Consider the following 113273-nt stretch of genomic DNA (forward strand, 5'->3'; position numbering starts at 1 on the left):
ATGTTAAATTGGATATGGATCGTATCGCTAGATGAAGAAGCTGACGACGAAAAACCCGCCCGCAAAGATCGCCACCCACACGAGAACCATTTGAAAGATCTTACTGAACCCAAGCTTGAAGGAAGCCAGCGCACTTCCGGCCAGAACGAGCCAGCCAAGCAATGCGACGATTGAAATGATGCTCATTTCGGTCATGCAACAACCTCCAAACCGTCATATCCGACAATCACACCTTCAGGTACTTCATCCACGAGCGTTTGATAGTCCATGCTCTTATCAAGATGGCTGAGGACAAGTGTCCCGGCACCGCACCTTTCAAACAGCTCGATAGCCATGGCCAGATGTGCATGCGTTGGATGCGGATCTCGGCGAAGGCAATCGCTCACAAGGACATCCACCCCGTCATACAATTCAATCATGTCATCGGAAATCGCACTGAAATCAGTTGCATACGCAATAGACTTGCCGTCCGATTCAAAGCGATATCCGGTAGTCTCACCCGGACCATGTTCCATCTGGCACCATTCGACACCAAATCCAGCCACAATACGCAGCCTGTCGAGCGTATCGAGATTGATGATAGTCGGATAACCATCCTGTCCGGCAAAAACATACCCAAACCGGTTCCGCAGGCGCCTGACCGTCTCGGTGGACGCGTATCCCGGTATCGGGCCACCGCGTCCGTAGCGCATCACCCTTAAATCATCGATCCCGTGGCAATGGTCAGCGTGATCGTGTGTCCAGAACACCGCGTCGATCGATGGTATCCTGTTAGCCAAGAGCTGGGCACGGCAGTCGCTCGAAGTGTCGATGAGCAAACGCGCCCCGGCATTGCTTTCAACTATGATAGAAACACGCGTTCGTCGATTGCGCGGCTCATCGGGGTCGCAATCCCCCCAATCTCCGGTCCCATCCGGGCCTCCGACACGCGGCACTCCCGTCGATGTGCCCGAGCCCAGCATGATGAGCTTCACAGTGCCGCCTTGTCGAATAGCCTGGCGAAATTCGCGGTCGTCTGCTCGGCCAGACCTTCACAATCTGTTTCACGCAGGGCTGCAACGAATCTGGCCGTGTCCGCGACGTAGGCCGGCTCGCACGGCCGACCGCGGTGCGGAACGGGCGCGAGGAACGGGCTATCGGTTTCGACGAGCAAGCGATCTTCGGGAACCTGTTTGGCGGCTTCCTGCAGGTCCTTTGCGTTTTTGAACGTGACGATTCCGGACAGAGATATCGTGAGACCCAGATCCAGCACCTTGCGCCCGAAATCGGCTGAAGCCGTAAAACAATGGATCAGGGCAGGAAACGCGCCCTTCTCCATTTCATCGTTCAGGATCTCGAAGGTGTCGTCCTCAGCATCACGGGTATGGATGATGATCGGCAGGCCGGTCTCGCGTGCAACTTCGATATGCATGCGGAACAGCTTTGCCTGCGTGTTTCGGTCGGAGTGCTCGTAATAATAATCGAGCCCGGTTTCGCCGATTCCGATAACCTTCGGGTTTTCGGTCGCCGCCAACAATGTGCTGCGGCCCAAGTCCTCATGCCCATTGGCCTCGTGCGGATGAATGCCAACACTGGCAAAGACATCGCTTTCGCGTGTTGCCGTCGCGACGACCTGCTGCCATTCGGACTGCTTGGTCGAGATATTGAGAAATGCCCCCACTCCGGCGGCACGGGCCCGCGTCAGCACGCCCTGCTGGTCTTCGACGATACCCTTATATTCCAGATGGCAGTGACTATCGACCAGCATCAATCCGCCTCTACCTCTTCAGCCAATTCCAGTCGCGGGAATATCGGTGTGGGCTTTCCAACAGTGGAGCCGGATTTCACAAGGCGTGAATACCAATCGGCATCCGACAAAGCGGCGTAATCGCGCTCGCCATCAGGAATTCCGAGCTGATCGAGCAAGCCTGCTGATTTCTCCGGAACGACCGGTTGAATTGCTATCGCGAGATCGCGCAGCGCCATGAAGAGCGTTTGTAAAACGACCCTCATGCGCTCGGGATCGGTCTTCTTAAGCGCCCATGGCGCCTGGTCATCGACATATTGATTGCAAGCATAAACTGCGCGGAGCCAAGCCTCTATACCCACGGAGAATGCGAGCTTCTCGAACTCCGATGGTAGAACGTGTCTGCAGGCGTCCGTGACTGCCATTTGAAGCGCGTCATCTACCGCATCGGTTTCGAACAGCTCAAGTTTCCCCTCGAGGTTCTTGGCGATCATCGAAAGCGTGCGCTGCGCCAAATTGCCGAACGAATTGGCCAGCTCGGCATTCGTGCGGGTAACGATAGCTTCGGGCGAGTAGCTGCCATCCTGTCCGAATGCGACTTCGCGCATAAGGAAGTAGCGCAGGGCATCGACACCGAATTGCTCGGCCAGTTGCGATGGGTCGGTAACATTGCCCAGCGATTTGGACTCTTTTTGGCCTCGATTGAGGAGAAAGCCGTGCCCAAACACCTTTTTGGGCAGCGGCAGGTCGGCGCTCATCAGGAAGGCCGGCCAATAAATCGTATGGAAACGGACAATGTCCTTGCCAATGATGTGAAGATCGGCGGGCCAGAATTCGCGCATGTCGGATGTATCATCAGGGAAACCCAGCCCCGTCAGGTAATTCGTAAGTGCGTCGACCCAGACATACATCACGTGATTGTCGCTGCCGGGAACTTTCACGCCCCAGTCGAAGCTTGTCCTGCTCACCGATAGATCGCGCAGGCCCTGCTCTACGAAGGCAATCATCTCGTTGCGACGACTTGCGGGTTCGAGAAAGGCGGGTGAGCGCAGCAATTCAAGCAGCCGGTCCTGATACTTGGACAACCGGAAAAACCAGCTTTCCTCCACCGTCCATTCGACAGGCGTGCCTTGTGGGGAGAGTTTCGCACCCCCCTCCCCCTCGGTCAGTTCGCTCTCGTCGTAATACGCCTCGTCACGGACAGAATACCATCCTTCGTAACGGTCGAGGTAGAGATCATCGGCTGCTTCCATGCGGCTCCATATAGCCTGGCTTGCCCTGTGATGATCATCTTCGACAGTGCGAATGAAGCGGTCGTAAGATATGTTAAGTTCATCGCACATCTCACGGAAATAGCTGGACATTTCATCGGCTAAGTCGCGCGCGGTTCGCCCTTGCTCTTCAGCTTTGCGAGCCATTTTCAAACCATGCTCGTCTGTCCCCGTCTGGAAACGGACCTTGCGGCCCATCAGTCGCTGAAAACGTGCGATCACGTCCGCCGAAATCGCCTCGTATGCGTGTCCGATATGCGGCCGTCCGTTAGGATAGCTAATTGCGGTCGTGATATAAAATGGATTGGAGTTCTGATCAGCCATTGGCAGGCTCGCTAGCCGCGCTCGCAGAGCTAAGCAAGGTTCCGATCCCCATGGCGAGCAGGCCGGTATCGAAGTTATAGGTTGGAGCCTGACCAGCGAGAGCGACCAGTTCGCCATGCGCGTCGATCAGAGGCTTGGCCTGTTCCGGCGCGCCTGCTTGCCGAGCGTGCTCCGCAACGATGGCCTGAGCGAGTTCCAGCACGGCCTGAATTCGGTCGCGGTCAGCGCGCGGCCCAATTACCCGTGCGAGCTCTCCCCGCGCCGCGAATGCGGGATCGCCATCGATGATGAGACGCTCGATCAGGTCAGCAAGTGGTCCCATGTCCTGATCCATGAACCGCATAGCCGCGCCGAAAGAGCCTTCGGCGGCGCGGATCGCGGCATCTCGCGCCGCGCTGTCCTTTGCCCCGCCTGTTTCATCCAGCATGCGACGAAGCTCATCATCGCTGAGCGTCGGAAACCTCAGTACCCGGCACCGGGAACGGATGGTGGCCAACAGACGCGAAGGGCGATGCGTCACCAGCATGAAGAACGTACCTTGAGGCGGCTCCTCGAGGCTCTTCAGAAGGGCATTCGATGCGCCCGGCTCCATATCATCCGCCGGATCGATGATGATGGCTCGACGGGCCCCCAGCGTCGGCCGGGTGGTCAGGCGTTTTTGCATCGCGCGAATCTGCGCGACCGAGATGTTGCGCTTCGTCTGGAAGGGTTTGCCCTCGTCCCGCTTTTTCTCTTCCTTCTCATCCTTGGGCAAATGGGTGAGAGTGAGGATGTCCGGGTGCTCGCGCTCAGGTTGGTGTACGCCAGGCTCCATGACCAGTTCACGCGCCGCCGCCACGGCGAAATCACGTTTGCCAAGCCCACTCTTCCCGGCAAGGATCCAGCCATGATGCATCCGGTCGCCCTCCATCGCGCGGCGCCATTCGCTCCAGGCAGTATCGTGGTTTCGCCAATCTATCACGCTGCGCTGCTTTCGAACAAAGGTTCAAGCGCTTTCAAGACCTCCGCATGCACGGCATCGGCGTCCCCGCTGCCGTCGATCACGGCGAAACCTTTTGGGTCGGCTTTGGCCAAGGCGTTGAAGCACGCGGCCACATTTCGGTGATATTCCGAACTCCGCCCGCCGATCGCGTCCACCTCATCACCGTCACGGATCGCCAAACGCTCTTCTACTTGGTCAGGATCGACCTCCAGCAAGATCGTCAGATCGGGCCTTAGGCCTCTGCTTCCGAAGTTATGCAGCGCGGTTATCGCCTCATCGCCGAGACCTCCGGCGCCGCCTTGGTATGCACGGCTTGAATCGACAAACCTGTCGCAAACAACCCATGTGCCGTTATCCATTGCCGGGCGAATGCGCCGCTCGACATGATCGGCGCGCGCAGCTGCGAACAGAAGCGCCTCGGCCCGTGCGCCCCAGCCCGCGTCGCCTTCTTCTCCCGGAGGATGGAGCAGCAAGTGCCGGATTGCTTCCGCTCCAGCGGTCCCACCAGGTTCACGCGTCACATCGACGGAAATGCCGCGCGAACGAAGTGCATCGGCGAGCAGTTTCGCCTGTGTCGATTTGCCTGCGCCCTCCCCCCCTTCAAAAGCGATGAATCGTCCGCGTTTCCCGCCATCGGTCATGAGAACCATCCAGCAATACCGTTGAATATCCGTGCAAAGAATCCCGCTTCATCCACGTTTTCGCGCGCGAGCAGCGGAATGCGTGCGGTGTCCATTCCGGCAACCTTTATCTCCAAGGTGGCGACCTTATCACCTGCTTTGATGGGCGCACGCAGCGGCCCGTCATAGATCGTCCGAATGTCGGGATTGCTCGCCTGCCCACTCGGTGCATTGACGAAGATTTCTCGGCCCACAATCACGCCCAATTGCCGCATTGATCCGCCCTGCACCTTCACGTGATCGATGACCGTATCTGCTCCATAGAGGAGCGTCTGATCGAATGCCTCGAAGCCCCATTCAACATATTGCCGGGCGGCGCGCGCGCGAAGCGAGCTACGCGGCGATCCGGCAATCACCAGCACAAGCCGCTGCTGACCGCGCTGAACGGTGCCAAGAAATCCGTAACCGGATTCGTTTGTGAACCCGGTCTTGATTCCGTCCGCACCGCGCACCCGTCCAAGCAGTGGGTCATGGTTCCGCTGGGTAATGCCGTTATAGGTGAATTGCTGCCTCCCGACATATCGCGCGAACTTGTCCGGATGACGGCGGATCATCGCCTCAGCCAGTTTTGCCAGGTCGGACGCCGTCGTAAATGTTCGCCCCTCGTCCGGCCAACCGTTGGGAGTGCCGAAGTGACTGTCTTTCATGCCGATTTCGCGGGCCTTAGCGTTCATGGCTGCGGTCCACTCGGCGACGGAGCCAGAATACGCCTCTGCCAAGGCAATCGAGCCATCGTTCGCGGAAACATTAGCGATACCAGCGATCAGATCATCGACAGTGACGCGCGCATCCGCAGGCAGGAACATGGTCGAACCCTTCATGCTCCATTCTCGCCAACTGTCCGGGTTCAAGGTGATCACCTGCCGCGGATCCAGGCGGCCTTCCTCGATCAGCTCGAAAGCGAGGAAGATCGTCATGGCTTTCGTTATCGAGGCGGGGATGAACCGGCGATCGGGATTGCGTGCGTGCAGAATCTGACCTGAGCTCATATCCAAGAGCAGCGCAATAGGGGCATCCTCCGGGGATGCCGGACCTATTTGCGCAGCGCTCTGAGCCATTGCTTCTGTCTCGCCTGCGGACAGGAAGACAAGGGCGAAGGCAGCCGGGATTGATCGAAGCAGGTAAGAATTCACACGCGTGATATAGCTGGAGCGCGTCCGCTTTGCGAGGATCGCAGACGCTTTAGTTCACTATTTCATCTGCGAGCAAGCCAACGCTCATCGCGTAATAATTCGAGCAATTGTACTCCAGGATTACACGGTAATTACCGGTGAGCAGCCAAGCCGGTGTCCCCGGGCCGTCAGGCTGGAACAATGATGCAAGCGTGTCATCAGGCATGGAACGCTGCAGCTGGATGCCCAGATCGCGCCATTCGCGTACCGTCTTCCACTGACTGTGTCGTTCGTGAACCCGCGGACAAACCTGCGCTTTTAATTCGGTCTTGTAAGCATCGACATTGAAGCCGCTGGGCACATAGGCACGCACTCCCCACGGTTGACCGGTACGCCAACCCGCATCGCGGAAATAATTCGCTATCGAGGCGAAGGTGTCGGCGCGGTTGGTGAAGATGTTGGCACGCCCATCACCATCACCGTCCGACGCCAGGCGGAGATAAACCGACGGCAGAAATTGCGGGTTTCCGAATGCGCCTGCGTAACTTCCCACGAGCTGGTCACGCGAATATCCTTTATCCGCGACTTTCATCAGGGCGATGAACTCACCCGAAAACAGCTCCCTGCGGCGCCCTTCCCAAGCCAGGGTCGCAAGGCTGCGCGCAAGATCGAAATTGCCCCGTATCCGGCCATAGCTTGTCTCGTGGCCAAAAATGGCGACGATAATTTCGGCTGGCACGCCGTATCGTTGCTCCGCTGCCCGAAGCTGGCTGCGGTTCTCCCGGAAAACAGCCCGGCCCCCGGCAATACGGGTCGAGTTCACATGTGTAGATATGTAGGGGGCAAGCGCAGGGTAACCACGGCGGGTCGGACTTCCCGGTTGCCCGCGATCCAGACGGATCACGCGGTCGTTTGGTGTCAGCCCCGCCGTCATCCGCTGGATCGTAGCTTCGCTCACACCTTCTGCTCTGGCGCGTGCTTTGAGCACCTCCAAGTACGCGTCGAAGGAAACACCATCCACAGCCTCGCTCTGCGCAAAGCCTGGGGCCGCGGGGGCTGAAAGCGAAAGGAGGGCGACGGCGGCGAAAAGAGAACGAATAATCATCCCGCTCATTTCTCACACTTTTCATGAATTCCCAACAACCGATATCGCTTTCGTGCGCATCAATGCGAGACGAAAAGAATGCGCAAATATCGGAATTGATGAACCGAAAAGCGTGACAAGCGAAGCACATGCCATTAGCGCGCTTTCCCGAGCGGACAGGTGGCAGAGCGGTTGAATGCACCGGTCTTGAAAACCGGCAAGGGTGCAAGCCCTTCGTGGGTTCGAATCCCACCCTGTCCGCCAATCCGTCCAATGTGATCCACCTCGCCCTGATGGTCTTGGACCAAGCGGTAGAGCTTATGCGTCATCGCGAATCAGAGTCGGAAGAAATGATGATGCGTTGCGGCCATCGGCTCGGAAGCTTTTACCGACCGTAGCCTTCGCACACAGTCGACATATCGGGGCGTTCACTTCGCGGTAACCAGCGATCTCGGCAGATCAGCTCCACTTTTTCACACGATAGCCTGCCTGAACCTCTCCTCCGACGCGCCTCTATTTCTTACTATTTTAACGATGTCGGTAAACTTCGTTTCAGAGGTCTACGGCGTAGAATTGATCGGTGATCGGCGTGCGCAACGCGCCCGAGGGCATCGGATCGGAGCTATGAAGGCATTTTCATGGGGGGCAGCCGTAGCGGCTTTGGCATTGGCCAGCAGTACGCCTGCGGTCAGTGCTACGCCTTTGCTCGGTCCCATGAATGGACAGGCTGCACAGATTTCCCAATCTCTGGGTTCGCCCCAGCGACCCTCAGCATCGGCGGACACTCGGACCACTGCCGCCCGCCTAGACGTCGCCCAGCAACACAATCGCCTGCTGACGATCATAGTCGCGCTCGCATCTGTCGCCTGCGCGGTCCTGTTAATCGTGCTTCGTACGGTTTCGACCAACCGGGCCGCGATAACTGCCGCTAACGAACAGCTTCTGTACATCACTCAGCATGATAGCCTGACCGAGCTATTTGCGCGCGATCATTTCCGCGCATTGCTGGACCGCGAAGTCGCAGATTGCAGAGAGTCCGGGGAACCCTCTGCCTTCATGCTCATCGACCTCGACCGATTTAAGCAGGTCAACGATGTCTATGGTCATGCGGTTGGCGATAGCCTGCTCTGCGAGACTGCAAAGCGGTTTCGTAAAGCCGCCGGAGACAATGCCGTGATCGGACGCTTGGGAGGAGACGAATTTGGTGTCTTCCTCCCCCATGCAGCGTCTATGGAACAGGCAGAGCGGATCGCTGCAAAGATCATCGCAGAGGTCGGCAGGGGTTTTCAGATCGAGGGCAAGGAAGTGTCTATCGGTGCATCGCTCGGCATAACCGAAATCGGGCCTGATGTGCCGTCCACCAGCCTTCTTATGACCAATGCTGACCTCGCATTGTACGAGGCCAAAAATCAAGGCCGCGGCACCTATGCAACCTATCGAAAGGAAATGCGCGGACGTTTGGAGGACCGTGCGCAGCTTGAAACAGATCTCCAATTCGCACTGCAACGTGATGAAATCACGGTATTTTACCAACCCATGTTCGACGCTGCCAGTTCGCAAATTCTCTGTTATGAGGCTCTGATGCGTTGGACGCACCCAGATCGTGGTTCTGTGTCGCCATCCGATTTCATTCCTATTGCTGAAGAAAATTTGCTGATCGACGAGCTTGGAGAGTGGCTACTGAAAGAGGCATGTGCAGAAGCAGTGAAGTGGCCGCAGACGGTGAAGCTCGCCGTCAACGTTTCGAAGTTGCAGCTGATGAACCATCGCTTCTTCGCGACCGTGGTCGAAGCGTTGTCAGCCAGCGGGTTGGCGCCGCATCGCCTCGTCCTGGAGCTTACAGAAGCGATCGTTTTCGAACTCGAGGACGAATTGCAGCAATTGATTCAGAATCTCAGCGATATCGGAGTGTCTTTCGCGCTTGACGATTTCGGGAGCGGGTATTCATCGCTCAACTACATCGACAAGATGCGGTTCTCGATGATCAAGATCGATCCCGAGTTCGTGCGATCCTCCGCCGCAGGCTCATTGAACAGTCAGGCGGTTGTCACGGCGGTTGTCTCGATGGCGAATTCGCTCGATATGGTTGTCGCCGCCGAGGGTATCGAGGCAGGCGACCAGGCGGATGCGATGCGTGCACTCGGATGCACCTGTTTTCAGGGGTACCATTTCGCCAAACCTTCAGCATCGGTCTCACCCATGCCCGCAAACACGACGAGCGATCGACAGGTCGCCTAACCCACGCCAACAATGCGCTTAGTCAGCGTCGGGCTTCGACATGTGCTCCAAGCGATCAACGTCGTGGACTTCCGCTTGCGCATCTCCCCACATCACAAGCGAGGGGGCGAAGTGCTTGTCCTTAGGGAACATCTGCCCCTTAAGGTGTGCGATGAGATCGTCCTTGCTCAGGAACGGGTTATCTGCGGGCTTTTCGGGCTCGGTCATCGATTTGTTGATTAATCAGTAATGCAGCGCGCGACCATACGCGTCGAGCACGCTTTCATGCATCATTTCCGATAGCGTCGGATGCGGGAACACCGTCTGCATCAACTCGGCCTCGGTCGTCTCAAGCACTTTCCCGACCGTATACCCCTGGATCAGCTCGGTGACTTCGGCACCGACCATATGTGCGCCGAGCAGCTCGCCGGTCTTGGAGTCGAAGACGGTCTTGATGAAGCCTTCGGCCTCGCCGAGCGCGATCGCCTTGCCATTGCCGATGAAGGGGAAATTGCCGACCTTGATGTCGTAGCCAGCTTCCTTCGCTCTTGCCTCTGTCATGCCGACGCTGGCGACCTGCGGATGGCAATAGGTGCATCCCGGTATCGCGTTTCTGTCGAGTGGGTGCGGATGGACATCCTTGTTGCCAAGCTCCTGGGCAATCGCCTCTGCGCAGGTAACACCTTCATGGCTGGCCTTGTGCGCAAGCCACGGTCCTGGCGTGCAATCGCCGATCGCCCACAATCCCTTCGATTTGGTGCGGCCGTAATCGTCGATCTGGATGAACCCGCGCTCCATGTCCGCGAGCTTCTCAAGGCCTGCATTTTCAGTGTTGGGGACGATGCCGATTGCGACGATCACGTGGCTGAAATCTGTCGTCTCCGTTTTGCCCGCCTTGTCCTTGATCGTCGCGGTGACGCCTTTTGCGCCGACTTTCAGGTCTTCGACACCCGCCCCGGTCATGATCGTCATGCCCTGTTTTTTGAGGTTCTTCTCTAGGAAAGTCGAAACATCCGCGTCTTCGACCGGCACGATGCGGTCGAGCATCTCGACCACGGTCACATCGACGCCGATGTCGTTGTAGAAGCTTGCAAACTCGATCCCGATCGCCCCCGATCCGATCACCAGCAGCTTGGTCGGCTGTTCAGGTGGAACCATGGCGTGACGATAGGTCCACACCCGCTTGCCATCGGCAGGAGCAAACGGCAGATCGCGCGCGCGGGCGCCAGTGGCGACGATGACGTGCTTCGCGGACAGCTTCTCTTCGCCCTTCTCGCCCTTGACCGTCAGGCTGGTGGGGCCCGTCAGCGTCCCCTCCCCCATGTGCACCGCGATCTTGTTCTTCTTCATCAGGTGCCCGACGCCCTGGTTGAGCTGTTTGGCGACACCGCGGCTGCGTTTCACGATCGCGTCGAGATCCGCCTCGATCTTGCCCGCGACCTTCAGGCCGTAGCTGCTCGCCTGATCCATGTAGTGCTTGATCTCGGCCGAGCGCAGCATCGCCTTGGTCGGGATGCAGCCCCAATTGAGGCAGATACCGCCGAGGTTCTCGCGCTCTACGATGGCGGTTTGGAGGCCCAGTTGGGCGCATCGGATTGCCGCGACGTAGCCGCCGGGGCCCGAGCCAAGAACGACGACGTCATACGAGGTGTCAGCCATTGATCAGTTCCTTGGGCAGGTGATTTCGAAGGGATGGGACGGACGGAGACATGGACCGCATGTTACACGGTCCTGAGCGGGAAAACTGCACTGATTTAGAGGGATAATTTGGAACGCGGTGAGTCACGAGGGATGCAGCCTGAAACACCCGCATTCCATGCCATAGCAAGGTGCGTGTAGGACAGTGGTCAATCGTCAGTTCCATGGACCAATCTCGGCTTGTCATCGTCATCCAGCAGTACAAATTTGAATGTCCCGTGAGAGACTTTGGTCGTCTCCTCACTGTTCCGGTCACGCGCGACGCCTTCAGCTTCGATGGTAAGCGAAGTGTTGCCGGTCACTGAGACTTTGCAATAGATCGAAAGCTCGTCGCCGACCGCCATTGCGCCAGGGAATGTGAAATCGGTGCCGTGGACGACGACCGCCTTGCCCTTGCCAACACGGCTTGCAAGCGAGCCTGCACCCAGAGCCATCTGCGCCATCAACCACCCTCCGAAGACCCCGCCATAAGGATTGAGATCAGTCGGCATCGCGGTCGCGCGGATCAGGGGGTCGCGATGATCCAAGAAATCAGCTCGCAATCAGTTCGATGAAGTTTTCGTTGACCCAGCCCGATTTGCATGGACCCTCATAGGGTCGGACGCTCGGGACGGGAGAACCCGTTCCGCAGCGCTCCTCGCCCTGCCCCTGGTTTTCGCCCTCGCCGGCCGGCGCGTAGACGATCCCGATCCAGTTGCCGACTTGCTGGCACATCGACACGCCGCGGCCAGCGCCAAGCTGGTCAACCACTTCAGCGCCGCCGGATGGCGCCGCACGAACTGGCAATTCGCGGTTGTTATTTGCGTTGAGGTTCGTCACGCGGCCGTACCCCGCACAGGCATCAAAACGCGGTCCGTCGAAGCCGATCTGGACCGACCGGGCCGGCGTTCCAGCCTCGATAGTCCGGGCCGTTGGTGCGGTCGTATCGCGCTCATCACCCTGAGCGCATGCGGTCACTGTCAGCGCCGCCGCTATAATGCCGACCCAGAACCGACTTCGGTCTTTCGTCAAACCACCAATCCCATCGGGTTTTCGCACAGCTGTTTGATTGCCTCCATCAATTGCGCACCATCCGCACCATCGATGGCCCGGTGGTCGAAGCTGCCACTGGCCGTCATGACGGTCGCGGCCTGCAGCGCCCCATCGACAATATAGGGACGCGGCTCGCCCGCTCCAACCGCCAGTATCATTCCCTGCGGCGGATTGATGACCGCGTCGAACTGTTTGATCCCGAACATACCGAGGTTGGACAGCGAAGCCGTACCACCCTGATATTCATGCGGCTGCAGTTTCCCATCGCGAGCCTTTCCGGCGAGTTCCTTCATTTCCTTCGAAATCTGAGCGAGCCCCTTTGTATCGGCCTCCGTGATAACGGGGGTGATGAGGCCTGAGGGTGCAGCGACGGCAACCGAGATATCGGCGCGCGTATATTTGTGCATCGTGTCGCCCTGATAGCTGACATTGCACTGCGGCACCCGCATCAACGCGCGGGCGAGTGCCTTGATTATCAGGTCATTCACCGACAGCTTGACGCCATCCGCCTCGAGGCTGGCATTAAGCTCTTTGCGCAGAGCCAGCAGCGGGTCGAGATTGATGTCCATCGCGAGGTAGTAATGCGGGACGGTTTGCTTGCTCTCGGTGAGACGCCGCGCGATCACCTTGCGCACGTTGGAAAGTTTCTCTTCCTCGTAAGGCGCGCCAAATTCACTTTCGGCAGGAGTCCTCGCCGGCGCGGCGGGTTTCGCCATGTTCTGTCTTGCGGCTGGCGCGCTCGCTGGATCGAAGCTTTCGACGTCGTTCTTCACAATGCGACCATTCGGACCCGTGCCAGTGACTGCCGAGAGGTCGATGCCTTTCTGCTCCGCGATCCGCTTGGCTAGCGGTGACGCAACGATGCGCTCGCCCGCTGATGCGGACGGCGAAGGTGCTGGTGCCGGTCTTGGGCTTGGTGCCGCGCTTGCTCCCGTGACGGAAGATGCTCCGCCGCCGCCCATCGCTTCTTCGACATCGCCTTTCGTTATCTTGCCATTCGGTCCAGTGCCTTCGATCTGAGCGAGGTCGACACCATTCGCCTCGGCCAGTTTGCGCGCAGTGGGGGTCGCGGCCGGTCCATCCGTGTCCGCGGGAGCTGGCGCTGGGCTGGACGCAGGTGCCTGGTCCTGTGACGGCGCGCTGATGTCGCCCGCATCCTCTCCCTCTTCGGCCAGCATCGCAATCACGGCGCCGACTGAAACGTTCTCGGTACCTTCTTCGACAACGATTGCGGCCAGGGTACCCTCATCGACGGCTTCGAATTCCATCGTTGCCTTGTCGGTTTCGATCTCGGCCATGATGTCGCCCGAATTGATCGTGTCGCCAACTTTCACGAGCCATTTCGCAAGCGTCCCTTCTTCCATCGTAGGCGATAATGCTGGCATCTTGATTTCTATGGCCATGGACTCGTCCATCTCCCTTGAGGCGTCTGCCTGTAGTCTCTGACGAATCCACAGGCTCGCGGCAAGACCTTGCATACGAAACCATTTGAAAGGATAGCTCGCAGAAGCAGGCTTCGGGAGGGTAGCGATGCGCACGTTTCTGGTGGTGACCGACGACAGTGAAGAAGCACGCTCTGCCTTGCGCTATGCAGCACGGCGCGCGGTCGCAGTCGATGGCGCGGTGCATATCCTCGCTCTGGTGCGGCAACAGAACGTCAGCGCGTTCGGGGCGGTCCAGGCTACGATCGAACAGGAAGCGCGCGACCGGGCTGAAATGCTGGCTCACGGTGTCGCCGGGAACCTGCTGGCTGAAAGCGGTATCATGCCGACGATTTCGGTGAAGATCGGCAATGGCCAGAAGATCGTCAGCGAATTTCTCGATGGGCACAGGGAAGTCGCCGCGCTGGTGCTGGGCGCGGCCAAGGGCAGCAGCCCGGGACCGCTGGTCCAGCATTTTTCAGCGCATGCGGGTGACCTCCCATGTCCGCTCTATGTCATCCCGGCCGATTACGACGAGACGAAAAGCGATCACGCCAATTAGGTCAACGTACCGCGGGTCGGGTAATCATTGTTCATCACGTAATCGAGGCCCTGCAGCAGCTGATCCAGTGGCGGGCGCGTGAACGGAGCGTTCTGGACACTGGCGAAATATAGCTCCCCATCCGGACGGATCACGAACAGCCCGGGTTCAGAAAAGACATCGGGTTCGTCGCTGTCGGGGCGCTTTTGCGAAATATACAGACCCCATTCTCGTGCGTTCTCTTCGCTCATGTCATAGGCGAGCGGCACGTCGCCGGTTTCCCATTCCTTGTCCACGACCATCGCCCGATCCTTGGCATCCATCGACACCGCGACGACATTTATCCCGCGCTCGGTGAACTCACCCAGCTTTCCGCCCAGCTCCTCCAGATACCCTTTACAGATCGGGCAGTGCCTGCCGCGATAGAACACCGCGAGTGTAAAGTTCTCGGGCGATTGCTTGGCAAGGTCGTATTGCGCGTCGATAGTCAGCGGCAGGTCGAGGGCGGGCACTTTCTGTCCGGGTCTCAGCATCTTGATCTCCTTCAACCAATCAATGTCTGCTGCGCCTGCGCGTTCCGCTATTTCTTGCGGCGCCCTTGATGGTGGATATTGCCGGGGCGGCCGCGCTTACCGGCCTGATATTTGCCCTTCGCAGGCCCCCCGGAGCCGCGCCGCTTCGTCTCCGGTCGCCGTCCGCGTGTCTCAATGGCGTTGCCATCGGCATCGACAGGGACGAATTTCAACGCGCCGGTCAGCGCGTTCGATTCAGCCAGTTTGAGTTTCAGCCGATCGCCGGGTGAATAGGTGGTACCAGATTTCTCGCCTATGAGGGTCTGCGACGCTTCATCATGGCGGAAATATTCGTCACCCAGCGTCGAAATCGGGACAAGCCCGTCTCCTCCCAAACCGACAATCGTGGCGAAGAAGCCAAAGCCCTGCACTCCAGTGATACGAGTATCGAAGGTTTCGCCTACGCGGCCCGAAAGCCATGCCGCAACATAACGATCAATCGTATCGCGCTCTGCCTCCATCGCGCGCCGTTCGGTCGTGCTGATCGCGTCGGAAATTTCCTGCAGGCTCGCACGATCCTTGTCAGACAGGCCCGAACCTTCGGGAAGCTCATTCGCAGGCTTCGGCTGCTCCAGCTTGTAACTGTCGACAAGCGCACGGTGGACCAGCAGATCGGCATAGCGCCGAATAGGAGAGGTAAAGTGCGCGTAGGAACCCAGCGCCAAGCCGAAATGTCCGGCATTTGCAGGGCCGTAATAGGCCTGCGTCTGGCTGCGCAGGACCGCCTCCATCACTTGGGCCTTTTCTGATTCATCAGTCACATCTTTGAGCATGCGGTTGAACAGCCCAGGTGTGACGATCTGCCCCAGCGCAAGCTTCTTACCCATGGTGGCCATATATTCGCGCAGCGCGAGCAGCTTTTCACGGCTCGGCGTTTCGTGAACGCGGTACACGACGGGTGAGCTTTTCGCCTCCAATGCCTTTGCCGCCGCGACATTTGCGGCAATCATGAAATCCTCGACCACGCGGTGGGCATCGAGCCGTTCGCGCACGGCGATCTCTTCGATTTGTCCTTCATCGTTGAGCATCACCCGGCGCTCGGGCAGATCCAGCTCCAGCGGATCGCGTTTCGCCCGCGCCGCAGCGAGCAGTTTCCACGCAGCCCAGAGGTTCGCAAGGTATTCTGGCGGAGCGCCTTTATCGACTGCGGCCTGAGCGTCTTCGTACGGAATGTTGTGGTGGATACGTACAATCGCGCGGGTGAAGCGAAATCCGGTGACATTGCCGCTTGCATCGATCTTGATATGGCAGGCCATCGCCGCGCGGTCTTCGTCTTCACGCAGAGAACATACATCGGCGGAAAGTATTTCAGGCAACATCGGAACGACCCGGTCGGGAAAATAGACCGAGTTGCCGCGCTTCCGCGCTTCCTTGTCCAGCGCCGATCCAGGACGGACATAATAGGAGACATCGGCGATGGCGATCAGCGCGTCGAACCCGCCCTGCTGATCGGGCTCTGCCCATATCGCGTCGTCATGGTCACGCGCATCTGCGGGATCGATGGCGACGATCGGCAAATGCCGCAGGTCTTCGCGTTTGTCCTCCGACAGCGGCAATTCGGCGGCACGCCGGGCCTCTTCGTGAACCGCCTCGGGAAAGACGTGCGGGATGCCGTGTTTGGCGATGGCAATCAGGCTAAAGCTTTTGGGGGCGAGCGGATCTCCGATGACTTCAACCACTTTTACGCCCGAGCGTTCGCTGCGCCCTGTCCGTTCGGCGAGCACCAGCTGGCCCGCTTCGGCCTCGCCCAGATCACTGATCGGCGATGACTGACGAATGCGCTTGTCTGTGGGCGCAAGCCATGCCTTGCCGCCGCCATCGATTTCCACAACGCCCAGCAAACCTTCGGTGCGGGCCGGCAGTTTCTTCATCGGATGGGCAATATAGCCGCTCTCACGTTCCTCTGTGCGAGCGAGAACGCGGTCGCCGCGTTTGTGAGCCGGAGCGCGCTTCCCGCCCTTCCCCTTCATCTCTTTCAGAGTGATGCGCGGCGGCTTTCCAGGTGCATCGTGCGACCAATTGTCCGGCTCTGCAATCGGTTCGCCGTCTTCGATTGCCACCACGCGAAGAACCGTGACCTTGGGCACACCGCCCATGCGGTGATACGCGGTCTTCTTGCCATCGATCAGGCCGTCTTCGGCCATGTCTTTCAGCAATTTCTTGAGCGCAATCTTCTCCTGTCCTTTCAGACCAAACGCTTTGGCAACCTCGCGTTTTCCCGCAGGCTTGTCCGAGGACTGGATGAATTCAAGGACTTGCGCCTTACTGGGCATACCCTGCGGACGCTGTTGATGTCGTTTTGCCATAGCGCCCGCCTATGGACGACTGCCCGGAGACTGTCACCTTTGATCATGTCGGGGCAGCGCCAACCGAACCGCAAGTCTCGGCTTTTCAGTATGCCCGTGCGACAAGAATCCGTTCGACAGCTTTTTCGCCGGTGAAGATGCAGACGCCGTCTGCGGGTTCGCTGCCGCGCGGAACATTTCGGATGGTGAGCTTTTCTGCTTTCAATTGTTCGACGACTTTTTCGAGAGCACTTCCGGTCGGTTTCGACCATTGCACCTCGACCCAGCCTGGATATTTGCCGTTCGATTTGTAGAATTGAACAACGTCTTTCCATTCGGTCACACCGCGCGTGATATTCGCATCGCGGCGGTCGCTGGCCTCGCGGAAGAGGCTGTCCTGAATGTCCTCGAGCAGCTGGCCAATCCCCGAAACAAATACGTCGCGGGAAACGAACTCGGTGGCGAGCTTGCCACTCTCGGTGTTCCAGAGCGTGTCGCGCCGGATGGCTGCCACCTTGCCGTTTTCCATATCGCGCGGGCCAACTTCAAGAATGATAGGGGCGCCCTTGCGCACCCAGTCCCAGCGTTTGGCAGAGGCCTTCCCCGGCATCTTGTCGAGCAAGACGCGAACGGGCTCGCCAAGAGCCTGATGCTTCGCCAGTCCTGCTCGCAAATCTTCGCAATAGGCGAGCAATGCGTCGTCCTCGGGCTTGTCACGGAGGATTGGCAGGATGATCACTTGATGCGGTGCGACGCGCGGGGGCACGCGTAATCCATCGTCATCGCCATGCGTCATTACGAGGCCGCCGACCAAGCGCGTCGACGTACCCCAGCTGGTGGTGTGGCAATGCTGCTGCGTGCCTTCGCGATCCTGATACTGGATGTTCGCGGCCTGCGCGAAATTGGTGCCGAGATAGTGAGAAGTTCCCGCCTGAAGCGCCTTGCCATCCTGCATCATGGCCTCGATCGACCACGTCTCATCCGCGCCTGGGAAGCGTTCATTTTCCGGTTTTTCACCTGCAATCACAGGCAGCGCGAGATCCTCTTCCACACAAGCACGGTACATTTCCAGCGCCCGGTGCGTCTCTTCCAGAGCATCCTCGCGCGTAGCGTGCGCGGTGTGACCCTCCTGCCAGAGAAACTCGCTGGTTCGCAGAAACATCCGTGTCCGCATTTCCCAGCGGACGACATTGGCCCACTGGTTGAGCATCAAGGGAAGGTCGCGCCAAGACTGTACCCAGCGGCTCATCGCATCGCCAATAATGGTTTCCGAAGTTGGCCGCACGACCAGCGGTTCTTCCAGCTTCGCTTCCGGGTCAGGGATCAGGCCGCCCTTCCCGTCCGCGATCAGGCGATGGTGCGTAACGACAGCCATTTCCTTGGCAAAGCCTTCGACGTGCGCGGCCTCGCGCTCGAAATTCGCCAGCGGGATGAAAATCGGGAAATAGGTATTCTGGACGCCCGCCTGTTTGATGCGGTCATCCATGAGGCGCTGGATACGCTCCCAGATGCCGTATCCCCACGGCTTGATAACCATGCAGCCGCGCACGCCGGATTCCTCGGCAAGATCGGCGGCACTGATGACTTCCTGATACCATTTGGCGAAGTCTTCTTCGCGCTTCACGTTCAGGGCGTGACGTATGTTGGACACGTGCGGTGATATTCCTGTCTGGATGAACTAGCGATAGGAGCTGGTGAAATCCGGCTTTGCTCTATTTGCTGAGCTCGTCCAGCTTCTTTTGCATGGCTGCCATCTGCTCGCGCATCGCTGCGATTTCATCATGCGGCGCCGGTGGCTGGCTTTCTGCATTCCGTTTGGCCGCAGCCGATTTCTTCTGACCGGGGATGAATGTTTCGGCGGCTGCGCGGACCATAGCCATGTTGGTTTCGTGGATCGCAGCCAGCGGCCCGGCCGAAAGCCCCTTTTCGAAAGCCTCGCGAATTTTCGACTGGTTCTCGCGAAAATTGGTCATGCTTGCTTCGAGATATGACGGCATCAGCGACTGCATCGAATTTCCGTACATCCCGATAAGCTGGCGAAGGAAGCTGACCGGAAGCATCTGCTCTCCGCTCGCCTCTTCATCCATGATGATCTGGGTCAGGATCTGATGGGTGATGTCATCGCCGCTTTTCGCATCGACCACTTGGAAATCGACATTTTCACGCACCATTTTGGCAAGATCATCGAGTGTGATGTAACTCGACGAACTCGTATTATACAGCCGGCGATTGGCGTATTTCTTGATGGTGATGCTTTCTCCTGCATCGGCAGTTGATTTTTTGGCCATTACGATCCCCGTTAAGCGTTGTTCGGAATGGCTTAGCACCTGCACAATGTGCAGTGCAATATCGACTTACCGGCTATGTAGTCGGCGTCCCAGCACGGTAAGCAATTCATATTGAGAAACAGAGCTTTGCTGCGCAGCATTTTGCAGATCGAACGGTACGTCCAGCCAGTCGCCCTCGCCCACATGGCTCGCATTGGTGAGATCGACGACAATCATGTCCATCGACACCTTGCCTAGCAAGGGTAGTGACCGCCCGCCATGTCGCAAGTTGCAGCCCGGACCACGAGCGCGCAGGAAACCATCAGCATAGCCTAGCGAGACGGTCCCGATCCGCATTGGCTTCGATGCAGTGAATTCGCCGTTGTAGCCGATGCGATCGCCCGGACCGATCTCGCGCACCTGAATAATCGCCGCCTCGATATAGGCGACCTGGCGAACCTTGTCCGCAAGCTCGCGTCGCGGAATACCACCATAAAGCGCAAGGCCGGGCCGCGTCACATCGACCGCAAAATCCTCGCCGAGTGCAATGCCTGCGCTGTTGGAAAGGCTAAGGCGGCGATAGGTAACCTTGCCAAACGAGGCGCGGAAGGCCTCCAATTGAAGGGCATTCGTGTCGCCGTCCTCATCCGCGGAGGCAAGGTGTGACATGAGGATATCAATATCAAGCGCCTGTACCGCGTCGCTCTCCAGTTCGTCGGGTGAGACGCCCAGCCTGTTGATACCGGTGTCGACCATCAGGTGGCAAACCCCGCCGCCCCCCGCGACCCAGCGTATTGCCTGTGGGATAGAGTTGATGACGGGACACACTCCCAAGGCAATTGCGAAATCGACTTCGGCGCTGTTCAGCGGCCCATGCAGCACAGCAATCTGCTCTGCTGGCACGTGCTTCAGGACATCGTGCACCTCGCTCCAGTGAGCGACGAAGAAATGTTCACATCCGGCATCGCGCAATACCGGCACGCATGTGTCCACGCCCAATCCATAGCAATTGGCCTTTACCGCTGCGCCGGTTTCAGCCTTGCCTGACAGGGCATCCAGAGCGCGCCAATTATGCGCCAGCGCTTCCGTATCAATTCGCAGCCGGTGAGTCGGCTCCGGCGCGTCAGGCAGCGACGTCATCGGCGAAATCTCGCGGTGGACCATCCGGCAGGCCCCACCAGGCGACAACGACGCCGAAGGCCACGACGCCCCATGTGTACCAGAGGCCTGAATAGATATCTCCCGTGCTCGCGACGATCACACCGGCGATCAGCGGAAGGAAACCGCCCAGATAGCCCGCACCGATATGATACGGGATCGACATCGACGAATAGCGAATGCGCGGCGGGAACATCTCGGAAAGGAGTGCGGCGACGGATCCATATGTCAGTGCTGACAGCATTCCGAGCATCAGCAGGATCGCAATGATGCCGACGATATTCGCAGTATCAGGCTGCTGCTTGGAAAAGTCGTAGCCGTATTGGCCTAGCGCGGCCTGGATGCCTTCGGTGCGGGCTGCCCCGCCTTCGAACCAGGCCGGATCGATCGCAATGCTTTCGCCTCCCGCACTGAGAGACAGGGTATCGCTTTCGGTCAGTGTGTACGAGACACCCGAGGCAGTGAGCGTTTCGAGGACCTTGCCGCAATCGGTCTGCTCCCGGTCGAACAGATCCGCGAACGGATCGGTAACGCATTCCGGACCGCTGATCGTGATTGGGGTGTTCTCCGCTGCTTCGGCAAGCCCGGGATTGGCAAGATTTCCAAGGCCCCAGAAGGCGGGAAATAACAGGAGCAGGGTCGCCAAGGCACCGATGATTATCGGCTTCTTCCGTCCCACCCGGTCCGACCATTTTCCGATGACAAGGTAAAAGCTCATCGCGATCAAGCCGGCGATCAGTAGGATCAGCTCGACCGTCAGATCGGCGACATGCATCGGCCCCCGAAGGAAACTCATCCCGGAAAAGAACGCGGTGTACCAGATCGTGGTAAGGATGCCGGTGACGCCGAAAAGCGCGACAAAAATCCGTTTGGGATTGCCGGGATAGGTGAAGCTCTCGACGAAGGGATTGCCCGAAGTCTCACCCGCTTCCTTCATCGCCTGGAAAACCGGGCTTTCCGAAAGCATCAGACGCATCCACAGCGAGATGCCCAGCAGCAGGATCGAAAGCAGGAAGGGCACGCGCCAACCCCAGCTAACGAAGTCATCTTCGGGGATCAGGAACCGGCAGGCGAGCACAACGATGATCGACAGCACGAACCCGCCAGCGACGCTCGCCTGGATGAAGCTGGTGTAGAACCCTCGCTTTTCAGGAGGTGCGTGTTCGGCAACGTAGATCGCGGCCCCGCCATACTCCCCGCCGAGCGCGAGGCCCTGGAGAACGCGCAGCATGATCACGATTATCGGAGCGGCGATCCCGATCGTTTCGACTGTCGGGATAAACCCAACCCCCGCTGTCGCGATTCCCATGAGCGTGACCGTGACAAGGAACGTGTACTTGCGCCCAAGCTTGTCACCGAGAAAACCGAACAGGATTGCGCCGATCGGACGGAAGGCGAAGCCAACTGCAAAGGTCGACCAGACCAGCAATAGTCCGAGCGTATCGTTATCAACGTCGTAAAACGCATCTTTCAGGATGTAGGCGAGCGTTCCGTATATGAAAAAATCGTACCACTCGAAAACCGTGCCCGCGCTCGATGCGCCAATAACGAGCCGGATTTCCTTATCGGTCGGTTCACGCTCCGCGAGAGCTTGCGCCTCTGCCATAATCCCCAAAAACCCCTAACGCCCATGTCTCCGGGCTGAATATCTTTGCTGTCCTAGCCGCTGGCATCGCGACTGGAAAGCGCGGCCAGTGCGGCCTTCCACGGCAGCAGCAGCGCGCCGTGTCTGCCTGAATGAGGTTGAGCTGCGGCCAGCGCATTAAATCCAGGCCAGTCGGGGATTGGCCCGGCATCTCCCAGCCAGTCCTCGATCTCACGGAGAACCTCGCGCAGATCGTCCACACTTTTCCCAACGATCTGGCCCGCCATGATCCCAGCGGAGCTTTGCCCCACGGCGCAGGCGGAAACCTGCAAACCGATCCGGGTAACTCGACCGTCACCGGCTGTGTCGAGACCAGCGATGATGGTCGACCCGCAAGTTCGCGAGCGAGCCTCTGCGCGGTGGATGAAAGCCGGATCGAAGGGATAATTCGCCAGCGAAGCTGAAAGAGCCAGCAATTGCGGTGAATAAAGCTTCGTGCTGGCAGGATCAGCCATTGCGGCTAGTCATCCGATACGGCCGCTTCCGCAGCATCCGCCTCTCTTTGCAAACGCGCGCGGCGATCCGCGATCATGTGGACCAATTCTCGCGAGAATGTATCGACCGGGGGATAGGTCCGCGCCGTAGTGATCCATGTCGGACGTCCTTTGTAACCCCAAATCGAATCGAACCCGATCGCGACGATGGAGAAAGCGAACACGACGATGATCACGCCTTTGACGGTGCCGAATCCGAAACCGAGTACGCGGTCGATCGGACCGAGAATGGAATTACGCGACGCCTCGCCCACATTGTTCGCGATCACGCGCATCGCGGCATAGGGAATGAGCAGGAGCAGCGCGAATGCGAGGATCGGCGTCCCCGCGGACCCGTCGTAAAAGGAGCGCAACCCATCCGTCAGCGGACCATGAAGATAGTGGATCGCAAATGCTGCGAGTATCCATGCGGCCAGCGAAAGCACTTCCTGCACAAGGCCTCTGATAAATCCGCCGATTGCCGCGAAGCCAACGAGCAACAGCACAATGATATCGAACAAACCCATAGGCGCTTCGATTATGCGCTGCCCATCACCTGGTCAACGAGGTTCGAAAGTTGTCCCAATCCGAGATATTGCATGGCTGACGAGCCGCTCCCTGCATCGGATGGGCCATAACCCTTCGAAAACCCGAGCTTTTTTGCCTCTTTCAATCGCAATTCCGCATGCGCAACCGGACGAATCTCCCCAGCAAGCGAAACCTCCCCGAACCACGCAGCCTTGTCCGGCAGAGGTTTGTCGGCGAGCGCCGAGACAAGCGCAGCAGCGACAGCAAGATCCGCAGCTGGATCCGCGAGGCGATATCCGCCGGCGATGTTGAGGTACACTTCAGCCGAACTGAAATTCAGCCCGCATCGCGATTCGAGCACGGCGAGCAGCATGGCAAGCCTGCCATTGTCCCAGCCCACAACCGCCCGCCGCGGCGTTGCGCCTGACTGCAGCCTCACAATCAACGCCTGGATCTCGACCAGAACGGGCCGGGTGCCTTCGAGCGCCGGAAACACCGCGCTACCGGCAAGCGGCTGATCGCGCCCCGACAGGAAGAGCATCGACGGGTTTGCCACTTCCTCAAGCCCCTCCGTCGCCATCGAGAAAACGCCGATCTCGTCAACTGCGCCAAACCGGTTCTTGAGCGCTCTCAGGATACGGTATTGATGGCTGCGCTCCCCTTCGAAGCTCATCACGACATCGACCATATGTTCAAGGACGCGCGGGCCAGCGATATTTCCGTCCTTGGTGACGTGGCCGACAAGGAACAGGGCCGTGCCGTTCTCCTTGGCATAGCGGATTAGCTCCAGCGCGCAGCCGCGCACTTGGCTCACAGTGCCCGGAGCGCCTTCTATCGTATCGGAATGCATGGTCTGAATGGAATCGATCACCAGCAGCGCGGGCGGTGTCCCGTTCCCCAAAGTCGTCAGAATGTCGCGTACCGATGTTTCAGACGCAAGACGGATTGGCGCATCGGCGACGCCGAGCCTCGTGGCACGCAAGCGAACCTGCCCCGCGGCCTCTTCGCCGCTGACATAGACAACATCGTTTCCGCCCCGGGCAATCGTGGCCGCGGTTTGCAGTAGAAGCGTGGATTTCCCAATCCCCGGATCTCCGCCCATCAGGACGGCAGACCCCGGCACCAATCCGCCGCCCAAGGCCCGGTCGAATTCGGCAAGGCCAGTCGATTTGCGAACCGGCAGTTCGGTTGGTTTGTTGAGCGGGACGAACTCGATCCCCCGACCACCGCGCGAGAGATCGTGCTTCTGCGAGAAGACCGTTGCAGGAGCATCCTCGACGAGCGTGTTCCATCCCGCGCAGTCGGGACACTGTCCCTGCCACCGCGGTGAGACACTCCCGCATGACTGACACACGAACCGTTTTTTGCTTTTGGCCATGGCTTGCCAATATCCGGAACATTTGCAGAACGCAATTGCAAAGCCAAGCTTTCCCCGGCAGAGCGTGAATCATGCGCCAAAAGGAATTGCGACTGGCTTTGGTATGTTACGGCGGCGTGAGCCTTGCCGTCTACATGCACGGTGTAACCAAGGAGGTGTGGCATCTCGCCCGCGCGAGCCGTTGCTACCACGCCAACGAGGACAGCACCCTAACCGGAGTTGCGCGCGTGTATCGCGACTTCATTGCCCAGATCGAACGCGATCACGGCCTGAGGCTACGGGTACTCCCCGATATCCTGACCGGTGCAAGCGCCGGGGGAATTAACGCCATTTTTCTGGCTCAGGCGCTTCATTCCGGCCGTTCCTTCGAACCGTTGACGGATCTCTGGCTGGAGAACGCCGATGTCAGCCGACTGACTGACCCAGATGCCGAGCCGGTGTGGCGCTTCGCGAAGCTGTGGGCGCAACCCATCGCCGACTGGTTTCTTAAACGTCCCGGAAATGCCGTCAGCGAAAGCGTTTCTCCCGAAACCCGCTCCGAAGTGCGCAGGAAAGTTTCACGATTGGTGCGCGGACGCTGGTTCAGCCCGCCGTTTTCGGGCGACCGCTTTTCCGCCATGTTGTTTGAAGCGCTCGAAAGTATGGAAGCGACAAAGGACGGCCCGCCATTGCTGCCCGATGGCCACCCCGTCGACCTGTTCGTGACAGCAACCGATTTTCGCGGTCATGCCGAAATGTTGCGGCTGCACTCTCCGCCTATTGTGGAAGAAACCGAACACCGCATGCCGATCGCTTTTCGGTCGACCATATCGCGCGCGCGCGAATGGCCGCTAGCGGATCCGCTGGAATTGGTGCTCGCGGCGCGCGCAACAGCCAGTTTCCCCGGCGCGTTTCCTCCGTTGACACTCGCAGAGATCGACCGCCTTGGCGATCTGGAGGGGCATCAATGGGCGTCGCGCGGAACATTTCTCAACCGGGTCATGCCCGTCCACGTCCGCGACGGCACGGTTGAAGACGTAGCGCTGATCGACGGTGCCGTTCTCGTCAACGCGCCTTTCGGTGCAGCGCTCGACGCGCTTAGCGACCGAACGTCACAGCGCGAGGTCGATCGCCGGTTCGTTTACATCGATCCGCGACCTGACCGCACCGTCTCGGTCGGCGATCAGCCTGACAGGCCGGTCGGGTTCTTTGGTGCCATCTTCGGTTCGCTCTCTACAATCCCGCGCGAACAACCGATCCGTGACGACCTCGAAAGGATCGAGCAGCAGTCCCTCGATGCCGAACGTCTGAGCCGCATCGTAAGAGGGTTGAGACCGGAGATCGAGCGGGCCGTGGAAAAGCTGTTCGGGCGGACCTTCTTTCTCGATCGCCCGACGCCGAAACGGCTTGGAAACTGGCGTGCAAAAGCACAGCAAGCTGCCGCCGAGCGCGCAGGATATGCGTTCGGATCTTACGCCCAAACCAAATTCAGCGCGATTATCGATCGCCTTGCGAAGCTGACCCATACCTCTGCGCCGGAACTCGCACTGCCAGACAGCAGCCCGATTGCGGAGGTGCTCAGGCGCGAGCTCGCGTCCCGTGGAATCGAGATGCTGACCGAGGAAACTGGCGGCGCAACGCCAGAAACCGTCGCGTTTTTCAGGGCGCATGACATCGGTTTCCGCATTCGCCGCTTGCAGCTTCTCACACGCAGACTGTCACGCGATTGGGAATCCGATCCCGACATCCCCGATGATGCGCTCGATCTGGCGCGTGGGCGGATCTATGATATCCTCGGCCTGTACCTTCGCACGGATGACCGCTCAATCGATTGCGATGAGTTCAAACCGCTTGCGTTGCACGTGCTCGAAGATCCGGGATCGGTGCTAGATTATCTGGAAGCGCGCCGATTGCTTCCCGAAACGGATATCAAGGCGGAGGAGATGCTGGCCGAAGCTCTCGAGGACATGCCCAAGAATCTCAAGCGGCGAATGCTCCTCACCTATCTCGGTTTTCCCTTCTATGACGTCGCCACCCTTCCCCTGGTTCAGAGCGATCAGCTGGCAGAATACAATCCCGTCAAGATCGACCGGATTTCCCCTGACGATGCACGATCGATTCGCGAGGGCGGAACGCAGGCAACGTTGCGCGGCATCGAGTTCTATAATTTCGGTGCGTTCTTCAGCCGCGCCTACCGCGAGAACGACTACCTATGGGGCCGCTTGCACGGAGCCGAACGGATGGTGGATTTCGTCGCATCGACGCTTGACAACGGCCTGCCCGATTCGACGGTGCGCACAGTAAAGCGTGCGGCATTTCTCGCCATCATTCAGGAAGAGGTGGATGCAGAACGGTGCCAGAAGGGTTTGCTCGACACAGTCCGTGAGGAAATCATCGCCAGATTTACCGACGTGTGATCACTCGTCTATGCTGTTCCAGATTGCGGTCACGAACGCATCTGCACTGATGAATCCGCCCTCGCCGCGATCAATATCCGCCAGAGGTTGTGCGGCCACCGCCTGTTCCAAGGTCATTCCATCGGCGTGAAGTTTTTCGACCCGCGATACGGCTTCGCCAATCATCGCGCGGTAGGCCACCAGTTCATCCTTGTTGGACATGGGCCCGTGTCCGGGAATCACCTTGGTTTCGCTGTCGGTCATGGAAATAACGAGATCGAGGGACTCCATCGCGTTGTAGACATTGCCGCCAGAGTTGACGTCGATGAAGGGGTAACCGGGGATCTTGAAATACAGATCGCCCATGTGGACGATATTCTTCTCTTCCCAGATCACGACGCTGTCGCCATCGGTGTGTCCGCCGCCGAGGAACATAAGATTGATCGTATCGCCGTTCAGATGAAATCGCAGTCCTTGCCCGTAAGTGACAATCGGCAGGGCTTCTTTTGGCGCAGGCGGCGTGGTGTTACCGGCTGCCGTGCCGCCCTCGGCCATGCGGATGCGGACATTGTCATGCGCGAAAATCGTTGCTCCGGTCTTGCCGAAATGCTCGTTGCCGCCAGTGTGATCGAAATGCCAATGCGTGTTGACGACATATTTCACCGGCGTCGCACCGAGGTCTGCGACGGCAGCCTCGATCTTGGTCGATAGCGGGGCGAATTGATCATCGATCATGACGGTCGCATCGTCGCCGTAGCTGACGCCAATATTGCCGCCCGCGCCGAACAGGACCGCAACGCCAGGCGCGATCTCTTCCGATGTGACTTCGACATTGTCGAAATTGCGCTGAGCTATGGTGGGAGACGCTATCAGCAGGGTTGCCGATGCGACTGAAAGGGCGGCAAAACGGTTCATGGCATTCTCTCCTCTTCGAAAAGAGGACTAACCTGCGACGAAACCCATGTCGAGCGCACTATGTGCCGAAGACGTCCTTGATCTTGCTGAAGAAGCCCTTGCTCTCGGGACACTCATCCCCGGTTTCGGTTTCGCGGAATTCCTCGAGTATCTCTTTCTGCCTGCGGCTGAGCTTGGTCGGGGTCTCGACTTTGATTTCAACGACAAGATCGCCGCGTCCGCGCCCTTGCAGCACCGGCATGCCGGCACCGCGCACGCGCAATTGCTTGCCCGACTGAATTCCGGCTGGAATATCGACTTCATTGGTCGAGCCGTCGAGATCAGGGATTTTCACGCTCCCGCCGAGCGCGGCGGTCGTGAAGCTTACCGGGATTCGCGCAGCCAGAGTCGTGCCCTCGCGCTCGAAAACGGCGTGATCTTTCACGTGGATGAAAATGTAGAGGTCACCCGGAGGTGAACCGCGCTGGCCAGCCTCGCCCTTGCCCGAAAGTCGGATACGCGTGCCGGTATCCACGCCAGGCGGAATGTCGACTTCCAACGTCTGAGCGCGATCGACCCGTCCTTCCCCGCGGCAGTCGCCGCATGGGTCCTCGATTACGGCGCCGCGTCCGCCGCAGGTCGGGCATGGACGCTCGACCACGAACAGGCCCTGTTTCGCGCGCACGGCACCGCGGCCGTGACAAAGGTTGCACTGACGCTCCCCGGTGCCCGGCGTAGCGCCTGAACCATCGCAAGTGTCGCAGCTTTGAGAGACTTCGATCTCGATCTCGGTCGATTTTCCATCGAACGCTTCTTCGAGCGTGACCTGCATGTCGTAACGTAGGTCAGCGCCCCGGCGTTGCCGTTGTCGCGAAGCGCCAGCTCCGCCGAACGCGCTACCGAAAATCGTTTCGAAAATATCGCCGATGTCGCCAAAATCTCCTTGACCGCCCTGGCCCCCACCAAAGCCGCCTCCGCCGTTCATTCCTTGGGTAAAGGCTTCATGGCCGTAGCGGTCATAGGCTGCGCGTTTCTGAGGGTCCTTGAGGCACTCGTAGGCTTCGTTGCAGGCTTTGAACTTGGCCTCGGCCTCCGCATCGCCAGGATTGCGGTCCGGATGATACTTCATCGCAAGCTTGCGATAGGCGCTTTTCAGCATCGAGCCATCGGCATCGCGCGATACTTCGAGTGTCTGGTAATAATCGAATTGAGTAGCTGCCATAGATATGGGTCCCAAAGCTAATCACCACCGGCACGCTGAGCGCCGGTGGTGATTGCCAGTTTCAACAGGACATCAGCCCTTTTTGTCTTCGTCCACCTCTGAGAACTCGGCATCGACGACTTCTTCGTCGGCCGGTTCTTCGGCAGCGGTGTCCGCGCCCGCATCACCACCTTCGGATGCAGCATTCGCCTGCTCCTGTTCGTAGATCTGCTGGCCCATCTTCATCGCCACCTGCGTCAGAGCCTCGGCCTTTGCCGTGATCTCATCGGCATCGTCACCTTCGAGGGCGGTCTTGGTAGCAGCCAAAGCTTCTTCGACTTCGGACTTGATCCCGGCATCGACCTTGTCGCCATGCTCTTCGAGCTGTTTCTCGGTCGCATGCACGAGGCTGTCGGCCTGATTGCGCGCTTCTGCAGCTGCTTTGCGCTTCTTGTCTTCGTCAGCGAATTTCTCCGCATCCTGCACCATCTGGTCGATGTCGGAATCGGACAGACCGCCCGATGCCTGGATCTTGATAGTCTGCTCCTTGCCGGTGCCTTTATCTTTAGCCGCAACCGACACGATCCCGTTGGCATCGATGTCGAAGGTGACTTCGATCTGAGGCACACCGCGCGGGGCGGGAGGAATTCCAACAAGGTCGAAATTGCCGAGCAGCTTGTTATCGGCGGCCATTTCGCGCTCGCCCTGGAAGACCTTGATCGTCACCGCGTTCTGGTTGTCCTCGGCGGTCGAATAGGTCTGGGTCTTCTTGGTCGGGATCGTGGTGTTGCGATCGATCATGCGGGTGAAGACGCCGCCCAGAGTCTCGATACCCAGCGACAGCGGGGTCACGTCGAGCAACAATACGTCCTTCACGTCGCCCTGCAAAACGCCTGCCTGAATGGCAGCACCCATTGCAACGACTTCATCCGGGTTAACGCCGGTGTGTGGCTTCGCCTCAAAGAATTTCTCGACGACTTCACGGACGCGCGGCATGCGGGTCATACCGCCCACCAGGATCACTTCGTCGATCTCGTCCTTGGAAACGCCTGCATCGGCAAGAGCCTTCTTGCACGGTTCGAGCGTGCGATTGATCAGATCGCCGACAAGCTTTTCAAGATCGGCGCGGCTGATCGTTTCCACCAGGTGCAGCGGAGTGGACGAGCCACCTTCCATGCGCGCGGTGATAAACGGCAGATTGACTTCGGTCGTGGCCGAGCTCGAAAGCTCGATCTTGGCTTTCTCGGCAGCTTCCTTCAGGCGCTGAAGAGCGAGCTTGTCGGTCTTCAGATCCATGTTTTCCTTCTTCTGGAAGGCCGCGGCAAGATGTTCGACAATTGCGTTGTCGAAGTCTTCGCCGCCAAGGAAGGTGTCGCCATTGGTCGACTTCACTTCAAAAACGCCGTCCCCGATCTCTAGGATCGAGACGTCAAACGTACCGCCGCCAAGGTCGTAAACGGCGATGGTCTTACCGTCTTCCTTGTCCATACCATAGGCAAGCGCGGCCGCAGTCGGCTCGTTAATGATGCGCAGCACTTCGAGGCCCGCGATTTCGCCGGCATCTTTGGTCGCCTGGCGCTGAGCATCGTTGAAGTAGGCCGGCACGGTCACAACCGCCTGCGTAACGTCTTCGCCAAGGTAACTCTCGGCGGTTTCCTTCATCTTCTGCAGGATGAAAGCTGAGATCTGCGATGGGCTGTATTCATCACCGCCCGCTTCGACCCAGGCATCACCGTTCTTGCCTTTGACGATGTCATAGGGGACGATTTCCATGTCTTTCTTGGTCAGCGGATCGTCGAACCGGCGGCCGATCAGACGCTTGATCGCAAACAGCGTATTGTCTGGATTGGTCACCGCCTGGCGCTTGGCCGGCTGGCCGATCAGTCGCTCACCATCCTTGGTGAAAGCGACGATAGAAGGCGTTGTGCGTGCGCCCTCGGAATTTTCGATAACCTTGGGCTTGCCGCCATCCATCACTGCAACGCAGGAGTTGGTCGTACCGAGGTCAATACCGATTACTTTACCCATTATTTCCCCATCCTATCATGGTCTTTGGACACCGCCTTCGCGCGTTTCCCCGGTGGAACATCCTTTGGGCGAAACGCTTCGGCAGCTCGAATATGAGCCGGATATAGGTGCGGTTTTGCTTGGCACAAGAGATTGCCCGCACTAGTTTTCAAACCATCCAAGGAGGGGACACAAACGTGGATGCAACAATTAAAACGGGACGTAGAATGAAGAATTTGCTGGTGGCTGCCGCGCTTTGCAGCACGATTATGCTGGGCGCATGCGAAAGCGAAGTCGAGGCTCCGGAGGTGGTCGAAGGTCAGGTACCGGGCCTCAGTGTCGACAACGCACGCATGATCCTGGGCGCAGTCGAAGGAAATCCTGCAGCGGTATATTTCGACCTGACGTATGAGGGCGACAGGGGCCTAACGATCCGCAGGGCCGACGTCGCTCAAACGGGCAGCGCGACCCTGCACGATTACGGCGAATACGATTTCAAAGTGCAAATGATGGAAGCATTGCCAATCGCGATCAAGAAAGGCTCCGAGGTAAGCTTTGAGCCGGGCGGGCTGCATGTCATGGCATTCGAGCCTTCCTCCGAGCTTCAGCCGGGCGGAAAAGCGGAGGTTACCCTTACCGTGTCGGGCGGAGGCACGCATACATTCGAGGCGGACGTCTTGCCTGCGGGCGATGAGCGCGGTCTTCCTGCACCGGATAGCGGGGAAGACAGCTGAAGCACAGCGTTTCGCCAAGAACCAATAAAAGCGCGGTACCCGCCTGCCCGGTGGGCGGCGAGCGTCACCTGACGCCGGGCGAGGTCACCCTCGCCCGGACAGTCTACGGCAATGCCATCGACTACGGGGCCGTGAAACTCCGGCGGCGGAAGTTCTTTCCGTTTCAACCAAAACGCGTCACGATGGCGCCGCGCGGGCATGTCCATTTCCATCCGGGCGGCACCGCCTATTGCGACGATTTTTCAGCCGAGAACCTCGCGCGGCAAGGTCTACTCATTCACGAGCTGGCGCACGTGTGGCAAACACAGGAACGCGGTGAATGGTATCTCATCCTCAATCGCCATCCTTTCTGCCGGTACGACTACAGTCTGAAACCAGGCCAGCCTTTCAGCGCATATGGGATCGAGCAGCAGGCTGAAATCGTAAAACACGCCTTCTGGTTGAGGCACGGCGCGAAAGTCGCGGGGATTGCCGACAAGTCGGCCTATGATGTGCTCGTACGGTTCGAGGGTGCCACCCTCTAGGAGTGCAGCGCGCTCACTCCGGTTTTTTCGCCACGCCGACCATTGCTGGACGCAGCAGGCGATCCTTTATCATCCAGCCAGACTGCATTTCCTGCACAATCGTGCCAGGTTCTTCATCCTCAGTGGGAATTTCCATCATCGCCTGATGCTGGTTTGGATCGAGCGGCAGACCCTTCGCGGCAATGCGTTCGATCCCATGCTGCTTGAAGACCTTTTCCAGCTCGCGCTGTGTCGCTTCTAGGCCGACGACGAGACTTTTCATCTTCTCGTCCTCCCGCAGTGAGCCGGGGATCGCGTCGATCGCGCGTGAGAGGTTGTCGGCAACGCTCAGAATATCGCGGGCAAACCCCGTTGCTGCGTAATTGCGGGCGTCCTGAATGTCCTTTTCCGCGCGGCGCCGAACGTTCTGCGTGTCGGCTTTGGCATAAAGCACTTCCTGCTTCGCCTCGTCGAGATCGCGGCGAAGCGCTTCGAGAGCTTCGGTCATATCGGTGTCGCTTTCGGGTGCCTTCAATTCCTCATCATCGGTAAGGAATTCTTCGGGCACGCCCTTCAGTTCGGCTTTTACGTCTTCGTTCACCGCATCATCCTGCGGCTTGTCATTGTCGATCATGTGCTTTGATTTTCCATTCAAACGATGAGCTTGTCCAGCGAACGGCCAAGCGATCTTGCGGTTAGGTCAACCATGGGGACAACCCGCGCGTAATTCAACCGCGTGGGCCCGATCACCCCAAGAACTCCTACAATCCGGCCTTCCCTGTCGCGGTAGGGCGACGCGATGACAGAAGAGCCCGAAAGACCGAACAGACGGTTTTCGCTCCCGATGAATATGCGCGTCGCATCGGCCTCGCGCGCGCTTTCGAGCAAGGCGGCGACCGACTGCTTGTCCTCCAGATCGTCGAGCAGCGAGCGGACCCTGTCGATATCGTCGAGGGCGCTTTCATCGAGCAGGTTTGCCGCGCCGCGCACGATCAGGACCGGACGTGCGTCCGCATCCTCGCTCCACACGGCAAGACCGCGCTCCACCAGGTTGCGGCTGGCATCATCGAGCTGGGTTTTACCCGCCCTGATCTCCTTGTGCATGACATCCGCCGCATCGGCGAGCGTTCTACCGCAAAGTCGGGCCGTTATATAATTACTGGCCTGATCGAGCGCGCTAGAGCTGAACGCACCTCCCAGTTCCATCACACGGTTTTCCACCCCGCCATCTTCACCGACAAGCACAGCGAGCGCCCTGCCCTGTCCGAGATCGACGAGATTGAACTGCGCCAGTTTCTGCTCGCGCGTCGGCACCATGACCATACCCGCCGCACCCGAAAGATCTGACAGGAGCGCGCTGGTTTCTTTCAAAGCCTGTTCGACCGGGCCGGTTTCCGAAAGACGCGCCTTGATCTGCGCGCGTTCCTCATGCGTGGGCTCTGCAACCCGCATCATGCCGTCTACGAAAATACGCAGCCCCGCATCGGTCGGCATCCGTCCGGCGCTCGTATGCGGCGCAGCCAGCAAGCCCAGCCCTTCGAGTTCGGCGAGAACCGACCGGATCGAGGCGGGTGAAAGGCTGAGCGTACCGTCGGCGGCCAGAGTTTTGGACCCGACTGGTTGGCCGCTATCGATGTACCCTTCGACCACCCGGCGGAAGATTTCGCGCGCCCGCTCGGTCAGTTCGGTGATCGGTGGTGAAGCCATATCTTCCATTTAGCGCACAACACGCATTCGCCAAGTCTTGCGGCCAGCGATGTTCCCAGCCACACCGCGCGGCAAGACACGAATCGAACTCACTCAGGAGCTTTCCCATGCGCCCATCAGGACGCGCGCCCGACGAAATGCGCGCCATCACGATCGAAACCGGTTTTACCAAGCATGCAGAGGGATCCTGCCTCATCAGTTTTGGTGACACGCGCGTCCTTTGCACAGCCAGCATCGAAGAACGTATTCCGCCTTGGCTGCGCGGAAAAGGCGAAGGATGGGTCACCGGCGAATATTCGATGCTCCCCCGCTCGACCCATACCCGCAGCAGCCGCGAGGCCGCACGCGGCAAGCAAAGCGGCCGGACGCAGGAAATCCAGCGCCTGATCGGTCGCAGCCTGCGCGCCGTGGTTGACTTGAAGAAACTTGGCGAGCGCCAGATCACGCTCGATTGCGACGTAATCCAGGCCGATGGCGGAACGCGCACCGCATCCATCTCTGGTGCATGGATAGCGCTGCGGCTTGCGGTCAACGGGTTGATGAAAGGCGGCGATATCAAGGAAGATCCGATCACCGGTCAGGTCGCGGCGATCTCCTGCGGCATCTACAACGGCACGCCGGTGCTCGATCTGGACTACCCGGAAGACTCAAGCGCAGAGGCCGATGCAAACTTTGTTCTGATCGAAGGCGGCCAGATCGCCGAAGTGCAGGCCACTGCCGAGGGAGCAACTTACGACGAGGAAGGCCTGCTGCGCCTCCTGCGCCTCGCGCGGATCGGCTGCGACGACATCTTCGCCAAACAGCTGGAAGCCACAAAATGAGACGGCGGCTGGGCGGCGGGTCACTGGTTATTGCGACCCACAATTCAGGCAAGTTGAAAGAAATCTCGGCGCTGCTCGACCCGTACGGTATGAAATGTATCTCGGCGGGGTCGCTCGGACTGCCTGAGCCTCCCGAAACCGGGACCACTTTTTCCCAGAACGCCCTGATAAAGGCGCGCGCGGCGGCAGAAGCCTCGGGTTTGGCCGCGCTCGCCGACGATAGCGGCCTGAGTGTCGAAGCACTCGATGGCCGTCCTGGGGTATACACCGCTGATTGGGCGGAGCGGCAATGGTTCGAAGGGGAGCCGGGCCGCGACTGGTATATGGCGATGGGCAAGGTCGAGGGCATGTTGCAGCAACTCGGCCGCGACACCGACCGCACGGCGGCGTTTCACTGCGTTCTCGCCATTGCCTGGCCCGATGGCGAGCACGCCATTTACGAAGGCAAGTGTCCCGGATCGCTGACTTGGCCTCCCCGCGGCAAAATGGGGTTTGGCTATGATCCGGTCTTCATCCCGGACGGTCGGAAGCAAACCTTCGCGGAGATCGACCCAACTGAAAAACACGCGATCAGCCATCGCGCCGATGCCTTTGCAAAACTGGTCGCGGACCAGTTCACGGGCTGATCAATAAGCGAATTGGCCGACGATATTTCCTTGCGGCGAATAGCGGCAGACGAGATAATCGCGGCCAGTCCCGGTGGCGATCCCGCAGCCCAGCCTCGCCGTGTCCCGCCAGATGATCTGCGTATAATGACCGACATCCTGCCAGCGGCCCGTGGTGCTGACATAGGGAAAGCTGTCGTGAATGTAATATTGCTTTTCGTCGATCCAGCCCGCCGCCATCTCTTCGAAACTGAAGGCGCTCTCAGTGCCTGCCCATAGGTTTTCACCTTGGTCGGGCCGTGCGGTGCCCGGGCTGTGTTCGAACCGGCCGGACGCCGCCAACTCCTCCGCATAAGCGAGCGCGTCGCGGCTGAGGTTATCGTCCAGCACAAGGTCCGGAACGCCCACCTCTTCGCGCGCTCTGTTGTGATCGCGCAGCATCACTTGGAGCATCTGTTCCTGGCGGGTGGATGCTGTCCCGGTTGTCGGTGAAGGCGATGGTGTGGGAGAAGGGGCAGGCGAAGGAGCGGGCGTAGGCGCGGGACTGGGTGCAGGGGATGCGCCAGGTAGTGGTGCTGCCGCAACGGCTGTGCCAGCACCAGATGAAGACCCGCCGCCCCCACACCCTGTGAGCAGGAGAGAAACCGAAACGGCGAACACGCTTGAAGAGCGCAGAATTACGCGACCTGTTTTCATGGAATTTTTATCGACCCCACATGTCTAATTTGGCCTGAACCAACATGCTTTATTTCGGTTAGTCAAAACCGCTCACCGCGATTGCGGAACCGCCGGTACCTCACCCGGTTTGGGAATGCGTCTAACGGATCGGTTGGCTTTCCTCCGCCCCTTCGCATAAAGTCGAAAGGTGGCACGAGCTCTCTACATTCACTGGCCCTTTTGCGAGAAGAAGTGCCCCTATTGCGACTTCAACTCGCATGTCCGCGAGCGTGTCGACATGGAGGCATGGCAGGCCGCTCTGCTGGCCGACATGCGCGCGGAGGCAACGCAAACTGGAGGTGAAACACTTACCTCGATTTTCTTCGGCGGAGGAACGCCCTCACTGATGCCGCCGCGCCTGGTCGAGGTTCTGCTTTGCGAAGCGCAGGAAGTGTGGGGTTTCGACCCGAATATCGAGATCACGCTGGAGGCCAACCCCTCTTCGGTAGAGGCTGCCAATTTCGCCGACCTCGCCGCGGCAGGAATCAATCGGGTGTCGCTCGGTGTACAATCGCTGGATGACGATACGCTCAAATGGCTCGGCCGCCTTCATGGAGCGGACGAAGCGCGGGCTGCTTTGCGGACGGCAGGAGAGCATTTCGAACGGGTGAGTTTCGACCTGATCTATGCCCTCCCCGGACAGACTTGCCAGAAATGGTCCGCGGAGCTTGAGCAGGCGCTGGATTTCGGATCCTCGCACCTCTCTCTCTACCAGCTGACGATTGAGCCCGGCACCCGGTTCGCGACAGACGTCAGGCGCGGTGCCTTTGCACCGCTGGACGACGAGGAAGCAGCCGAGCTATTTGCGCTGACGCAGCAGAGAACCGAAGCCGCTGGGCTGCCTGCCTACGAAACCAGCAACCACGCCCGCCCTGGCGAGGAGGGCCGCCACAATCTCACCTATTGGCGTTATCAGGACTATGCCGGAATCGGCCCCGGCGCGCACGGGCGGCGCGGGGGTTTTGCGACCTTGCGGCACAAAAAGCCGGAGAACTTCCTCAGTGCCGTGGCCCAGCGCGGACACGGTGTTGCCGAACAGCGATTGCTCGCGGCACCAGAGAAGGCAAGCGAAGCACTGCTGATGGGACTCAGGCTGAGAGAAGGTCTCGACATCGCCCATTTGGAGGCGCGTTTCGGCATCCCGCAGACAGATCTCGTAGTCCCGCACAAAGTAGCGCAATACACCGATCAGGGTCTGCTGTGGCAGGTTGGGTCACGTCTAGGTGTGAGTGCGGAAGGTCGCCCGCTTCTGGATGGATTGCTGGCGGAAATCGTCGCCGATGCGCTGGTGACAACTTGAGCCGCGCGGACGTCTTGAGCACTTGGCGGTTGCATCTTACCGAAAATCTGCGCCGATCTCCGCATACCGTGCGCGCCTATTGCCTCGCCGCCCGGAAATTGATCGACGGAAGGAACGTCTCGAGCTTTGCGGACATCGCCGCGCTGGAGGCGCACGATCTGCGCGCGCATCTCGCCTCGCGCCGGGCAGAGGGGCTCGCCAATCCGAGCGCGGCCCGCGAACTGTCTGCGCTTAAATCCCTGATCGCGTTTGCTCGTAGTGAAACCGGCGATCCCGATCCTTCTGCGCCGCGTATGCGCGGACCGAGGCTCAAGAAAGGCCTGCCGCGCCCTGTCACGCCTGAGGAAGCGCTCAATCTTGCCGATATGATCGAGGGTACCGCGAGCGAGGACTGGATCGGTGCTCGTGACCGGGCGGTTCTGCTGCTGATGTACGGATCAGGCTTGCGCATCGCCGAGTCACTTTCACTTCAAGGCCGCGATGTACCCCTCGGCGAGACGTTGCAGGTCACCGGCAAAGGCGGCAAGCAGCGCATCGTGCCGGTGCTCCCGATTACGCGGGACGCGGTGGCCGAATATGCCAAAGCGTGCCCCTACCCGCTATCGGCCAAGGAGCCGCTGTTTCGCGGGGCAAAGGGCGGCGCGCTCTCGCAAGGCATGGTGCAAAAAGCGATGGCGAAGGCTCGCCGCGCGCTGGGCCTGCCCGATACCGCGACGCCGCACGCGCTGCGGCACTCGTTTGCAACACATCTGCTGAGCGCAGGCGCGGACTTGCGGTCTCTGCAGGAATTGCTCGGCCACGCATCGCTGGGTTCGACGCAGATTTACACGAAGGTCGATGCAGCGAGCTTGCTGGAAAGCTATCGCGATGCGCATCCTAGGGCGAAGAAGAAATGACCAACCTCTAATAGCTGCCATTCCGCTAACGACCCGTTGCGGACGTGATCTCATATGGGCATAAAACGGTATGAGCTGGCTTCAAGTCTATGATCTCAGGCAAGACCTGAAAGAGATCTCGAATGTGCAAGAGGCGACCCTAACGACCGAACACTATGGCATCGAACCGACCCACGGCTTGTTCGGCTCCGAGCAGTGGTGGCAGCACGTTGAAAACAGCACGTTGCCGCTGCACACCATGCGTGGCGAGATAACCCGTGTTTACATGGCGGGCATGAACGACTGGCCAGAGTTTGAGTTTAGGTGCGCGGATGACTCACTGCATCGGTTTCCTCGCTATGTGACCCCTGTAGGTCATTTACTCGATGAAGAATATGTGGTGGGGCGACATGTCGAGTTAGATTACGTTTGGCAGGAGTGCCGAAGGAAAGCTCCAAACTGGGGAATGGCTAGGGAAACCATGGTGGTCACAGCTATCCGCATTGCGACTTAGCTCATATCCGCTCCCCCCACATCATGTGGACCGAACACATTTCCCCGCAGTAGCTTAAAGGCAGATCTAACTTTCGAGTCGCGCCTCAATCGCGTCCCAGATCATTCCCGCCGTATCGGTCCCGTTAAACCGGTCGATTGCCACGATCCCCGTGGGCGAAGTCACGTTGATCTCGGTCAGCCATTTGCCGCCGATCACGTCGATACCGACAAAGGTCAGGCCCAAACGCTTCAGCTCTGGTCCCATCGCCTCGCAGATTTCGCGTTCGCGTGCCGTCAGCTCAGTCGCTTCAGCGCTTCCGCCCATTGCAAGATTCGAGCGAAACTCACCTTCGCCCGGTATCCGGTTGATTGCGCCTGCAATTTCGCCATCAACAAGCACGATCCGTTTGTCCCCCTCGGCCACTTCGGGGAGGAACGGCTGGACCATGTGCGGTTCGGGCCAGGTCTGGTTGAAGACCTCGAATAGCGCGGTGAGGTTGTCGCCGCTTTCGGGAATGCGGAAGATTGCCTTGCCGCCATTGCCGTGGATCGGTTTGACGACCACCGCTCCGTGCTCAGCGATGAAGCGCTTCACCTCGTCGGGTGAGCGCGTGACCAAAGTCGGCGGCATGAAGCGGCGGTAGTTGAGCACCATCACCTTCTCGGGCGAATTGCGCACATTGGCCGGATCGTTGACCACGAGCGTTTCGTCCTGGATGCGCTCCAGCATATGGGTCGCGGTGATATAGCCCATGTGGAACGGCGGGTCCTGCCGCATCAGGATGACATCGATATCCTTGCCGAGATCCAGGCGTTGCGCCTCACCTTTGCTGACATGGTCGCCCTTTACCCGCTGTAGCTTCACCGGGAAACACTGGGCAAACAGACGGTCGTCGGCATCGAGCGTCAGGCTTTCGACGTGGTACTCGAACACCGAATAGCCGCGCTCCTGCGCAGCCAGCATCAACGCGAACGACGAATCCCCGGCGATATTGATGTCTTCGATTGGGTCCATCTGGACCGCGACGCGCAGGCTCATGCGGGAATCCTCTTACGGTTGAAACGCGTTCGTGATGTGGCGCGGCCGCGTGCCCGGTGCAAGCAGGATCACATCGATTCGCAAATCGTCATCAGGCTCCGCGTATTCGTGCGCAACCGCTTCTGCAGCAGCGGCGACGCGCAAGATGCGGCGTTCGTCGATCGCATCGCCGAGATCACTCGCCCGCTTCCGCCATTTGACCTCAATAAAGGCGGTCAGGCCCTCTCTGCGTGCGATGAGATCGATCTCGCCAAGCGGCGTCTTCACCCGTTGGGCAAGAATACGCCAGCCTTGCGTGGCCAGCCACTGCGCAGCCTGCGCTTCGCCTTCGCGCCCACGGCGCTCCGCGACTTCCCGCTTGGCCGTCACTGGTTCCTGAGCTCCACCGCTCTAGAATAAAGCTCTTTTCGGTCCAGCCCCGTGGCCTTGGCGACGATCCCCGCTGCCTTGCTGGGGCTGAAATCGGCCAGCGCTTCTGCAAGCAACGCATCGCAATCGTATTCGGCGGTGCCACCCGTCGGGGGACCGACCAACAGGACGATCTCACCCTTTGGCGGATGCTCGGCGTAATGCTGCGCCAATTCCTGCGCTGTACCCGTTCGGCATTCCTCATGCAGCTTCGTCAGCTCCCGCGCCACGGCCACATCTCGCGTTGGCCACAAATCGGAGATGGCACGAAGGCTGCGCTCAAGTCTCGGGCCGGTTTCGTAGAAAACGAGCGTCGCTGCGATCCCGCTCAATTCTGCTAGCACATCGCCGCGTGCCTTCTCTTTGACCGGTAGGAACCCCGCGAACAGGAAACGATCATTTGGGAGCCCTGCCAGTGTGAGTCCTGTAATGGCCGCGCAAGCTCCCGGAAGGCTGGTCACGGCCACGCCAGCCTCGCGGGCATCGCGCACCAATCGGTAACCCGGATCGGAGACGAGCGGCGTTCCGGCATCGCTCACCAACGCCACCGGTTGAGTGCGCGCCTGGTCGATCAAAGCCGCGCGTTGTCGATCCGATGCGTGATCATCGTATCGCTGCATCCGTGTCGAAACACCGCAATGTTTCAGCAATTTTCCGGTAACCCGCGTATCTTCGCACGCGATCAGCTCACACCCCCGCAGCACATCGACAGCACGCACCGTTATATCGCCAAGATTGCCAATCGGCGTGGCGACAATATAAAGCCCGGCATCCAATGGTTCACCAAGGGCTGATTCAGGTTGAGGCGTCTCCATGAGAAGCCATCCATGGAGCAGCGATCAGGGGTCGGCAAGAATGAAGCTTACGCACGCAAGACTTTCGCGCGCTTTCGGACACGTGTTCAACAAGCGTGTCCTGACGATCGCAGGCACGGCGGCTCTGCTGGGCGGGTGCGCGGTCATTCCGAAAACCGGCACCGGAGCGCCTGGACCTGATGTTGGACCAACGCCAGAGCCCAGTGCAACCGCGTTGCCGACCGATGCGACCCGTCACCGCGTCGCGCTGCTGGTGCCGATGTCGGGCAATACAGCCGACGTCGGACAATCGCTCGCCAATGCAACGACGATGGCGCTGCTCGATACCAACGCGAACAACCTCCGCATCACGACATACGATACGTCGCGCGGTGCGGCAGAGGTTGCGCGGCAGGCCATTGCCGATGGCAACAAGCTGATCCTCGGTCCGCTGCTCTCCGAAAACGTTCCCGCCGTTCGCGCCGCCGCAAGCAGCGCCAACGTTCCCGCGATCGCGTTCTCGAACGATGTGAATGCTGCCAGCTCCGATGTATTGGTGATGGGCCACATTCCCGAACAGTCGATCCGGCGCACCGTGCAATATGCTCGCGAACGCGGATCGAACAGCTTTGCGGCACTGGTCCCGGAGGGTGATTACGGCCAGCGTTCTTTCGATGCGCTCAAAAATGCTCTGAACGATTACGGTGGTACTCTCATCGGGTCAGCGCGCTACGCACGCGGCAACACATCCATCGTCAGCGCGGCGCAGCGTCTGCGTCAGGCCGGCGGGTACGACACCGTCCTTATCGCCGATGGAGCGCGCCTTGCCGTTCAGGCGGCAGGCGAACTGAAAAGCGGTGGAGCGAGCGGGACCCGCTTGCTCGGCACCGAACTGTGGAGCGGCGAGTCGGTCCTGACCCGCTCCAGTGCGGTCGACGGCGCATTGTTCTCCGCGGTTTCGGACGGGCGCTACCGCCGCTTTGCCGACAGCTATGAATCGCGTTTCGGCGCGCGGCCCTATCGCATCGCGACGCTGGGATACGATGCGGTGCTTCTGACGTTGCGGGTCGCCCGCGATTGGCGGGTCGGCAACAACTTCCCGAAGAACGAATTGTACGATCGCGGCGGGTTCCTCGGCGTGGATGGGGCCTTCCGCTTCGGCCGCGACGGCGTGGCTCAGCGCATGCTCGAAGTGCGTGAAGTGCGCAGCGATGGTGTGGTTGCGGTCGACGCAGCACCTTCGACGTTCGGCAATTAAAGCGGCGCAAAACACATCCGCGCGCGCTTGTGGGAGTGCGCTCGGCACTCCATATCGGAAGCATGTCCGACGATCTGTTTGAAAACACGCCGACATCGAGCGGTGATTACGATTCCTCTTCCATCGAAGTTCTCGAAGGGTTGGAGCCGGTTCGGCGCAGGCCGGGAATGTACATCGGCGGTACGGACGACCGCGCGCTGCATCACCTCGCTGCCGAGGTACTCGACAATTCCATGGACGAGGCTGTGGCAGGTCACGCGAACCGCATCGAGGTGCGGCTGGGGGAAGGCAACCGCCTGACGATTTCCGACAATGGCCGCGGTATCCCCGTCGATGAACATCCGAAGTTTCCTGGTAAATCGACGCTCGAAGTCATCCTTTCGACACTGCATTCCGGCGGCAAGTTCTCAGGCAAAGCCTACGCCACAAGCGGCGGGCTGCACGGAGTCGGGATCAGCGTCGTAAACGCGCTATCATCTCACACACGCGTCGAGGTCGCCCGCGACAAGCACCTTTACGCACAGGAGTTTGCGAAGGGTCAGACGCTCGGAAAGATCGAGAAAATCGGCGCGGCGCCGAACCGGCGCGGGACGCAGGTCAGCTTTACACCCGACACCGAGATTTTCGGCGACCGCAAATTCAAGCCGCAGCGGTTGTTCAAACTCGCGCGGTCCAAGGCGTATCTGTTTGCTGGCGTCGAGATCCGGTGGAAATGCGCCGAGAGCCTTGCCAACGAAGACGTGTCGGCCGAAGCGAGCTTCAAATTCCCCGGCGGCCTCGCAGATCATCTGGCCGGACAGGTAGGCGCGCGCGAGTGCGTAACGGCACAGCCTTTTACCGGCACTCAGGAATTTCCCGAAAACGCCGGCGGTCAGTCGCAAGGCAAGGTCGAATGGGCCGTGGCATGGCCGCTCTATTCTGACGGTTCGACGAGCTGGTATTGCAACACCGTCCCCACCCCCGATGGCGGAACGCACGAACAGGGCCTGCGCGCCGCGCTGACGAAGGGGCTCCGCGCGTTCGGCGAATTGACGGGCGCCAAAAAAGCAAAGGACATTACGGCCGACGATGTAATGACCGGAGGCGAAGTGATGCTGTCCGTTTTCATCCGCGACCCGCAATTCCAGTCGCAAACCAAGGATCGGCTGACCTCGCCCGAGGCCGCGCGCCTCGTCGAAAACGCCGTCCGCGATCACTTCGATCATTTCCTCACCGATAATATGGAGCGCGGCAAGGCGCTGCTGGGTGAGGTCATGGAGCGCATGGACGAACGCCTCAGGCGCAAGCAGGAGCGCGAGATCAAGCGCAAGACTGCGACCAATGCCAAAAAACTGAGATTGCCCGGCAAACTTACCGATTGTTCGGGCGAAACCGACGCGGAGACCGAGCTGTTCATTGTCGAAGGCGATTCAGCTGGCGGAAGCGCAAAACAGGCACGCGATCGCAAAACGCAGGCGATCCTGCCGATCCGGGGCAAAATCCTTAATGTGGCAAGCGCCACCGCCGAAAAGATTCGCGCCAATAGCGAGATTGCCGATCTCGGCCTCGCGCTCGGCTGCGGCACGCGCAAGGATTGCGATGCAGAGGCGCTGCGTTATGACCGTGTCATCATCATGACCGATGCCGATGTCGATGGCGCGCATATCGCTACATTGTTGATGACCTTTTTCTTCCAGGAAATGCCCGATCTTGTTCGCAAGGGGCACTTGTTCCTCGCCCAGCCCCCACTCTATCGCCTGACTGCAGGGAAGGAGAGCCGCTACGCGCGTGATGACGAACATCGTGCCGAGCTCGAACAGACCGTGTTCAAGGGGAAGAATGTCGAGGTTGGCCGATTCAAGGGCCTCGGCGAAATGAACCCGCAGCAGCTGCGTGAAACCACCATGAACCCCGAAACGCGTTCGCTGATCCGAATTACGCTACCGCCCGAATTCGAAGACCGCGCAGCGGTGAAAGAGCTCGTCGACCAATTGATGGGCCGAAACCCCGAACACCGGTTCAACTTTATCCAGAACCGTGCCGGTGAGATGGACCGCGACATGATCGATGCCTGACGAGGAAAAGCCGCGCTATCCCAATCCGCGCGAAGAAGACATAATGGCAGGCGACCGCCGTATCTCACGGCCAGACAGCTCGCTGCCCGACTGGGAAGTCCCGGATACCTCGTACCGCCCGATCCCGATTGTGTGGTTCACAGGGGCATTCGTTATCCAGACTGTCGTTCTATTCGCAATCTTCATCCTGCTGCTTGACCAGCACGGTGCGATAACGATTGCTCTGTCGGCCCTGGTCACAGGCGCAATCGGCGCGTGGACATGGGACAGAGGCATGGCGCAAGCTTCCCGCGGCTGGCGCGCGGCGACCATTATTGCTTTCCTAGTCAATTTGCTTTTGGTTATCTCGTCTGCCGCCTCGCGATTGTAGCGAGGATCTCGGCCGTTGTGGGTCTCCTATAACCCCCTTCCAAAACTCGCCTCTTGAAGGTCAGCTATCCGTATGAATATGCAGATGCCCTTCCAGTGTCTTGTGGACCGGGCACTTGTCGGCGATCTCGATAATCTTCCGCCGTTGGTCTTCGGTGAGGTCATCGCCTAGCACCTCGATAACCCGATGAAGCGCCTGAGCTGGCATTTTGTCCTCTTCGGATGACAGCGCGTGCCCGCAATCCTCGGCGTGACTGCGTTCATGGGTGACGTGGATACGGGCGCCCTCGAACGGCCACTCCTTCCGATCGGCGTACATTTTCATCGTCATGGCCGTGCAAGTGCCCAGCGCTGCCAGGAGCAGATCGTACGGCGTCGGACCAGTGTCATCGCCGCCATAACTCCTGGGTTCATCGGCCACGAAACGGTGCGTGCTCGTATGAACCTCTGTGCCGAACTTGCCGTGGCCGGTTTGAACCACCACGCCGTCTTCGGGCATGGGCCAATCGTCGCGCAGCGGCAGGTAACGGTGGGCCCAACTGGCGATTACGCTCGCCGCGAACTCGGCATCGACCGGGTTTGTGAGCAAATGATCCGCGCCCGCGAGGCTGACGAAGCTTTTCGGATGAAATGCCGCTTGAAACAGTGCGCTGGCGTGCTCGATTCCGACGATATCATCGGAAGGAGAATGAAGTGCCAAATACGGGATTCGCAGGTCCTTCACGAGGGCCAGCAAATCCACCGAGCGGGTCTTTTCCAGGAAATCGCCGCTCAAGTTGAACGCACGTCCTCCGATCAGGACTTCACCCTCGCCATCGCGCTCGATTGCTTCGAGATCGCCGGAGATATTGTGCAGGACATGGGGGACGTCCGAAGGCGCGCCGATGGTTGCAACGGCAGCGACCTTCGCGCGGCCCAGCTTCGATGCGGCGGCAAGCACCGCTGCGCCGCCTAGGCTGTGCCCGACCAGCAAGAGCTTGTCTCCGAACCGTTCGAACAAATGCTCGGCGGCGGCAACAAGGTCATCGATATCGGTGGCGAATCCGGCTTTTCCGAAATCGCCATCGCTTCCGCCCAATCCGGTAAAATCAAAACGGAGGCAGGCGATCCCTTGCTGGGCCAGCGCCCGCGCCACGCTTATCGCGGCGCGGCTCTGCTTCGTGCAGGTAAAGCAATGGGCGAAAACGGCAGCTCCTCGGACAAGACCGGTCGGCAATTCCAGCGAGCCCGACAGCGTTTGCCCGCCTGGGGTCGAGATCGACAACGAATCCATCGGCATAATGCGTCCTCCTTTTCATCCATATTCGTGAAATGGGCGGCAATCGCTACAGCCGTGCCGAATAAATCTGCCAAAAGCTTCCTATCCGGATCAGGGACGCGGCCCTTTCGAAGGCTCATTCTCGAATCAGATAGCGCAGGCATTCGCCCCCTTGCACAGGCGGGCAGCGCGCCCTATCGCATCGCAGCATTTCAGTTTCGAATACGGACCAATCGAAGGGATACCATGACCGATCAGCCCAATGGCCAGCAACGTTTCGAGGGTACCAGCGATTACATCGCGACCGATGACCTTAAGGTGGCGGTCAATGCCGCGGTGACTTTGCGCCGTCCGTTATTGGTTAAGGGTGAGCCTGGCACGGGCAAGACCGTGCTCGCCCACGAAATTTCGAAAGCCATCAATGCGCCGCTGATCGAGTGGAATGTCAAATCGACCACCAAGGCGCAGCAGGGACTGTACGAATATGATGCGGTTGCACGCCTGCGCGATGGCCAGCTCGGCGAAGAGCGTGTCCACGACATCCGCAACTACATCAAGAAGGGCAAGCTGTGGGAGGCTTTCACTGCTCCCGAACTGCCCGTCCTCCTGATCGACGAGATCGACAAGGCTGACATCGAGTTTCCGAACGACCTGCTGCAGGAGCTCGATCGGATGAGCTTCGACGTCTACGAGACGCAAGAGCGGATCGAAGCGAAAGAGCGCCCGATTGTCGTCATCACTTCGAACAATGAGAAGGAACTGCCCGACGCATTCCTGCGCCGCTGCTTCTTCCACTACATCAAGTTCCCCGACCGCGAGACGATGCAGTCGATCATCGATGTCCACTATCCCGGCATCCAGAAAACCCTGGTCAAGAAGGCGATGGATATTTTCTACGAGTTGCGCGAGGTGCCTGGTCTGAAGAAAAAACCGTCAACCAGCGAATTGCTCGACTGGCTTAAGCTGCTGCTCAACGAAGACATGCCGCTTGAGGTGCTTCAGGATTCCAACCCGAACAGCGCGATCCCGCCAATGCACGGTGCGCTGCTGAAGAATGAGCAGGACGTGATGCTGTTCGAACGGCTCGCATTCATGGCGCGCCGCAACCCGACCTGATGCCGCATAAGGGCGGATGTTTCTGCGGCGCGGTAAAGTTCACCATCACCGCAGAGCCTCTAGGCGCGCGCTATTGCTGGTGCCGCGACTGTCAGCGGATCGCCTCCGGCATGGCAACGGTCAACGTGCTCTTTCCAGCCTCCGCAGTCGAATACACCGGGCCGATAACGACCATCCAGCGGGTGGCTGATAGCGGCAATACCGTTGAGCGCGGCTTTTGCACAGAATGCGGATCGCAACTTTATAGTGAAACGGTCAAAGGCCCTGAACAGCCGATGCGCGTGCGTGCGGGCACGTTGGACGACCCGGAGATATGTCCACCGAGCCTGATCATCTGGGGGCCAAGCGCCCCCACATGGGCACCGTTTCCGGATGCGATGACCGTTCTTGAGGCTGGCCCCGGTTCGCCAGAATGGCGAAGACCGACGCGCAATCAGTCAAACGTGTAAGCCAGCTCGAAATCGCCCCAGCGGCGGCCATTGATGACCAGCGGCACGTAGACATTGCGAACAACGAGATATTTTTCGCCGTCGCCCTCCTGCCGATAGACCGCCATCATGTACGGGGCGTCACTCCCCTTGGCGCGCCTGTCGATCGGATCGAAAATGATGCGGCCGTTGCGGCAGAACTGCGTATCGTGGGTGATGTCGCCGGTCGGTTCCCGTGATCGATCGGTCAGATGGGTTGGCAGGTACCCGTTCAGATCGGTGCACGCGGCAGCTATAACGTTGTCGCTACCAGCCTTCGCCTGATCCAGGAAATTGCGCCATTCTGCATGCGCCCAATCGGTCAGCGCGGTGCGATATCGCTTCGGATTGCTACCCGGAATTTCATCATACACCGTATCGAACAGCGCATCTTTGGGCAGTGCTCCTGACGCAATCGCTTCTTCGGCATGCTGTTTGACCTGCGCGGCGATGTCCTGCGCTTTTTCAACCATGACGCTGTCTTGCGGTGAAAGGCCGGCATGGACGATCCGGTCGAACATCTCGCTCGCCGTCAGCTCCAGATCCCCCATCTTGTGATGCGCGCCTTCGAGCTTTTCCTCGTTCTCGCGCGCCGCCTGGTCGAAGCTGATGAGAACATCCTGTACCGCACCGACGTGTTTGCTGATCGTTCCAGTGGAGCGAGCAATCACGTCGTTTTGTTTGTCGACCTCTTCCACGAGTTCGCCGACACTGCTGATGGTTGTTTCAATCCGCGCTACAGACGCTTTCGCTTCACTGCTCGCCTGGGACCCGGCCTCGATGCGGCCGATGACCTCGTTCGCTTCTCCGCCAAGCGCCTCGACCGTTTGTGCGATTTCCTCCGTTGCCTTGCGGGTATCATTGGCGAGGCTCTTCACCTCGCTTGCCACCACCGCAAATGTCCGCCCAGCTTCGCCTGCCCGCATCGCCTCGATAGTGGCATTGAGCGCGAGGATATTGGTCGTTTCTGCAATGTCATCGATATCCTGAGCACTCCGCCGCACCTGCTCCATCGCAGCGGAAAAGCTCGTCACGTGCTGGCCTAGCGTGTCGACCAGGTCGAGCAGCCCGTTGATTTGGTTAAGCGAGGCCTGGATCAGGGATGTTCCCTCTCCCAATCGCTCGATTGCGCGCTCGGACAGCAAACGCGCTTCGTCGCTCGCCTCGGCAACCTTTTCCTGATCCGCTTCGAGCGCCTGAACCGTCCCCCGCAGGGCCTCGTGTTCTTCGCGCAGCTTCTCCGAAGACTGGATAACGGCCGCGACCACGCCTGCGACATCGGTACAGCCGACCGTAACGGCACCGCAGCTTTCAGGGATATTTCCGAGCGCAGCTGCGTCCGCTGTGTCGATGGCGATTGGTTTCATTGCGGCTGCGACCCTTGCAAGTTTGTCTTGTGTGCACCGCGTTACGCGTTGATGGTTAGCGAAGCTTTAAGGGACCGTCATCGTCGGCGCTAAAAGACTGGAAAGAGCACGCCTGCAAAGCTACACCGGCGGCATGTTTTTCAACTTCATGGACGAGCTGCGCGAAGCAGGCATTGGCGCGAGCTTCAAGGAGCACCTGACGTTGCTCGAGGCGCTGGACAAAGACGTCATCGAGCAGACCCCTGAGGCGTTTTATTATCTGAGCCGCGCGACCTTCGTAAAAGACGAAGGGCTGCTCGACCGTTTCGACCAGGTGTTCCACAAGGTCTTCAAGGGCGTGATGACCGATTACGGCCAAAACCCGGTCGATATCCCCGAAGACTGGCTGAAGAACGTCGCCGAGAAGTTCCTCACCGAAGAGGAAATGGCCGAAATCGAGAAACTCGGCAGCTGGGACGAGATCATGGAGATGCTGAAAGAGCGCCTCGCCGAGCAGGAAAAGCGCCATGAAGGTGGCAACAAATGGATCGGCACCGGCGGGACATCGCCATTCGGCAATTCAGGGTACAACCCTGAAGGTGTGCGGATCGGCGGCGAAAGCAAGCATAAGCGAGCGATCAAGGTTTGGGAAAAGCGCGAGTTCAAGAACCTCGACAGCACGAAGGAACTCGGCACCCGCAACATCAAAATGGCGCTACGCCGCCTGCGGCGTTTCGCACGCGAAGGCGCAGCCGACGAACTAGATCTCGACGCGACGATCGACGGTACGGCGAAACAAGGCTGGCTCGACATCCATATGCGGCCCGAGCGCCACAATGCTGTGAAGCTGCTGCTGTTCCTCGACGTCGGCGGATCGATGGACCCTTTCATCAAGCTCTGCGAAGAGCTGTTCAGTGCAGCCAATGCCGAATTCAAGAACCTGGAATTCTTCTATTTCCACAACTGCCTGTACGAAGGCGTCTGGAAGGATAACAAGCGGCGCTGGCAGGAACGTACGAAGGTTTGGGATGTGCTCCACAAATACGGGCATGACTATAAGGTCATCTTCGTCGGAGATGCGGCGATGAGCCCGTATGAAATCACCCATCCGGGCGGCAGCGTCGAGCACATGAACGAAGAAGCTGGCGCAGTATGGATGCAACGTGTGACCAACACTTATCCGGCGACTGTATGGCTGAACCCCGTGCCCGAAAAGCAGTGGGGCTATTCGCAATCGACCAAGATGATGAAGGAACTCGTCGATAATCGCATGTATCCGCTCACGCTGGAGGGGCTGGACGATGCAATGCGCGAACTAAGTCGGAAACAGGGTCATTGAGCTATATTGAGCTACCCGATGGCGTTGAACTCAGTGATCCCCGTCCGACAGCGGCGGCTAACCCCTACACCTACTTCATGCCGCACCCTGACGAACTCGCCGCACTCCAGCCAAAGGACGGGGTAAAAGCAATCTTCCACCAACCCGGTTGCGAAGGCGAGTATGATGTCGAGCGAATGTGGGTCCTGATTGATCGCATCGAAGATGGCAATGCGATCGGGACGCTCGACAACGAGCCTTCGAGCTTGGACAAGATCAAGATGGGCGATCCGGTCCGCGTCCCACTTACCCACGTTGTGTCGACGGCCTTTCACAAGAATAATCCGCGCCCTGTGACGCCCGACTATCGCGAGTATTGGGAGCGCTGTTTTGTCGATTCCTGTGTCGTGGAGGGGCGATGTCACGCTGACTATATCTACCGCGAAGAGCCAGACATGGCGCGAGAAGGAGACAAATACCCCGATAGCGGATGGCGTGTTCGGGGTACGGACGAAGCTATTGCCGAAGACGAGAGGCGTGGCACGGGACCGATCTACGTCGCGATCGGCAAGGTGCTCAATGCCGACGACAACTGGCTGCATTTGATTGACCGTGAGTTTGGCGTCGCTTTCCAATGGGACGCTGAGACCTGGAATTACATTGAGCTGGGATGAAGTTCAGTAAAGCAGATGGCTGCGTACCATCTGCACCCACGCCGCCTCGTCAGCCGAGGCAAGCGCATCGAGATCATCCGGTGCGGCGTTCGGATCGTCGACCCATTCGCGAAGTGATCGCCCGCCATTGATTACGTCTATAGCCAAGACGTTCTCAGTGTATTCGTATTTGAATTCGTTGCCACGCCAAATCGGATAGTTCGGATAGAGCCGCCGGATCGCCTTGAATGCGAGCGCCTGCATCCGCCATGGCTTGAACGCATCATGATCGTATTGTGGACCTTCTGCGTGGATCATCAGGGCGTTACACAAACTTCCTGCGTGCTTGTGGAAGGTCGGTTCGAACCAGCAATCGCGCAGAATGCATCCATTCAGCCAATCGGGCGCAAGCTTCCGCATTTCTGCCAGAACAGTCTTGGCATCGATGTCCGGCGCGCCGAACAATACCTCAAGCGGGCGCGTCGTGCCCCTGCCCTCGCTCACGGTCGCACCCTCAATCATTACCGTTCCGGCATAGGCGCGCGCCATGTTCAAGTTGGCGGCGTTGGGTGAGGGGTTTATCCATATCCGGTCCACCGGCCAGCCGTGCCCAGGACCATCATGTTCCCACCCCTCCATCTGAACAACACGGTAATCGACCTCCAATCCGAAGTGATCGACAAACCAGTGACCCATCTCGCCGAGGGTAAGTCCGTGACGCATGGGCATGGGCGCGGCGCCGACGAAGCTTTCATGGCCGGGCACAAGCATCGTCCCTTCCACGGGGCGTCCGGCTGGATTGGGGCGATCGAGCAGCCATACCTCTTTCCCAACCTTTGCTGCTTCTTCAAGGATATAAAGCAGGGTCGTAACAAAGGTGTAGATGCGGCAACCGAGGTCTTGCAGGTCGAACAGGAAAATGTCGGCGCTCGACATCATCTGACCGGTAGGACGTCGAACCTGCCCGTAGAGCGAAAAGATCGGGATGCCGTATTGCGGATCGATTTCATCCGCGGTCTCGACCATGTTGTCCTGCTTATCACCCTTCAAACCATGCTGAGGGCCGAACGCGCTGGTGACGTTCACACCGGCCGCAATCAGCGCATCAAGGCTGTGAGTGAGGTCCTCTGTAACGCTGGCGGGGTGGGCGACGAGCGCAACGCGTTTTCCATCAAGTTCGGAGAGCAATTGCCGGTCGGCAAGTAGGCGGTCGATTCCAAATTTCATGGAGCGTGGTTGGAACACCCGCCGGTCAAAGGCAATGGTATTTGCGCGGGTATGGGCCTATGCCCATCAACATGGAATGGACCCCCGCAATCATCGCAGGCCTTTGGGCAATCATCCTAGGCGGAGCGGGAGGCGCCCTGACCGAGATCGGTGAGTGGTACAGGAACCTCAACAAACCCAGCTGGCAGCCGCCCGATTGGGCATTCGGTCCTGCCTGGACACTGATTTTGGGCCTGTCCGGTTGGAGTTTCTATCTTGCATGGGTGGGCGCACCCACCAGCGCCGATCGCAATATCGTTATCGCGCTATTCGCTGTGAATTTCGTCCTGCATCTCGGATGGTCGCCGCTCTTCTTCAAGATCAAGCGACCGGACTGGGCATTGCTGGAGAACGTGTTTCTTTGGCTTTCTGTGTTGTCGCTCTTCGTCGTCCTGCCGCAATATTCACAGCTCGCAGGATGGCTGAATGCGCCATATTTGGCCTGGGTAAGCTTTGCGATGCTGCTTAACTGGAAGATCGTCCAGCTCAATTCGCCATTCGGCAACGCCGCAGCCTAGGCCCGTTCGACGATCATCTGCCGGCATGCTTCGGAATGGAACTCCGGCTTGCCCGGTGGGAAAGCGAGCGCCCAGAACTGGAGGTCGCCGCCTTCGTGCTCGACAATTGCGTTGAGTGCGACTTGCGCAGGATCAGGCAGCTTGGCCGCTATGCTCGCGTTGAGGACCAGCCCGCTTTCGTCATGTGAGCAATCAACGGTGATAGCAGCGACCGGGGCGTCGCGCATCCCTTCGCGAAAACTGTCGAAATCGTAGGCGGCCCAACGCCCCGAGGGTGACAGATTGAATTCGCGGTAGGACGATCCGCCGATCGGTTGCCAGAAAATCTCGAAGCAAGTCGTCTTCCAGAGGTTGTCCATACGTTCCGGCTGCGCCTTACGCGGAAGCACGATCGCATCCGCTCGCCCGTCGAGCCGAAACTGCGCCTCGCAACCGGCCTCGGTCGGGGTGATCGAAGCGGTGACCGCCCGGATCGGTCCGAGATCGCATGTCTGGTGAAGCATCAAGGGGTTCATGATGTCCCTATTGCGGAGCGCGATCAGGTGGGCAAGCCCTTCCCCAGCACCGCCCCCGCTGTTAAGCGCTTGCGCCATGAGCGAGAATTACGAATCCGATCTTTTGCGCCTGCTTGATGAGCGGGGATACATTCACCAGGTGACCGATCCGGGCGCGCTGGATCAACTGGCGAGCAAGCAGGTGATCCCTGGGTATATCGGCTTCGATGCGACCGCGCCGAGCCTGCATGTCGGCAGCCTTGTACAAATCATGATGCTGCGCCGATTGCAGCAGGCTGGTCACAAACCGATCGTCATCATGGGTGGCGGAACCACCAAAGTCGGCGACCCTTCAGGAAAAGACGAGAGCCGAAAACTGCTGACGTCCGATGCGATCGACGACAATATCGCCTCGATCCGCACTGTTTTTGAAAAGCTGCTGACCTTCGGCGATGGCCCTACCGATGCGGTCATGGTGAATAATGACGAATGGCTTTCACAGCTCGGCTATGTCGAACTTCTTCGCGATGTCGGTCCACATTTCACCATTAATCGGATGCTGACCTTTGATTCAGTCAGGCTTAGGCTTGACCGCGAACAACCGCTGACTTTCCTCGAATTCAATTACATGATCCTGCAAGCGTACGATTTCCTCGAACTTGCGCGCCGCTATGATTGCAGACTCCAAATGGGCGGCAGCGATCAATGGGGCAACATTGTCAACGGGATGGAGCTCGGTCGCCGGATGGAAGGGCACGAACTATTCGGCCTGACGACACCGCTGCTAACGACCGCCGATGGCGCGAAGATGGGAAAGACCGCCGCCGGTGCCGTCTGGCTTAACGAGGACCAGCTTCCTTCGTATGACTTCTGGCAATATTGGCGCAACACCGATGATCGCGATGTCGGCCGTTTCCTGCGGCTGTTCACCGATCTTCCGCTAGAGGAAATCGCCCGTCTCGAGACGCTCGAAGGGGCAGAAATCAACCAGGCCAAGGAAATATTGGCCAATGAGGTGACCGCCATGGTCCGCGGCGCCGATGCAGCAAGCGCCGCACAAGCAACAGCGCGTGATACCTTCGCCGGTGGCGGGGCGGGCGAAGACTTGCCGACCCTTTCGGTCGGACCGGAGGGCATGCGGATAGGCGCGGTGCTCACAGAGCTGGGCTTCACCGCATCGAATGGCGAGGCTAAGCGCAAGCTGACCGAAGGTGCGGTCAAGCTCGAAGGCAAGGCCATAAGCGATCCCGGTTTCCTAATCGCGCCTGCCAAGGGTGAGGCATTAAAGCTAAGTCTCGGCAAGAAGAAACACGCCATCGTCACCCGCTGACACGGACCCGAGGCTCGGCTTTCCCTGCGATTTACCAATTATCAGCCTTTGCGGTGCATTAGGGATCGCAGTGAATGATAATGGAGGTCGTGCAATCGTGTCAGCGGGAGCAAATTTAAGCGTCACCGATTTGCGCCGCGCGGCGCGTCATCCGGTCGATTTCCCGGTGATCGTGGAGCATTTTGCGCACGGCGATCTGAATCTCCACGTCAGCAACATGTCCGCACACGGCTTCATGGTCGACGATGCGGAAAAACTGAAGCGCGGCGACCGCGTAATCATTCGCCTTCCCGTCGTCGGGCGGATTGAAGCCTATGTCATTTGGACCCGCGACAACCGCGCTGGCTTCCAGTTCGAACGCATCATTCGCCTTGACGATTTCATGAGCATTATCGACACTTTGCAGCCAAACCCACGTCTGCGCCGGAACCGCTAATCGCGCTCGGCCACTAAGTTGGCGTTGCATTTTAAGGTAGCATAGCTGGCTTGGCAGACGTCTTGTGTCCTGCCATGGCGCATGAGTGAACGACACCAGCACCGATCCATCGCAACATCCTTTTCGGATCCATAATTTCCGCTGTTACTGGCTGAGCCGCCTGTCGATGACGCTGGCACAATACGCCATGCTTCTGATCATCGGTTGGCAAACCTATAACATCGCGCGCGATGCCGGTCTGACAATTGCCGAGGCATCCGGGCAGCTTGCTCTCATCGGGCTTCTGCAGTTCCTGCCGCTCTTTATCCTGACCCCGTTTTCCGGTCTGGCCGCGGATCGTTTCGATCGGCGTTCACTCGGGCGTCTGACGGTGCTTCTCCAGCTTATCTGCGCTGGCATACTTGGGTGGTCCACCTGGACCGGCTCAATATCGATCCCCATCCTGTTCGGCATCGCGGTCCTGCTCGGTATCGCGCGGGGGTTTGCCGGGCCTGCCCTCTCCGCGCTCGCTCCCAACCTCGTGCCGAAGCCTATTTTGCCCACGGCAATCGCACTGTCATCGATATCATGGCAAGTCGGCATGATCGGAGGGCCCGCGCTCGGCGGATATCTGTATTCTATCGAACCTGCCCTTCCCTATGCGGTCGCGACTGGATTGTTCGCTGTATCAATGATCGCGCTTTCGTTGATCGGCAAAGTTCCTCAACCCGCCGTTCGAAAAGACCAGCGGCCCATCGGAGCTATCGTCGACGGCCTGAAATACGTGGTGCACAATAAGATGGTGCTCGGAGCAATCACACTCGATCTTCTCGCGGTTTTTCTGGCCGGAGCCACGGCCCTGTTCCCGGTCTATGCACGCGATATCCTGCAAGTGGGGGAGACGGGACTAAGCCAGCTCGCAATGGCTCCGGCGGTCGGGGCGGCACTGACAGCGCTGTGGTTTTCTTTCCGCCCGATCAAGACAGGCGTTGGGCCGAAAATGCTTTGGGCTGTGGCAATCTTTGGCGTGGCGACGATCGTCTTCGGCCTTTCGAAATCCATGCCGCTCAGCCTGGCCATGCTGTTCATCGTCGGCGCAGCGGACATGTTCAGTGTGTATATTCGCCAGTCATTGATCCAGTTGCATACGCCAGACGACAAACGTGGGCGCGTTTCCTCGGTCAGCCTGCTCACCATCAGCGCCTCCAACGAAGGCGGAGATTTCTTCTCCGGCACGCTCGCATTCCTGATTGGCCCGGTCGCCGCCGTCGTCGTGGGCGGGATCGGGGCGATTGTAACCGTTGGTCTGTGGAGCCGCGTATTCCCGGTGCTTCGGACAACAAAGACCTTCGATCCGCCGGACAATTTGTTAGAAGACGATCAGAACCCAGAAAAGACCAATCCCCAGGAGGCCTGACATGAAAGCGCACAGCATTCTCGAAACGATCGGCAAAACCCCGCACATCCGCCTGTCGCGTATGTTTCCCGATCACGAAGTGTGGTTGAAATCGGAACGTGCCAATCCCGGCGGCTCGATCAAGGATCGCATTGCGCTTGCCATGGTCGAGGATGCGGAGAGTTCGGGCAAGCTCAAACCGGGCGGCACCATCGTTGAACCCACAAGCGGGAACACCGGCATCGGCCTCGCTATGGTAGCGGCTGTGAAAGGCTACAAACTGGTGCTGGTCATGCCGGAGAGCATGTCGGTCGAGCGCCGCCGCCTTATGCTCGCATACGGCGCCACATTCGACCTCACGCCCAAGGAAAAGGGAATGAAAGGCGCGATCGAACGCGCGACCGAGATCGTCGAGAACACCGACGGCACCTGGATGCCGAGCCAGTTCGAGAATCCTGCGAACGTCGCCGTCCATGTTCGTACAACCGCTCAGGAAATTCTGGCCGACTTCGCCGACAATCCGATCGACGTGTTGATTACCGGCGTCGGAACCGGCGGCCACCTGACTGGATGCGCTGAGGAGCTCAAAAAACATTGGAGTGGGTTTAAGGCTTATGGTGTGGAACCCGAAGGATCGCCGGTCATAAATGGCGGCTCACCTGGACCGCACCCCATTCAGGGCATTGGCGCCGGCTTTATTCCCGATAACCTTCACACCGACGCCATTGACGGGGCCATCACCGTGGATCCCGATGACGCCAAGGAAATGGCTCGCCGCGCCGCGCGTGAAGAGGGCATGCTGATCGGCATTTCGTCCGGAGCGACCCTGGCAGCGATCGCCAAGAAACTGCCCGATCTCTCTTCTGGATCGCGCGTGATGGGCTTCAACTACGATACTGGTGAGCGGTATCTTTCGGTCCCGGAATTTCTGCCGGTAGAATGAGGCGATTACGTCGGAGTCCTCACTTAGCATCGCCATAGGCCGGATTCCCAAAAGCGTTGATCGAAACTCATAAGAAACCTCCCCGCTCGTTCGATAGACTTGGCCTTGCCAGTACATCGTTCGAACGAAGGAGGTTTCGATGGACTTGTCGAATGGAGCCGCCCCGACCGCCAGGGAATCGGCCAAGCCGCTCCACTATCGGTTTGCGAAAAAACAGCGGCACAAGGTCAACGCAGTCATCGCATCGAGTTCGCTAATATCCGACCGTCCCGTGTTTGATGCGTCCGATTTCGACTGGACGCAGCCGCTCGCCGACGATTGGCAGGCTATCCGTGAGGAAGCGTTGGCGATCTATCGACACCGCGATGCAATCCCGCCGCTCCGTGAGATATCTCCCGATCATCGGCGGATCATGCGGGACAATTCGTGGCGCAGCTTCTTCCTTGTCGGCTACGGACACCGGCAGGAGGAAAATATCGCGCGCGCGCCTCGCACTGCGGAACTGGTGAGCAGTATTCCCGGCCTGAACTCCGCATTCTTCTCGATCCTTGCTCCAGGCGCGCGGATCGTACCCCATCGCGGCGTCACGAAAGCATTCATCACCGCGCATCTCGGGCTAGAAATCCCGCGCGATCGCGCCTCATGCTGGATGCGGGTGGGCGATCAGCGCCTGCATTGGGATGAGGGCAAATGGACCCTCTTTGACGACACTTACGAGCATGAGGTTCACAACGACACTGACGAGGCGCGGATCATACTGCTGTGCCAGGTGGCTCGCCCGCTCAAGGCCCCCGGTTCGTGGCTTGCCGCCGCAACGCTGGGCTATGTTCGACGCAGTCATTTCGTCCGCGATGCCAGGGACAATCTGGCCGATTGGGAGACGGTCTTCGCCCGCGCGGAACGCGGCGAAATGTGACTCCAAAATGGTCGGACCCAACGAAAAAGGCTCGGGAGTCCCCACTCCCGAGCCTCTTTGCGTGACGATTTCGTATTCGATCAGGCTGCTGTGGCGAATGCCTCTTCCGACAGCTTCATCATGTTGTCGCTGCCCGCCTCAAGCTTGCGGCGCAGAGCGCCGGCGTCGGGCAGGAAGCGTTCGGCATAATATGCAGCGGAAGTCAGCTTCGCTTCGTAGAACGCCTTGTCTTCCGGTTCACCGGCCAGAGCGTCCTTCGCTACCTTTGCCATCTTCAACCAGAAAAAGCCGAGCGTCACGATGCCCATGATGTGCATGTAATGATGCGCGCCGGCGCCGAGATGGTTCGGGTTCTGCATGGCGTTTTGCATGAACCACATCGTCGCGGCTTTCTGTTCTCCGAGTGCTTTTTCAAGGCGCTCTGCCAGATCCTTTAGGGCTTCATCCTGCTTCGCAGCGGCGATTTCCTCGTCAATCATGGCGAAAAATGCCTGCACGGCCTTGCCGCCCTTCGATGCGAGCTTGCGTCCGCACAGATCCATCGCCTGCACGCCGTTCGTGCCTTCGTAGATCATGGCGATGCGGCTATCGCGCACGAACTGCTCCATGCCCCATTCCTTGACATAGCCGTGTCCGCCATAGACCTGCTGCATGTTGTTCGCGATGTCATAGCCCTTGTCAGTGCCGTAACCCTTGATGACGGGAGTCATGAGGCCAATCAGTTCATCGGCGAGCCCGCGCTCTTCCTCGGTCTGAGCCTTGTGCGTCAGGTCAACCTGAAGCGCACCCCACAGACACAGCGCACGCATGCCTTCGTTGAAGACCTTCGCGTCCATCAGCATACGGCGAACATCGGGATGAACGAAGATCGGGTCGGCCTGCTTTTCAGGTTCGGCCGGTCCGGAGAGCGCGCGGCCCTGACGGCGATCGAGCGCGTAGTTCACGGCGTTCTGATAGCTGACTTCAGCCTGCGCGAGGCCCTGCATACCGACCCCGAGGCGCGCTGCGTTCATCATAACGAACATGGCGGCGAGACCCTTGTTTTCTTCGCCAACCATATATCCGGTGGCCCCGTCGTAATTGAGGACACACGTCGAGTTGCCATGGATGCCCATTTTCTTTTCGATCGAACCGCAGCTCACGCCATTGCGTTCACCCGGTTCGCCGTTTTCGTCGAGGAGAAACTTCGGCACGATGAAGAGCGAAATGCCCTTTGAACTGTCAGGGGCGCCTGGGGTCTTCGCGAGCACCAGGTGAATGATATTGCTCGTCAGGTCGTGTTCGCCGGCGGAGATGAAAATCTTGGTCCCGGTGATCTTGTACGATCCATCGCCCTGCGGCTCCGCCTTGGTGCGGATCATGCCGAGGTCGGTGCCGCAATGCGGCTCGGTCAGGTTCATCGTGCCGGACCATTCACCCGAAATCATCTTCGGCAGGTAAGTATCTTTCTGCTCCTGCGAACCAGCGGCTTCGATCGCCGCCGATGCGCCATTGGTCAGGCCAGGATACATGCCGAACGCCTGATTGGCGGTGGCAGTAAATTCTTCCATCACGAAGCCGAGCACATGCGGCAGACCCTGCCCGCCATATTCCTCGGGCTTCGCAAGCGTGCCCCAACCACCCTCGACATAGGCATCGTACGCTTCCTTGAACCCGTCGGGCGTCGTAACCGAGCCGTCTTCATGACGGGTGCAGCCCTGCTCGTCACCGATCTGGTTGATTGGAGCGAGAACTTCGGAGGCGAACTTGCCGGCTTCGTTCACAATCGCATCGATCATGTCGGGCGTCGCATTTTCGAAACCTGGAAGATTTCCGTAGCTTGCCAGATCGAGCATTTCGTTGATTACGAAACGGGTGTCGCGGGTTGGAGCGGTATAAGTCGGCATCAAAAGATTCCCTTGATGAGCGTTTGAAGATTATTGTTGGCGACTCGGCGATCAAGGCCGATTTTAGAGCGGATCGAGTTTTTGGATATCACTATCCAAGATCTAGATTTTGGATATCGGTAACGAAGTCGGTCAATTCCTTGATCGAGGAATCGATGTCCGCTCGTTGAGCTTTGAGCTTGGCGATGTGCGCTTTGCATTTCTCAACCGTGACACGGCGCTGCTCTACTCGGCCATCGTCGAGATCATACAGATCGATCATCTCGCGAATTTCGGTGAGGCTGAAGCCGACATTCTTGGCCCGCATGATCCACGCAAGCCGAGCACGATCGCGCTTCGAGTAAACGCGGGTCAGACCGACGCGTGCCGGACTGATAAGCCCTTCGTCCTCATAAAAGCGGAGCGCGCGTGCGGTGCAACCAAATTCGGAGGTCAGGTCGGAGATCGAAAATTGCTCACGCTCATGCTTGTCAGGCCTGTCGAGGTGCGCGCCATTGCGGCGGCTCTCTGATCCGGTGACATTTCGCGTGTTTTCGTTTGCAGGTGCGGTAGCCATGTATGACCACCTACCTTCCCTTTACGTGAACGTCAACCCCTAACCTTAACGGGAAGCCGAGAACAGTGCGCTCGCATCGTCAGCGTCCGGATCGAGCCGCCGATAGAAACAGGATCGCGCTCCCGTGTGGCACGTCGGGCCATCAGGCGACGCATGAATGACCAGAGCATCCTGATCGCAATCGACCAACATTTTCTCCACCTTCAGGAAATTGCCCGAGGTCTCGCCTTTCAGCCACAATCTGCCGCGAGATCGTGACCAGAAGTGGACATTGCCGCTCTCTCGCGTGCGCGCCAGAGCTTCGGCATTCATGAAGGCGACGACGAGCACATCTTTCGAATCGACATCGACGACCACAGCGGTCAGCAAGCCATTCGAATCGAACTTCGGGACGAAACGCGATCCGGATTCGCGCTCCTCGCGGGATACTGAATTATCGTTCACTGGTTGTCGGCTCCTCATTTCGTCTCGCATCGATACGGGATGACGCCCAACGGGTCACCAGTTGCGACGATTTGTTGCACTATGACAACAGATGTTAGCCAAAATCGGATGTGACAGATGTTTCATCTTTCGAATCTCTCCGTCGAATGGAAGAAAGCTCGCACGAGCCGTCAAAAGCTCTCCACCGAACATCGGCGCGGTACAGTGCCAGGTTCAGGGGGTGGTCAGATCAAGGCCCAACAGCGGGGTGTTGGATTGGTCTGGTTGAACGATGAGGGATAGGATCCTGATGGCCAAGTTAGGGGGTGGCCATCTGAGCTCTTAAGAGCGGTTCCGCATCATTTCGTCACGTGGCGCCCGAGGTCTTCATGACCTCGGGCGTTATGTTTTGGGCCCGGATTTCTCGCTTTTCCGCCCATTCCCGATCCATCCACGACGCGCGCGAAGCACGCGATGCGAACCGATCGGGCGCCTGCATCCAGCAGCGCATCCACACATGCATCGCTCGTCGCGCCGCTGGTCAACACGTCATCCACCAGCATGATATCGCGATCCCTGAATTGGTGGACGCGAGAATTTCGAACCGATATCGCACCGACCAGAGCTTGCTCGCGCTGCCCCCTCCCCAAGCCGCCGAGGTTTGGTGTTCGCTTCGCTCGGATCAGCGCGTCGACCAGCAATTCGCCTTTGCCAAGGCGCTCCAGTTCTCGGGCGAGCAAGGCAGCCTGATTGAAACCGCGATGCCAGAGTCGCCAGCGGTGCAAGGGCACTGGCACCAACAGGGGCGGCTCGCTCACAAAATCTGGCAGCCGCGACGCCATCAATCGGGCAAGCAACCCCGCGAGCGAGATTTTGCCGCCATGTTTGAATGCAAGAATGAGCTTCCGCGATGCATCGTTATATAGCGTCGCCGCGTGCACGCCTGCATGGCGCGGCGCCTTGCTCTCGCACCCGGCGCAATTGGTAACGCCATTCGCAACCGGCCGGTTGCAGCGGATGCAGGCGGGGGTTCCGGGAACTTCAAGATTGCCCCAGCACTCCGCGCACATCCCGCCCTGCACGGCCACGGCATCCCCGCAAAGTGGACACCGCGGAGGATAGACAAGGTCAATCACCGGGCTCAAACCACCGGCAATCTGTGCGGCGAACTTCATCGCCAATGCTTGCCACGGCTTGCAGTCTCTGGGCAAGCGCGGCAGTGGGCTGAGCGATGAACTCCGCGCCGCCGAAAATCTTCGACCGCCAGCGTGCCGCCGCGAAATGGCAGCGCGCCAGGTTTCGCCGCAACGCCGCTGATGGCGCGGATTATCTCGTCCGAATGATGACGGACGACATTGCCGAGCGGCTCGACTTCATGCGGTTTGCCGCGAAGAAACCGCTGGTAGTCGGGCCTGCCCCCGCGGATCTTTCGGACGCACTCGGATCGCAAATCAACGCTGTGACCGCCGCACCGCTCGGCGAGTTCGACGAGGAACGGCCTGGTCCGTTCGAGGCCCACGACCTGATCGTTCACCTCCTTGGCCTCGGCGTGGTCAACGATCTTCCCGGCGCGCTCATCCACGCCCGAAATGCGCTCATCGACGGAGGATTGTTCATGGCCGCTTTTCCGGGAGCGGGCAGCGTACCGGTGCTCCGACAGCTAGCCTTGGTCGCAGACGGCGATCGGCCCGCGGCCCGCATCCATCCGCAGGTCGACAACCGCGCTGGGACTGCCCTCCTCGAACGTGCCGGGTTCTCCCGCCAGGTCGTGGACAGCTATCCGGTCAGAGTTCGCTTCTCCTCGCTCGACCGGATGATCGCGGATCTTCGCGACCACGGTCTGACCAGTTCGCTTGCCAGCCCTGCCCCGCCCATTACGCGCATTGGCTGGGCCCGGGCTCAAGCCGCCTTCGATGCTTTGCGGGATGACGACGGCAAGGTTACCGAGACGTTTGAAATCCTCACCCTGACCGGTTGGCGTTAACCCCTGAGCGCCGCCTGCGCCGCAGCGAGCCGGGCGATCGGCACGCGGTACGGAGAGGCGCTTACGTAATCGAGGCCGACTTTCTCGCAGAACGCGATGCTGGCAGGATCGCCGCCATGCTCTCCGCAAATGCCGAGCTTGATATCGGGTCGGGTCGCCCTGCCCCGTTCCGCCGCCATTTCGACCAGCTGTCCGACCCCGTCGATGTCGAGGCTAACGAACGGATCGCGCGGGAATATCCCCTTGTCGACATAGGGGGCGAGGAAGCGCGCTGAATCATCGCGCGACACGCCAAGGGTCGTCTGGGTCAAATCGTTCGTACCGAAGCTGAAGAATTCACCGTGGTGTGCGATCTCTCCGGCCATCAATGCGGCGCGCGGCAGTTCGATCATGGTGCCGACCAGGTAATCGACCCGCTCGCCCTGCTCTGCAAACACCTCTTCGGCCACGCGGTCGACAAGCGCCCGCAGCAATTCCAGTTCGCGCTTAGTCGCGACGAGCGGGATCATTATCTCGGGCAGAGGAGCTTCGCCGCTCGATTTCTGTACGGCGCAGACAGCTTCGAAGATCGCCCGTGCCTGCATCTCGTAGATTTCGGGAAAGGTTATGCCGAGCCTGCAGCCGCGATGACCGAGCATCGGGTTGAATTCATGCAGCTCGCCCGCACGGCGCTTGAGGTGATCGACCCCAAGCCCGGTTGCATCGGCGAGATCTTCGAAATCCGCATCCTGCGTGGGCAGGAATTCGTGGAGCGGCGGATCGAGCAGACGGATCGTGCACGGGAGGCCCGTCATGACCTCGAAGATACCGGTGAAATCGGCGCGCTGTTCGGGCAGCAGCATTTCGAGCGCCTTGCGGCGCCCCTTCTCATCCTCGGCAAGGATCATCTGCCGGACCGCACTGATACGACCGGCATCGAAGAACATGTGCTCGGTGCGGCAAAGCCCGATGCCCTCGGCGCCGAATTGCCGCGCCATCCGGCAATCGTCCGGCGTTTCCGCATTGGTTCGCACCTTCATCCGGCGCAGCTTGTCCGCCCACACCATCAATGTGCCAAAATCGCCCGCCAGTTCCGGCTTCACGGTCGGGACGATGCCGAGCATGACCTGACCGTTCGCCCCGTCGAGCGTGATCTCGTCGCCTTCTTTCAGCTCTTGCGAGCCGATCCGCAGCGTTCTTGTCTTGCGATCGATCGTCACACCGCTCGCGCCCGATACGCACGGCCTGCCCATCCCGCGTGCAACGACCGCCGCGTGTGACGTCATGCCGCCGCGGGCGGTCAGGATACCCTGCGCCGCGTGCATGCCGTGGATGTCCTCGGGACTGGTTTCGACGCGGACCAGGATCACCTTGTCGCCGCGCTGGGACCATTGCTCGGCCGTGTCGGCGTCCAGCACGATTTTACCCGCCGCCGCCCCCGGCGACGCGGGCAGGCCAGTGGCAAGCACATTGCGCTCTGCCGAGGGATCGAGCGTCGGGTGAAGCAATTGGTCGAGCGCCATGGGATCGACCCGGCGTACGGCTTCTTGCTCTTCGATCAGGCCTTCTCCGACCATGTCGACCGCCATTTTCAGCGCCGCTTTCGCCGTGCGCTTCCCACTGCGCGTCTGCAGCATCCAGAGCTTGCCGCGTTCCACGGTAAACTCGATATCCTGCATGTCCCTGTAATGCCCTTCGAGCAGGTCGAACACACGCGCCAGCTCGCCATATGCGTCCGGCATGGCCTCTTCCATGCTGAGCGGTTTGGCGCCTGCCGCCTCCCGCGCATCCTTGGTCAGGTATTGCGGGGTACGAATGCCGGCGACCACGTCTTCGCCCTGCGCGTTGATAAGATATTCGCCGTAATAGGCGCGCGCACCGGTCGCGGGATCGCGCGTGAACGCAACACCGGTCGCACTGGTGTCGCCCATATTGCCGAACACCATCGCCTGCACGTTGACGGCGGTGCCCATATCGTGCGGGATATCATTGAGACGGCGGTAAATCTTCGCCCGATCGGTATCCCAGCTATCGAAAACCGCACCGATCGCGCCCCACAGCTGTGCCTGCGGGTCCTGCGGGAACGGCTCCCCCAGCTCGGTCTGGACGATGGATTTGAACTCGCTCACCAGCGCCCGCCACTCATCGGCGGAAAGCTCGGTATCGGCGTAATAGCCGTTGTCTTCCTTCGTGATCTCGAGCGCTTCTTCGAACAGGCCGTGATCGACGCCTAGCACCACGTCGGAATACATCTGTACGAACCGGCGGTAGCTGTCCCATGCGAAACGGGCATCGCCGCTGGTATTCGCAAGGCCTTCAACCGTTTCATCATTGAGGCCAAGGTTCAGCACCGTGTCCATCATGCCGGGCATGGAGATTGCCGCGCCCGAACGGACCGAGACAAGCAGCGGGTCCGACGCATCGCCGAACGTCTTCCCGACCGATCGCTCTATATGCGCCACCGCATCTGCGACAGCGGATCTCAGGCCGTTATCGAATGTCTTGTCGCCCGCAAGATATTCGAGGCATTGCTCGGTCGTGATCGTGAAGCCGGGCGGCACGGGCAGGCCGATGCTGGCCATTTCGGCAAGGTTCGCGCCCTTGCCCCCGGTGACGGTCTTGTCGCCCTGGCGCGGATCGTCATGCGCGGCATTTCCGCCGAAATGATAGACCGTTTGCTGCGACATTTAATTTCCTACTTTGCTTGACACATTGTCCAACATGTCACCCTGAAGAAACGCCTTTAAGCGTCTGTAATTAATGCTCAATCACGATGTTGGATATGCATGACAATTGTCCAACACGGTTTCACCCTTCGATACGGCTGAAATCGGCGACCTTGTGGACCGCATCGCGGAACCGCGCGAGCAGGGCAAGGCGGGCCGCGCGTTTGTCCTGATCAGGGTCATTGACAATTACATCCTCAAAGAAAGCGTCGATCGGCGCGCGCAGGCTTGCGAGCGCGGCCATGGCGGCCTCGAAGTCTTCGCTCTCAACGGACGAAGCCGCCTTTGGTGCCGCCACGTCGAGCGCGTCGATCAAGGCCTTTTCGGCGGGTTCGGGCGAGTAGGAAAGCGATTTGCCATCCGTCTGACCGGTTTCAGCGATGACGGCGTCGAATTCCGGCTTGCCCGCGAGCGCAAGCGGGTCTTCCTCGCCCGTGTGCTCGGGTTCCATGGACGCGGAAGCGTCGTAATCCTCTTTCTTGAGGATATTCGCCGCACGCTTGTAGCCTGCGAGGAGGTTGGTGCCGTCTTCAGAGCCGAGGAAGTTAGTCAGTGCGCGGGCTCTCGCCTCGACCCGGTCGATGCGCCCGTCAACCGACCAATTCCAATCCGTGGAGGCAGCAACGTAGTCATGACGAATGCCAGCCTCTTTCAAAACTACTGACAAGCGGTCATTCAAAAAATAGGGCACCGATGTGATTATCTTCCGGCGGTCGATATCAGCATCCGAAAGCTGCCGATCACTATGATGACCGAGCCACCCGAGCCCAAGCGCCATTCCAAGATGAAGCTTAAGCCCATTTTCTCGGACGAGCCTCAAGACTCCGATTGCAGCCCGTCTTAGCGCAAATGGGTCCTTCGAGCCCGTCGGAAATTCCTCAATCTCGAAGAATGCTGCAAGCGTATCCAGCTTATCCGCCAACGACACCGCCACCGTCACGGGCGCGGTTGGCACTTCGTCGCCCTGCCCGACCGGCTTGTAGTGATCGCGGATCGCGTGCGCGACCTCTAGCGGCAGGCCTTCCTTCTCGGCGTAATATCCGCCCATCAGGCCCTGCAACTCAGGAAACTCGCCGACCATTTCGGTGACGAGATCGGCCTTGCACAGCTGCGCGGCCTGCTCCGCGAGATCGGGGTCGCCGTTGACGATGCCCTCCTCGCACAGCCAGCGCGCCAGTTTCGCCACGCGCTCGACCTTGTCGGCAACCGTGGCCAGCTTCTCGTGAAACGTAATCCGCTCCAGCTTCTTGGCGTGCTCGGCGAGCGTCGTCTTCTGGTCGAGCTCCCAGAAGAACCTCGCGTCGGACAGCCTTGCCGCGAGGACCTTGCGGTTGCCATCGACGACCACCGCCGGATCCGCCGCCGCGATGTTCGCGGTGCAGACGAAGGCATTGGCGAGGCGGTTCTGGCCATCATTCGCAGCGTCTTCGCACACGAAATATTTCTGGTTCACCCGCGCGGTAAGCTGAATGACCTCTGGCGGCACATCGAGATATTGTTCGTCGAAGCGCCCGAGCAGCGGGACCGGCCATTCGGTCAGGCCCGCATTCTCGGTCACAAGTCCCTCATCCTCGACCAGCGCGAGTCCCGCCGCCTCGGCAGCGGTCTTTGCGCCATCACGGATCATCGCTGCGCGCTCCTCGTGATCGACGATCACCGATGCGCTGCGCAGCTTGTCCGCATAATCGTCCGCGCCGTCGATCGTGATCACGCCATCGGAATGAAAGCGGTGGCCCACGGTCTCCCGTCCGCTGGCGAGGCCGTCCATGATGCATGGCACGACCTCTCCGCCCAGCAGCGCGACGATGCCGGATAGCGGGCGCACCCAGCGCAGGCTTTCACTGCTGAGCGAGGCGTCGCCCCAGCGCATGCTCTTGGGCCAGGAGAAATCGCGGATGATCGCCGGGATTGCGGCGGCAAGCAGGTCGCTGACCGCTTGGCCGGGTTTCTCGATCACGGCAAAATACGTCTCGCGACCCTTCACATCGCGCACTTCGAGCGCGCCGCGCTCTACCCCGTTCTTGCGGCAGAAACCGTCCACCGCCTGATCGGGCGCGCCTACAGGTGGGCCCTTGGCTTCCTCGTGCACGGCCTCGGTCTCGGTCGGCAGACCCTTCGCAATCAGCGCAAGGCGGCGCGGGGTCGACCATACGGTCAGGTCGCCGACTGCAACACCGGCTGCATCCATCTCGCGCCGAAACAGCTTTTCCAGCTCGGCCCGCGCGCCAGCCTGCATCCGCGCAGGTATCTCTTCGGATCGAAGCTCAAGCAGGAAATCGGCCATCAGATGAGGCTCCATCCGGGAAACTTCGCTTCCCATGTCGGCGCCATCTGCTCGGCATAGGTTTCGCAGGACGAGCGCGCGAGATCGCGGACGCGGCCCATATAGCTGGCGCGTTCCTGCACGCTGATCACGCCGCGTGCCTGCAACAGATTGAAGATATGGCTGGCTTCGATCGCCTGTTCATAGGCGGCAATCGGCACGTTGTTGCCGAGTGCGTTGCGGCACTCAGCCTCGGCCTTGGCGAAGAGGTCGAACAGCGCATCGGTGTCCGCAACCTCGAAATTCCATTTCGACATCTGCTTTTCGTTTTCAAGGAAGACCTCGCCATACGATACGCCGCGGCCGTTGAAATCGAGGTCGTACACATTGTCGACGCCCTGGATATACATCGCAAGCCGTTCGAGCCCGTAGGTCAGTTCGCCCGCCACCGGCTTGCAATCGAACCCGCCCATCTGCTGGAAATACGTGAACTGGGTGACTTCCATCCCGTCGCACCACACTTCCCAGCCCAGGCCCCACGCACCGAGCGTCGGGCTTTCCCAATCATCTTCGACGAAGCGGATGTCGTGTTTCAGCGGGTCGACACCGATGGCTTTCAGGCTGTCGAGATAAAGCTCCTGAATGTCGGCCGGGCTCGGCTTCAGGATGACCTGATACTGGTAATAATGCTGCAGCCGGTTCGGATTCTCTCCATAGCGGCCATCGGTCGGGCGGCGGCAAGGCTGAACGAATGCCGCATTCCACGGCTCCGGACCGAGCGCGCGCAGCGTCGTCGCGGTATGAAACGTCCCTGCCCCCATCCGCATGTCATAGGGTTGCAGGATCACGCAGCCCGCCGCCGACCAGAAGTCGTGCAGCGTCAGGATCATGTCCTGGAAAGAGCGGCTCGGATCGCGCGTGCCCGCAGACGATTCGCGCGTGGCGGTTTTGACCTCGGATTCCATGGCCCGAGGCTTTGGCGGATGGCCCACAAAGCGTCAATGCCGCACCGCAACATGGCGCACGGAAAGGATCCGCTACTCCCGGAATTCTGCGGCTCTAGTCACGCTCGCATTACTATTTGTAAGGTATAGTTGACATCTGAAAAGAGGAGCCGCATAAAGTCACTATAACCTGACATTTAGGAAGGTGTTCATGACAAGGGATGGAACAATGCAGATATCCAAATCGAAAAGCGGGGCAGACAATTTCTTTATCAGCCATCTCACGGCGTCTGCGGCTGTGATCATTCTCTGGACGGGCTACCTGAACACCCTGCCCAGTTTCGTGGCAGGTTTGGCCGCAGGACTGGTTTTGGCATCATCAGCACTGATGTTCCTGTTTCGAACGAAAGACGAATACACTCTAGCAACATGGCATGCGGGGACGTCTGCCGCCTTTGCCGCCAGTGTCCTGTTTCTGCTTGCAGATGCGTTCACCCCCGCATTCGAAAACCTGTCCGCTGCCGATTTCCGCCTCGGACCGCTCGCAGCCATGACTGCGTATCTGATGGCGGTGCTCATCAAGCGCTTGAGAGATCGCGCGTGAAGAATCGTCTCAAGGTCCTGCGCGCCGAACGCGATTGGAGCCAGGCGGAACTCGCGGGGCGCCTCGATGTGTCGCGGCAGGCCGTGAATGCGATAGAGACGGGCAAGCACGACCCGTCCTTACCGCTCGCGTTCCGCATTTCGCGCTTATTCGACATGCCCATTGAAGATATTTTCGACGACGGGGCAAGACCATAGGATCGGCCAGCAGGCTTAACGCTTTGGATTGCGATAACAGCTCTGGCGGATTCTGAATTGCGTATCTAACAAGGCATGCGTAATTTCTGCGCGTCGTACTGCGCGTGCACATCTTTTCTACTTTACCGAATTGCCGAAACATTGTCGTTTCAATCAAAGGGAAGCTTTCATGAAATTCAACGCACTGCTCTGTTCAACCGTTGGCGCGTTCGCTCTCTTCGCCGGGGCCCCTGCAATCGCACAGGAGGTGGACACCGAAGCTGTCGAACAGACTGAAGAGGCCGAAGCCACCGAAGCTGAAGAAGTCTCCGAAGCCACTGAAGCTGTCGAAGCGCAGCCCGGTGTCCCTGCGCTTTGGGAAGTTTCCGACGAAGACACGACGATCTATCTGTTCGGTACGGTGCATATGCTGCCGGAAGACATCGATTGGTACAGCGGCCCTGTGAGAGACGCGATTTCGAGCTCCGGCTCGCTAGTCACGGAAATCGACATGAACCCTGAGCTCACTGCGTCGATGGGGCAGCTGATCGCAGGAAAGGGAATGCTGACCGACGGCCAGACCCTCCGCAGCCTCATGACCGATGAACAGCGCACCACGTACGAAGAGGGATTGGCGAAAGTCGGCATCCCGGCACAGGCATTCGACGGAATGGAACCGTGGCTTGCATCGATCGCCCTGCTTCAGATCGTGACGCAAGCGTCGGGCTTCAGCGACGATCTCGGTGTCGAAAAGGTTCTCGAGGCGACCGTCCCCGAAGGCACGGAGCGCGTGGCGCTGGAGACTCTCGAATTCCAGATTTCGATTTTCGATGAACTCCCCGTCGATCAGCAGATCCTGTTCCTGTTGGAAGGTGCAGAGGATCCGATGGCCGGGATCGAGACGCTCAATCAGCTTGTGGCCGAATGGTCGGAAGGCGACGTCGAGGAACTCGGCAACCTCATGAACGAAGGCATGATGGCGCACCCCAATCTCGCCGAACAATTGCTGTATATGCGCAACGAAAACTGGGCCGAATGGATCGATGCCCGCATGGACGATCCGGGTACGGTCTTTATCGCCGTGGGTGCCGGGCACCTTGCCGGTGAACGCAGCGTGCAGGATTACCTGTCAACCCGCGGGATCACCGTAAACCGGGTGCAGTGACCCCGACGCGAAGTAATCTCCTTGCGGCGTTTCTGGGCGCGCTGGCTTTGGCCGGCTGTTCGGAGACGCCGCAGGAACTTTTACCGGACACCAATCCGCTTGTCTTCGAAATTACAAGCGAAGATGGCACCGTCGAAGGGTGGATGCTGGGCACGATCCACGCTCTTCCCGATGGTGCCGAATGGCGTACCGAAGCTGTCCAACAAGTGGTGGATCAGGCCGACTACCTGATCGTCGAAATCGCAGCGTTGGATGATAGCGCGGCAATCGGGCGCACCTTCAATGAACTTGCCACGTCACCAGGGCAGCCAGCGCTTACGCAGCGCGTCGATCCGGGTCTGCGACCTGCCCTCCGGGAGATCATTGAACGGTCCAACCGTTCCGAAAGCGATTTCAGCGCGGTAGAGACATGGGCAGCCGCGCTCATCATCGCCCGCGTCGCCGCCACCGGTGACCCGGCCAATGGTGTCGACCGAGCGGTGACGCGCGACTTTGCCGAACGCGGCGTACGCGAGTTCGAAGGAGCCTTGGCGCAGCTGAGTATATTCGACAGTCTTTCAGAAGACGATCAGCGCGACCTGCTTGAAGGTGTTATTCTCGAGGTTGAACAGACGCTCAAACGCCCTGGCCGACTGCGTAATGCCTGGTTGAAAGGGGACACCGAAATCCTCGAGGAAGCAACGCGCACCGGGATCATGGCGGACCCGGAATTGCGCGAGGCTCTGATCGTTCGGCGCAACCGGCGCTGGGCGGACATGCTGGAGAGCGATCTAAAGGCCGCTCCGCGCCCGCTCATCGCTGTCGGCACAGGCCACATGGTCGGCGCGCACAGTCTGGTGACCATGCTGGAAGAGCGCGGTTACCGCGTCACGCGCCTGGGCCAGTAATATCTTGCCAAGCGGCGGCCGTACCGGTAGGGGCGCGCACTTCGGTGTCTTGGTCATCCCTGGAGGCGGCCACCGATAACACATATCTAACAATGCATTCGAAAGGCTTGTATCATGAGCGAAGCTCTTACATTGCCGGCCGAAGCGCGCGAACGGGCAGGCAAGGGAGCCTCCCGTGCACTTCGCCGCGAAGGTCGGGTCCCCGCTGTTATCTACGGCGGTAAGGAAGAACCCACTCCCATCCATCTGGAAGCCAAGGAATTGGTCCGGATGCTCAACACCGGTCACTTCATGAATTCGATCGTTCAGGTCGAAGTCGGCGGGAAAAAGGTTCGCACGATCCCGAAGGACGTCGCTCTGCACCCGGTCACCGATCGCCCGACACATGTCGATTTCCTGCGTCTTTCCAAAGACGCCAAGATCGAAGTCCAGATCCCGGTTGTGTTCATCAACGAAAAGCAATCGCCTGGCCTCGAAAAGGGCGGCGTGCTCAACGTGGTGCGTCACGAGCTCGACCTTATCTGCGCATCCGACAAAATCCCTGACCAGATCGAGATTTCGGTCGAGGGCAAGGAAGTCGGCGATTCCATTCACATCAGTGAAGTCACCCTGCCTGACGGTGCCGAAAGCGCGATCACAGATCGCGACTACACCATCGCAACGCTTGTCGCTCCATCTGCTCTCAAGAAGAGCGAAGAAGAAGGCGACAGCGACGAGGAAGTACCGGCAGACGGCGTTGCAGCCACCGAGCAGGGTCCCGATGCGGATGCTGCCGAAGAACAGGAAGAAAAGAGCGAAGATTAATCTCTCGCTTTCCTCGTTACACAATCACCAAGGCGCCGGGCTGGGAGACCAGTCCGGCGTTTTTGTTATCGCCCTCATACGCCGGGCGCGGGCCATCCGGTCCGCCTGGCTTCCTCGCGTAGGTTCGGGCGGCTCCCGGCCTTTCGGCGCCTGCGGCGCCGATTGGCGCACGAACAGGGCAGGCTTGGCTGCGCCGCCAGTGCGACCGCCCCCCCCGCAGCGCTGAAGGTGCAAGGACATTGCGCCCCGGACGGGGTGCGGAAAGCAAGATGCCCGCGCCCGGCGTATGAGGGCAAAAACCACGACTCAAACATTGCCCCATCCGATCAGTGCGCTATCTGCCACCCCATGCAAATCTGGACTGGCTTAGGAAATCCGGGACCGCGATACGCGATGCACCGACACAATATCGGTTTCATGGCGTGTGACGTGATTGCCGAAATGCACGGATTTGGCCCGGTGCAGAAGAAATTTCAGGGCTGGGTTCAGGAAGGCCGCATCGGCAGCGAAAAAGTCCTGCTGCTGAAACCCGCCACCTTCATGAACGAGAGCGGCCGCAGCGTGAGTGAAGCGCTCCGCTTCTACAAGCTCGGCACCGAAGCGCTTACGGTGCTACATGACGAACTCGACCTCGCTCCGTTCAAGGTCAAGGTTAAGGAAGGCGGCGGACATGCCGGGCACAATGGCCTGCGCTCGATCGACCAGCATCTCGGCCCCGATTTTCGGCGCGTGCGCATCGGCATCGGACATCCCGGCCACAAGGACCGCGTCACAGGCCATGTCCTCGGCAATTATTCCAAGGCTGAACAGGATGATCTGATCCAGATGCTCGGCGCGATTGGGGCCGAGGCCGAATGGCTTGCCAAAGGGGATAATCCGCGCTTCATGAGCGAAGTGGCGCTGCGGCTGCAAGACGGCTAAGATCTCGACATCAATTCGGAGAAAGCCATGACCGCCATCAATCGCCGCTCCCTTCTTGCCGGAGCCGCCGCCACCGGCGCGCTCGCCGCGGCGGCCACCGTCACCACGCAGGACGTCTTCGCCGCAACGCCGGACCTTTCAGGCAAGAGCGTCCTCATCACAGGGTGTTCGACGGGTTTCGGTCGGCTCGCTGCCGAACATTTTGCCCGGCAGGGCGCCAAGGTTTTTGCAACAATGCGCAATCTCCCGCGCCCCGAAGCCGAAGAACTCAGCGCCCTTGCCCTCAACGAAAACCTGGATCTGCAGGTGATCGAGATCGACGTCATGTCGGACACTCAGGTAGAACAGGGCGTGAAGCAGGCGATAGCCGCGAATGGCGGACCGATCGATGTGCTGATCAACAATGCCGGCATTTCGTATGGCGGTCCGCTTGAGATTCAGGATATGGCAGCGACGCTCCACACGTTCGACACCAACGTGTTCGGTCCCCAGCGCATGATCCGTGCGGTTCTGCCCGGAATGCGGGAGGCAAAGAGCGGTCTGATCATCAATGTGTCGTCGCAGCTGGGCCGCGTCATCGCGCCATCTTACGGCATGTATTCGCCGACCAAGTTCGCGCTCGAGGCGCTGAGCGAAGGCCTTGCGTATGAGCTCGTGCCACACGGCATCGAGGTCACCGTGATTGAGCCGGGTGGATACCCCACGATGATCTGGAAGAACGCCAACGAAAACAGTGTGGCTCTGCTGGAACGTTCCGACGGTACGCACACATCGGGCTACCCTGCCCTCGTCAACCAGCTTGGCAAACGTACAGGCGGAGGCTCGACCGATCCGATGGACGTGCCGCGCGCCATGGCGGAAGTGATCGCGATGCCTGCAGGCACTCGCCCGCTGCGCCGCGCGGTCCATCCTGGATCGAAACCCCAGCTGCCGATCAACGAACTGACCGCGAAGGTTCAGGTGGACTGGCTCGGCCAATCGCCCTTCGGCCCGTGGGTCAATGCGGTTCACAGCGGGTAGCGTCAGCGGCGGATCATACTGGTCAAACGACGCGCACGGCGCTATCGGCGCGTCTTTCATACGATTAGAAAGAGCTTCCCATGGGTTTCCGTTGCGGGATCGTGGGCCTGCCCAATGTTGGCAAGTCCACCCTTTTCAATGCACTTACCGAAACGCAGGCCGCGCAGGCTGCGAACTATCCGTTCTGCACGATCGAGCCGAATGTCGGCCAGGTCGCGGTTCCGGATGAGCGGCTCGACAAGATTGCCGCCATCGCGAAGAGTGCGAAAGTGATCGCGACCCAGCTTGGTTTTGTCGATATTGCAGGCCTCGTGAAGGGTGCGAGCGCGGGCGAAGGTCTTGGCAACCAGTTCCTCGGAAACATCCGCGAGGTCGACGCGATCGTTCACGTCCTTCGCTGTTTCGAAGACGACGACATTCAGCACGTTTCCAATCACGTCGATCCAATTGCCGATGCCGAAGTGGTCGAAACCGAGCTGATGCTTGCCGATCTCGAAAGTCTGGAAAAGCGTGTTCCCAATGCACAAAAGCGCGGCAATGCTGGCGACAAGGAGGCCAAGGCTCTGGCCAGCGTGCTGGGTCAGGCCTTGGAACTGCTTAAAGATGGCAAGCCAGCGCGGCTGACCGAACCGAAGGATGACGAGGAGGCACGGCTGTTCGAGCAGGCGCAGCTCCTTACCGCAAAGCCGGTTCTGTATGTCTGCAACGTCGCCGAAGAGGACGCAGCCAACGGCAACGATCTGTCGGCCAAGGTATTTGCCAAGGCAGAGGCGGAGGGCGCGCAGGCTGTGGTCGTTTCGGCAGCGATCGAAGCGGAACTTGTGGAAATGCCGTTGGAAGACCGCGCCGAATATCTGGCCGAGCTGGGTCTGGAGGAAAGCGGCCTCGCCCGCGTTATCCGCGCTGGATACACTCTGCTGGGCCTCAAGACTTTCTTCACCGCAGGACCGAAAGAGTCCCGCGCATGGACGTTTCCCGACGGTGCGAAAGCTCCGCAGGCGGCGGGCGAAATCCACAGTGATTTCGAAAAGGGCTTCATCCGCGCAGAGACCATCGCCTATGAAGATTACGTCGGACTGGGCGGCGAAGCACCGGCGCGCGATGCCGGAAAACTGCGTCAGGAGGGCAAGGATTACACCGTCAAGGATGGCGATGTCATGCTTTTCAAATTCAACGTGTGATTATCTCGGAACCGGTCGACCATTCTTTCCGTTGAGTTTTCAAACACTCATTGGGGAAGTCACGTGGTGGATAAATCTGAGAAATTCAATTGGCTGGTTCGCGTCGGCTATTTCAGCCGGGCGGTGCTCTACACCGTCCTTGGCTACATCGCGCTGACCAGCGCTGGTGAGATCAGCGAAGGTACCGACGGTATTTTCAAGGCTGTCGAGAACCTGCCTGGAGGAACGGCGCTGCTGTGGATCCTCGTGGTGGGTCTGTTCGCCTACGCCCTCTTCCGGTTCGCCTCGCCGTTATTCGATATCGAGAACAATGGCTCCGATACCAAGGGATGGGGCAAACGGATCGGCCACGCTGGTAGCGGCATTGCCCATCTCGTCCTTGCCTGGACCGCGTATCAGTTTGCGACCGGGTCAGGCGGTTCGGGCGGAGGCAGCGGTGCCTCGCAGGCAGCGGCCGGCGTCCTGTCGGTCGAATTTGGCGGTGCTGTCATAGGCATACTCGGCCTTGCTTTCTTCATCGCCGCCGTGGCCCAGGCCAAAAAGGCAGTCAGCGGCGACTTCATGAACCGGATCAGCGCGTCCGCTCCAGGTTTCACTCGGATGCTCGGCGGTGCTGGTTTTGCGGCCAGAGCCGTTGTCTATGCGGTGATCGGCTGGTCGCTCGTCCAAACCGGTTTCCTTTCGAGCGGCGCAGACAATGTCAAAACGCTGGGCGGTGCAGTGGCATCGCTGGCCGGCACAGGCTGGCTGTTCACGGTGACCGCCGTCGGCCTGTTGTTGTTCGGTCTGTTCAGCTTCATCCTAGCCAGATATCGCATCATTCCCGATCTCGACAGCGATGCAGGCGTACCCGAATTCCGGGCAGCGTAGGGTTTCTCGGGACATCCCGCGCACAGCTTCCGGGCGTGTGCGGGATGTCCGCCCTGTCTTTTCGGCAAAGCTTTTTACGCGTCGGCCTGGTTCGACCAAACCCGATCAAGCTCGGACATGAATGCCGCGCTCTCATCGAGCCTCAACGCTACCCCGAAAATCTGCCGGTGCCCGCCTGCAAAGGTCCGGATCGTGACAGCTTCAGAAAACCGGAGGCTGACATTCGGCGATGACATGATCGCAAGGTTCAGGATTTCCTTGCGCTCGAGGTCATCGGCCATGAACGCCTTGCCATCAGCGACCACCTGATCAATCGGCACCTCGAAGTCGTAGATCATTCCGCTGCGCACACGAATACGGTCCTTGGTGAGGAGGACAGGATTGATCCGGAAGCTCTTGAGCAGTGCGATTGTCCAGATCAGTCCCCACCCACTCAGTGCGAACATCACCCAGGCGACGGTCGGATTCCACAGCATCAGCAACAGGTGGACCACACCAAGCTCGATCACCTGAAGCGCGAGGAACGTGGCGATCATCGGCGTAAGATAGGTGTGGTAGGCAAACGCACGCGCACCCGGCGGAACATCAACCGGCGCACGCCACCTGAAAAGGCCAAGCCACAGGGTCCGGCATTCGGTCGCCGCAAAGCTGACCAGCTTCGCCGGCAACACCTGCTCGAAACCTGCAACAAGCGATCCCGTGCTTTTCCAGCCTGTGATCACGCGCGCCGAGCTCCAAACTGTGAACAAAGCAGCCGTAGCAGCTGCCGCAAACAATATGTGAGGCAAACTGAAATACACATCGCGCAGCGGCTCCGATGCACCGATCACGATAACCGCGCACGCGAGCGAAAGTACCCCGACAAACTGAAAAAGGTCAGGCTTGTGATCCGGCGACTTCGCGAGCAGGCCCAGGAACAATGCATCGGCCACGACCCACGCGTAAAGCGCCGCGGCAACATTCGGATGAGCGATTGCCCACGAGGAATAAGTCGCAATCCTCGCAGCAGCGATAGCCAATAATGGCAGCACGATCGGCAGAGACTTCAGCAGTGGCGCAGGGAGAATTCGGATCATTCCACCTCCTTTTTGGCCATCTTCGCAAGCGGCCAGCTCAGCGAGAAAACGCGGAAAAACCTTATTCAATTTGAGCGACTTGCACCAGCATTATCACACAGAACGACAGCACACCCTCAATGCCGCCCGAACAGTTTTTCAACGTCTTCCATGCTCAGCTTCACCCATGTCGGGCGGCCATGATTGCATTGCCCGGATCGCGGGGTCGCTTCCATTTCGCGCAGCAACGCGTTCATCTCCGCCACGCTCAGTACCCGCCCTGCCCGCACCGACCCATGGCAAGCCATGGTTGCGAGTACATATTCGAGCCTTTCGGCGAGCAGAAGCGATCCGCTGTCTTCGTTCTTCCCATGCTTGGCGATGTCGTCTGCAAGGTCTTGTAGCAGTTTTGCGCTGTCCGTCTTCGCGATGACCGAAGGCAGCGCCCGCACGAGCATTGCGCTCGGTCCAAAGCGCTCGATACTCAGCCCGTATCGGGCGAGACCACCGGCGGCATCTTCGAGCCGGTCACAATCGGCTTCGTCCAGTTCCACCACATCCGGTACCAGCAGCGCCTGCGAACGCTTCGTACCGTCGGCAGCCCCGGCAGCCCGCAATCGTTCGAGCACGAGTCTTTCGTGCGCCGCATGCTGATCGACCAGGACAAGTCCGTCTGCGCTCTCGGCGACGATATAGGTGTTCGCGACCTGCCCCCTCGCGATCCCGAGCGGGTATTGCTCCGCATGGTCCGCGAGAGGGACCGCCTCTTCCGCTCTACCGGACGGCAGCGCGTCGGGAGCTTGGGAAACCCAGTCCGGACGTCTCTCGCTGACCCGCGATGGCTGCGCGGAGGATGACCAATCGCGCCCCTCGAAAATCGACCGTAAAGCGGGCTCTGGTTCGGACCGTGTGGGCTCCTGTTGCCAGCGTTCCATCGCGGCCCGATCCGGTCCCTGCGCGCTGCGCCGATCTCCGGTCGCGAGCGCTTGCCTAAGGCCCGATACGATAAATCCGCGTACGCCGGTTGCGTCGCGAAACCGCACTTCGGTCTTGGCAGGGTGCACGTTCACATCGACATCCTGCGGCGGCAGATCCAGGAACAGCGCGAGCACGGCATGGCGGTCGCGCGCCAGCATGTCGGAATAGGCTCCGCGCACGGCACCTGTCAGCAAGCGGTCCTTTACCGGGCGTCCGTTCACGAACAGATATTGATGATCGGCAACACCGCGATTGTACGTTGGCAGGCCTGCGATCCCTGTGAGACGCATGATCCCGTACTGTGTTTCGCGGCAAAGTTCGATCGCGACCGAATTGTCTTTCAACTCGCGGGCGACAATTTGTGCGACGCGCGTGGAAAGCGGCTCGTCCGCCTGGGTCGACAGCGCCTTGCGTGTCTTGCCCTCGGCACCGTTTTCCAGCGTGAATGCGATCTCGGGACGGGCCATGGCAAGTCGCCGGACGATATCGAGACATGCGATGTACTCGCTTCTCGGCGTGCGCAGGAATTTTCGCCGCGCGGGTACTTTTGCAAACAGGTTTTCGACCCGGATCCGAGTTCCCGGAGGCATCGCCGCCGGACCTTGATCGATCATCTCGCCATGGTCCAGGATCATCCGCCAGCCATCTGCGGCCCCGCGAACCCTGCTTTCGATGGTAATCCGCGCGACGCTTGCAATCGACGGCAGCGCCTCTCCGCGAAAGCCCAGCGTCTCGACCAGCTCGATCTGGCCATCGGGAAGCTTGGACGTCGCATGCCGTTCCAGCGCTAGTGCCATGTCATTGCGGTCCATCCCGCATCCGTCGTCGGTCACCTCGAACCGTGTCAGCCCGCCATCGGTCAGCGCGATCGCGATTCGCCCGGCGCCGGCGTCGATCGCGTTTTCAACCAGCTCTTTGAGCGCGGAAGCCGGGCGCTCGACGACTTCACCCGCGGCAATACGGTTGACGAGATCGTCAGGAAGGCGGCGAATTTCGGGCATTTGTCGCAGACTAGCCTTCATGCACCGCAAATTCGAGGGTAACCGGGCATATTTCGTGCGCCCGTCAACAATTATTTTGGCGTTTTATGAACGTATTCGCTAGGCGGAACTGGTCATGCCTTGTGGGGTTTGGTTTATTGCAGGGGGATCGCGATTGAGCGGCCCGATATCCATGGAAAAAACGATATAATGAGCTTCTTCGCAAATCTCTTCAAATTTGGATCGCAAAACATGGCGATCGATCTCGGGACAGCCAACACGTTGGTTTATGTGCAGGATCAGGGGATCATCCTGAATGAGCCATCCGTGGTCGCGATCGAAACGATCAACGGGATCAAGCGGGTGAAAGCCGTTGGCGACGACGCCAAGATGATGATGGGCAAGACGCCGGACACGATCGAAGCGATCCGTCCCCTGCGCGACGGTGTGATCGCCGACATCGAAATCGCCGAAGAGATGATCAAGCACTTCATCCGCAAGGTGCACGGCAAGCGGAACCTGTTTCGGTATCCGGAGATCGTGATCTGTGTTCCTTCGGGCTCGACCTCGGTCGAAAAACGCGCAATCCGCGATGCCGCCTCCAACGCCGGCGCATCCGAAGTCCACCTGATCCTGGAGCCGATGGCCGCGGCTATCGGTGCCGACATGCCGGTGACGGAACCAGTGGGAAGCATGGTGGTCGATATTGGCGGCGGCACCACCGAAGTGGCCGTGCTATCGCTGCGCGGTCTCGCATATACGACCTCGGTCCGTACAGGGGGTGACAAGATGGACGAGGCGATCGTCTCCTATGTCCGCCGCCACCACAACCTGCTGATCGGCGATGCCACCGCCGAACGGATCAAGAAAGATTATGGGATCGCAATGGTCCCCGAAGATGGCGTTGGCGAGACGATCACGCTCAAGGGTCGCGACCTCGTGAATGGCGTGCCGAAAGAAATCACGATCAATCAGGCGCACGTCGCCGAAGCGCTGAACGAACCTATCGGTGCCATCGTCGAAGGTGTCCGCATCGCGCTCGAAAACACCGCGCCCGAACTTGCTGCCGATATTGTCGACCAGGGGATCGTCCTGACAGGCGGCGGCGCGCTAATCCGCCGGCTGGACGAGCACCTGCGCGAAGAGACGGGTCTGCCGGTCTCGATTGCCGAGGATCCGCTGACCTGCGTCGCCATCGGAACCGGTCGTGCCATGGAAGATCCGATCTATCGCGGCGTATTGATGAGCGCATAGTCGCTGCCGCCCGGCTGCGCCCGGCGAGCTAGAAGAAGGGAAATGCGGGTATGGCGCCGCCTTCATCGCGCCGATCATCGGGATTTTCGAAAAGAGCCCAGTACTCGGTTTTCACAGGCTATGTGCTCGCGGCGCTTGGCGCCTTGCTCGGACTTGCGCTGCTGGCCCTGTCGCTCTGGCAGCCCCCTGCCCTCGCCCCGCTGAGAGGCGGCGCAAATGACGTGGTCGCGCCCATCGGAGAGGGCACGGCAACTGTGCGCAGTACATCGAACGGCGTATGGCAGACGGTCTCGGCATTCTGGTATGCCGGCCGTCAGAACGCGGCCCTGCGCGAAGAAGTCGAGATTGCGCGCATACGGCTGGAAGAGGCTGCATCGGTCGCGCAAGAGAATGAACGTTTGAAATCGCTCGTGGCACTTTCGGAAAGCGAGATCGAGCCGGTGGCCGTGGCGCGCCTGATCGGCTCGACCTCCACCAGCAGCAGACGTTTCGCATATGTCGGGAAAGGCCGGAACGACGGCATCGAGATCGGTATGCCGGTCCGATCCCCGCGAGGGGTGGTCGGCCGGGTCCTGGAGGTCGCGCGCAACTCCGCCCGTATCCTCCTGCTGACGGATACGGAAAGTGTCCTTCCCGTGCGCCGTTCGACCGACGAAACGGTGGCGTTCGCAGAGGGACGCGGCGATGGTCTGCTGCGCATCCGCCTCATCAATCTCGGCCTCAACCCCTTGCAAATCGGCGATGTGTTCGTAACCAGCGGTGCGGGCGGATTCTACCGGCCCGGCGTCGCAGTTGCCGTCCTGAGCGAGCTCACGCCCGACGGCGGAATTGCTCGCCTGGTCGCCGATCCTTCGGCAACCGATTTTGTTTCGATTGAGCCGATATACGAAGAAAGAGCACTCGACGCCGCACTGGTTTCCAGCGAAACCACGCTCGAAGATGCAGAGAACGCAAATTGAAAGACGCCCTCGGCTCACCGCAACTCCGAAGTGCAAACCGGTTTAGCGGCGGGATCAACCGCACAGTCGCGCCATGGCGGGCCAACACCGTACCTTACATCAGCATCCTGTTCGGATCGCTGGTACCGATACTAATCCTCGCCCCGACCATGCCGCTGCTGCCGCCGCTGGGCTTCATGATGCTGCTTGGCTGGCGTATCATGCGACCAGGTTTCCTGCCGCTGTGGGTCGGTGTTCCGCTTGGCGCGTTCGACGACCTTTTCAGCGGACAACCCTTCGGTAGCGCGATTTTGCTATGGTCGGTATGCATGATAGCTCTTGAAATCATCGAAACACGCTTCCCGTGGCGCGGCTTCTGGCAGGATTGGTTCACCGCAGGTCTAGCGCTGGTGGCGTATATCCTGGCCGCTATGGTGGTTTCCGGTGCTACTCTCACATCACATCTGCTTTTTGCCGCGATCCCGCAGATCATATTGGCAATACTGCTCTATCCCCTCGCCGCACGTGTGATCGCCTGGCTTGACCGCTACAGGCTCGCACGAGCCAGAAGGGTGGAGTGATGGCCAAGCTTTTCAGCGGAAAAAAACGGGGTGTCAGAAGCCGCGGGCCGATCGTCAACGCCTCAACACTTAAAAACACATTCGACCGGCGAAGCATGGTCATTGGCACTATCCAGGGCGGGATCGGCGTGCTTCTTGCTGTGCGCATGGGCTATCTCGCGATTGCCGAGAACGAGAAATACCGTCTGGAATCCGAGAGCAATCGGGTCAATCTGACGCTGATCCCGCCGCGGCGCGGTTGGATCCTAGATCGAAACGGCGCTCCGCTGGCATCGAACCGGGCCGATTTCCGCGTCGACGTCATCCCTGAAAGACTCATGGACGCCGAGGCGACGATCGATAGCCTTGGAAAGCTTCTTGAGCTGAACGAAGCGCGGATCGCCGACATCAAACAGGAAGTCGCGCAGGCTCGGGGTTTCGCACCGATCGAGGTTGCGAGCGGCCTGGATTACCAGCAGTTCGCGGCACTCAGCGTCCGCCTGCCCGATATGCAGGGCGTCGTTCCCCAACGCGGCTTTTCGCGGTTCTACCCCACCGCCTCCAGCGTCGGTCATCTGATCGGATATGTCGGCCCCGCGTCGGAAGAAGAGTACGAGCTGGACCGCAATCCGCTGCTGATCACGCCCGGCTACAAGATCGGGAAGGACGGTCTCGAAAAGCAATTCGAGCAGGCCTTGCGCGGCACACCCGGTGCGCGCCGGGTCGAGGTTACGGCATCGGGCCGGATTATCCGCGATCTCGAAACGCGCGAGGACATTCAGGGCAATCCGGTCAAACTGACGATCGATGGCCCGCTCCAGGATTATGCTGCGCGGCGCATCGGTCTGGAAAGCGGATCGGTCGTCGTGATGGATTGCCAGACCGGCGACCTCCTGTGCATGGCATCCATGCCGAGCTTCGATCCGAACAGCTTTTCGGACGGTATTGGCAGTGTCGAATATGCGATGCTGCGCGAGGACCAGCGCGTCCCGCTGCGCAACAAGGTGCTGAAGGGGCTTTATCCCCCTGGCTCGACGGTCAAGCCTATGCATTGCATGGCCTTTCTCCAGGAAGGAATTGACCCAGAAGAAACGATAGTCTGCGGCGGCGGCCGACGGATCGGAAATCGTTTCTTCAACTGTTGGAGCAATCACGGTGTCGTCAACATGGGGAAGGCGATCTACCAGTCTTGCGACAGCTATTTCTATCATTTTGCCCAGCGCGTGGGCTTCGACAAAGTCGCGGCTATGGCCAAATATCTCGGGCTGGGTCAGGAATTCCCGCTCCCGGTCACCAGCCAATTCTACGGCACTGTTCCCACCCCGGAATGGAAACTGAACAAATTCGGCAGTGAATGGCAGCCTTATGATACGGTGAACGCGTCGATCGGGCAGGGATATTATCTCACGAGCCCGCTGCAGCTCGCCGTCATGAGCACGAGGCTCGCCACCGGACGGCATGTCGAACCCAGACTGACGATGAATTCAGAACCGCGCGGGTTCAACCAGGTCGATTTCCCCGACGATCAGGTCTCCTATATTCGGCAGGCGATGAGCGACGTGGTCAACGGGCCAGGCACTGCGGGACGTGGCCGATTGCCGTTTGAGGACATCAAGATGGCGGGCAAGACCGGAACGGCGCAGGTCGTGTCGCTTTCGGTGTCCGATGGTCGCAGCGGCCCTTGGAAGTATCGCGACCACGGCTTGTTCACATTCTTCGCCCCGTTCGACAATCCGCGCTATGCCGGTGCGGTTGTCATCGAGCATGGGGGTGGTTCTGGCGCGGCCTATCCGATCGCCCGCGATGTCATGACATTCATGTTCGATCCGCAAAAGGGCATCGAAGCGCTCAAGGCACTTGAGGAACAATGGGGCGGAACCGCGCAGCAGCGCCTCGATCAGCGCTACGCCGCCTATGCTTCCGAGCGAGGAACCACGGTCACACCGCCACCGCGCCGCGATGAGGACATCTTCGACCAGGTCGAGGCCGAAGCCCGGCTTGCCGCCGCGCAGTCAGAAGCCATTGCCGGAGATGCAATCGCGCCGCGCCCCGACCCCGCCGCGTCGGGTTCTCCTCCGCCAGTGCCAGAGGCTGCGCAATGAACCGGATCATTCCCGATCCGATAGCGCGGCAGCCGTGGGGCATGCTGATCCCGCTGTTTTTGCTCGTCGGGTTCGGTGCGGCTGTCCTCTATTCCGCAGCCGGCGGATCGATGCAGCCTTATGCCTCATCTCACCTGGTGCGATTTGGCGTCTTTCTCGTGATGGCTTCAATCATCGCCTCGCTGCCGCGCGAATTGGTCAGGTTTCTCACCTATCCCGCCTATATCGTTGTCCTGATCCTGCTCATCGCGGTTGAGATCATCGGGCAGGTCGGCGGCGGGAGTCAGCGATGGCTCGACCTCGGCTTTATGGTGCTTCAGCCGTCCGAATTGATGAAGCCCGTCATCGTGATCGCGCTCGCGCTCTACTTTTCCTCGCTTCCCGTCGGGTTGATAGCGAGCTGGCGTTCCCTGCTCGTGCCGGGAGCCATGATCGCCATTCCCGTGGGCCTCGTCCTGTTGCAGCCCGATCTGGGAACCTCGCTCGCAATCGCGTTCGGAGGCGGCGTGGTCATGCTGCTGGCAGGACTGCCTCTGCGCTGGTTCGTCGGGGCCGGAGCTCTCGCGGCGGCAGCCGCGCCCGTCGTGTTCTTCTTTGGCCTGCAGGAATATCAGCAGCGCCGGGTGCTGACGATGTTCGATCCGGAGGCCGATCCCCTTGGCGCAGGCTACCACATCACCCAGTCAAAGATAGCTATCGGCTCCGGCGGGATCTTCGGAAAAGGGTTCAACAATGGCTCGCAAAGCCATCTGCAATACTTGCCCGAACCGCACACCGATTTCGTGTTCGCGACAATGGCGGAGGAATGGGGCCTGGTGGGCGGCATCTTCGTCATCGCCGTGTTCGCGATCATCCTGCGCTGGGGTTGGAAGGTCGCCCTCCAATCCCGCGATCGGTTCTCCAATCTTCTCGCCTCCGGTATGGTCGCGACGATATTCTTCTACATCGCGGTGAATCTGCTGATGGTGATGGGCTTCGCCCCGGTCGTGGGCATCCCCCTGCCCTTCATGAGCCACGGCGGATCGTCGATGCTCACGAACATGATCTGCATCGGCGCCTTGATGATGGTGAACCGCTGGAACCGCAATGCGCCGCGAGGCGGAATCGCGAGCTCGGCAGGATAGCTACACGTTGACGAGCCCGAGCTTGAGCGCTTTCACCACTGCACCCACGCGGTCGGTCGTCTCGAGCTTCGCATAGATACGCTTCGAATAGGTTTTGACAGTGTCGGGCGACAGTTCGAGGATACCCGCGATCGCGGAGACGGACTTGCCCTTGACGATCCATTCGAGCACCTCTTTTTCCCGCTGCGAAAGATCGACCGTTCCCTGATGCTCATCCAGTAGAACACATACACGCTGGTGTGCGGCTTGCGACACGCTTCGGATCGTGCCGAGCGTGGCATCGCTTTCTTCGCTGATCGGATGCCCGAAATCAAACGACGCATAGGCGCTGCGCCCGCGCGGGCCGAACAGAGGCACGCCGAAACCATGCGCAAGGCCGAACCGTTTCATTGCCGCGAAATATTCTTCGTTTTCCGGCGTATTCGGCGCGAGTTTCATGGCATCTTTCCACGTCATCATGCTGCCATGGCCCATGATCCTCCCGGGAATGGGGTCCTTCTGGCGGAAGTCCGATTCGTCATAACACTTAAGCCATTCGGGATCGAAGCCATCGGCATGCACCACGGTGCGCGCTGAGGTCGGATCTTCAAAAAGCGGTGTGAAATGATAGCTTTGGCGAATGACGCCCAAATCCTTGCATACGCTGACACCGTACCAGAGCACCTCTCCGATATCCTGAAGCTCTTCGATTTTGCCAAAATAGCGCTGCATAATGACTGCGCAGAATACACGACGTCACCCAACTGGGCGACTTTCCCTTAACGTAAGGAGCCCCCATAACGAGGCATGGTGGCTCTACGGAGCGCCCACGTTCGGGTCGCACGTCGAAGGTCCTCCCCCTCGACAAAGTTGGACGTGAAAGACCTGGCGGCGGGGTTCACCCCCCAAAGGCCCCTGTCGCCAGGCACATTTCTATTACGTCGTCTACCTGTTGGAGAGTGTGGTGTTTCGCATCCGCAAAAAAAGCGCTCGTCTTTGCAAGAAAGTGTTTGGCACACGCCACGTAGAGGTTCGCGGGCAAAGTGCGACAGCAGCTCACGCCGCCACTATCGCACAGGCCATTCGCCTGCGCGAGAACGAAGGCCTCGAGACGACTTTACGCCATCTACATCTCGTGACAAAGCTTTCGCAGCCCCATGCCTTAAGAGCAGCGGCAGAGTTGGAGCGATCGAAGATGATCGTCATAGAACGCGACCTCCACGATGTCCTGCAATCGCGATTGAGCCTCACTGGCGAAATGCGGGAAAACCTCGATGAGATCGCTCGCCGCGATGCAGCATAAACCCTTTTCATCCTGAAAAGTGTAGCTATATGCAGCCCCTTGCTTGATTCGGGGTGCGGCCAGATCGACCCGTTTCCAAGTCTATCGATGCCTATCGATACGGACGCATAGCTCAGTTGGTAGAGCAGCTGACTCTTAATCAGCGGGTCCTAGGTTCGAACCCTAGTGCGTCCACCATTCCTTCGCGTTGTCAGTTAGGGTCGAGATCAATCCGTCTTCAATTCCCGCGCGTGCCAGGTGATGTGCTGTGGCATGAATGTCGAGATGAAGAAGTATGAATGGTCGTAGCCGTCCTGCATTCTCACCATGCCGTTGATCCCGGCATCTGCGAAGGCTTTCTCAAGACTGTGCGTCTGCAATTGCTCTTTGAGGAAATTGTCGGATGTGCCTTGGTCGATCAGGATCGTGTCGTGCCGCGCGCCGTCTTCAATCAGCGACACGGCATCATAATCGCGCCACCGGCTGCGGTCCGGACCCAGATAGCGCCCAAATGCCTTCTCACCCCAAGGCACCTGGCTCGGCGCAACAATCGGACTGAATGCGCTGATCGATCTGAACCGGCCGGGATTCCTTAGGCCTATGGTAAGCGCTCCATGCCCGCCCATCGAATGACCGGTGATCGATTGCCGTTGTAGATCTACTGGAAAGCTGGCGGCGACAAGGCCAGGAAGTTCGGTTTCGATATAGCTGCGCATCCGGAAATGTTCGGCCCACGGCTGCTCGGTCGCATCCACGTAGAACCCTGCGCCTTTGCCAAAATCGTACTCGTCGGGCGCATCGGGAACATCATCGCCGCGCGGCGATGTGTCCGGCGTGACAAAGACTATTCCGTACTGAGCGCAAGCAGCGCCGTATTCGCCTTTCTCCATGACATTGGCATGGGTGCAGGTAAGCCCCGAAAGATACCACAGCACAGGCAGCTTCTCACCCGGCGCGTGATCCGGGACAAATACCGCGAATGTCATCTGCGTGCCGGTTTCGTTCGAGGCGTGCGAGTACACGCCCTGCACGCCGTCATGGCTGCGCACCTCGGAAACCGTCTCAAGCGTCGATCCCATCAATATACCACCACGGAGCGGATGCTTTCGCCCGAATGCATCAGGTCGAAACCCTTATTGATCTCTTCGAGAGAAAGCGTGTGGGTGATCATCGGGTCGATCGCGATCTTGCCGTTCATGTACCAGTCGACGATCTTGGGCACATCGGTCCGCCCCTTGGCTCCGCCGAAGGCCGTGCCGCGCCAATTGCGCCCGGTCACGAGCTGGAACGGGCGAGTTGCGATTTCCTTGCCCGCCTCGGCCACGCCAATGATGATCGATGTGCCCCAGCCTTTGTGACAACATTCCAGTGCCTGCCGCATGACATCGGTATTGCCCGTGCAATCGAATGAATAATCGGCGCCGCCATCAAGCATCTCGACCAGATGTGCGACCACATCCGAGGTTTCCTTCGGATTGACGAAGTCGGTCATGCCGAACTTTTCCCCCCATTCGCGTTTCGAGGGGTTGATATCGACGCCGACAATCCGGTCGGCGCCTGCCATCTTTGCGCCCTGAATGACATTGAGGCCGATACCGCCCAGCCCGAACACAACGACGTTATCGCCTGGCTGGACCTTGGCGGTATTGGTCACTGCGCCCACTCCGGTCGTGACGCCGCATCCGACGTAACAGGCGCTTTCGAAAGGAGCGTCGGTGCGGATTTTTGCGACGGCAATTTCCGGCAGAACGGTGAAGTTCGAAAAGGTCGAACAGCCCATGTAGTGGTAGATCGTCTCGCCCTTGTAGCTGAAGCGCGACGTGCCGTCGGGCATCAGTCCTTGCCCCTGCGTCGCGCGGATTGCGCTGCATAGATTGGTCTTTCCAGAGAGACACATTTTGCACTGGCGGCACTCGGGCGTGTAGAGCGGGATGACGTGATCGCCGGGCATCACGCTCGTCACCCCCTCACCGATCTCACGCACGATGCCTGCGCCTTCATGGCCCAATACGCTCGGGAAGAGCCCTTCGCTGTCCAGCCCGTCGAGCGTGTAGGCATCGGTGTGGCAAATCCCCGTCGCCATGATCTCGACCAAGACCTCGCCCGCCTTCGGTCCTTCCAGATCCAGTTCGACGATTTCGAGCGGTTTCTTCGCTTCAAAAGCGACAGCGGCGCGGGTTTTCATAAATGGAACCTTCGATCGATTGAAAAAGGCGCACTAGCAAACGCTTGCCATGAAGGCGACACAGGCGAACAGTCATCTTGCAAACACATTATGATGTGATATGGTTGGGCCATGAGCACATCGATAATCACACGAGTTCGCGATCTCGTCACATCGGGCGAGTTTACCAAGGCTGGCCTGGCCCGAGCGGCGGGGCTCCATGCCAACACTTTGCGAGACGCGGCGGAAGACGGGTGGAACCCGACAGCCGAAACCCTGGCGAAACTTCAGGCATTCCTCGACGCCAATGATGAACGCCCCGTTCTGGTCGGCATCGAGGAGATCATAGACGAAGCGCGGAACGGACGGATGTACATTCTCGTCGATGATGAGGACCGCGAAAACGAAGGCGACCTCATCATACCGGGTCAGATGGCGACACCTGCCGCGATCAATTTCATGGCGACCCATGGGCGGGGCCTGATCTGCCTCGCGCTGGACAAGGCGCGCGTCGACCAGCTCGGTCTCGAACCGATGAGCCGGAACAACAAGGAAAGCATGCAAACCGCTTTCACCATCTCGATCGAGGCGAAGGAAGGCGTGACCACCGGGATTTCCGCCGCCGACCGTGCGCGCACCGTCTCCGTCGCCATCGATGCGACCAAGGGCGCGGACGATATCGTCACGCCGGGACACGTTTTCCCTCTGATGGCGCGCAATGGCGGCACACTCGTCCGCGCAGGGCATACGGAAGCTGCGGTCGATATCTCGCGCCTCGCTGGACTCAACCCCAGCGGCGTCATCTGCGAGATCATGAACGACGATGGCACCATGGCGCGTCTGGACGATCTGGTGAGCTTCGCCCGCAAGCATGACCTGAAGATCGGCACGATCCGCGATCTCATCGCCTACCGCATGCGCAACGATCATCTTGTGGAGCGTATCGACGAAAGCACGTTCGACAGCGATTACGGCGGTCAGTGGCGCCTCATCACGTATAACAACCGGGTCGAAAACACGCAGGCTTACGTCCTGCAGAAAGGGCATATCGCGCCGGACGAACCCACCCTCGCCCGCGTCCATCCCATTTCGGTTTTTGACGACATCCTTGGCCAGCCCGGCCCTCGTAAGCGGACCTTGCAGCGCGCAATGAGCGTAATTGGCGACCATGGCTCAGGCGTGATCGTCATCCTGACCAGCCGCATCGGAGCCAAGGAATGGAGCCAGGACGAGGAGATACGCAATATCGGGATCGGATCGCAGATCCTTGCCGATCTTGGCGTGCACGACATGATCCTGCTTTCCAATTCCCGCCCCGACCTCGTCGCGATCGAAGGCTACGGCCTTACCATCACAGATTTCAAATCCATCCCGGAGTAAGCATCACATGGCCAAATTCCTGATTGTCGAAGCGCGTTTTTACGAACAGTTCAACGACATGCTCATTGCCGGTGCAAAGGCAGCCATCGAAGGTGCCGGGCACGAAGTCGAAGTGCTGACCGTACCGGGAGCGCTCGAAATTCCGGGGGCCATCGCGCTGGGCGCTGAAAGCGGCGAATACGATGGCTTTGTGGCGATCGGCGTGGTGATCCGCGGTGAGACATATCATTTCGAAATCGTCGCCGGCGAAAGTGCGCGGGCGATCATGGCCCTGACGATGGACGGGATACCTATCGGAAACGGGATCCTGACTGTCGAGAACGAAGATCAGGCGCAGGTGCGCGCGGACCCTGCGCAGAAAAACAAGGGCGGTGAAGCAGCCAAGGCGGCGCTTGCGCTGCTCTCCCTCGCAGATCGCTTCGCACGTTAGGCGCAGGTAAACACGGCCATTTCGACGGATTCACATACGCATTTTCCCGGATATAGAAATTCATAAGTCACGCTTAGGACTGTTTGTGGCGGTCACGGACGAAGAGGCGTGGGCGTTTGAGGTCGTAAACCCACGTGTCTGATTGGATTATACAATGGCCGATAAGCCCCTACCGCAAGCTCACGAGCTTCAAGCGGTCATCGACACACTCGATGATCAATTGGCGACCCTGGACGAGCTTGGCGCGGGGATAGCGGCAATCCATGTAAATGCCGCGATCGAGCAGCTCCATAGCAACATTGCGACGATCACCAATTGCGGGCTGGCGCCCTATGATCCCGCGATCCTTTGCCTCGTTCCGGATGAGGCAATCCGCGACGGGATTTTCTGAAGCTTGGTAGGGGTTCGCCCTTAATTTCATTCGTATCCCACTCGTCTAGTGTCCGGCGATATCGGTTGTTTCACGCTGTCCGCGGGAATGATCGCGCAGCACCGCGCCGGAGGATGCCAATGCTATTTCGCTACACGGTCAGCATGTTTGCGAGCGAAGATCGAACCAGCGCTATGATCTGCAATCCAGCCCGGCAGGTCGCGCGATAATGGGAAACGCCAAGACATGGGATTTGCAAGATGTTCCGCCGGACAAATGCCCGGACCAGATAGCGCCGCAAGCAGATCTGAGAACGCTTGCGCAGCAACTGGGTTCGATAGCGCGTCAACTCTCTGCGATGGAGACAACATCACGCGCACTTGAAGCGCCAAGTCCCATAGCAAGGATCGGCCCCAACTTAGCGCCTGCGGTGCCACCGATGGGCGATCAAGCTGATGGCCTCGTCCGATACGGCGAACTTGCACGCAGCATTTACGAGGTCCGCCGAAAGCGGGAGAGCATCTTCGAAAATACCGACCTGTTCGGTGAGCCCGCCTGGGACATATTGCTCGATCTCTACGCCGCCCATGCAAGCGGAAAGACCGTTTCTGTCTCAAGCGCCTGTATCGGTTCCGCCGCGCCGCCGACCACGGGCCTTCGCTGGCTCGGCATTCTCGCCGATCAGAACCTCATTATCCGCGAACATGACCCCAATGATCAGCGCCGCGTTTACGTGAGGCTGTCTAATGCAGCTCTCATGAAAATGAATGCCTATTTCGACGAGGCGTCGGCGGGGCTTTAGGGGCGCGCGCTTGCTTAGCTCCCGAAACAGGCTCGTCCGGCGTAAACAGCGCCATCGCCCAGTTCTTCTTCGATCCGGATCAGCTGATTGTATTTTGCCAGCCTGTCCGACCGCGCGAGCGAGCCGGTCTTGATCTGCCCGCAATTCGTCGCGACCGCCAGATCGGCGATGGTCGCATCCTCTGTTTCACCGGATCGATGGCTCATGACTGAAGTATAGCCGGCGCGGTGCGCCATATCGACGGCGGCGAGTGTCTCGGTCAGCGTGCCGATCTGATTGACTTTCACGAGCAGGGAATTGGCCAGGCCTTTCGCAATGCCATCCGACAATCTTGCCGGATTTGTCACAAACAGATCGTCACCGACGAGCTGCACTTTGCCACCGATCGCATCGGTCAGCGCTTTCCAGCCATCGAAATCATCCTCGTCCATGCCATCTTCGATCGATCTAATGGGATAGTCGGCGCACAATTTCGCCAGGTATTCGGCCATACCCGCGCCATCGAGGCTAAGGCTCTCACCTGAAATGTCGTATTTTCCGTCCTTGAAGAATTCGGTCGCTGCGCAATCCAGCGCCAGAACGATGTCTTCTCCCGGCTTGAACCCGGCCTGCTCTATCGATGCCATGATGAAATCGAGCGCAGCGCGGGTGCTGGCAAGGTCGGGCGCGAAACCGCCTTCGTCGCCGACACTTGTGGCAAGACCCTTGTCCGAGAGCCCCTTTTTCAGCGTGTGGAACACTTCCGAACCCCAGCGCACGGCTTCGGCCAGGCTATCCGCCCCGACCGGCATGATCATGAACTCCTGGATGTCGATGGGGTTGTCGGCATGTTCGCCGCCATTGATGATGTTCATCATGGGTACCGGCAGGACATGCGCCGATACACCGCCGAGATAAGAATACAGGGGCAGTCCGCGCGCATTAGCGGCGGCCTTCGCAACTGCCAGGCTGGTGCCGAGAATGGCATTTGCGCCGATCCGTGATTTGTTATCCGTCCCATCTAGCGCGATGAGCGAGAGATCGACATCGCGCTGATCCTCGGCATCGAACACCCCGATCAGGAGGTCGCGGATTTCGGAGTTCACGGCCTCGACCGCTTTCAACACGCCCTTACCCTTGTACCGGGCCGCATCCCCGTCACGCAGCTCGACAGCTTCGTAGGCACCCGTCGATGCGCCGGAAGGCACCGCAGCCCGCCCGAAACTGCCATCGTCGAGCAGGACATCGACTTCGACGGTGGGATTTCCGCGGCTGTCGAGAATCTCGCGTCCGTGCAGATCGATAATGGCTGTCATGCTTGGCTCCGGGGCAAAAGTGTTGTACCAAGATAACACACCGATTTCGGTGTCCGATCGCAGTGCGCATCCCGATAATTCCGCTTCCCCCTATTCGTCGGAACATCGAGGCGCAAGGCGCGTTGAAATCAAAACTGCAACCCCGCGCATTCCGTCTGGAAAAGCAACAACATGGAGGGCTGATAGAAAGACTATGGCTGAGACTAAGATTACAAAAACCCCGGCACGGACATCCACCAAAGGCGCGACGACCAAGTCGACCGGGCCCAAGAAGGCCGCGCCCAAGAAAACCGCTGCCACGATGAAACCCGCCGATGAGGCGAAGACCCGGTTCAACGCTGCGCTCGAAGAGGCCAAGGCAGGCGCAGCCGCGCTGCGCGCTGAAGCTGGCGATCGTGCTGGCGAATACCGCAATCAGGCCCGCAGCAAAGGCGACGACATCCTCGGCGAAGCACGTGCATACGGCGAAAAAGCGAAGCACCGCGCTGGTGACCTCGCCGTCGATGCGAAATCGGCAACCAGCGATGGCATCGCCTCGATCGGCAAAGTCATTGCCGATACCGCGCCGCAGATCGATGAACGGCTTGGCGAACAATATGGCGATTACGCTCGCAGGGCGTCGCGCAGCCTCGCCGAAACATCGGCCAAGCTCGATGCCAAAAGCGTCGACGAACTGGGCGAAGATGCGCGCGAATTTGTGCGCAAAAGCCCTGGCACGGCGATTGGTATCGCCGCTGTCGCAGGCTATTTGCTTGCCCGGCTTTTCCGCGGCTCGAGCAAATAATCCCGATCCTGGGGGGACTGTGAATGCGTGATGATGACCGTCCGGCGGATGAGGAGCACGATGCTCTGGATCCTGCCGGCCCAGACTTTGCTGAAACTGATCCCTCCAGCGATGAAGAGGTCGAATACGACGAGTCGATTACCGAGGAACTGGCAGCGCTCATCGATGATGGGCGCACCTATGCCGAAGCCGAGATAGGCTTTCAGAAAACCCGCGCGAAAATAGCGGGCGCAAGTGTAGGCAAGGCCGCCGCATTACTGGTGGTGGCCGCAATCACGCTTCACATCGCCGTTCTCGCCCTGGCGGTCGGCCTGGTAATTGCGCTGGAGCCACTGGTCACGATCTGGGGTGCCATCGCAATCGTGGTTGGCGTCTTGCTGCTTGTCACTGGCTTGCTGGTACTGAAGGCGAAACGCAATGCCGACCGGTTAGGGCTGATGTTTGGATCGTCGAACGACAGGGACGACGCATGAAGGATCTCGATAGACGTTTCTACGAAGATCGCGCCCTTCGCGACGCCGCTCGCGAGGTTTTCCTGGCCGACCTGGCGCATGTCCGCGCTTCGCTTTCTGGACAGGGTATCGCAGGCAGGATGGTCGATCGCGTCGGCGAAGGCGCGAAGGACGTGTTCCAAACGGCTAAGCAAAGTGCCGATGGCAATCCCGGTATCATCGCCGCATTGGTCGGCGCGATCCTCCTGTGGATTTCGCGTGAGCCGATTTTCGAAATGCTCGGCCTGGGCAGTGCCGAGGACGCAGACGATGACGAATTGGATCACGGCGACGCTGCGCAGTCCCCAACCGAACTAGACACCGCAGCGGCCGACGATGCCTCTGAGGATATCATTCCCCCCGGAGAACCCCATGACTGAGACCGACGACAAGAACACTCCCGTAACCATAGACAAGCGCGATCAGCTGCGCGCCAAGATCGAGGCGAGTGAGCGCCGCAATGAGCAACGAACGCTTGCCGATCAGGCCAAGGAAGCAGCGGGCGCTGCAACAAATTACGCGCGCGAGCACCCATTGACGGTCCTGGGCGGAGCTATTGCGGTCGGCCTGGTGATCGGAGCCATGACCTCTCCCGGACGCCGCGCGGCTCGCGGTGTTGCCACCGGTACCGTAAACGCCGTCAACAGCGCCGCCAGCAGCACGAAAAGCGCTGTCGGCAATGTTTCAACCAAACAGGTTTCGAGGTTCGGTACATTGATCGCTGATGCCATCACCGCCTACGGGATCAAGCTGATCGACGATGCGATGGAAACAGCGCAGGCCGGTCAGGACAAGCTTGAGGACATCGGCGACAGTGCAGGATCGAAAGCCCGCAAGCTTCGCCGGGACGCTGAATATTTCGCAGGCTCAGCAGCAGACAAAAGCCGCGAAGTCACACGGCGGACGCGCCGCCGCGCTGGCCGGGCGGTCCGCGACCTGAAGGACAAAGTGACGCACTGAATTGCTTTAATCAGGTGACGGCTCACGCCGCACTTGCTCATGATGCCCAATCGGCTAAAGGGCGCGTGAATTTTCAGGCTCTCCTCCCCAAGGATATTTTCATGGAAGAAACCACTACAGAACAGCGGCTCCACCTCGTGATGGGGGGGCGCGTCACCGACCCTCGCGGTATCGAATTCCAAGATCCCGAAAGCCTGCATGTCGTTGGCGTGTACAGCTCCTATGAGGCCGCGGTCGACGCGTGGCGCGCGCAGGCCCAGCGAACGGTCGACGATGCCGAGATGAAGTACGTTGTCGTCCATATTCACAAGCTTCTGACGCCGGACGCCTAACGGCTCCTGCGGACTGATATGGCCTATTCGATACGGCCATTCGTTACGGAAGATGCGCCGGCGCTCACGGACTTGACTGTGGCGGCCATCCGCAATGTCGGTCAACATCGATACAGCCCTGCCCAGGTCGAGGCTTGGGCGGCGCGTCATCCGGGACCACAGCGCTTCCTCGCCCGCGCGAAAGCCGGGGCCTGGATCAATGTGGCCGTGGATGCGTCGGGTGCGCCAGTCGCTTACGCTCTGCTAGAGCCGGATGGCCACCTCGATATGCTTTACTGTCACCCTGCACACACCCGCAAAGGGCTGGCGGACAAGCTACTTGCAGATTGTGAGGTCAAAGCGCGCTCGATCGGCATCACTCGCCTCTTTACAGAGGCAAGCGAGCTGGCATGTCCGGCCTTCGAGCGTGCCGGATATGCCATCCTGCATCGGCGCGACTTCGAAATCGCGCATGGCAATCACGCTGTCGCGATCCACAATTATGCCATGGAAAAGCTCCTCGATTGAGGCGCTTCGGACACAGTGATCAGATGAATTCGATCTTTTCGACGAGGTAGAACTTGTCGCCCGAAGGGACAGTCACTTCGATCTCGTCTTCGGTTTGCTTGCCGATCAGCGCCCGCGCCAAAGGCGAGCTGAAAGAAATCCGGCCCGACGCGGCATCCGCTTCGGTTTCACCGACGATCTGATATTTGACCGGCTTGTCGTCTTCATCGAGCAGGGTGACCGTGGAACCGAACACGATCCTGTCGCCTGTCAGCGTCGAAGGATCAATGATCTGCGCGCGGCTGATCTTGCTTTCAATATCGCCAATCATGGCCTCGACCTGGCCCTGACGTTCCTTGGCCGCATGATATTCTGCATTTTCCGACAGGTCGCCATGCGCACGGGCTTCCTCGATCGCATCGACGATCTTCGGACGTTCGTCGCGCAGCGTCTTGAGGTCTGCGGTCAGGCGCTCGTACCCCTCGGCGAGCATCGGGACCTTATCCATCGTAGCCATTCCAATTCTTTCTCTCTCGTCGCCACCCGCACCGATCTGCATCATTTCGACAAGGGCCGTCTCTTCTTGAGGCGGCCTCGACGAGGCAGAATGTCGGGAGGGACAACTTAATTGCTTAGCTATAATAGTCTTGCAAACTGCGGACTTCAAGCTGATCCGGTTCGATGGCCGCAATTGCCTGCGCCGCCGCGAGGGAAGCTGCAGCCGTTGTGTAGTACGGCACCTTCTTTTCGAGCGCCGTTGCGCGGATCGATTTCGAATCGAGCAGCGATTGCCAACCCTCGGTCGTATTGAAGATCAGCGCGATTTCACCGTCGATAATCTTGTCGACGATATGTGGCTGGCCCTCGGCAACCTTGTTGATATGCGCGACATCGAGCCCCTGTTCGCACAGATAAGACTGGGTACCGCCCGTTGCGACTATAGCGAAACCTTTATCGATCAGGGTCTTAACAGCAGGCACGATGACTGACTTGTCGCTATTCTTGACCGATACGAAGACCGTACCCTCTCTCGGAAGGATCATGCCCGCACCCATTTGCGATTTCAGGAATGCGACGGGAAATGTCTGGTCGATCCCCATGACTTCTCCGGTCGATTTCATTTCCGGTGTCAGGATGGGGTCCGCGCCCGGGAAGCGGTTGAAGGGGAACACGGCTTCCTTCACCGCCATATAAGGCAAATCGCGCTTGAACGGCTCGAAATCGGCGAGTTTCTCGCCTGCCATGATCCGGCTCGCGATCTTGGCGACTGGTTGGCCGATCGCCTTTGCCACGAATGGCACCGTGCGGCTTGCCCGCGGATTGACCTCAATCAAGTAGACGTCATCGCCCTTCACGGCGAACTGGATATTCATAAGGCCGCGCACTTTTAGAGCGGTGGCGAGCGCGACCGCCTGACGCTCCATTTCGGCAATGATATCATCGCCCAGCGAGTAAGGCGGCAACGTGCAGGCGCTGTCGCCGGAGTGCACCCCTGCCTCCTCGATGTGCTGCATGACCCCGGCTATCCGAACTTCGTCTCCATCGCAGAGCGCATCCACATCGCATTCGATCGCATCGCGCAGATACTGATCGACCAGGACCGGGCTGTCGCCCGATACGTTCACGGCGGTCTTGATGTAATCATCGAGCTGCGCTTCTGAATCGACGATCTCCATCGCGCGGCCGCCTAGAACGTAGGACGGGCGCAGGAGGACGGGATAGCCGATTCGCGCGGCCACCGCCGCAGCCTCGTCGCGGCTATAGGCGATCCCGTTATCGGGCTGCCTCAGCTTCAGCCGGTTGACCAGTTTCGCGAAGCGTTCGCGGTCTTCAGCAAGGTCGATTGCGTCGGGTGACGTGCCGAGGATGGGGATGCCTTCATCCTCCAGCGCCTGAGCCAGTTTCAGCGGGGTCTGCCCCCCGAATTGCACGATCACTCCCACCAGCTCGCCCGCCTGCTGTTCGACACGCAGGATTTCAAGCACGTCCTCTGTCGTCAGCGGTTCGAAATAGAGCCGGTCCGACGTGTCGTAATCGGTCGAAACCGTTTCCGGATTGCAGTTCACCATGATCGTCTCATAGCCCTGCTCGGCGAGTGCGAAGCAGGCATGAACGCAGCAATAATCGAATTCGATCCCCTGCCCGATCCGGTTCGGCCCACCGCCTAGAATGACAATCTTCTTGCGGTCCGATGGCGCGGATTCGTCCTCTGGCACACCGAAGCTCGGCGCTTCGTAGGTGGAGTACATATAGGGCGTGACCGCTTCGAATTCGGCGGCGCAGCTGTCTATGCGCTTGAACACCGGATGGACGCCCAGCTTGTGACGCAATTCGCGGACTTCGCTTTCACTGGTGGCACCGGCCATGGCTTGGAGAGCGTCATGCAGCAGCCCCGAACGCTTTGCCTGCGTCTCCGCGAGACCACCGGCAACGCCGACAGATCTCACTGCCAGTGTCGCCAGGCGCCGGTCCGAAAAGCCCATGGATTTAAGCCGTCTGAGCTCCGCAGCAGTCCGCGGTAGGCCATTATGCGCAAGCATCCGCTCTTCGTAGATGATCGCCTCGATCTGGCGAAGGAACCAGCGGTCATATCCCGTCACCGCGTGAATTTCCTCGACGGTCAGTTCTTCGCGGAAAGCTTGCCCGACCTTGAGCAGACGATCCGGTGTTCGCCGCGAAATTGCCGCAGTGATGACGTCTTTATGCACACCTTCCAATTCGGGAATGCGATTGAACCCATCGAGTCCGGTTTCGAGACCCCGCAGCGCCTTTTGCAAGCTTTCGGCGAAATTGCGTCCGATCGCCATGACCTCGCCGACCGACTTCATGGCGGTGGAAAGCAAAGGCTCGGTGCCCTTGAATTTCTCGAAGGCAAAGCGCGGAATTTTGGTCACGACGTAATCGATCGTCGGCTCGAAACTAGCGGGTGTTGCCCCGGTAATTTCATTGGTGATCTCATCCAGAGTATAGCCGACGGCCAGCTTTGCCGCGACGCGCGCAATCGGAAATCCGGTCGCCTTCGAAGCGAGCGCCGATGAGCGCGACACGCGCGGGTTCATCTCGATAACGATCAACCGGCCGTCTTTCGGATTGACCGCGAATTGGACATTCGATCCGCCGGTTTCGACGCCGATCTCGCGCAGCACTTCGATGCTGGCAGTTCGCATGATCTGGTATTCTTTGTCGGTAAGGGTGAGCGCGGGTGCGACCGTGATCGAGTCCCCCGTGTGCACGCCCATCGGATCGACATTCTCGATCGAGCAGATGATGATGCAATTGTCCGCCCGGTCACGGACAACCTCCATCTCGTATTCTTTCCAGCCGAGCAGCGATTCTTCGATCAGCACTTCGGTCGTTGGCGACGCATCGAGGCCTTCGCCGACGATCATGTCGAACTCTGCCTTGTTGTAAGCGATGCCCCCGCCTGTTCCACCGAGCGTGAAGCTTGGCCTGATGATCGCTGGCAGGCCGGTGTGATCGATCAGTGCACGCGCTTCTTCGAGGGTGTTCGCAACGCCGCTGCGCGCGCTTTCGAGGCCGATCTTGTCCATCGCCTCGCGGAAGCGCTGGCGGTTCTCCGCCTTGTCGATCGCATCGGCCTTCGCGCCGATCATTTCGACACCATGTTCGGCGAGGACACCCATCTCGTCGAGCTTCAGCGCGCAATTGAGCGCCGTCTGCCCGCCCATGGTAGGAAGCAACGCATCGGGCTTTTCCTTGGCGATGATCTTGGCGACGATCTCTGGCGTGATCGGCTCGATATAGGTCGCGTCCGCGAACTCGGGATCGGTCATGATCGTCGCCGGGTTCGAATTGACGAGGACCACGCGGTAACCCTCCTCCTTCAAGGCCTTGATCGCCTGCGTGCCCGAATAGTCGAATTCGCAGGCCTGCCCGATAATGATCGGACCAGCACCGATGACGAGAATGGAGGAGATGTCGGTGCGTTTGGGCATCAGTTGTTGTTCTCGTTTTCTGTGGCCGCGTCGGGCCCGTCAATAATCTCGCCCGCCGGCTCGAGGGAGATCGCGATAAGCTGCTTGCCGGGTTGCTGGCGCTCGCACCCCGTGGTGAGGATCTTTTCGAATGGCTGCGCCGCGCCGCGAACACGGTAGAGCGCAGGGTCTCTCCCGAGGAAAAACGCACCCTTCTCATCGACCGAACGCTGCATGAACTGATCAACCGCAGTCGAGGTCTCGTTGGTCGATGCCATCCCGCGCGATCCCGCCGTTTCATCGCCGCCGTCGACGGTAAGCGCCTGCATTTCTTCAAGTCCGAGCTTGGTGATGTCGAATGTGTAGGTCGGTGTGTAATTGCCGTCCTTGTTGACGCGGCCGATTTCGGCGATCGCGTCCCATCCGGCCATCCTCTTTGCGCATGCCTCGACGCTTTCATCGCGTTCGCGCGGGTCTGTACCGTCGAAGAGCGAGCAGCCGGAAAGCGTGGCCAGGCCAGCGACAACGGCAATCGGTTTCAGGCGCATCATGCCTTTTCCCCTGTATTCGGCTCGAAAGCGTATGTGAGTTTTGTGTAGCGATAAACGTAAGGAAGCGCGTCGATCCGGCTGATGCCTTCGCCATGAACGAAAGTGCAATTGCGGCGAATGTCGATTATGCGCTCGCCATCGCGCACCAGGATATAGCTCAGCACGTAATGCTGGTGCGGATCATTGCGCCGGCCGACAACATCGATCTGGCGGACGGTATCGGAAATATCGCGGAGGATGTCCTCATCCCGGTAACCCTGATCCCTGCGAAGCTCCTCGCTGACCTCATGCAGAGCGTCGGGGTCGAAACCGTCTTCGCTGTAAAGTCCCTCGCTGGCGACAACCCGGCAATCCATCCGGCCGGCCACGGGCTTGTCGCTGTCTTCCTTGAACAAAACAGGCCGCCAGAACGCGATCACCGGAAGCTCGCCTGCCCCCGCCTGAAGCGTGACCGAACCATCACCCTGAAAGGCCACGCCGGGCGCGATTTCAGCACCGGGCCACTCGGCAAGAGGCGGCGGCGTCATCGCCGGATTTTGGGCGAGCGCGGACGTCGAACTAATTATCGCCAATGCCGCGAAAGCACTGAGCCCCTTACTTCCGCAGAGGACAAGCGGCAACTGAACGCTCACCCCAGCCCCCCGACGAACTTCTCGAACAGGTAAAAACTATCCTGCGGCCCCGGGCTTGCCTCCGGGTGATATTGCACCCCAAAAGCGCGCTTCCCTTTCACCGCGATCCCGCAGTTCGATCCGTCGAAGAGGCTCACATGGGTCTGCTCGAGACTATCTGGCAGAGTCTCCGCATCGATCGCGAAGCCGTGATTCATGCTGGTGATTTCAACGAGCCCTTCGCTTGCCCCCCAGCCCTCGCCCACGCGTTGCACCGGATGGTTTGCGCCGCGATGGCCCTGGTGCATCTTGGCAGTCTTTGCTCCCGCCGCGAGGCCCAGCATCTGGTGACCAAGGCAGATGCCGAAGAGCGGCACATCGCGCTCAAGCAATTCCCTGATGACCGGCACAGCGTATTCGCCCGTCGCCGCAGGATCGCCGGGGCCGTTCGAAAGGAACACGCCTTCCGGCTTCAGCGCCATGATTTCGTCGATCGTGCTGCGCGCGGGGACCACCGTTACCTTCGCGCCCGCCTTCACGAGGTTGCGGAAGATATTGTCTTTCGCGCCGTAATCGATGGCGACGACATGCGGGCGCTCGCGATTGCTTTCGGTATAGCCGAACCCGAGTTGCCAATGCCCACCGCGCCAATCTTCGCTTTCCTGCCGAGAGACGCGCGGGACCAGATCCAGCCCTTCCAGACCGCTCCACTCCTGCGCCTGCCTGACCAGTGCATCGAGATCGAATGCGCCGCTCGGTTCATATGCGATGACGGCATTTGGCGCACCGTGCAGACGGACCCGGCGGGTCAGAGCGCGGGTGTCCACGCCGGACAGGCCGATCTTTCCGTGCTCCTTCATCCATTCAACGAATTCATTGCGGGCACGGAAATTGGAATGCGGGGTGACTTCCTCGCGGACGATGCAGCCGACTGCGCCCAAACCGCGACTTTCAACGTCTTCGTCATTTGCGCCGACATTGCCGATATGCGGGAAGGTGAATGTGACGATCTGGCTGTCGTAAGACGGATCGGTCATCACCTCCTGATAGCCGGTCATCGCGGTGTTGAAACACACCTCGCCCACGGCCGCGCCCATCGCGCCAAAGCCCTTCCCCCAGATCGCCGTCCCATCGGCCAGAACCAGGACTCCCGTCGCACCTTCAGGTTGCGCAGGACGTTGGGCAGCAGAAGCCATTGGGGGCTCTCCGAGTCAGGTGTTTCCAGCAATGTCGCTAAGTCCCATCGGCTAGGCCCACAGCGGCTCTCCGTCAACCTAGGCGTGACGCTCGCAATGAGATAGAGAGCCGCGTTAAGCGATCCATCCACAACTTAGACGAAAAGACAGACACGCCATGATCCGCGACGACATCAAAGCCGCCACAATCACCGCCATGAAGGCAGGCGAAAAAGACCGCACCGCCACGCTTCGCCAGATCTCCGCCAAGATCAAGGATCGCGATATCGAGCAAAGGACGAGCGGGAAAGAGATACCCGATGACGAACTCGTCACCTCGGTTCTGCAAAAAATGGCGAAGCAACGACGCGAATCGATAACCATGTATGTTGACGGCGGCCGTGAAGAACTCGCCGAAAACGAGCGCCGGGAACTCGCCATTATCGACGAGTTCCTGCCGCAGATGATGAGCGAGGATGAAACCAGAGCCGCCATCGAAGAGGCCAAGGCAACCACTGGCGCCGCTTCCATTAAGGATATGGGCAAGGTGATGGCGGAACTGAAGAGCAGATACGGCGCTGTAATGGATATGGGCACCGCGAGTGCCATGCTTAAGAACAGTTTTTGAGGGAACTCCGCTATGATCCGCCACACGCTATTGATTGCGCCCGCTTTGCTTCTCACCGCCTGCGGCGATCCGGCAGCGGAAGTCGATTACGACGCCGACACGCCGGAGGCAGCGGAGCTTGAGGTGGCGACGACCGACGGGGAAGCGGCGGCGCTGCTGTCGGCAATCGATCCTGGAGATTTCGCCGACCTGGAATTGGGCGCGAAGATTGTCGGTCCGCGCGGGCCGGAGGTAAAGACGAGCCTGAGCAACGAAGTCGGGATCCTTGCCGACATCACGTCCTTCGTCGCCTGTCCCGCCGGGATGGAGACATGCGATCCGAACACCGCACCTGAAGGTACGATCTACACCTACGTCCACATTGTCTATCCGGGCGAGGACATGGATCCGACCACCGGCGCAGGCGCTGGCACCGATGATATCGATATCGAAAGCGCCGCCGCCTTCATGATGACCGCACCTGCGCACGGCTTCACCGGCGAAGCAGGCTTTTCCAAGGCCGAGGCAGTCGCCGCCGCCGGATCGAGCATCAATATCGTGGTGACTTGCGAAGAGGACGGACAGATATACTGGACTGCCAATGCCGGAGATGGCGGCGATCAATGGGAAGATGCCGAACCCATCACGTTCTATTGGCGCTCCACTCTTCCGCCTGCCGGTCCGGCGGTAAGCTATGCCATTCGTGCCAACGGTGCTTCCGCTTCTGGCGAAGGCCCGTACCCGGCGAAGGATGACAACGCGACCAATGCATGCACAGCGATACCCACAGCCGGTTGATCTTCGCGCTTGAATGATTGGCGTGCGGGGCGCATTTTCCCCGCATGACCATCACCCCGCAATGGAAAGATGAACTGCGCGCGCGCATCACTCTGTCCACTGTTATCCTGCGCACAGACAAGATTACCAAGGCGGGCCGGGAGTGGAAGGGGTGCTGCCCGTTCCACGATGAGAAGACACCGAGCTTTTACGTCAACGATCAGAAGCAATTCTATCATTGCTTCGGCTGCGGCGCGCATGGCGATGTCATCAGCTGGATGACCGAGCAGCGCGGGCTGTCCTTTATCGACGCGATCAAGGAACTCGCCGCAGAAGCAGGGATGGAAGTCCCCGCTCCCGACCCTGTCGCAGCGAAAAAGGCCGAGAAACGCGCCAGCCTGATCGACGTGACGACCGATGCGCAGGAATGGTTCGTCGACAATTTGCGCGGCGCCGATGGGCGCGAGGCGCTCGAGTATTTGCAGCAGCGGGGACTGAAACCGGAGACATTGCGCGAATTCGGCTTCGGATATGCGCCGGAGAGCAAGCAAGCCCTGAACCGCGCCCTGGCTCGCTATGACGAGGGAATGCTGGTCGATACCGGTATGCGCATCCGTACCGATGATGGCACCACGTATGACCGGTTTCGCGGGCGGGTCATGCTGCCGATCCAGGACACCCGCGGACGGGTGATCGCATTTGGCGGGCGCATCCTCCAAGACCGTGATGGTCTCGCGAAATATCTCAACTCGCCCGACACGCCGCTCTTCGATAAAGGGCGCACCCTTTATAACCTGCACCGCGCCGCACCAGCCTCTCGCCAGACAGGCAGAGTCATCGTCGTCGAGGGATATATGGACGTCGTGGCCCTGGCGCAGGCCGGGTTTAACGACGCCGTCGCCCCGCTCGGCACGGCGCTTACGGAGATGCAGCTCGAAATGCTTTGGCGCATGGTCGAGGTGCCAGTGCTGTGTTTCGACGGTGACCAAGCGGGACAACGGGCCGCCATGCGTGCGATCGGTCGCGCTTTACCGATGCTCGCCCCAATGCGTTCGCTCTCCATCGTTCGCCTTCCAAGCGGAATGGATCCCGACGATCTCATCAACAGCCAGGGCCGAGGAGCAATGGAACGATTGCTGGCGGAACCGAAAAGCATGCTCGACACGCTTTGGGAATTTGAGCGGGATGCACAGCCGCTTGAAAGCCCCGAGGCAAAGGCGGGGCTGAAGGCGCGGCTTATGGAGCATGTTGACACGATCCAGGACCGCGATATCCAGTCGCTGTACCGGCGCGACCTGCTCGACCGTTTCTCGGCATTCGCCTATCCACCGCGCAAACCACGCGAACAAGCCAAGCGTGGGCCATGGCAAGGCGCCACAGCTGTTCCGAAAACGCTTTCCGCCGGTGCGCGCGCGACCTTGCAGAAGGCGATGGCGGGCGGACAGAGATCCGATCTTTTGAGCGCGGTGATCGCCGGTCTGGTGCGCCACCCGGACGAGATTTCTGGGCATTCCGAAGCCCTCATCCGGCTCGCCCGGCATGACCAAAACGCCGCACCCGCAATTGAATCGCTGATAGAGCTATCGGAAACGCTTGATTCGGGCGGTCAAAGCGCCATATCAGCGGAGCAAGGCTATCCTGCCCCACCGGTAGACAATCGTTATACCTTCCTTCGAGAAGGCACGCCCCCCGGTGAAGCGCGCGAGGAACTGGCCGAAGCTGTGTCGTTGCTGGCCCATAAACCAGCGCTCGAAGCTGCCATGGCAGCAACGGTTGCGAGGTTTGAGGATGATCCGGAAGGATCCTTTGCAGAACAGGCCCGCTTGCGGCAGCAGCTCACAACAGTTGAAGAGCGTTTGAAGGCATTCGGACGCAAACGGGCCGCCTCTCCGGCGGACAGGGACAGAAATTCGGTGGTGTCGGACAGCCAGACGGGCGAAACGGCAGACAACCTCGAGATGGATTGATAGCGATACATGGCTTCGACCGCTAAAAGCAAAAAGCAAGAAAACGATGACGCTCCACTGATCGACCTCAATGAGGCGGCAGTGAAGAAGCTGATGACCAAGGCGAAGAAGAAAGGCTACATCACTTATGATGAGCTCAACGAGGCGCTGCCCTCGGGTGAGATGAGCCCCGACCAGATCGAGGACATCCAGACCGCGCTTTCGGAAATGGGCGTGCAGATCGTCGAAAACGACGAGGAAGCCGAGGCCGAGGCCGAGCAGGAATCCGAAGTCGAGGAAATCGCCGTCGGGGCCGATGCCAAGAAAGAAGCCAAGAAAGACGCGAAGGCTCCCGCTGCCAAGAAAACCGGCACGGGCGAGCGGACCGATGATCCGGTGCGCATGTACCTGCGCGAAATGGGCGCTGTCGAATTGCTCAGCCGCGAAGGCGAAATCGCCATCGCCAAGCGGATCGAATCCGGCCGCGACATGATGATCATGGGGCTTTGCCAAAGCCCGATCACGTTCCACGCCATCATCCAGTGGTCCGAAGCGCTGAATGCCGAGGACATGCAATTGCGCGAAATCCTCGATCTCGACGCGATGCTTTCCAAAGAGCCTCCGCCTGACAAGATGGAGGAGGAGAACGAGGACGACGACGGCGAGATTTCCGAGGAAACCGCCGGCCCGACCATTCGCGACGATGACGAAGACGACTCTGATTCAGAAGATGTCGACGCAGAGGACGGCGAAGGCGGCGAGTCCAAAAAGGATGATGAGGAGGAAGAGGACAACACTCTCTCCCTCGCCCAGATGGAAGCGACGCTTAAACCCGACGCGATCGAGCGTTTTGCGCGCATTACCAAGCTGTTCAAGACTTTCGAGAAATTGCAGGCCGAGCGTGTCGAAACTCTCGCGGCAGGCAACGACTTTCCGAAAGCGAAAGAAAACAAGTACGAGAAACTCGGCGACGATCTGACCGCCGAGGTGGAAAGCATGCAGTTCCACGCGACCAAGATCGAATTCCTGGTCGACAATCTCTATGCCTTCAATCGCCGCCTGACTGCCCTCGGAGGCCAGATGCTGCGCCTCGCCGAGCGCCACAAGATCAAGCGGATCGACTTCCTGAAATCGTATGTCGGTAACGAGCTGGACGACAGCTGGATCATCGCCAACGCGAAGAAGGACAAGAAGTGGAAAGCCTTCGCAGAGAAGGAAGAGGCAGCGATCGACCGCATCCGTGCGGAAATCACCGATATTGCCGCGCAAACGGGCATGGCGCTCCCCGAATTCCGGCGCATCGTGAACATGGTGCAGAAGGGCGAGCGCGAAGCGCGTATCGCCAAGAAGGAAATGGTCGAAGCGAACCTGCGCCTCGTGATCTCCATCGCCAAGAAATACACCAATCGCGGCCTGCAATTCCTCGATCTCATTCAGGAAGGCAATATCGGCCTGATGAAAGCGGTCGATAAATTCGAGTACCGCCGCGGCTATAAATTCAGCACCTATGCGACGTGGTGGATCCGTCAGGCGATCACCCGCTCGATTGCCGACCAGGCGCGCACGATCCGTATCCCGGTCCACATGATCGAGACGATCAACAAACTGGTCCGCACAAGTCGACAGTTCCTTCACGAGGAAGGCCGCGAGCCGACCCCGGAAGAAATGGCAGCACGCCTCTCCATGCCGCTCGAAAAGGTGCGCAAGGTGATGAAGATCGCCAAGGAACCGATCAGCCTCGAAACGCCGATCGGCGACGAGGAAGATTCGCATCTCGGCGATTTCATCGAGGACAAGAACGCGATCATCCCAGTGGATGCTGCAATCCAGGCGAATCTCAAGGAAACCGTCACCCGTGTTCTCGCATCGCTGACCCCGCGCGAGGAGCGCGTGCTACGCATGCGTTTCGGGATCGGCATGAACACCGACCATACTTTGGAAGAGGTGGGGCAGCAGTTCAGCGTAACCCGTGAACGTATCCGTCAGATCGAAGCCAAGGCGCTGCGTAAGCTCAAGCACCCGTCGCGGTCGCGCAAGATGCGCTCTTTCCTCGATCAGTAGCATAGACCTGGATCAGCAGCAGCGCTCGCGGTAGGCATGACGACGAAAAATATCGTTATTACAGGTGGTTCCTCAGGGATTGGCGTGGCCTGCGCAAAGGCGGTCGTTGCATCCGGGCATCGCGTAGCTCTTGTGGCAAGATCGAAGGACAAGCTCGATCAGATTGTCGTAGAGCTGGGTGCTGAAAACGCAATCGCGGTACAGTGCGACGTGACCAAACCTGCAGAGCAGGAAGCCATGTTCGCCGAGGTTTTGGCGCAATTCGGGACCATCGATGCGGTCTTCGCCAATGCAGGCTTGGGCGCCTCCGCTACCGGAACCGAGCACGGTGAGATCGAAAATTTTCACGAAATGATCCTCGTCAATAATTTTGCGGTGACCGTCACTTGCAAACTGGCGATCCCTCACCTGCGAAAGACGAAGGGCCAATTGATACTCATCGGCTCGCAGGCAGGACATGTGGCCCTGTCAGGATCAGTCTATAGCGCCACGAAATGGTTTATCCGCGGATATGCCAAGAACCTCTCAAATGAGCTTATCGAGCACGGCGTTCGGGTGACGAGTATCGATCCGGGTATGGTCGACACGCCCTTTTTTGATGAACCGAAACCGACCGCTCTTCGGCCCGATGATATCGGGGAGGCATTTGCTTACATTATAAATCTGCCAGACCATGCGCGGATTGCCGAGTTGGAAATTTATCCCACTGTTGGCGCTCATCACTCCTGATCAATCCAGCATTCACAGCATTGATCGCGCGCAGGTTGGACATGGCTAACTTTGCATGCAACACATGCTGGTGAGAGAGGTCGTTCGATATAATCTGTTGAGGAATGTCATCCGTGCCCACCTCTCAACCCAAAACCATCGCAATCGTCAGCCAGAAGGGCGGCTCAGGCAAGACGACCCTTGCTGTCCATCTTGCGACCCGCGCCGCGCAAGCTGGCCTTGAAAGCTGCGTGATCGACACCGATCCGCAGGCGACCGCCGCGGCCTGGTCCGACTGGCGCGGCGACTTTCTGCCGGTCGTCGTAACGAGCCCGCCAGCGCGGCTTGGCAGGACTATCGAAAGCGCAAGCAAGAACGGCGTCGATTTCATCGTCATCGACACCCCTCCCCACGCCGATGCCGCCGCTCGCGAGGCGATCAAGGCGGCCGACATAGTACTGGTCCCGTCAAAACCGCGCGCATTCGATCTGCACGCGCTTGAGCCGATCGCAGACCTTATCTCCTTCGCGAAAAAGCCCGCATATGTGGTGCTCAACTCGGTTCCGGCAGGCGCCACCGTCTTGTCCGAAGACGCGCGCAAATCCGCCAAGAAAATGGGCCTCAAGATGTGCTCGGTCTCTCTCGGGGACCGCGCTGCTTTTCATCGCTCCTCGGCGAAGGGTGAGACAGCGGCCGAAATCGATCCCGATGGCAAGGCAGCCAAGGAGATCGAAAAACTGTGGAAGTGGCTCAACAAGAAGCTGGCCTGAGCCTGAGCCCAAAAACCGACGCGATCGGTAGAAAAGCCGCTCACACGGGGTGGAGAGAATCGATCTGCCGCCCTATGTAAGCGCCATGCGTATTGCCATTGCCTCAGACCACGCCGCGACCGACCTGAAAGCGCAACTCGCTGAATGGCTGATCGATGAAGGCCACGAAGTCGCCGATCTCGGCCCGGATGCGGGCGAAAGCGTGGATTACCCGGATTACGGATACAAACTCGCAAGCGTGGTTGCAGATGGCACGGTCGAATACGGTATCGCGCTGTGCGGATCGGGCATCGGCATTTCCATCAGCGTCAATCGCCATCCGGCGGTTCGGTGCGCGCTCGTTTCCGAACCTCTTTCCGCCGCGCTAGCCCGCGAACATAACGACGCCAATTGCCTCGCCATGGGTGCGCGCCTGATCGGCATCGAAATGGCAAAATCGTGCGTGGCGACATTCCTCAACACCGAATTTGCAGATGCAGGCGATCCTTCGGGTCGTCACCAACGACGCGTCGCCAAGCTCGGCAATCCGCCAACCTCTCCCGATCATATCGAGACGCATCAATGAGCACGCAGCCTAACGAAGTTCTGAATTCGATGGATTCATTCTGGAACGATGACCTTGCGACCGTCGATCCTGAGATTGCAGCGGCGATTGGCAATGAGCTGAAGCGCCAACAGGACAAGATCGAGCTGATCGCGAGCGAGAACATCGCATCCAAAGCTGTGCTCAAAGCGACGGGCAGCGTGTTCACCAATAAATATGCCGAGGGCTATCCGGGCAAGCGTTATTACGGCGGCTGCGACTACGCCGATGTGGTCGAAACGCTCGCAATTGATCGCGCCAAGCAATTGTTTGGATGCGAATTCGCCAATGTGCAGCCCAATAGCGGTAGCCAGATGAACCAGGCGGTCTTCCTCGCACTGCTCGAGCCGGGCGACACGTTCATGGGGCTCGATCTGAACTCTGGCGGGCACCTGACCCACGGGTCGCCGGTGAACATGAGCGGCAAGTGGTTCAACCCTGTCAGCTATGGGGTCCGCAAGGATGATGAACTCATCGACATGAACGAGGTTGCCGCCACCGCGCGTGAGCATAAGCCAAAGCTGATCATCTGCGGCGGCACGGCCTATTCGCGCATCTGGGACTTCGCGGCGTTCCGCGCCATCGCCGATGAAGTTGGTGCAATCCTGCTATGCGACATGAGCCACATTTCCGGTCTCGTTGCCGGGGGCGCACATCCCTCGCCCTTCCCCCATTGCGATATCGTCACATCGACAACGCACAAGAGCCTCCGCGGCCCGCGCTCTGGCATCATTTTGTGGAACGACGAGAAGTATACGAAACCGCTGAATATGGCTGTTTTTCCCGGACTTCAGGGCGGCCCATTGATGCACGTCATCGCTGCCAAGGCGGTCGCCTTCAAAGAGGCCTTGCAGCCTGAATTCAAGAGCTACGCCCGCCGCATCGTCGAAAATGCTCGCGCGCTCGCCGCGAGCCTCGAGGAGAACGGGCTCCGGATCGTGTCGGGCGGGACCGACAATCATTCGATGCTTGTCGATCTCACCGCGAAAGACGTGACCGGCAAAGCCGCCGAAGCGGGCCTCGATCGCGCCTGGCTGACTTGCAACAAGAACGGCATTCCGTTCGATACCCGCTCGCCATTCGTGACCAGCGGCATTCGTCTCGGCACACCGGCGGGCACCACGCGCGGCTTCGGCCCGGCGGAGTTCCGGACCGTTGGTAAGCTGATCAGCGAAGTTGTCGATGGTCTGTCGAAAAACGGGCCCGAAGGCGACGCGCAGATCGAAGAAAGCGTGCGGAGGCGCGTGGCTGAGCTGTGCGCCGACTTCCCCGTCTATCCCGACGCCTGAGCCTGATACCGCATGCGTTGCCCCTTTTGCGCTCACGATGACAGCCAGGTAAAAGACAGCCGCCCGACAGAGGATGCCACCGCCATCCGGCGTCGGCGGCAGTGTTCGCATTGCGGAGCGCGCTTCACCACTTTCGAGCGCGTGCAGCTGCGTGAAGTCGTAATCGTCAAGGCTGGCAAGGACGGCTCAGATCTACGGCGCGAACCCTTCGACCGATCCAAACTCGAACATTCGGTATCCCTCGCGTGCCGAAAACGCGGGGTCAATCAGGAGCGTATCGATCAGCTTATTTCGGGGATCCAGCGACAGGTCGAAACAGCCGGCGAAGCAGAAGTCGCTTCGGCCAAGATCGGCGAAATGGTGATGGACGGACTGAAACAGATCGACAGTGTCGCCTATATTCGCTTCGCCAGCGTTTATCGTGATTTTTCAGAAGCCAGGGACTTCGAGGAATTTGCGAGCACCGTAGCCGAAGCGGCAAAAGACTGATCCCGCATGTCTGAAGCAAGCAAGCCCATCATCGTCCTGGTGCGACCGCAGCTCGGCGAAAACATAGGCAAAGCCGCACGGGCTATGCTCAATTTTGGTCTCACCGAGATGCGTATCGTCAACCCGCGCGATGGATGGCCCAACCCCTCCGCCGGCCCCGCTGCCGCAGGAGCAGACATCGTCCTAGATCAGGCGCGCGTGTTCGAGACGACAGCCGAGGCGGTGGCCGATTGCGAGCATGTCTACGCAACCACCGTGCGAAAACGCGGTGTGACCAAGCCGGTCGTCGGCCCGGACGGAGCCGCGCGGCTGATGCATTCGCAAGCTGGCCGCCACGCCATCCTTTTCGGACGCGAGGCGTCGGGACTGGAAACGGAGGACGTTGCGCTTGCACGGCATATCCTGACCGTACCAATCAATCCGGAGTTCGGTTCTCTGAACCTCGCTCAGGCGGTCATCCTCTGCGCATACGAGTGGTCGCGCATCGGGCGGGAAGAGACGGAAGATGGCAATCTCGTCCAGCCGACGGCAGAGGACAGAGAGCTGCCTCCGGCCCCGCAGGAAGAGCTCGACGGATTGATCGCGCACCTTGAGGGAATGTTGGCACCCAAGGGGTACTTCTTTCCCCAAGACCGCGCGGAGGCCACGCGGCGGACACTGCGCACCGTCCTTACAAAGCCGGCCTGGAACCACCTAGAGGTCCGGACACTTCGCGGAGTTCTTTCAACACTCCAGCGAGATCGACGCGAAGAACATTAGTCCGCGCGCACCATCCGGTATTGGGCCGCGAAGATCGCTTCGAGATCGCCGTTCTTGTTGTTGCTAAAAACCAGCGGGGATATCGTCTCGGTATCGAGAAACTTCATCGGTCCGGTCGCCACCATTCGGGAAACTTCACCCGTCGCAATCTCCACTGCGTAAAGATCGGCCTCGCCCTCGGACGAGAAACGGAATTTGCGGCCTTGGCCGGGACCGTCGGGGAAGGTCCAGATGCCCTCGATCCGAGCCCAATCCTCCTCGCTCTGCGAGACCGGGACCACCTTACGCTGCGACATGAAATCCAGTCCGTCGGTACGCGACTTGCCCCGGGCCAGCATCGAATTCAGCGCAAATCCTCGCTCCGAATCGGAGAGCGCCACTAGACCCGTTTTGGATGATCGTTCGAAGTACATGATGCTTTTGTAGCCAAAGTTTGCGCCGGTGTGCCGAAACACATGGTGAGTTTCGTCCTTCACCACATCGAAGCCCAGCGCGTAGTTTTCCTCGCCCTCCCCGTCAGGCACGACCAGCATCTGCGCAGCAAGTTCGGCAGAGAGGAAGTCGGGCGTCTCGCCGTCGATGATGGCGTCGGTTGCGATTAAGAACCGCGCAAGATCGGGCGCCGTGGTCCACAATGCCGCTGCCGCCTTCTCCGGATAGACGTGGTAGGGGACATCGAAGGGCTCCCCTTCACCGCTCTTGGCAGTTGGATGAGGGCCGCCCGGTTCATCTTCGAAATGGCTGTCGACCATGCCCAGCGGACGTAAAACCTCGCGCGTCATAAAATCGGAAAAACTCTCGCCCGTCTGATCTTCAACCATCAACTGCAAAACGGTGTATCCCCCGCCCGAATAGGAATAGCTGGTGCCCCGGAGCCTGGAAGAGTGCGAT

Annotated in this window: 113 protein-coding genes and 2 tRNA genes (1 of these 115 running past the window's edge); 61 read left to right on the top strand and 54 right to left on the bottom strand. The window is 59.5% G+C overall.

From position 1 onward, the window contains the following. Positions 1-191 precede the first annotated feature (191 nt). From KCG45_RS12735 to KCG45_RS12765, 7 genes are all read right to left on the bottom strand, one after another. A complete protein-coding gene (locus KCG45_RS12735) occupies positions 192-974 on the bottom strand; it encodes an MBL fold metallo-hydrolase (protein ID WP_218317691.1) in 783 nt (260 codons plus the stop codon). Beyond that, entirely contained in the window at positions 971-1747 is a 777-nt protein-coding gene (locus tag KCG45_RS12740; protein ID WP_218317692.1) for a TatD family hydrolase, read from the bottom strand. Before KCG45_RS12740 ends, KCG45_RS12735 begins: the two co-directional genes overlap by 4 nt. Further along, positions 1747-3321, bottom strand: coding sequence for a methionine--tRNA ligase (metG, locus tag KCG45_RS12745; RefSeq protein WP_218317693.1), 1575 nt, complete (start codon positions 3319-3321; stop codon positions 1747-1749). The genes KCG45_RS12740 and metG overlap by 1 nt, the downstream gene beginning before the upstream one ends. After that, positions 3314-4282: a DNA polymerase III delta subunit-related protein gene (locus tag KCG45_RS12750; protein WP_218317694.1), complete on the bottom strand. Its 969-nt coding sequence runs from the start codon at positions 4280-4282 to the stop codon at positions 3314-3316. Before KCG45_RS12750 ends, metG begins: the two co-directional genes overlap by 8 nt. Next, positions 4279-4944 (bottom strand): dTMP kinase, encoded by a 666-nt coding sequence (gene tmk, locus KCG45_RS12755; protein ID WP_218317695.1) that lies wholly within the window; start codon positions 4942-4944, stop codon positions 4279-4281. Before tmk ends, KCG45_RS12750 begins: the two co-directional genes overlap by 4 nt. Then, positions 4941-6041: a D-alanyl-D-alanine carboxypeptidase family protein gene (locus KCG45_RS12760; RefSeq protein ID WP_218317696.1), complete on the bottom strand. Its 1101-nt coding sequence runs from the start codon at positions 6039-6041 to the stop codon at positions 4941-4943. The genes tmk and KCG45_RS12760 overlap by 4 nt, the downstream gene beginning before the upstream one ends. A 124-nt stretch (positions 6042-6165) precedes the next feature. Next, the gene (locus KCG45_RS12765) at positions 6166-7200 is read right to left on the bottom strand and encodes a lytic murein transglycosylase (protein ID WP_218317697.1); all 1035 of its coding nucleotides are present in this window, start codon (positions 7198-7200) and stop codon (positions 6166-6168) included. Between the two features lie 153 nt (positions 7201-7353). Between KCG45_RS12765 and KCG45_RS12770 the strand changes: the two genes are divergently transcribed. Next, positions 7354-7443 (top strand) — tRNA-Ser (locus KCG45_RS12770). Positions 7444-7803: 360 nt separating this feature from the next. Continuing rightward, on the top strand, positions 7804-9417 hold the full coding sequence (locus tag KCG45_RS12775) for a putative bifunctional diguanylate cyclase/phosphodiesterase (protein WP_218317698.1): 1614 nt from the start codon (positions 7804-7806) through the stop codon (positions 9415-9417). 18 nt (positions 9418-9435) lie between these two features. On the opposite strand, the gene KCG45_RS12780 is transcribed toward KCG45_RS12775, so the two are convergent. From KCG45_RS12780 to KCG45_RS12800, 5 genes are all read right to left on the bottom strand, one after another. Further along, a complete protein-coding gene (locus KCG45_RS12780) occupies positions 9436-9624 on the bottom strand; it encodes a hypothetical protein (RefSeq protein WP_218317699.1) in 189 nt (62 codons plus the stop codon). Positions 9625-9639: 15 nt separating this feature from the next. Next, positions 9640-11055, bottom strand: coding sequence for a dihydrolipoyl dehydrogenase (gene lpdA, locus KCG45_RS12785; RefSeq protein ID WP_218317700.1), 1416 nt, complete (start codon positions 11053-11055; stop codon positions 9640-9642). Positions 11056-11243: 188 nt separating this feature from the next. Further along, positions 11244-11621 (bottom strand): acyl-CoA thioesterase, encoded by a 378-nt coding sequence (locus KCG45_RS12790; RefSeq protein ID WP_218317701.1) that lies wholly within the window; start codon positions 11619-11621, stop codon positions 11244-11246. Between the two features lie 4 nt (positions 11622-11625). Next, positions 11626-12105, bottom strand: coding sequence for a hypothetical protein (locus KCG45_RS12795; RefSeq protein WP_218317702.1), 480 nt, complete (start codon positions 12103-12105; stop codon positions 11626-11628). Continuing rightward, on the bottom strand, positions 12102-13529 hold the full coding sequence (locus KCG45_RS12800; RefSeq protein ID WP_218317703.1) for a 2-oxo acid dehydrogenase subunit E2: 1428 nt from the start codon (positions 13527-13529) through the stop codon (positions 12102-12104). The genes KCG45_RS12795 and KCG45_RS12800 overlap by 4 nt, the downstream gene beginning before the upstream one ends. Before the next feature lie 127 nt (positions 13530-13656). Here KCG45_RS12800 and KCG45_RS12805 point away from each other — a divergent pair, with 127 nt between their 5' ends. After that, positions 13657-14109 (top strand): universal stress protein, encoded by a 453-nt coding sequence (locus KCG45_RS12805; RefSeq protein WP_218317704.1) that lies wholly within the window; start codon positions 13657-13659, stop codon positions 14107-14109. Here the strand turns inward: KCG45_RS12805 and KCG45_RS12810 are convergent. The 9 genes from KCG45_RS12810 to radA all read right to left on the bottom strand — a co-directional run bounded on the left by KCG45_RS12810 (position 14106) and on the right by radA (position 24394). Further along, positions 14106-14621 (bottom strand): peroxiredoxin-like family protein, encoded by a 516-nt coding sequence (locus KCG45_RS12810; RefSeq protein WP_218317705.1) that lies wholly within the window; start codon positions 14619-14621, stop codon positions 14106-14108. The genes KCG45_RS12805 and KCG45_RS12810 overlap by 4 nt on opposite strands. A 47-nt stretch (positions 14622-14668) precedes the next feature. Continuing rightward, positions 14669-16966: a ribonuclease R gene (gene rnr, locus KCG45_RS12815; protein ID WP_218317706.1), complete on the bottom strand. Its 2298-nt coding sequence runs from the start codon at positions 16964-16966 to the stop codon at positions 14669-14671. 85 nt (positions 16967-17051) lie between these two features. Then, the gene (proS, locus tag KCG45_RS12820) at positions 17052-18596 is read right to left on the bottom strand and encodes a proline--tRNA ligase (protein WP_218317707.1); all 1545 of its coding nucleotides are present in this window, start codon (positions 18594-18596) and stop codon (positions 17052-17054) included. Between the two features lie 61 nt (positions 18597-18657). Beyond that, positions 18658-19233, bottom strand: a complete 576-nt coding sequence (gene phaR, locus KCG45_RS12825; protein ID WP_218317708.1) for a polyhydroxyalkanoate synthesis repressor PhaR — start codon at positions 19231-19233, stop codon at positions 18658-18660. Between the two features lie 66 nt (positions 19234-19299). Then, positions 19300-20352 (bottom strand): alanine racemase, encoded by a 1053-nt coding sequence (gene alr, locus KCG45_RS12830; protein WP_218317709.1) that lies wholly within the window; start codon positions 20350-20352, stop codon positions 19300-19302. Then, complete coding sequence (locus tag KCG45_RS12835) at positions 20336-21976, bottom strand: MFS transporter (protein ID WP_218317710.1); 1641 nt, start codon at positions 21974-21976, stop codon at positions 20336-20338. The genes alr and KCG45_RS12835 overlap by 17 nt, the downstream gene beginning before the upstream one ends. A gap of 53 nt (positions 21977-22029) precedes the next feature. Next, entirely contained in the window at positions 22030-22470 is a 441-nt protein-coding gene (locus tag KCG45_RS12840) for an iron-sulfur cluster assembly scaffold protein (RefSeq protein ID WP_218317711.1), read from the bottom strand. Between the two features lie 5 nt (positions 22471-22475). After that, positions 22476-23015, bottom strand: coding sequence for a CvpA family protein (locus KCG45_RS12845; protein ID WP_218317712.1), 540 nt, complete (start codon positions 23013-23015; stop codon positions 22476-22478). An 11-nt stretch (positions 23016-23026) separates the two neighbouring features. Next, complete coding sequence (gene radA / locus KCG45_RS12850) at positions 23027-24394, bottom strand: DNA repair protein RadA (RefSeq protein ID WP_218317713.1); 1368 nt, start codon at positions 24392-24394, stop codon at positions 23027-23029. Positions 24395-24465: 71 nt separating this feature from the next. On the opposite strand from radA, the gene KCG45_RS12855 reads away from it, so the two are divergent. Then, on the top strand, positions 24466-26790 hold the full coding sequence (locus KCG45_RS12855; protein ID WP_218317714.1) for a patatin-like protein: 2325 nt from the start codon (positions 24466-24468) through the stop codon (positions 26788-26790). On the opposite strand, the gene KCG45_RS12860 is transcribed toward KCG45_RS12855, so the two are convergent. From KCG45_RS12860 to dnaK, 3 genes are all read right to left on the bottom strand, one after another. Beyond that, the gene (locus KCG45_RS12860) at positions 26791-27684 is read right to left on the bottom strand and encodes an MBL fold metallo-hydrolase (protein ID WP_218317715.1); all 894 of its coding nucleotides are present in this window, start codon (positions 27682-27684) and stop codon (positions 26791-26793) included. It lies immediately after the preceding gene. Between the two features lie 58 nt (positions 27685-27742). After that, positions 27743-28885 carry a molecular chaperone DnaJ gene (dnaJ, locus tag KCG45_RS12865; RefSeq protein WP_218317716.1) on the bottom strand — a complete coding sequence of 381 codons (1143 nt, stop codon included), beginning with the start codon at positions 28883-28885 and terminating at the stop codon, positions 27743-27745. Between the two features lie 72 nt (positions 28886-28957). Further along, complete coding sequence (gene dnaK / locus KCG45_RS12870; protein WP_218317717.1) at positions 28958-30892, bottom strand: molecular chaperone DnaK; 1935 nt, start codon at positions 30890-30892, stop codon at positions 28958-28960. Between the two features lie 206 nt (positions 30893-31098). Here dnaK and KCG45_RS12875 point away from each other — a divergent pair, with 206 nt between their 5' ends. Next, positions 31099-31605 carry a copper chaperone PCu(A)C gene (locus KCG45_RS12875; protein WP_218317718.1) on the top strand — a complete coding sequence of 169 codons (507 nt, stop codon included), beginning with the start codon at positions 31099-31101 and terminating at the stop codon, positions 31603-31605. A 50-nt stretch (positions 31606-31655) separates the two neighbouring features. Next, complete coding sequence (locus tag KCG45_RS12880; protein ID WP_218317719.1) at positions 31656-32129, top strand: vgr related protein; 474 nt, start codon at positions 31656-31658, stop codon at positions 32127-32129. A 13-nt stretch (positions 32130-32142) separates the two neighbouring features. On the opposite strand, the gene grpE is transcribed toward KCG45_RS12880, so the two are convergent. Both grpE and hrcA read right to left on the bottom strand, forming a co-directional pair. Continuing rightward, positions 32143-32742 (bottom strand): nucleotide exchange factor GrpE, encoded by a 600-nt coding sequence (grpE, locus tag KCG45_RS12885; protein WP_218317720.1) that lies wholly within the window; start codon positions 32740-32742, stop codon positions 32143-32145. A 17-nt stretch (positions 32743-32759) separates the two neighbouring features. Beyond that, a complete protein-coding gene (hrcA, locus tag KCG45_RS12890) occupies positions 32760-33815 on the bottom strand; it encodes a heat-inducible transcriptional repressor HrcA (RefSeq protein ID WP_218317721.1) in 1056 nt (351 codons plus the stop codon). A gap of 107 nt (positions 33816-33922) precedes the next feature. On the opposite strand from hrcA, the gene rph reads away from it, so the two are divergent. Further along, complete coding sequence (gene rph / locus KCG45_RS12895; RefSeq protein ID WP_218317722.1) at positions 33923-34636, top strand: ribonuclease PH; 714 nt, start codon at positions 33923-33925, stop codon at positions 34634-34636. Continuing rightward, positions 34633-35262 carry an RdgB/HAM1 family non-canonical purine NTP pyrophosphatase gene (gene rdgB, locus KCG45_RS12900; RefSeq protein WP_218317723.1) on the top strand — a complete coding sequence of 210 codons (630 nt, stop codon included), beginning with the start codon at positions 34633-34635 and terminating at the stop codon, positions 35260-35262. The genes rph and rdgB overlap by 4 nt, the downstream gene beginning before the upstream one ends. Here the strand turns inward: rdgB and KCG45_RS12905 are convergent, their stop codons facing one another. Further along, positions 35263-35694: a CAP domain-containing protein gene (locus KCG45_RS12905; RefSeq protein WP_218317724.1), complete on the bottom strand. Its 432-nt coding sequence runs from the start codon at positions 35692-35694 to the stop codon at positions 35263-35265. A gap of 412 nt (positions 35695-36106) precedes the next feature. Between KCG45_RS12905 and hemW the strand changes: the two genes are divergently transcribed. The 3 genes from hemW (at position 36107) to KCG45_RS12920 (ending at position 38647) form a co-directional block, all read left to right on the top strand. Beyond that, entirely contained in the window at positions 36107-37258 is a 1152-nt protein-coding gene (gene hemW, locus KCG45_RS12910) for a radical SAM family heme chaperone HemW (RefSeq protein ID WP_218317725.1), read from the top strand. Continuing rightward, a complete protein-coding gene (locus tag KCG45_RS12915; protein WP_218317726.1) occupies positions 37255-38154 on the top strand; it encodes a tyrosine recombinase XerC in 900 nt (299 codons plus the stop codon). Before hemW ends, KCG45_RS12915 begins: the two co-directional genes overlap by 4 nt. A 70-nt stretch (positions 38155-38224) precedes the next feature. Next, positions 38225-38647 (top strand): immunity protein RhsI2 family protein, encoded by a 423-nt coding sequence (locus KCG45_RS12920; protein WP_218317727.1) that lies wholly within the window; start codon positions 38225-38227, stop codon positions 38645-38647. Between the two features lie 66 nt (positions 38648-38713). On the opposite strand, the gene gshB is transcribed toward KCG45_RS12920, so the two are convergent. Genes gshB through rsmI form a run of 3 tightly spaced genes read right to left on the bottom strand, consistent with a single transcriptional unit; the run spans position 38714 to position 40890 of the window. Beyond that, a complete protein-coding gene (gene gshB, locus KCG45_RS12925) occupies positions 38714-39667 on the bottom strand; it encodes a glutathione synthase (protein ID WP_218317728.1) in 954 nt (317 codons plus the stop codon). A 12-nt stretch (positions 39668-39679) separates the two neighbouring features. Then, positions 39680-40036: a YraN family protein gene (locus tag KCG45_RS12930; RefSeq protein ID WP_218317729.1), complete on the bottom strand. Its 357-nt coding sequence runs from the start codon at positions 40034-40036 to the stop codon at positions 39680-39682. Then, on the bottom strand, positions 40033-40890 hold the full coding sequence (gene rsmI, locus KCG45_RS12935; RefSeq protein ID WP_218317730.1) for a 16S rRNA (cytidine(1402)-2'-O)-methyltransferase: 858 nt from the start codon (positions 40888-40890) through the stop codon (positions 40033-40035). The genes KCG45_RS12930 and rsmI overlap by 4 nt, the downstream gene beginning before the upstream one ends. 40 nt (positions 40891-40930) lie before the next feature. Between rsmI and KCG45_RS12940 the strand changes: the two genes are divergently transcribed. The 3 genes from KCG45_RS12940 to KCG45_RS12950 all read left to right on the top strand — a co-directional run bounded on the left by KCG45_RS12940 (position 40931) and on the right by KCG45_RS12950 (position 44551). Then, on the top strand, positions 40931-42127 hold the full coding sequence (locus KCG45_RS12940; protein WP_218317731.1) for a penicillin-binding protein activator: 1197 nt from the start codon (positions 40931-40933) through the stop codon (positions 42125-42127). A gap of 62 nt (positions 42128-42189) precedes the next feature. Next, entirely contained in the window at positions 42190-44181 is a 1992-nt protein-coding gene (gene parE / locus KCG45_RS12945) for a DNA topoisomerase IV subunit B (protein ID WP_218317732.1), read from the top strand. Continuing rightward, the gene (locus tag KCG45_RS12950) at positions 44174-44551 is read left to right on the top strand and encodes a hypothetical protein (RefSeq protein WP_218317733.1); all 378 of its coding nucleotides are present in this window, start codon (positions 44174-44176) and stop codon (positions 44549-44551) included. Before parE ends, KCG45_RS12950 begins: the two co-directional genes overlap by 8 nt. A gap of 60 nt (positions 44552-44611) precedes the next feature. On the opposite strand, the gene KCG45_RS12955 is transcribed toward KCG45_RS12950, so the two are convergent. Then, positions 44612-45829, bottom strand: a complete 1218-nt coding sequence (locus tag KCG45_RS12955; protein WP_218317734.1) for a bifunctional alpha/beta hydrolase/OsmC family protein — start codon at positions 45827-45829, stop codon at positions 44612-44614. Between the two features lie 225 nt (positions 45830-46054). Here KCG45_RS12955 and KCG45_RS12960 point away from each other — a divergent pair, with 225 nt between their 5' ends. Continuing rightward, positions 46055-46924, top strand: coding sequence for an AAA family ATPase (locus tag KCG45_RS12960; protein WP_218317735.1), 870 nt, complete (start codon positions 46055-46057; stop codon positions 46922-46924). Beyond that, positions 46924-47373 carry a GFA family protein gene (locus KCG45_RS12965; RefSeq protein ID WP_218317736.1) on the top strand — a complete coding sequence of 150 codons (450 nt, stop codon included), beginning with the start codon at positions 46924-46926 and terminating at the stop codon, positions 47371-47373. The genes KCG45_RS12960 and KCG45_RS12965 overlap by 1 nt, the downstream gene beginning before the upstream one ends. Here the strand turns inward: KCG45_RS12965 and KCG45_RS12970 are convergent. Further along, positions 47358-48758, bottom strand: coding sequence for a methyl-accepting chemotaxis protein (locus tag KCG45_RS12970; RefSeq protein ID WP_218317737.1), 1401 nt, complete (start codon positions 48756-48758; stop codon positions 47358-47360). The genes KCG45_RS12965 and KCG45_RS12970 overlap by 16 nt on opposite strands. Before the next feature lie 133 nt (positions 48759-48891). Between KCG45_RS12970 and KCG45_RS12975 the strand changes: the two genes are divergently transcribed. Together KCG45_RS12975 and KCG45_RS12980 are read left to right on the top strand one after the other, a co-directional pair. Next, positions 48892-50076, top strand: a complete 1185-nt coding sequence (locus tag KCG45_RS12975) for a vWA domain-containing protein (protein ID WP_218317738.1) — start codon at positions 48892-48894, stop codon at positions 50074-50076. Continuing rightward, positions 50073-50729 carry an immunity protein Imm33 domain-containing protein gene (locus KCG45_RS12980; protein ID WP_218317739.1) on the top strand — a complete coding sequence of 219 codons (657 nt, stop codon included), beginning with the start codon at positions 50073-50075 and terminating at the stop codon, positions 50727-50729. The genes KCG45_RS12975 and KCG45_RS12980 overlap by 4 nt, the downstream gene beginning before the upstream one ends. Positions 50730-50732: 3 nt before the next feature. Here the strand turns inward: KCG45_RS12980 and KCG45_RS12985 are convergent, their stop codons facing one another. Next, the gene (locus tag KCG45_RS12985; RefSeq protein ID WP_218317740.1) at positions 50733-51935 is read right to left on the bottom strand and encodes an exo-beta-N-acetylmuramidase NamZ family protein; all 1203 of its coding nucleotides are present in this window, start codon (positions 51933-51935) and stop codon (positions 50733-50735) included. Between the two features lie 59 nt (positions 51936-51994). On the opposite strand from KCG45_RS12985, the gene KCG45_RS12990 reads away from it, so the two are divergent. Next, a complete protein-coding gene (locus KCG45_RS12990) occupies positions 51995-52492 on the top strand; it encodes a TspO/MBR family protein (protein ID WP_218317741.1) in 498 nt (165 codons plus the stop codon). Here KCG45_RS12990 and KCG45_RS12995 read toward each other — a convergent pair. After that, entirely contained in the window at positions 52489-52995 is a 507-nt protein-coding gene (locus tag KCG45_RS12995; protein WP_255548223.1) for a DOMON-like domain-containing protein, read from the bottom strand. The two genes, KCG45_RS12990 and KCG45_RS12995, sit on opposite strands and share 4 nt — an antisense overlap. A gap of 88 nt (positions 52996-53083) precedes the next feature. Here KCG45_RS12995 and tyrS point away from each other — a divergent pair, with 88 nt between their 5' ends. The 5 genes from tyrS to KCG45_RS13020 all read left to right on the top strand — a co-directional run bounded on the left by tyrS (position 53084) and on the right by KCG45_RS13020 (position 57986). After that, complete coding sequence (gene tyrS, locus KCG45_RS13000; RefSeq protein WP_218317742.1) at positions 53084-54316, top strand: tyrosine--tRNA ligase; 1233 nt, start codon at positions 53084-53086, stop codon at positions 54314-54316. Between the two features lie 97 nt (positions 54317-54413). After that, a complete protein-coding gene (locus tag KCG45_RS13005) occupies positions 54414-54752 on the top strand; it encodes a PilZ domain-containing protein (protein ID WP_218317743.1) in 339 nt (112 codons plus the stop codon). 127 nt (positions 54753-54879) lie between these two features. Beyond that, entirely contained in the window at positions 54880-56148 is a 1269-nt protein-coding gene (locus tag KCG45_RS13010; protein WP_369410805.1) for an MFS transporter, read from the top strand. A gap of 1 nt (position 56149) precedes the next feature. Then, positions 56150-57070 (top strand): cysteine synthase A, encoded by a 921-nt coding sequence (gene cysK / locus KCG45_RS13015; RefSeq protein WP_218317745.1) that lies wholly within the window; start codon positions 56150-56152, stop codon positions 57068-57070. A 139-nt stretch (positions 57071-57209) separates the two neighbouring features. Further along, positions 57210-57986, top strand: a complete 777-nt coding sequence (locus tag KCG45_RS13020) for an aspartyl/asparaginyl beta-hydroxylase domain-containing protein (protein ID WP_218317746.1) — start codon at positions 57210-57212, stop codon at positions 57984-57986. Positions 57987-58066: 80 nt separating this feature from the next. Here the strand turns inward: KCG45_RS13020 and KCG45_RS13025 are convergent, their stop codons facing one another. The 4 genes from KCG45_RS13025 to KCG45_RS13040 all read right to left on the bottom strand — a co-directional run bounded on the left by KCG45_RS13025 (position 58067) and on the right by KCG45_RS13040 (position 62026). Next, the gene (locus KCG45_RS13025) at positions 58067-59872 is read right to left on the bottom strand and encodes an acyl-CoA dehydrogenase C-terminal domain-containing protein (protein WP_218317747.1); all 1806 of its coding nucleotides are present in this window, start codon (positions 59870-59872) and stop codon (positions 58067-58069) included. A 91-nt stretch (positions 59873-59963) separates the two neighbouring features. Next, positions 59964-60428 carry a MerR family transcriptional regulator gene (locus KCG45_RS13030; protein ID WP_218317748.1) on the bottom strand — a complete coding sequence of 155 codons (465 nt, stop codon included), beginning with the start codon at positions 60426-60428 and terminating at the stop codon, positions 59964-59966. Positions 60429-60473: 45 nt separating this feature from the next. Continuing rightward, a complete protein-coding gene (gene hisI, locus KCG45_RS13035; protein ID WP_369410792.1) occupies positions 60474-60872 on the bottom strand; it encodes a phosphoribosyl-AMP cyclohydrolase in 399 nt (132 codons plus the stop codon). Between the two features lie 338 nt (positions 60873-61210). Beyond that, a complete protein-coding gene (locus tag KCG45_RS13040; protein WP_218317750.1) occupies positions 61211-62026 on the bottom strand; it encodes a ComF family protein in 816 nt (271 codons plus the stop codon). Positions 62027-62082: 56 nt separating this feature from the next. Between KCG45_RS13040 and KCG45_RS13045 the strand changes: the two genes are divergently transcribed. After that, positions 62083-62835: a methyltransferase gene (locus tag KCG45_RS13045; RefSeq protein WP_218317751.1), complete on the top strand. Its 753-nt coding sequence runs from the start codon at positions 62083-62085 to the stop codon at positions 62833-62835. Here KCG45_RS13045 and ppdK read toward each other — a convergent pair. The 3 genes from ppdK to KCG45_RS13060 form a co-directional block, all read right to left on the bottom strand. After that, on the bottom strand, positions 62832-65501 hold the full coding sequence (gene ppdK / locus KCG45_RS13050) for a pyruvate, phosphate dikinase (protein ID WP_218317752.1): 2670 nt from the start codon (positions 65499-65501) through the stop codon (positions 62832-62834). The two genes, KCG45_RS13045 and ppdK, sit on opposite strands and share 4 nt — an antisense overlap. A gap of 121 nt (positions 65502-65622) precedes the next feature. Continuing rightward, a complete protein-coding gene (gene glyS / locus KCG45_RS13055) occupies positions 65623-67824 on the bottom strand; it encodes a glycine--tRNA ligase subunit beta (RefSeq protein WP_218318047.1) in 2202 nt (733 codons plus the stop codon). Further along, complete coding sequence (locus KCG45_RS13060; RefSeq protein WP_218318048.1) at positions 67824-68693, bottom strand: glycine--tRNA ligase subunit alpha; 870 nt, start codon at positions 68691-68693, stop codon at positions 67824-67826. Before KCG45_RS13060 ends, glyS begins: the two co-directional genes overlap by 1 nt. A 283-nt stretch (positions 68694-68976) precedes the next feature. On the opposite strand from KCG45_RS13060, the gene KCG45_RS13065 reads away from it, so the two are divergent. The 9 genes from KCG45_RS13065 (at position 68977) to KCG45_RS13105 (ending at position 76375) form a co-directional block, all read left to right on the top strand. Continuing rightward, on the top strand, positions 68977-69351 hold the full coding sequence (locus tag KCG45_RS13065; RefSeq protein WP_218317753.1) for a hypothetical protein: 375 nt from the start codon (positions 68977-68979) through the stop codon (positions 69349-69351). Next, positions 69348-69548: a helix-turn-helix transcriptional regulator gene (locus tag KCG45_RS13070; protein WP_218317754.1), complete on the top strand. Its 201-nt coding sequence runs from the start codon at positions 69348-69350 to the stop codon at positions 69546-69548. The genes KCG45_RS13065 and KCG45_RS13070 overlap by 4 nt, the downstream gene beginning before the upstream one ends. 169 nt (positions 69549-69717) lie before the next feature. Next, entirely contained in the window at positions 69718-70692 is a 975-nt protein-coding gene (locus tag KCG45_RS13075) for a TraB/GumN family protein (protein ID WP_218317755.1), read from the top strand. Beyond that, positions 70689-71579 carry a TraB/GumN family protein gene (locus KCG45_RS13080; RefSeq protein WP_218317756.1) on the top strand — a complete coding sequence of 297 codons (891 nt, stop codon included), beginning with the start codon at positions 70689-70691 and terminating at the stop codon, positions 71577-71579. The genes KCG45_RS13075 and KCG45_RS13080 overlap by 4 nt, the downstream gene beginning before the upstream one ends. A 114-nt stretch (positions 71580-71693) precedes the next feature. After that, the gene (locus KCG45_RS13085) at positions 71694-72383 is read left to right on the top strand and encodes a 50S ribosomal protein L25/general stress protein Ctc (RefSeq protein ID WP_218317757.1); all 690 of its coding nucleotides are present in this window, start codon (positions 71694-71696) and stop codon (positions 72381-72383) included. Positions 72384-72731: 348 nt separating this feature from the next. Then, positions 72732-73304, top strand: coding sequence for an aminoacyl-tRNA hydrolase (gene pth, locus KCG45_RS13090; RefSeq protein WP_218317758.1), 573 nt, complete (start codon positions 72732-72734; stop codon positions 73302-73304). A 27-nt stretch (positions 73305-73331) separates the two neighbouring features. Next, complete coding sequence (locus KCG45_RS13095) at positions 73332-74324, top strand: SDR family oxidoreductase (RefSeq protein WP_218317759.1); 993 nt, start codon at positions 73332-73334, stop codon at positions 74322-74324. Positions 74325-74404: 80 nt separating this feature from the next. Beyond that, positions 74405-75505, top strand: coding sequence for a redox-regulated ATPase YchF (ychF, locus tag KCG45_RS13100; RefSeq protein ID WP_218317760.1), 1101 nt, complete (start codon positions 74405-74407; stop codon positions 75503-75505). 63 nt (positions 75506-75568) lie between these two features. Beyond that, a complete protein-coding gene (locus tag KCG45_RS13105) occupies positions 75569-76375 on the top strand; it encodes a DUF1206 domain-containing protein (protein ID WP_218317761.1) in 807 nt (268 codons plus the stop codon). A 74-nt stretch (positions 76376-76449) separates the two neighbouring features. On the opposite strand, the gene KCG45_RS13110 is transcribed toward KCG45_RS13105, so the two are convergent. After that, the gene (locus KCG45_RS13110) at positions 76450-77451 is read right to left on the bottom strand and encodes a hypothetical protein (protein WP_218317762.1); all 1002 of its coding nucleotides are present in this window, start codon (positions 77449-77451) and stop codon (positions 76450-76452) included. A gap of 116 nt (positions 77452-77567) precedes the next feature. Next, positions 77568-79409 carry a DNA mismatch repair endonuclease MutL gene (gene mutL / locus KCG45_RS13115; RefSeq protein WP_218317763.1) on the bottom strand — a complete coding sequence of 614 codons (1842 nt, stop codon included), beginning with the start codon at positions 79407-79409 and terminating at the stop codon, positions 77568-77570. Between the two features lie 189 nt (positions 79410-79598). Here mutL and KCG45_RS13120 point away from each other — a divergent pair, with 189 nt between their 5' ends. Genes KCG45_RS13120 through rodA form a run of 5 tightly spaced genes read left to right on the top strand, consistent with a single transcriptional unit; the run spans position 79599 to position 85366 of the window. Next, a complete protein-coding gene (locus tag KCG45_RS13120; protein ID WP_218317764.1) occupies positions 79599-80642 on the top strand; it encodes a rod shape-determining protein in 1044 nt (347 codons plus the stop codon). 50 nt (positions 80643-80692) lie between these two features. Further along, the gene (locus KCG45_RS13125) at positions 80693-81601 is read left to right on the top strand and encodes a rod shape-determining protein MreC (protein WP_218317765.1); all 909 of its coding nucleotides are present in this window, start codon (positions 80693-80695) and stop codon (positions 81599-81601) included. Further along, positions 81598-82161, top strand: coding sequence for a rod shape-determining protein MreD (gene mreD, locus KCG45_RS13130; protein WP_218317766.1), 564 nt, complete (start codon positions 81598-81600; stop codon positions 82159-82161). Before KCG45_RS13125 ends, mreD begins: the two co-directional genes overlap by 4 nt. Next, entirely contained in the window at positions 82161-84242 is a 2082-nt protein-coding gene (gene mrdA / locus KCG45_RS13135) for a penicillin-binding protein 2 (RefSeq protein WP_218317767.1), read from the top strand. The genes mreD and mrdA overlap by 1 nt, the downstream gene beginning before the upstream one ends. Then, positions 84239-85366 carry a rod shape-determining protein RodA gene (gene rodA, locus KCG45_RS13140; protein ID WP_218317768.1) on the top strand — a complete coding sequence of 376 codons (1128 nt, stop codon included), beginning with the start codon at positions 84239-84241 and terminating at the stop codon, positions 85364-85366. The genes mrdA and rodA overlap by 4 nt, the downstream gene beginning before the upstream one ends. Here the strand turns inward: rodA and KCG45_RS13145 are convergent, their stop codons facing one another. Next, complete coding sequence (locus tag KCG45_RS13145; protein WP_218317769.1) at positions 85367-86077, bottom strand: helix-turn-helix transcriptional regulator; 711 nt, start codon at positions 86075-86077, stop codon at positions 85367-85369. It abuts the gene before it with no gap. A gap of 232 nt (positions 86078-86309) precedes the next feature. On the opposite strand from KCG45_RS13145, the gene KCG45_RS13150 reads away from it, so the two are divergent. Next, positions 86310-86648 (top strand): hypothetical protein, encoded by a 339-nt coding sequence (locus tag KCG45_RS13150; RefSeq protein WP_218317770.1) that lies wholly within the window; start codon positions 86310-86312, stop codon positions 86646-86648. 101 nt (positions 86649-86749) lie between these two features. Then, positions 86750-86825: transfer RNA gene (locus KCG45_RS13155), tRNA-Lys, on the top strand. A gap of 29 nt (positions 86826-86854) precedes the next feature. Here the strand turns inward: KCG45_RS13155 and fghA are convergent. Next, positions 86855-87706, bottom strand: a complete 852-nt coding sequence (gene fghA, locus KCG45_RS13160; protein WP_218317771.1) for an S-formylglutathione hydrolase — start codon at positions 87704-87706, stop codon at positions 86855-86857. Beyond that, positions 87706-88812 (bottom strand): S-(hydroxymethyl)glutathione dehydrogenase/class III alcohol dehydrogenase, encoded by a 1107-nt coding sequence (locus KCG45_RS13165; protein ID WP_218317772.1) that lies wholly within the window; start codon positions 88810-88812, stop codon positions 87706-87708. Before KCG45_RS13165 ends, fghA begins: the two co-directional genes overlap by 1 nt. 111 nt (positions 88813-88923) lie before the next feature. Here KCG45_RS13165 and ribB point away from each other — a divergent pair, with 111 nt between their 5' ends. From ribB to KCG45_RS13185, 4 genes are all read left to right on the top strand, one after another. Then, positions 88924-90171, top strand: coding sequence for a 3,4-dihydroxy-2-butanone-4-phosphate synthase (gene ribB, locus KCG45_RS13170; protein ID WP_218317773.1), 1248 nt, complete (start codon positions 88924-88926; stop codon positions 90169-90171). 7 nt (positions 90172-90178) lie between these two features. After that, entirely contained in the window at positions 90179-90601 is a 423-nt protein-coding gene (gene ribH / locus KCG45_RS13175; RefSeq protein WP_218317774.1) for a 6,7-dimethyl-8-ribityllumazine synthase, read from the top strand. Between the two features lie 154 nt (positions 90602-90755). Then, entirely contained in the window at positions 90756-90992 is a 237-nt protein-coding gene (locus KCG45_RS13180) for a hypothetical protein (RefSeq protein WP_218317775.1), read from the top strand. Positions 90993-91410: 418 nt separating this feature from the next. Next, positions 91411-91773 (top strand): helix-turn-helix domain-containing protein, encoded by a 363-nt coding sequence (locus KCG45_RS13185; protein ID WP_218317776.1) that lies wholly within the window; start codon positions 91411-91413, stop codon positions 91771-91773. Positions 91774-91787: 14 nt separating this feature from the next. Here KCG45_RS13185 and eno read toward each other — a convergent pair whose 3' ends face one another. Further along, positions 91788-93068, bottom strand: coding sequence for a phosphopyruvate hydratase (gene eno, locus KCG45_RS13190; RefSeq protein WP_218317777.1), 1281 nt, complete (start codon positions 93066-93068; stop codon positions 91788-91790). Between the two features lie 193 nt (positions 93069-93261). Between eno and KCG45_RS13195 the strand changes: the two genes are divergently transcribed. The 6 genes from KCG45_RS13195 (at position 93262) to KCG45_RS13220 (ending at position 96142) form a co-directional block, all read left to right on the top strand. After that, complete coding sequence (locus KCG45_RS13195; RefSeq protein ID WP_218317778.1) at positions 93262-93852, top strand: hypothetical protein; 591 nt, start codon at positions 93262-93264, stop codon at positions 93850-93852. A gap of 23 nt (positions 93853-93875) precedes the next feature. Next, a complete protein-coding gene (locus KCG45_RS13200; RefSeq protein WP_218317779.1) occupies positions 93876-94325 on the top strand; it encodes a phage holin family protein in 450 nt (149 codons plus the stop codon). Beyond that, positions 94322-94723 (top strand): hypothetical protein, encoded by a 402-nt coding sequence (locus KCG45_RS13205; RefSeq protein ID WP_218317780.1) that lies wholly within the window; start codon positions 94322-94324, stop codon positions 94721-94723. Before KCG45_RS13200 ends, KCG45_RS13205 begins: the two co-directional genes overlap by 4 nt. Continuing rightward, the gene (locus tag KCG45_RS13210) at positions 94716-95303 is read left to right on the top strand and encodes a hypothetical protein (RefSeq protein WP_218317781.1); all 588 of its coding nucleotides are present in this window, start codon (positions 94716-94718) and stop codon (positions 95301-95303) included. The genes KCG45_RS13205 and KCG45_RS13210 overlap by 8 nt, the downstream gene beginning before the upstream one ends. Before the next feature lie 101 nt (positions 95304-95404). Continuing rightward, a complete protein-coding gene (locus tag KCG45_RS13215) occupies positions 95405-95635 on the top strand; it encodes a DUF4170 domain-containing protein (protein ID WP_218317782.1) in 231 nt (76 codons plus the stop codon). An 18-nt stretch (positions 95636-95653) separates the two neighbouring features. Beyond that, on the top strand, positions 95654-96142 hold the full coding sequence (locus KCG45_RS13220) for a GNAT family N-acetyltransferase (RefSeq protein WP_218317783.1): 489 nt from the start codon (positions 95654-95656) through the stop codon (positions 96140-96142). Positions 96143-96161: 19 nt separating this feature from the next. Here the strand turns inward: KCG45_RS13220 and greA are convergent, their stop codons facing one another. The 5 genes from greA to carA form a co-directional block, all read right to left on the bottom strand. Beyond that, a complete protein-coding gene (gene greA / locus KCG45_RS13225; protein WP_218317784.1) occupies positions 96162-96638 on the bottom strand; it encodes a transcription elongation factor GreA in 477 nt (158 codons plus the stop codon). A 115-nt stretch (positions 96639-96753) separates the two neighbouring features. Next, positions 96754-100077, bottom strand: coding sequence for a carbamoyl-phosphate synthase large subunit (carB, locus tag KCG45_RS13230; RefSeq protein ID WP_218317785.1), 3324 nt, complete (start codon positions 100075-100077; stop codon positions 96754-96756). Continuing rightward, positions 100077-100607 (bottom strand): hypothetical protein, encoded by a 531-nt coding sequence (locus KCG45_RS13235; RefSeq protein ID WP_218317786.1) that lies wholly within the window; start codon positions 100605-100607, stop codon positions 100077-100079. The genes carB and KCG45_RS13235 overlap by 1 nt, the downstream gene beginning before the upstream one ends. Beyond that, positions 100604-101239: a carbamoyl-phosphate synthase large subunit gene (locus KCG45_RS13240; RefSeq protein ID WP_369410793.1), complete on the bottom strand. Its 636-nt coding sequence runs from the start codon at positions 101237-101239 to the stop codon at positions 100604-100606. Before KCG45_RS13240 ends, KCG45_RS13235 begins: the two co-directional genes overlap by 4 nt. Then, a complete protein-coding gene (gene carA, locus KCG45_RS13245; protein ID WP_218317787.1) occupies positions 101236-102414 on the bottom strand; it encodes a glutamine-hydrolyzing carbamoyl-phosphate synthase small subunit in 1179 nt (392 codons plus the stop codon). Before carA ends, KCG45_RS13240 begins: the two co-directional genes overlap by 4 nt. Positions 102415-102571: 157 nt before the next feature. Here carA and KCG45_RS13250 point away from each other — a divergent pair, with 157 nt between their 5' ends. From KCG45_RS13250 to KCG45_RS13295, 10 genes are all read left to right on the top strand, one after another. Then, entirely contained in the window at positions 102572-103021 is a 450-nt protein-coding gene (locus KCG45_RS13250) for a GatB/YqeY domain-containing protein (protein ID WP_218317788.1), read from the top strand. Between the two features lie 12 nt (positions 103022-103033). Next, positions 103034-103798, top strand: coding sequence for a hypothetical protein (locus KCG45_RS13255; protein ID WP_255548224.1), 765 nt, complete (start codon positions 103034-103036; stop codon positions 103796-103798). 44 nt (positions 103799-103842) lie between these two features. Further along, positions 103843-105744 (top strand): DNA primase, encoded by a 1902-nt coding sequence (dnaG, locus tag KCG45_RS13260; RefSeq protein ID WP_218317789.1) that lies wholly within the window; start codon positions 103843-103845, stop codon positions 105742-105744. A gap of 9 nt (positions 105745-105753) precedes the next feature. Beyond that, a complete protein-coding gene (gene rpoD, locus KCG45_RS13265) occupies positions 105754-107784 on the top strand; it encodes an RNA polymerase sigma factor RpoD (protein ID WP_218317790.1) in 2031 nt (676 codons plus the stop codon). A gap of 36 nt (positions 107785-107820) precedes the next feature. Then, on the top strand, positions 107821-108513 hold the full coding sequence (locus KCG45_RS13270) for an SDR family oxidoreductase (RefSeq protein ID WP_218317791.1): 693 nt from the start codon (positions 107821-107823) through the stop codon (positions 108511-108513). 113 nt (positions 108514-108626) lie between these two features. After that, positions 108627-109262 (top strand): ParA family partition ATPase, encoded by a 636-nt coding sequence (gene parA, locus KCG45_RS13275; protein ID WP_369410794.1) that lies wholly within the window; start codon positions 108627-108629, stop codon positions 109260-109262. 85 nt (positions 109263-109347) lie between these two features. After that, complete coding sequence (rpiB, locus tag KCG45_RS13280; RefSeq protein ID WP_218318051.1) at positions 109348-109827, top strand: ribose 5-phosphate isomerase B; 480 nt, start codon at positions 109348-109350, stop codon at positions 109825-109827. Then, positions 109824-111134, top strand: coding sequence for a serine hydroxymethyltransferase (glyA, locus tag KCG45_RS13285; protein WP_305040795.1), 1311 nt, complete (start codon positions 109824-109826; stop codon positions 111132-111134). The genes rpiB and glyA overlap by 4 nt, the downstream gene beginning before the upstream one ends. A 12-nt stretch (positions 111135-111146) precedes the next feature. Continuing rightward, positions 111147-111623, top strand: coding sequence for a transcriptional regulator NrdR (gene nrdR / locus KCG45_RS13290; RefSeq protein WP_218317793.1), 477 nt, complete (start codon positions 111147-111149; stop codon positions 111621-111623). Between the two features lie 6 nt (positions 111624-111629). Next, entirely contained in the window at positions 111630-112382 is a 753-nt protein-coding gene (locus KCG45_RS13295; RefSeq protein WP_218317794.1) for an RNA methyltransferase, read from the top strand. Here KCG45_RS13295 and KCG45_RS13300 read toward each other — a convergent pair. Both KCG45_RS13300 and KCG45_RS13305 read right to left on the bottom strand, forming a co-directional pair. Next, positions 112379-113203 (bottom strand): serine hydrolase domain-containing protein, encoded by an 825-nt coding sequence (locus tag KCG45_RS13300; RefSeq protein WP_255548225.1) that lies wholly within the window; start codon positions 113201-113203, stop codon positions 112379-112381. The two genes, KCG45_RS13295 and KCG45_RS13300, sit on opposite strands and share 4 nt — an antisense overlap. Beyond that, positions 113196-113273 carry the end of a serine hydrolase gene (locus tag KCG45_RS13305; protein ID WP_218317796.1) on the bottom strand. It continues 459 nt past the right edge of the window, so the window shows 78 of its 537 coding nt (coding positions 460-537); the start codon falls outside the window, past its right edge; it ends in the stop codon at positions 113196-113198. The genes KCG45_RS13300 and KCG45_RS13305 overlap by 8 nt, the downstream gene beginning before the upstream one ends.

This window comes from Erythrobacter ani (assembly GCF_019204025.1).
GTDB lineage: Bacteria > Pseudomonadota > Alphaproteobacteria > Sphingomonadales > Sphingomonadaceae > Erythrobacter > Erythrobacter ani.

Excerpts from the sequence above, each read along its gene's own strand:
- KCG45_RS12740 (WP_218317692.1), bottom strand. The coding sequence starts at position 1,747 with ATGCTGGTCGATAGTCACTGCCATCTGGAATATAAGGGTATCGTCGAA.
- metG (WP_218317693.1), bottom strand. The coding sequence starts at position 3,321 with ATGGCTGATCAGAACTCCAATCCATTTTATATCACGACCGCAATTAGC.
- tmk (WP_218317695.1), bottom strand. The coding sequence starts at position 4,944 with ATGACCGATGGCGGGAAACGCGGACGATTCATCGCTTTTGAAGGGGGG.
- KCG45_RS12760 (WP_218317696.1), bottom strand. The coding sequence starts at position 6,041 with ATGGCTCAGAGCGCTGCGCAAATAGGTCCGGCATCCCCGGAGGATGCC.
- KCG45_RS12765 (WP_218317697.1), bottom strand. The coding sequence starts at position 7,200 with ATGATTATTCGTTCTCTTTTCGCCGCCGTCGCCCTCCTTTCGCTTTCA.
- KCG45_RS12775 (WP_218317698.1), top strand. The coding sequence starts at position 7,804 with ATGAAGGCATTTTCATGGGGGGCAGCCGTAGCGGCTTTGGCATTGGCC.
- KCG45_RS12780 (WP_218317699.1), bottom strand. The coding sequence starts at position 9,624 with ATGACCGAGCCCGAAAAGCCCGCAGATAACCCGTTCCTGAGCAAGGAC.
- lpdA (WP_218317700.1), bottom strand. The coding sequence starts at position 11,055 with ATGGCTGACACCTCGTATGACGTCGTCGTTCTTGGCTCGGGCCCCGGC.
- KCG45_RS12800 (WP_218317703.1), bottom strand. The coding sequence starts at position 13,529 with ATGGCCATAGAAATCAAGATGCCAGCATTATCGCCTACGATGGAAGAA.
- KCG45_RS12805 (WP_218317704.1), top strand. The coding sequence starts at position 13,657 with ATGCGCACGTTTCTGGTGGTGACCGACGACAGTGAAGAAGCACGCTCT.
- KCG45_RS12810 (WP_218317705.1), bottom strand. The coding sequence starts at position 14,621 with ATGCTGAGACCCGGACAGAAAGTGCCCGCCCTCGACCTGCCGCTGACT.
- rnr (WP_218317706.1), bottom strand. The coding sequence starts at position 16,966 with ATGGCAAAACGACATCAACAGCGTCCGCAGGGTATGCCCAGTAAGGCG.
- phaR (WP_218317708.1), bottom strand. The coding sequence starts at position 19,233 with ATGGCCAAAAAATCAACTGCCGATGCAGGAGAAAGCATCACCATCAAG.
- alr (WP_218317709.1), bottom strand. The coding sequence starts at position 20,352 with ATGACGTCGCTGCCTGACGCGCCGGAGCCGACTCACCGGCTGCGAATT.
- KCG45_RS12835 (WP_218317710.1), bottom strand. The coding sequence starts at position 21,976 with ATGGCAGAGGCGCAAGCTCTCGCGGAGCGTGAACCGACCGATAAGGAA.
- KCG45_RS12840 (WP_218317711.1), bottom strand. The coding sequence starts at position 22,470 with ATGGCTGATCCTGCCAGCACGAAGCTTTATTCACCGCAATTGCTGGCT.
- KCG45_RS12845 (WP_218317712.1), bottom strand. The coding sequence starts at position 23,015 with ATGGGTTTGTTCGATATCATTGTGCTGTTGCTCGTTGGCTTCGCGGCA.
- radA (WP_218317713.1), bottom strand. The coding sequence starts at position 24,394 with ATGGCCAAAAGCAAAAAACGGTTCGTGTGTCAGTCATGCGGGAGTGTC.
- KCG45_RS12855 (WP_218317714.1), top strand. The coding sequence starts at position 24,466 with ATGCGCCAAAAGGAATTGCGACTGGCTTTGGTATGTTACGGCGGCGTG.
- KCG45_RS12860 (WP_218317715.1), bottom strand. The coding sequence starts at position 27,684 with ATGAACCGTTTTGCCGCCCTTTCAGTCGCATCGGCAACCCTGCTGATA.
- dnaJ (WP_218317716.1), bottom strand. The coding sequence starts at position 28,885 with ATGGCAGCTACTCAATTCGATTATTACCAGACACTCGAAGTATCGCGC.
- dnaK (WP_218317717.1), bottom strand. The coding sequence starts at position 30,892 with ATGGGTAAAGTAATCGGTATTGACCTCGGTACGACCAACTCCTGCGTT.
- KCG45_RS12875 (WP_218317718.1), top strand. The coding sequence starts at position 31,099 with ATGAAGAATTTGCTGGTGGCTGCCGCGCTTTGCAGCACGATTATGCTG.
- grpE (WP_218317720.1), bottom strand. The coding sequence starts at position 32,742 with ATGATCGACAATGACAAGCCGCAGGATGATGCGGTGAACGAAGACGTA.
- hrcA (WP_218317721.1), bottom strand. The coding sequence starts at position 33,815 with ATGGCTTCACCACCGATCACCGAACTGACCGAGCGGGCGCGCGAAATC.
- rph (WP_218317722.1), top strand. The coding sequence starts at position 33,923 with ATGCGCCCATCAGGACGCGCGCCCGACGAAATGCGCGCCATCACGATC.
- rdgB (WP_218317723.1), top strand. The coding sequence starts at position 34,633 with ATGAGACGGCGGCTGGGCGGCGGGTCACTGGTTATTGCGACCCACAAT.
- KCG45_RS12905 (WP_218317724.1), bottom strand. The coding sequence starts at position 35,694 with ATGCTCCAAGTGATGCTGCGCGATCACAACAGAGCGCGCGAAGAGGTG.
- KCG45_RS12920 (WP_218317727.1), top strand. The coding sequence starts at position 38,225 with ATGAGCTGGCTTCAAGTCTATGATCTCAGGCAAGACCTGAAAGAGATC.
- gshB (WP_218317728.1), bottom strand. The coding sequence starts at position 39,667 with ATGAGCCTGCGCGTCGCGGTCCAGATGGACCCAATCGAAGACATCAAT.
- rsmI (WP_218317730.1), bottom strand. The coding sequence starts at position 40,890 with ATGGAGACGCCTCAACCTGAATCAGCCCTTGGTGAACCATTGGATGCC.
- KCG45_RS12940 (WP_218317731.1), top strand. The coding sequence starts at position 40,931 with ATGAAGCTTACGCACGCAAGACTTTCGCGCGCTTTCGGACACGTGTTC.
- parE (WP_218317732.1), top strand. The coding sequence starts at position 42,190 with ATGTCCGACGATCTGTTTGAAAACACGCCGACATCGAGCGGTGATTAC.
- KCG45_RS12950 (WP_218317733.1), top strand. The coding sequence starts at position 44,174 with ATGCCTGACGAGGAAAAGCCGCGCTATCCCAATCCGCGCGAAGAAGAC.
- KCG45_RS12955 (WP_218317734.1), bottom strand. The coding sequence starts at position 45,829 with ATGCCGATGGATTCGTTGTCGATCTCGACCCCAGGCGGGCAAACGCTG.
- KCG45_RS12960 (WP_218317735.1), top strand. The coding sequence starts at position 46,055 with ATGACCGATCAGCCCAATGGCCAGCAACGTTTCGAGGGTACCAGCGAT.
- KCG45_RS12965 (WP_218317736.1), top strand. The coding sequence starts at position 46,924 with ATGCCGCATAAGGGCGGATGTTTCTGCGGCGCGGTAAAGTTCACCATC.
- KCG45_RS12970 (WP_218317737.1), bottom strand. The coding sequence starts at position 48,758 with ATGAAACCAATCGCCATCGACACAGCGGACGCAGCTGCGCTCGGAAAT.
- KCG45_RS12975 (WP_218317738.1), top strand. The coding sequence starts at position 48,892 with ATGTTTTTCAACTTCATGGACGAGCTGCGCGAAGCAGGCATTGGCGCG.
- KCG45_RS12985 (WP_218317740.1), bottom strand. The coding sequence starts at position 51,935 with ATGAAATTTGGAATCGACCGCCTACTTGCCGACCGGCAATTGCTCTCC.
- KCG45_RS12990 (WP_218317741.1), top strand. The coding sequence starts at position 51,995 with ATGCCCATCAACATGGAATGGACCCCCGCAATCATCGCAGGCCTTTGG.
- KCG45_RS12995 (WP_255548223.1), bottom strand. The coding sequence starts at position 52,995 with ATGCTTCACCAGACATGCGATCTCGGACCGATCCGGGCGGTCACCGCT.
- tyrS (WP_218317742.1), top strand. The coding sequence starts at position 53,084 with ATGAGCGAGAATTACGAATCCGATCTTTTGCGCCTGCTTGATGAGCGG.
- cysK (WP_218317745.1), top strand. The coding sequence starts at position 56,150 with ATGAAAGCGCACAGCATTCTCGAAACGATCGGCAAAACCCCGCACATC.
- KCG45_RS13020 (WP_218317746.1), top strand. The coding sequence starts at position 57,210 with ATGGACTTGTCGAATGGAGCCGCCCCGACCGCCAGGGAATCGGCCAAG.
- KCG45_RS13025 (WP_218317747.1), bottom strand. The coding sequence starts at position 59,872 with ATGCCGACTTATACCGCTCCAACCCGCGACACCCGTTTCGTAATCAAC.
- KCG45_RS13030 (WP_218317748.1), bottom strand. The coding sequence starts at position 60,428 with ATGGCTACCGCACCTGCAAACGAAAACACGCGAAATGTCACCGGATCA.
- KCG45_RS13040 (WP_218317750.1), bottom strand. The coding sequence starts at position 62,026 with ATGAAGTTCGCCGCACAGATTGCCGGTGGTTTGAGCCCGGTGATTGAC.
- KCG45_RS13045 (WP_218317751.1), top strand. The coding sequence starts at position 62,083 with ATGAACTCCGCGCCGCCGAAAATCTTCGACCGCCAGCGTGCCGCCGCG.
- ppdK (WP_218317752.1), bottom strand. The coding sequence starts at position 65,501 with ATGTCGCAGCAAACGGTCTATCATTTCGGCGGAAATGCCGCGCATGAC.
- glyS (WP_218318047.1), bottom strand. The coding sequence starts at position 67,824 with ATGGCCGATTTCCTGCTTGAGCTTCGATCCGAAGAGATACCTGCGCGG.
- KCG45_RS13060 (WP_218318048.1), bottom strand. The coding sequence starts at position 68,693 with ATGATCCTGACGCTGCACGACTTCTGGTCGGCGGCGGGCTGCGTGATC.
- KCG45_RS13065 (WP_218317753.1), top strand. The coding sequence starts at position 68,977 with ATGCAGATATCCAAATCGAAAAGCGGGGCAGACAATTTCTTTATCAGC.
- KCG45_RS13075 (WP_218317755.1), top strand. The coding sequence starts at position 69,718 with ATGAAATTCAACGCACTGCTCTGTTCAACCGTTGGCGCGTTCGCTCTC.
- KCG45_RS13085 (WP_218317757.1), top strand. The coding sequence starts at position 71,694 with ATGAGCGAAGCTCTTACATTGCCGGCCGAAGCGCGCGAACGGGCAGGC.
- pth (WP_218317758.1), top strand. The coding sequence starts at position 72,732 with ATGCAAATCTGGACTGGCTTAGGAAATCCGGGACCGCGATACGCGATG.
- KCG45_RS13095 (WP_218317759.1), top strand. The coding sequence starts at position 73,332 with ATGACCGCCATCAATCGCCGCTCCCTTCTTGCCGGAGCCGCCGCCACC.
- ychF (WP_218317760.1), top strand. The coding sequence starts at position 74,405 with ATGGGTTTCCGTTGCGGGATCGTGGGCCTGCCCAATGTTGGCAAGTCC.
- KCG45_RS13110 (WP_218317762.1), bottom strand. The coding sequence starts at position 77,451 with ATGATCCGAATTCTCCCTGCGCCACTGCTGAAGTCTCTGCCGATCGTG.
- mutL (WP_218317763.1), bottom strand. The coding sequence starts at position 79,409 with ATGCCCGAAATTCGCCGCCTTCCTGACGATCTCGTCAACCGTATTGCC.
- KCG45_RS13120 (WP_218317764.1), top strand. The coding sequence starts at position 79,599 with ATGAGCTTCTTCGCAAATCTCTTCAAATTTGGATCGCAAAACATGGCG.
- KCG45_RS13125 (WP_218317765.1), top strand. The coding sequence starts at position 80,693 with ATGGCGCCGCCTTCATCGCGCCGATCATCGGGATTTTCGAAAAGAGCC.
- mrdA (WP_218317767.1), top strand. The coding sequence starts at position 82,161 with ATGGCCAAGCTTTTCAGCGGAAAAAAACGGGGTGTCAGAAGCCGCGGG.
- rodA (WP_218317768.1), top strand. The coding sequence starts at position 84,239 with ATGAACCGGATCATTCCCGATCCGATAGCGCGGCAGCCGTGGGGCATG.
- KCG45_RS13145 (WP_218317769.1), bottom strand. The coding sequence starts at position 86,077 with ATGCAGCGCTATTTTGGCAAAATCGAAGAGCTTCAGGATATCGGAGAG.
- fghA (WP_218317771.1), bottom strand. The coding sequence starts at position 87,706 with ATGGGATCGACGCTTGAGACGGTTTCCGAGGTGCGCAGCCATGACGGC.
- KCG45_RS13165 (WP_218317772.1), bottom strand. The coding sequence starts at position 88,812 with ATGAAAACCCGCGCCGCTGTCGCTTTTGAAGCGAAGAAACCGCTCGAA.
- ribB (WP_218317773.1), top strand. The coding sequence starts at position 88,924 with ATGAGCACATCGATAATCACACGAGTTCGCGATCTCGTCACATCGGGC.
- ribH (WP_218317774.1), top strand. The coding sequence starts at position 90,179 with ATGGCCAAATTCCTGATTGTCGAAGCGCGTTTTTACGAACAGTTCAAC.
- KCG45_RS13180 (WP_218317775.1), top strand. The coding sequence starts at position 90,756 with ATGGCCGATAAGCCCCTACCGCAAGCTCACGAGCTTCAAGCGGTCATC.
- KCG45_RS13185 (WP_218317776.1), top strand. The coding sequence starts at position 91,411 with ATGGGCGATCAAGCTGATGGCCTCGTCCGATACGGCGAACTTGCACGC.
- eno (WP_218317777.1), bottom strand. The coding sequence starts at position 93,068 with ATGACAGCCATTATCGATCTGCACGGACGCGAGATTCTCGACAGCCGC.
- KCG45_RS13195 (WP_218317778.1), top strand. The coding sequence starts at position 93,262 with ATGGCTGAGACTAAGATTACAAAAACCCCGGCACGGACATCCACCAAA.
- KCG45_RS13200 (WP_218317779.1), top strand. The coding sequence starts at position 93,876 with ATGCGTGATGATGACCGTCCGGCGGATGAGGAGCACGATGCTCTGGAT.
- KCG45_RS13205 (WP_218317780.1), top strand. The coding sequence starts at position 94,322 with ATGAAGGATCTCGATAGACGTTTCTACGAAGATCGCGCCCTTCGCGAC.
- KCG45_RS13210 (WP_218317781.1), top strand. The coding sequence starts at position 94,716 with ATGACTGAGACCGACGACAAGAACACTCCCGTAACCATAGACAAGCGC.
- KCG45_RS13215 (WP_218317782.1), top strand. The coding sequence starts at position 95,405 with ATGGAAGAAACCACTACAGAACAGCGGCTCCACCTCGTGATGGGGGGG.
- KCG45_RS13220 (WP_218317783.1), top strand. The coding sequence starts at position 95,654 with ATGGCCTATTCGATACGGCCATTCGTTACGGAAGATGCGCCGGCGCTC.
- greA (WP_218317784.1), bottom strand. The coding sequence starts at position 96,638 with ATGGCTACGATGGATAAGGTCCCGATGCTCGCCGAGGGGTACGAGCGC.
- carB (WP_218317785.1), bottom strand. The coding sequence starts at position 100,077 with ATGCCCAAACGCACCGACATCTCCTCCATTCTCGTCATCGGTGCTGGT.
- KCG45_RS13235 (WP_218317786.1), bottom strand. The coding sequence starts at position 100,607 with ATGATGCGCCTGAAACCGATTGCCGTTGTCGCTGGCCTGGCCACGCTT.
- carA (WP_218317787.1), bottom strand. The coding sequence starts at position 102,414 with ATGGCTTCTGCTGCCCAACGTCCTGCGCAACCTGAAGGTGCGACGGGA.
- KCG45_RS13250 (WP_218317788.1), top strand. The coding sequence starts at position 102,572 with ATGATCCGCGACGACATCAAAGCCGCCACAATCACCGCCATGAAGGCA.
- KCG45_RS13255 (WP_255548224.1), top strand. The coding sequence starts at position 103,034 with ATGATCCGCCACACGCTATTGATTGCGCCCGCTTTGCTTCTCACCGCC.
- dnaG (WP_218317789.1), top strand. The coding sequence starts at position 103,843 with ATGACCATCACCCCGCAATGGAAAGATGAACTGCGCGCGCGCATCACT.
- rpoD (WP_218317790.1), top strand. The coding sequence starts at position 105,754 with ATGGCTTCGACCGCTAAAAGCAAAAAGCAAGAAAACGATGACGCTCCA.
- KCG45_RS13270 (WP_218317791.1), top strand. The coding sequence starts at position 107,821 with ATGACGACGAAAAATATCGTTATTACAGGTGGTTCCTCAGGGATTGGC.
- rpiB (WP_218318051.1), top strand. The coding sequence starts at position 109,348 with ATGCGTATTGCCATTGCCTCAGACCACGCCGCGACCGACCTGAAAGCG.
- glyA (WP_305040795.1), top strand. The coding sequence starts at position 109,824 with ATGAGCACGCAGCCTAACGAAGTTCTGAATTCGATGGATTCATTCTGG.
- nrdR (WP_218317793.1), top strand. The coding sequence starts at position 111,147 with ATGCGTTGCCCCTTTTGCGCTCACGATGACAGCCAGGTAAAAGACAGC.
- KCG45_RS13295 (WP_218317794.1), top strand. The coding sequence starts at position 111,630 with ATGTCTGAAGCAAGCAAGCCCATCATCGTCCTGGTGCGACCGCAGCTC.
- KCG45_RS13300 (WP_255548225.1), bottom strand. The coding sequence starts at position 113,203 with ATGGTTGAAGATCAGACGGGCGAGAGTTTTTCCGATTTTATGACGCGC.